This is a genomic window from Hydrocarboniphaga sp., assembly GCF_028291725.1.
Taxonomy (GTDB): domain Bacteria; phylum Pseudomonadota; class Gammaproteobacteria; order Nevskiales; family Nevskiaceae; genus Hydrocarboniphaga.
In genome coordinates this window covers 1-114,440 of record NZ_JAQGNT010000010.1, presented here as the reverse complement: position 1 = coordinate 114,440, position 114,440 = coordinate 1, and the positions used below count along the sequence as shown (strand labels likewise).

At 64.7% G+C, this 114,440-nt stretch carries 99 protein-coding genes and 1 pseudogene (1 of these 100 running past the window's edge); 69 read left to right on the top strand and 31 right to left on the bottom strand.

The genetic code is table 11. The annotated features are described in order from the left end of the window. Window positions 1–100 carry the 5' end (the start) of a transglutaminase family protein gene (locus JWQ90_RS03395; protein WP_299689405.1) on the bottom strand. 764 nt of this gene lie to the left of the window's left edge, so the window shows 100 of its 864 coding nt (coding positions 1–100); the start codon lies at window positions 98–100; its stop codon lies off the left edge, out of view. A 253-nt stretch (window positions 101–353) separates the two neighbouring features. Next, window positions 354–1,337, bottom strand: a complete 984-nt coding sequence (locus JWQ90_RS03390) for an NmrA/HSCARG family protein (protein WP_299689402.1) — start codon at window positions 1,335–1,337, stop codon at window positions 354–356. A 108-nt stretch (window positions 1,338–1,445) separates the two neighbouring features. On the opposite strand from JWQ90_RS03390, the gene JWQ90_RS03385 reads away from it, so the two are divergent. Further along, a complete protein-coding gene (locus JWQ90_RS03385; RefSeq protein WP_299689399.1) occupies window positions 1,446–2,354 on the top strand; it encodes a LysR family transcriptional regulator in 909 nt (302 codons plus the stop codon). Between the two features lie 716 nt (window positions 2,355–3,070). On the opposite strand, the gene JWQ90_RS03380 is transcribed toward JWQ90_RS03385, so the two are convergent. Next, a complete protein-coding gene (locus tag JWQ90_RS03380) occupies window positions 3,071–3,787 on the bottom strand; it encodes an N-acyl homoserine lactonase family protein (RefSeq protein WP_299689396.1) in 717 nt (238 codons plus the stop codon). 11 nt (window positions 3,788–3,798) lie between these two features. Further along, window positions 3,799–4,089: a YciI family protein gene (locus JWQ90_RS03375; protein WP_299689393.1), complete on the bottom strand. Its 291-nt coding sequence runs from the start codon at window positions 4,087–4,089 to the stop codon at window positions 3,799–3,801. Window positions 4,090–4,203: 114 nt separating this feature from the next. On the opposite strand from JWQ90_RS03375, the gene JWQ90_RS03370 reads away from it, so the two are divergent. From JWQ90_RS03370 to JWQ90_RS03360, 3 genes are all read left to right on the top strand, one after another. Beyond that, window positions 4,204–5,070: a LysR family transcriptional regulator gene (locus JWQ90_RS03370; RefSeq protein ID WP_299689390.1), complete on the top strand. Its 867-nt coding sequence runs from the start codon at window positions 4,204–4,206 to the stop codon at window positions 5,068–5,070. Between the two features lie 349 nt (window positions 5,071–5,419). Beyond that, window positions 5,420–6,634 (top strand): argininosuccinate synthase, encoded by a 1,215-nt coding sequence (locus tag JWQ90_RS03365; protein WP_299689387.1) that lies wholly within the window; start codon window positions 5,420–5,422, stop codon window positions 6,632–6,634. A gap of 13 nt (window positions 6,635–6,647) precedes the next feature. Continuing rightward, entirely contained in the window at window positions 6,648–7,373 is a 726-nt protein-coding gene (locus JWQ90_RS03360; protein WP_299689384.1) for a site-2 protease family protein, read from the top strand. Between the two features lie 91 nt (window positions 7,374–7,464). Here JWQ90_RS03360 and JWQ90_RS03355 read toward each other — a convergent pair whose 3' ends face one another. The 4 genes from JWQ90_RS03355 to JWQ90_RS03340 form a co-directional block, all read right to left on the bottom strand. Then, window positions 7,465–11,736, bottom strand: a complete 4,272-nt coding sequence (locus tag JWQ90_RS03355) for an MBG domain-containing protein (RefSeq protein WP_299689382.1) — start codon at window positions 11,734–11,736, stop codon at window positions 7,465–7,467. Between the two features lie 213 nt (window positions 11,737–11,949). Continuing rightward, window positions 11,950–13,548, bottom strand: a complete 1,599-nt coding sequence (locus JWQ90_RS03350; protein WP_299689379.1) for a ShlB/FhaC/HecB family hemolysin secretion/activation protein — start codon at window positions 13,546–13,548, stop codon at window positions 11,950–11,952. Further along, complete coding sequence (locus JWQ90_RS03345) at window positions 13,545–15,641, bottom strand: CHAT domain-containing protein (protein WP_299689377.1); 2,097 nt, start codon at window positions 15,639–15,641, stop codon at window positions 13,545–13,547. Before JWQ90_RS03345 ends, JWQ90_RS03350 begins: the two co-directional genes overlap by 4 nt. A 904-nt stretch (window positions 15,642–16,545) precedes the next feature. Next, window positions 16,546–17,229, bottom strand: coding sequence for a response regulator transcription factor (locus tag JWQ90_RS03340; RefSeq protein WP_299689374.1), 684 nt, complete (start codon window positions 17,227–17,229; stop codon window positions 16,546–16,548). 159 nt (window positions 17,230–17,388) lie between these two features. On the opposite strand from JWQ90_RS03340, the gene JWQ90_RS03335 reads away from it, so the two are divergent. The 10 genes from JWQ90_RS03335 (at window position 17,389) to tssE (ending at window position 29,896) form a co-directional block, all read left to right on the top strand. Then, complete coding sequence (locus JWQ90_RS03335) at window positions 17,389–18,342, top strand: TraB/GumN family protein (protein WP_299689371.1); 954 nt, start codon at window positions 17,389–17,391, stop codon at window positions 18,340–18,342. Between the two features lie 199 nt (window positions 18,343–18,541). Beyond that, the gene (gene tssK / locus JWQ90_RS03330; RefSeq protein WP_299689368.1) at window positions 18,542–19,954 is read left to right on the top strand and encodes a type VI secretion system baseplate subunit TssK; all 1,413 of its coding nucleotides are present in this window, start codon (window positions 18,542–18,544) and stop codon (window positions 19,952–19,954) included. Between the two features lie 10 nt (window positions 19,955–19,964). Then, window positions 19,965–21,299, top strand: a complete 1,335-nt coding sequence (locus tag JWQ90_RS03325) for a DotU family type IV/VI secretion system protein (protein WP_299689365.1) — start codon at window positions 19,965–19,967, stop codon at window positions 21,297–21,299. Between the two features lie 78 nt (window positions 21,300–21,377). After that, a complete protein-coding gene (locus JWQ90_RS03320; RefSeq protein WP_299689363.1) occupies window positions 21,378–24,929 on the top strand; it encodes a type VI secretion system protein in 3,552 nt (1,183 codons plus the stop codon). Between the two features lie 13 nt (window positions 24,930–24,942). Next, window positions 24,943–26,010: a type VI secretion system protein TssA gene (gene tssA, locus JWQ90_RS03315; protein ID WP_299689360.1), complete on the top strand. Its 1,068-nt coding sequence runs from the start codon at window positions 24,943–24,945 to the stop codon at window positions 26,008–26,010. A 211-nt stretch (window positions 26,011–26,221) separates the two neighbouring features. Beyond that, window positions 26,222–26,734 (top strand): type VI secretion system contractile sheath small subunit, encoded by a 513-nt coding sequence (gene tssB, locus JWQ90_RS03310; RefSeq protein ID WP_299689357.1) that lies wholly within the window; start codon window positions 26,222–26,224, stop codon window positions 26,732–26,734. Window positions 26,735–26,800: 66 nt separating this feature from the next. After that, window positions 26,801–28,288, top strand: a complete 1,488-nt coding sequence (gene tssC, locus JWQ90_RS03305; RefSeq protein WP_299689354.1) for a type VI secretion system contractile sheath large subunit — start codon at window positions 26,801–26,803, stop codon at window positions 28,286–28,288. Window positions 28,289–28,360: 72 nt separating this feature from the next. Then, window positions 28,361–28,858 (top strand): type VI secretion system tube protein Hcp, encoded by a 498-nt coding sequence (locus tag JWQ90_RS03300; RefSeq protein ID WP_299689351.1) that lies wholly within the window; start codon window positions 28,361–28,363, stop codon window positions 28,856–28,858. Between the two features lie 28 nt (window positions 28,859–28,886). Beyond that, window positions 28,887–29,402, top strand: coding sequence for a papain-like cysteine protease family protein (locus JWQ90_RS03295; protein WP_299689348.1), 516 nt, complete (start codon window positions 28,887–28,889; stop codon window positions 29,400–29,402). A 59-nt stretch (window positions 29,403–29,461) separates the two neighbouring features. Continuing rightward, window positions 29,462–29,896, top strand: coding sequence for a type VI secretion system baseplate subunit TssE (gene tssE, locus JWQ90_RS03290; RefSeq protein ID WP_299689346.1), 435 nt, complete (start codon window positions 29,462–29,464; stop codon window positions 29,894–29,896). 98 nt (window positions 29,897–29,994) lie between these two features. On the opposite strand, the gene JWQ90_RS03285 is transcribed toward tssE, so the two are convergent. Continuing rightward, window positions 29,995–32,070, bottom strand: a complete 2,076-nt coding sequence (locus tag JWQ90_RS03285; RefSeq protein WP_299689343.1) for a hybrid sensor histidine kinase/response regulator — start codon at window positions 32,068–32,070, stop codon at window positions 29,995–29,997. A gap of 263 nt (window positions 32,071–32,333) precedes the next feature. Between JWQ90_RS03285 and JWQ90_RS03280 the strand changes: the two genes are divergently transcribed. Beyond that, window positions 32,334–32,924, top strand: coding sequence for a DUF6491 family protein (locus JWQ90_RS03280; RefSeq protein ID WP_299689340.1), 591 nt, complete (start codon window positions 32,334–32,336; stop codon window positions 32,922–32,924). A gap of 104 nt (window positions 32,925–33,028) precedes the next feature. On the opposite strand, the gene rlmKL is transcribed toward JWQ90_RS03280, so the two are convergent. After that, window positions 33,029–35,203, bottom strand: coding sequence for a bifunctional 23S rRNA (guanine(2069)-N(7))-methyltransferase RlmK/23S rRNA (guanine(2445)-N(2))-methyltransferase RlmL (gene rlmKL, locus JWQ90_RS03275; protein WP_299689338.1), 2,175 nt, complete (start codon window positions 35,201–35,203; stop codon window positions 33,029–33,031). A gap of 575 nt (window positions 35,204–35,778) precedes the next feature. On the opposite strand from rlmKL, the gene JWQ90_RS03270 reads away from it, so the two are divergent. After that, window positions 35,779–36,006, top strand: a complete 228-nt coding sequence (locus tag JWQ90_RS03270) for a hypothetical protein (protein WP_299689335.1) — start codon at window positions 35,779–35,781, stop codon at window positions 36,004–36,006. Between the two features lie 232 nt (window positions 36,007–36,238). After that, the gene (locus tag JWQ90_RS03265) at window positions 36,239–38,512 is read left to right on the top strand and encodes a M4 family metallopeptidase (protein WP_299689332.1); all 2,274 of its coding nucleotides are present in this window, start codon (window positions 36,239–36,241) and stop codon (window positions 38,510–38,512) included. A gap of 201 nt (window positions 38,513–38,713) precedes the next feature. Here the strand turns inward: JWQ90_RS03265 and JWQ90_RS03260 are convergent, their stop codons facing one another. Together JWQ90_RS03260 and JWQ90_RS03255 are read right to left on the bottom strand one after the other, a co-directional pair. Continuing rightward, window positions 38,714–39,091, bottom strand: coding sequence for a type II toxin-antitoxin system VapC family toxin (locus JWQ90_RS03260; protein ID WP_299689329.1), 378 nt, complete (start codon window positions 39,089–39,091; stop codon window positions 38,714–38,716). Continuing rightward, the gene (locus tag JWQ90_RS03255; RefSeq protein ID WP_366919422.1) at window positions 39,088–39,294 is read right to left on the bottom strand and encodes an AbrB/MazE/SpoVT family DNA-binding domain-containing protein; all 207 of its coding nucleotides are present in this window, start codon (window positions 39,292–39,294) and stop codon (window positions 39,088–39,090) included. Before JWQ90_RS03255 ends, JWQ90_RS03260 begins: the two co-directional genes overlap by 4 nt. Window positions 39,295–39,590: 296 nt before the next feature. On the opposite strand from JWQ90_RS03255, the gene JWQ90_RS03250 reads away from it, so the two are divergent. The 4 genes from JWQ90_RS03250 (at window position 39,591) to JWQ90_RS03235 (ending at window position 40,958) form a co-directional block, all read left to right on the top strand. Next, on the top strand, window positions 39,591–39,899 hold the full coding sequence (locus tag JWQ90_RS03250; RefSeq protein ID WP_299689323.1) for a type II toxin-antitoxin system HigB family toxin: 309 nt from the start codon (window positions 39,591–39,593) through the stop codon (window positions 39,897–39,899). Next, window positions 39,889–40,248, top strand: a complete 360-nt coding sequence (locus JWQ90_RS03245) for a transcriptional regulator (protein ID WP_299689320.1) — start codon at window positions 39,889–39,891, stop codon at window positions 40,246–40,248. The genes JWQ90_RS03250 and JWQ90_RS03245 overlap by 11 nt, the downstream gene beginning before the upstream one ends. 219 nt (window positions 40,249–40,467) lie before the next feature. Continuing rightward, window positions 40,468–40,671 (top strand): hypothetical protein, encoded by a 204-nt coding sequence (locus JWQ90_RS03240; RefSeq protein WP_299689318.1) that lies wholly within the window; start codon window positions 40,468–40,470, stop codon window positions 40,669–40,671. Continuing rightward, on the top strand, window positions 40,668–40,958 hold the full coding sequence (locus JWQ90_RS03235; RefSeq protein WP_299689315.1) for a type II toxin-antitoxin system RelE/ParE family toxin: 291 nt from the start codon (window positions 40,668–40,670) through the stop codon (window positions 40,956–40,958). The genes JWQ90_RS03240 and JWQ90_RS03235 overlap by 4 nt, the downstream gene beginning before the upstream one ends. Before the next feature lie 198 nt (window positions 40,959–41,156). Here JWQ90_RS03235 and JWQ90_RS03230 read toward each other — a convergent pair whose 3' ends face one another. After that, window positions 41,157–42,005 (bottom strand): hypothetical protein, encoded by an 849-nt coding sequence (locus JWQ90_RS03230; RefSeq protein ID WP_299689312.1) that lies wholly within the window; start codon window positions 42,003–42,005, stop codon window positions 41,157–41,159. A gap of 125 nt (window positions 42,006–42,130) precedes the next feature. After that, window positions 42,131–44,314 carry a Calx-beta domain-containing protein gene (locus JWQ90_RS03225; protein ID WP_299689309.1) on the bottom strand — a complete coding sequence of 728 codons (2,184 nt, stop codon included), beginning with the start codon at window positions 44,312–44,314 and terminating at the stop codon, window positions 42,131–42,133. Between JWQ90_RS03225 and JWQ90_RS03220 the strand changes: the two genes are divergently transcribed. The 6 genes from JWQ90_RS03220 to secF all read left to right on the top strand — a co-directional run bounded on the left by JWQ90_RS03220 (window position 44,274) and on the right by secF (window position 50,417). After that, window positions 44,274–45,020 (top strand): hypothetical protein, encoded by a 747-nt coding sequence (locus JWQ90_RS03220; RefSeq protein WP_299689306.1) that lies wholly within the window; start codon window positions 44,274–44,276, stop codon window positions 45,018–45,020. The genes JWQ90_RS03225 and JWQ90_RS03220 overlap by 41 nt on opposite strands. After that, window positions 44,933–46,441 carry a tetratricopeptide repeat protein gene (locus JWQ90_RS03215; RefSeq protein ID WP_299689303.1) on the top strand — a complete coding sequence of 503 codons (1,509 nt, stop codon included), beginning with the start codon at window positions 44,933–44,935 and terminating at the stop codon, window positions 46,439–46,441. Before JWQ90_RS03220 ends, JWQ90_RS03215 begins: the two co-directional genes overlap by 88 nt. Before the next feature lie 93 nt (window positions 46,442–46,534). Next, a complete protein-coding gene (locus JWQ90_RS03210) occupies window positions 46,535–46,780 on the top strand; it encodes a hypothetical protein (RefSeq protein ID WP_299689300.1) in 246 nt (81 codons plus the stop codon). A gap of 425 nt (window positions 46,781–47,205) precedes the next feature. Then, window positions 47,206–47,538, top strand: coding sequence for a preprotein translocase subunit YajC (gene yajC / locus JWQ90_RS03205; protein WP_299689297.1), 333 nt, complete (start codon window positions 47,206–47,208; stop codon window positions 47,536–47,538). A gap of 69 nt (window positions 47,539–47,607) precedes the next feature. After that, window positions 47,608–49,470 (top strand): protein translocase subunit SecD, encoded by a 1,863-nt coding sequence (gene secD / locus JWQ90_RS03200; protein WP_299689294.1) that lies wholly within the window; start codon window positions 47,608–47,610, stop codon window positions 49,468–49,470. Window positions 49,471–49,490: 20 nt separating this feature from the next. After that, on the top strand, window positions 49,491–50,417 hold the full coding sequence (gene secF / locus JWQ90_RS03195) for a protein translocase subunit SecF (RefSeq protein WP_299689291.1): 927 nt from the start codon (window positions 49,491–49,493) through the stop codon (window positions 50,415–50,417). Between the two features lie 149 nt (window positions 50,418–50,566). Here secF and JWQ90_RS03190 read toward each other — a convergent pair whose 3' ends face one another. After that, window positions 50,567–52,288, bottom strand: a complete 1,722-nt coding sequence (locus JWQ90_RS03190) for a potassium/proton antiporter (protein ID WP_299689288.1) — start codon at window positions 52,286–52,288, stop codon at window positions 50,567–50,569. Between the two features lie 185 nt (window positions 52,289–52,473). Beyond that, window positions 52,474–53,277: an inositol monophosphatase family protein gene (locus JWQ90_RS03185; protein ID WP_299689285.1), complete on the bottom strand. Its 804-nt coding sequence runs from the start codon at window positions 53,275–53,277 to the stop codon at window positions 52,474–52,476. A 44-nt stretch (window positions 53,278–53,321) separates the two neighbouring features. On the opposite strand from JWQ90_RS03185, the gene JWQ90_RS03180 reads away from it, so the two are divergent. From JWQ90_RS03180 to JWQ90_RS03155, 6 genes are all read left to right on the top strand, one after another. After that, window positions 53,322–54,122, top strand: a complete 801-nt coding sequence (locus JWQ90_RS03180) for an RNA methyltransferase (protein WP_299689282.1) — start codon at window positions 53,322–53,324, stop codon at window positions 54,120–54,122. 42 nt (window positions 54,123–54,164) lie between these two features. Next, entirely contained in the window at window positions 54,165–54,962 is a 798-nt protein-coding gene (cysE, locus tag JWQ90_RS03175; RefSeq protein WP_299689279.1) for a serine O-acetyltransferase, read from the top strand. Between the two features lie 142 nt (window positions 54,963–55,104). Next, on the top strand, window positions 55,105–56,238 hold the full coding sequence (locus tag JWQ90_RS03170) for a cysteine desulfurase family protein (protein WP_366919421.1): 1,134 nt from the start codon (window positions 55,105–55,107) through the stop codon (window positions 56,236–56,238). Between the two features lie 34 nt (window positions 56,239–56,272). Then, a complete protein-coding gene (locus JWQ90_RS03165) occupies window positions 56,273–57,463 on the top strand; it encodes an aminotransferase class V-fold PLP-dependent enzyme (RefSeq protein WP_299689273.1) in 1,191 nt (396 codons plus the stop codon). Between the two features lie 4 nt (window positions 57,464–57,467). Next, window positions 57,468–57,875, top strand: coding sequence for an iron-sulfur cluster assembly scaffold protein (locus JWQ90_RS03160; protein WP_299689270.1), 408 nt, complete (start codon window positions 57,468–57,470; stop codon window positions 57,873–57,875). A gap of 13 nt (window positions 57,876–57,888) precedes the next feature. Then, window positions 57,889–58,224 (top strand): iron-sulfur cluster assembly accessory protein, encoded by a 336-nt coding sequence (locus JWQ90_RS03155; protein ID WP_299689267.1) that lies wholly within the window; start codon window positions 57,889–57,891, stop codon window positions 58,222–58,224. Between the two features lie 95 nt (window positions 58,225–58,319). Here the strand turns inward: JWQ90_RS03155 and JWQ90_RS03150 are convergent, their stop codons facing one another. Then, on the bottom strand, window positions 58,320–59,069 hold the full coding sequence (locus tag JWQ90_RS03150; RefSeq protein WP_299689264.1) for an SDR family oxidoreductase: 750 nt from the start codon (window positions 59,067–59,069) through the stop codon (window positions 58,320–58,322). A 306-nt stretch (window positions 59,070–59,375) separates the two neighbouring features. Between JWQ90_RS03150 and JWQ90_RS03145 the strand changes: the two genes are divergently transcribed. From JWQ90_RS03145 to JWQ90_RS03135, 3 genes are read left to right on the top strand one after another with little or no spacing between them, the layout of a single operon-like run. Then, on the top strand, window positions 59,376–60,170 hold the full coding sequence (locus JWQ90_RS03145) for a thymidylate synthase (RefSeq protein ID WP_299689261.1): 795 nt from the start codon (window positions 59,376–59,378) through the stop codon (window positions 60,168–60,170). 2 nt (window positions 60,171–60,172) lie between these two features. After that, window positions 60,173–60,676, top strand: a complete 504-nt coding sequence (locus JWQ90_RS03140; RefSeq protein WP_299689258.1) for a dihydrofolate reductase — start codon at window positions 60,173–60,175, stop codon at window positions 60,674–60,676. Window positions 60,677–60,691: 15 nt separating this feature from the next. After that, the gene (locus tag JWQ90_RS03135; RefSeq protein WP_299689255.1) at window positions 60,692–60,958 is read left to right on the top strand and encodes an acyl-CoA-binding protein; all 267 of its coding nucleotides are present in this window, start codon (window positions 60,692–60,694) and stop codon (window positions 60,956–60,958) included. Window positions 60,959–61,048: 90 nt separating this feature from the next. Here JWQ90_RS03135 and JWQ90_RS03130 read toward each other — a convergent pair whose 3' ends face one another. Next, on the bottom strand, window positions 61,049–61,816 hold the full coding sequence (locus JWQ90_RS03130) for an ATP-binding protein (RefSeq protein WP_299689252.1): 768 nt from the start codon (window positions 61,814–61,816) through the stop codon (window positions 61,049–61,051). An 89-nt stretch (window positions 61,817–61,905) separates the two neighbouring features. On the opposite strand from JWQ90_RS03130, the gene JWQ90_RS03125 reads away from it, so the two are divergent. The 3 genes from JWQ90_RS03125 to JWQ90_RS03115 all read left to right on the top strand — a co-directional run bounded on the left by JWQ90_RS03125 (window position 61,906) and on the right by JWQ90_RS03115 (window position 65,025). After that, complete coding sequence (locus JWQ90_RS03125; RefSeq protein ID WP_299689249.1) at window positions 61,906–62,328, top strand: hypothetical protein; 423 nt, start codon at window positions 61,906–61,908, stop codon at window positions 62,326–62,328. Between the two features lie 326 nt (window positions 62,329–62,654). Then, the gene (locus JWQ90_RS03120) at window positions 62,655–63,032 is read left to right on the top strand and encodes a hypothetical protein (protein WP_299689246.1); all 378 of its coding nucleotides are present in this window, start codon (window positions 62,655–62,657) and stop codon (window positions 63,030–63,032) included. A 112-nt stretch (window positions 63,033–63,144) separates the two neighbouring features. Next, a complete protein-coding gene (locus JWQ90_RS03115; RefSeq protein ID WP_299689243.1) occupies window positions 63,145–65,025 on the top strand; it encodes an ATP-dependent DNA helicase RecQ in 1,881 nt (626 codons plus the stop codon). Window positions 65,026–65,114: 89 nt separating this feature from the next. Here the strand turns inward: JWQ90_RS03115 and JWQ90_RS03110 are convergent, their stop codons facing one another. Together JWQ90_RS03110 and JWQ90_RS03105 are read right to left on the bottom strand one after the other, a co-directional pair. Continuing rightward, the gene (locus JWQ90_RS03110) at window positions 65,115–66,383 is read right to left on the bottom strand and encodes a sulfotransferase (RefSeq protein ID WP_299689240.1); all 1,269 of its coding nucleotides are present in this window, start codon (window positions 66,381–66,383) and stop codon (window positions 65,115–65,117) included. 103 nt (window positions 66,384–66,486) lie between these two features. Next, window positions 66,487–66,984, bottom strand: a complete 498-nt coding sequence (locus tag JWQ90_RS03105; RefSeq protein WP_299689237.1) for a hypothetical protein — start codon at window positions 66,982–66,984, stop codon at window positions 66,487–66,489. A gap of 138 nt (window positions 66,985–67,122) precedes the next feature. Between JWQ90_RS03105 and JWQ90_RS03100 the strand changes: the two genes are divergently transcribed. Continuing rightward, entirely contained in the window at window positions 67,123–68,448 is a 1,326-nt protein-coding gene (locus JWQ90_RS03100; protein WP_299689234.1) for a hypothetical protein, read from the top strand. A gap of 78 nt (window positions 68,449–68,526) precedes the next feature. Here JWQ90_RS03100 and ettA read toward each other — a convergent pair whose 3' ends face one another. From ettA to JWQ90_RS03080, 4 genes are all read right to left on the bottom strand, one after another. After that, a complete protein-coding gene (gene ettA, locus JWQ90_RS03095) occupies window positions 68,527–70,191 on the bottom strand; it encodes an energy-dependent translational throttle protein EttA (protein WP_299689231.1) in 1,665 nt (554 codons plus the stop codon). Between the two features lie 92 nt (window positions 70,192–70,283). Continuing rightward, window positions 70,284–71,054, bottom strand: coding sequence for a glycosyltransferase family 25 protein (locus JWQ90_RS03090; protein ID WP_299689228.1), 771 nt, complete (start codon window positions 71,052–71,054; stop codon window positions 70,284–70,286). A 45-nt stretch (window positions 71,055–71,099) separates the two neighbouring features. Further along, window positions 71,100–72,881, bottom strand: coding sequence for an ABC transporter ATP-binding protein (locus JWQ90_RS03085; protein ID WP_299689225.1), 1,782 nt, complete (start codon window positions 72,879–72,881; stop codon window positions 71,100–71,102). Window positions 72,882–72,897: 16 nt separating this feature from the next. After that, window positions 72,898–74,049, bottom strand: a complete 1,152-nt coding sequence (locus JWQ90_RS03080) for a hypothetical protein (RefSeq protein ID WP_299689223.1) — start codon at window positions 74,047–74,049, stop codon at window positions 72,898–72,900. An 87-nt stretch (window positions 74,050–74,136) separates the two neighbouring features. On the opposite strand from JWQ90_RS03080, the gene JWQ90_RS03075 reads away from it, so the two are divergent. Next, window positions 74,137–74,997 (top strand): glycosyl transferase, encoded by an 861-nt coding sequence (locus JWQ90_RS03075; RefSeq protein WP_299689221.1) that lies wholly within the window; start codon window positions 74,137–74,139, stop codon window positions 74,995–74,997. A 7-nt stretch (window positions 74,998–75,004) separates the two neighbouring features. Then, on the top strand, window positions 75,005–76,051 hold the full coding sequence (locus tag JWQ90_RS03070) for an ELM1/GtrOC1 family putative glycosyltransferase (RefSeq protein WP_299689219.1): 1,047 nt from the start codon (window positions 75,005–75,007) through the stop codon (window positions 76,049–76,051). Between the two features lie 71 nt (window positions 76,052–76,122). Here JWQ90_RS03070 and JWQ90_RS03065 read toward each other — a convergent pair whose 3' ends face one another. Further along, window positions 76,123–77,202, bottom strand: a complete 1,080-nt coding sequence (locus JWQ90_RS03065) for a glycosyltransferase (RefSeq protein WP_299689217.1) — start codon at window positions 77,200–77,202, stop codon at window positions 76,123–76,125. Between the two features lie 91 nt (window positions 77,203–77,293). Here JWQ90_RS03065 and JWQ90_RS03060 point away from each other — a divergent pair, with 91 nt between their 5' ends. The 5 genes from JWQ90_RS03060 (at window position 77,294) to JWQ90_RS03040 (ending at window position 82,634) form a co-directional block, all read left to right on the top strand. After that, window positions 77,294–78,136, top strand: a complete 843-nt coding sequence (locus tag JWQ90_RS03060) for a hypothetical protein (RefSeq protein ID WP_299689214.1) — start codon at window positions 77,294–77,296, stop codon at window positions 78,134–78,136. 138 nt (window positions 78,137–78,274) lie between these two features. Continuing rightward, window positions 78,275–80,008, top strand: a complete 1,734-nt coding sequence (locus tag JWQ90_RS03055) for a fatty acyl-AMP ligase (protein WP_299689211.1) — start codon at window positions 78,275–78,277, stop codon at window positions 80,006–80,008. Next, complete coding sequence (locus tag JWQ90_RS03050; protein WP_299689208.1) at window positions 79,992–80,957, top strand: NAD(P)-dependent oxidoreductase; 966 nt, start codon at window positions 79,992–79,994, stop codon at window positions 80,955–80,957. The genes JWQ90_RS03055 and JWQ90_RS03050 overlap by 17 nt, the downstream gene beginning before the upstream one ends. Before the next feature lie 193 nt (window positions 80,958–81,150). Continuing rightward, window positions 81,151–81,408, top strand: a complete 258-nt coding sequence (locus JWQ90_RS03045) for an acyl carrier protein (RefSeq protein ID WP_299689205.1) — start codon at window positions 81,151–81,153, stop codon at window positions 81,406–81,408. Next, window positions 81,405–82,634 carry a pyridoxal phosphate-dependent aminotransferase family protein gene (locus tag JWQ90_RS03040; RefSeq protein ID WP_299689202.1) on the top strand — a complete coding sequence of 410 codons (1,230 nt, stop codon included), beginning with the start codon at window positions 81,405–81,407 and terminating at the stop codon, window positions 82,632–82,634. The genes JWQ90_RS03045 and JWQ90_RS03040 overlap by 4 nt, the downstream gene beginning before the upstream one ends. A gap of 94 nt (window positions 82,635–82,728) precedes the next feature. Here the strand turns inward: JWQ90_RS03040 and JWQ90_RS03035 are convergent, their stop codons facing one another. From JWQ90_RS03035 to JWQ90_RS03025, 3 genes are all read right to left on the bottom strand, one after another. Further along, the gene (locus JWQ90_RS03035; RefSeq protein WP_299689199.1) at window positions 82,729–83,673 is read right to left on the bottom strand and encodes a hypothetical protein; all 945 of its coding nucleotides are present in this window, start codon (window positions 83,671–83,673) and stop codon (window positions 82,729–82,731) included. After that, complete coding sequence (locus JWQ90_RS03030) at window positions 83,670–84,584, bottom strand: diacylglycerol kinase family protein (protein WP_299689196.1); 915 nt, start codon at window positions 84,582–84,584, stop codon at window positions 83,670–83,672. The genes JWQ90_RS03035 and JWQ90_RS03030 overlap by 4 nt, the downstream gene beginning before the upstream one ends. A gap of 107 nt (window positions 84,585–84,691) precedes the next feature. Further along, window positions 84,692–85,885, bottom strand: coding sequence for a CDP-alcohol phosphatidyltransferase family protein (locus JWQ90_RS03025; protein WP_299689194.1), 1,194 nt, complete (start codon window positions 85,883–85,885; stop codon window positions 84,692–84,694). A gap of 35 nt (window positions 85,886–85,920) precedes the next feature. On the opposite strand from JWQ90_RS03025, the gene JWQ90_RS03020 reads away from it, so the two are divergent. Genes JWQ90_RS03020 through JWQ90_RS02995 form a run of 6 tightly spaced genes read left to right on the top strand, consistent with a single transcriptional unit; the run spans window position 85,921 to window position 91,586 of the window. Continuing rightward, window positions 85,921–86,832: a metallophosphoesterase gene (locus JWQ90_RS03020; RefSeq protein WP_299689191.1), complete on the top strand. Its 912-nt coding sequence runs from the start codon at window positions 85,921–85,923 to the stop codon at window positions 86,830–86,832. Window positions 86,833–86,851: 19 nt separating this feature from the next. After that, the gene (locus tag JWQ90_RS03015) at window positions 86,852–87,322 is read left to right on the top strand and encodes an HIT family protein (protein ID WP_299689188.1); all 471 of its coding nucleotides are present in this window, start codon (window positions 86,852–86,854) and stop codon (window positions 87,320–87,322) included. A gap of 26 nt (window positions 87,323–87,348) precedes the next feature. Continuing rightward, the gene (locus JWQ90_RS03010) at window positions 87,349–88,563 is read left to right on the top strand and encodes an LptF/LptG family permease (protein WP_299689185.1); all 1,215 of its coding nucleotides are present in this window, start codon (window positions 87,349–87,351) and stop codon (window positions 88,561–88,563) included. Next, on the top strand, window positions 88,560–89,645 hold the full coding sequence (locus tag JWQ90_RS03005) for an LptF/LptG family permease (RefSeq protein WP_299689182.1): 1,086 nt from the start codon (window positions 88,560–88,562) through the stop codon (window positions 89,643–89,645). Before JWQ90_RS03010 ends, JWQ90_RS03005 begins: the two co-directional genes overlap by 4 nt. 25 nt (window positions 89,646–89,670) lie before the next feature. After that, on the top strand, window positions 89,671–90,813 hold the full coding sequence (locus tag JWQ90_RS03000; RefSeq protein ID WP_299689179.1) for a dATP pyrophosphohydrolase: 1,143 nt from the start codon (window positions 89,671–89,673) through the stop codon (window positions 90,811–90,813). Beyond that, entirely contained in the window at window positions 90,810–91,586 is a 777-nt protein-coding gene (locus JWQ90_RS02995; protein ID WP_299689176.1) for a nucleotidyltransferase family protein, read from the top strand. Before JWQ90_RS03000 ends, JWQ90_RS02995 begins: the two co-directional genes overlap by 4 nt. Window positions 91,587–91,608: 22 nt before the next feature. Here the strand turns inward: JWQ90_RS02995 and JWQ90_RS02990 are convergent, their stop codons facing one another. Then, entirely contained in the window at window positions 91,609–92,256 is a 648-nt protein-coding gene (locus tag JWQ90_RS02990; protein ID WP_299689173.1) for a sterol desaturase family protein, read from the bottom strand. Window positions 92,257–92,289: 33 nt separating this feature from the next. Then, the gene (locus JWQ90_RS02985; protein WP_299689170.1) at window positions 92,290–93,063 is read right to left on the bottom strand and encodes a phosphocholine cytidylyltransferase family protein; all 774 of its coding nucleotides are present in this window, start codon (window positions 93,061–93,063) and stop codon (window positions 92,290–92,292) included. On the opposite strand from JWQ90_RS02985, the gene JWQ90_RS02980 reads away from it, so the two are divergent. The 5 genes from JWQ90_RS02980 (at window position 93,054) to JWQ90_RS02960 (ending at window position 98,876) form a co-directional block, all read left to right on the top strand. Further along, a complete protein-coding gene (locus JWQ90_RS02980) occupies window positions 93,054–93,689 on the top strand; it encodes a hypothetical protein (protein ID WP_299689168.1) in 636 nt (211 codons plus the stop codon). The genes JWQ90_RS02985 and JWQ90_RS02980 overlap by 10 nt on opposite strands. Before the next feature lie 52 nt (window positions 93,690–93,741). Further along, on the top strand, window positions 93,742–94,992 hold the full coding sequence (locus JWQ90_RS02975; RefSeq protein WP_299689165.1) for a threonine ammonia-lyase: 1,251 nt from the start codon (window positions 93,742–93,744) through the stop codon (window positions 94,990–94,992). 97 nt (window positions 94,993–95,089) lie between these two features. Next, complete coding sequence (locus JWQ90_RS02970; protein ID WP_299689162.1) at window positions 95,090–95,443, top strand: zinc ribbon domain-containing protein; 354 nt, start codon at window positions 95,090–95,092, stop codon at window positions 95,441–95,443. A 165-nt stretch (window positions 95,444–95,608) separates the two neighbouring features. Beyond that, window positions 95,609–97,399, top strand: a complete 1,791-nt coding sequence (aspS, locus tag JWQ90_RS02965; protein WP_299689159.1) for an aspartate--tRNA ligase — start codon at window positions 95,609–95,611, stop codon at window positions 97,397–97,399. 46 nt (window positions 97,400–97,445) lie between these two features. After that, window positions 97,446–98,876, top strand: a complete 1,431-nt coding sequence (locus JWQ90_RS02960) for a hypothetical protein (RefSeq protein WP_299689156.1) — start codon at window positions 97,446–97,448, stop codon at window positions 98,874–98,876. A gap of 24 nt (window positions 98,877–98,900) precedes the next feature. Here the strand turns inward: JWQ90_RS02960 and xseA are convergent, their stop codons facing one another. Then, window positions 98,901–100,226, bottom strand: coding sequence for an exodeoxyribonuclease VII large subunit (gene xseA / locus JWQ90_RS02955; protein ID WP_299689153.1), 1,326 nt, complete (start codon window positions 100,224–100,226; stop codon window positions 98,901–98,903). Window positions 100,227–100,301: 75 nt separating this feature from the next. On the opposite strand from xseA, the gene guaB reads away from it, so the two are divergent. From guaB to JWQ90_RS02900, 11 genes and pseudogenes are all read left to right on the top strand, one after another. Continuing rightward, window positions 100,302–101,792 carry an IMP dehydrogenase gene (guaB, locus tag JWQ90_RS02950; protein ID WP_299689150.1) on the top strand — a complete coding sequence of 497 codons (1,491 nt, stop codon included), beginning with the start codon at window positions 100,302–100,304 and terminating at the stop codon, window positions 101,790–101,792. Between the two features lie 10 nt (window positions 101,793–101,802). Then, a complete protein-coding gene (guaA, locus tag JWQ90_RS02945) occupies window positions 101,803–103,404 on the top strand; it encodes a glutamine-hydrolyzing GMP synthase (protein WP_299689147.1) in 1,602 nt (533 codons plus the stop codon). Between the two features lie 553 nt (window positions 103,405–103,957). Next, window positions 103,958–104,716 (top strand): type IV toxin-antitoxin system AbiEi family antitoxin domain-containing protein, encoded by a 759-nt coding sequence (locus JWQ90_RS02940; protein WP_299689144.1) that lies wholly within the window; start codon window positions 103,958–103,960, stop codon window positions 104,714–104,716. After that, the gene (locus JWQ90_RS02935) at window positions 104,709–105,641 is read left to right on the top strand and encodes a nucleotidyl transferase AbiEii/AbiGii toxin family protein (RefSeq protein ID WP_299689141.1); all 933 of its coding nucleotides are present in this window, start codon (window positions 104,709–104,711) and stop codon (window positions 105,639–105,641) included. The genes JWQ90_RS02940 and JWQ90_RS02935 overlap by 8 nt, the downstream gene beginning before the upstream one ends. Before the next feature lie 56 nt (window positions 105,642–105,697). Continuing rightward, a complete protein-coding gene (locus JWQ90_RS02930) occupies window positions 105,698–106,291 on the top strand; it encodes an NADAR family protein (RefSeq protein WP_299689138.1) in 594 nt (197 codons plus the stop codon). A 14-nt stretch (window positions 106,292–106,305) separates the two neighbouring features. Beyond that, window positions 106,306–108,264, top strand: coding sequence for an HAD family hydrolase (locus JWQ90_RS02925; RefSeq protein WP_299689135.1), 1,959 nt, complete (start codon window positions 106,306–106,308; stop codon window positions 108,262–108,264). Continuing rightward, window positions 108,261–109,481: a hypothetical protein gene (locus tag JWQ90_RS02920; RefSeq protein ID WP_299689132.1), complete on the top strand. Its 1,221-nt coding sequence runs from the start codon at window positions 108,261–108,263 to the stop codon at window positions 109,479–109,481. The genes JWQ90_RS02925 and JWQ90_RS02920 overlap by 4 nt, the downstream gene beginning before the upstream one ends. Continuing rightward, the gene (locus JWQ90_RS02915) at window positions 109,481–111,400 is read left to right on the top strand and encodes a hypothetical protein (protein WP_299689129.1); all 1,920 of its coding nucleotides are present in this window, start codon (window positions 109,481–109,483) and stop codon (window positions 111,398–111,400) included. The genes JWQ90_RS02920 and JWQ90_RS02915 overlap by 1 nt, the downstream gene beginning before the upstream one ends. Then, window positions 111,397–112,656: a hypothetical protein gene (locus tag JWQ90_RS02910; RefSeq protein ID WP_299689126.1), complete on the top strand. Its 1,260-nt coding sequence runs from the start codon at window positions 111,397–111,399 to the stop codon at window positions 112,654–112,656. The genes JWQ90_RS02915 and JWQ90_RS02910 overlap by 4 nt, the downstream gene beginning before the upstream one ends. A gap of 613 nt (window positions 112,657–113,269) precedes the next feature. Continuing rightward, the gene (locus tag JWQ90_RS02905) at window positions 113,270–113,737 is read left to right on the top strand and encodes a helix-turn-helix domain-containing protein (protein ID WP_299689124.1); all 468 of its coding nucleotides are present in this window, start codon (window positions 113,270–113,272) and stop codon (window positions 113,735–113,737) included. After that, a pseudogene (locus JWQ90_RS02900) lies at window positions 113,734–114,309 on the top strand (PIN domain-containing protein). The gene JWQ90_RS02905 and the pseudogene JWQ90_RS02900 overlap by 4 nt, the downstream one beginning before the upstream one ends. Window positions 114,310–114,440 lie beyond the last annotated feature (131 nt).

Here is a 114,440-nt window from a genome sequence, read left to right as displayed (position 1 = left end):
GTTCGCCGCTGTCGCGCGGTGTGACGATGAGCCGGTGCGGTTGCAGCATGATCGCCCGCGAGTACTGGTAGCGCGTGCAATGCTTGATGGTCAGTTGCATGAAACGCTTGCGCCTTTAAGTTCAGGGGCTCGGGGAAAGCCCTTGCTGTCTTCAATTACTGCGAAATATACCGTCTCCTCATCAACGGCACGGCCTGGCCCTTGATGGCAGCAAAACGCGCGAGCCTTGGCGGGATTGAAATGCGCCGTCGGCAGCTTGGTGCCAGACGCTGACGTTCGCCTGTGGCCGCTCTAAGGTAGGCGTTCAAGTCACAAGACGAGGTCGCCGGTGATTGCGCCACGTCGAACTCCGACTACGCGCTCGCGGGCGGAGCGCCAAAGCTCATCAGCTCGCCTTGCCACTCGCTTCGGCGAAGAAACTGCTCCCAGGTCAAAGAGTCGGGGTCGATTTTTCGGCTCCATCCGACATCGCGTTCGGGCGCGTAGTACCCATATTCGACCGCGTACTCCACCATGCCCAACATTTCGCGCACAAGACATTCACTAGCTCCGAATGCCGGGAAGTGTTGCAGCAGTTCCTTGCGCGTGTAGGCCGATGCGTAATGCGCATTCTTCCCCGACACGCGAACGAATGTGTCTACCATCTGGCGAGCTGTCAGGATCTCGCCGATCACGGGCAGAGTCTCGCCAGCGTATTTCTCCGGATAGTCGAACACTTCGAGCACCGCCGGGCCAGTCGCGGTGAGCGGGTCCACGAATGGCATGGGGGTGTCCGGTGGCAGGTAGATGGCAAAGCTCAGGCTGCCGTCGGCGCCACGCTGGGGTACGTAATACTCCAGGAAGTTGCTGTAGAAGAACGCCAAGTAGATGAACGAGCTGCGCAGCGGCAGTGTGCGGATGTGCTCTTCTACCAGCGCCTTCTCGGTGAAGTGCGGGGCCCATTTGGCACCGCCAGTGCGCGCGTCGACGTTCTCCAGACCGCTCCACACGACGTGCTGCACTCCTGCGGCGCGCGCGGCATCGGCCAACTCGCGACCCAGCGCTAGCTCCGGCTGGCCAGGCGGTGGCACCGGTGTGGTTGGCGGAGTCATCAGAAAGGCGCCATGTGAGCCGCGCATTGCGGCGATAAGTTCAGTCTGGTGGCCCAGTTCCAGCGGCGCTACGACGATCTCGGCGCCGCTGTCAGCCAAGCGACGCATCGGCGCGCTGTCCGCACGGCGGGTCAGCGCACGCACCCGGTAGCGCCCGCTTGCCAGCAAGGCGTTGGCCACGCTGCGGCCCTGTTTGCTGGACGCGCCGGACACGGTGATCAAGGGCTTTTGTGATGAGTTGGGCATGCTATTTCTCCGGATATGCATAGCGAATGAGTGAATGAATGAGTGCCTAGCTTTGGCCGGCGGCAGTCATATGTGAAATTACCAATTCGCTGGTCTACCATCCATGCTATGGATACCAAACGAATCGACCTCAATCTGCTTGTCACACTGGAAGCTTTGTTGGTGGAGCAGAACGTGACCAAGGCAGCAAACCGCCTGCACCTCAGCCAGCCGGCGGTAAGCGCGCAACTGAGCCGCCTGCGCGACGTGTTCGACGACTCGCTGCTGATTCCCGCGCAGCGGGGCATGACGCCCACCGCCAAGGCGCTGGAACTTCTAGAGCCGCTACGCCATGCTCTCGACCAAGTGCGCGCCGCAGTAGTCCAGCACAGCAACTTCGACCCCGAACGGGCGCATCTGACGGTAGCCATCGCCTGCACCGACTACCTTCAAGCCGCGCTTGTACAGCCGCTGGTGTTGAGCCTGCGCAGGCAGGCGCCCGGCGTGCGTGTGGCGCTGCGCACCCTGGACATACCGCACTTAGAAATGCAGATGGCGCGCGGCGAGGTGGACTTGGCGCTTATGACGCCGAGCGCTGCGGCGCCGAGTCTGCGCACGCGTCATCTGTTCGACGAGCGCTATGTGCTGATCGGCCGGCAAGGTCATCCCAAGCTTCGCAGAAACATAACCGTAGAGCAGTTCGCGCGGCTGGAGCACGTCATCGTGTCACTGCGCGGCGGCGAATTCAGCACGCCAGTGGACGACGCGCTAGCGGTGCTGGGCTACAAACGCAATGTGGTGCTATCGGCCTCGTCGTTTCTGCTCCTGTTGGAGATGGTGACGCACTCGGATTTCGTGGCGCTGGTACCGCAGCGGCTGGTGCGCGATCGCAGCAGTCAGTTGAAGATCGTTGAATGCCCGTTTCCGGTGGAAGGATTTGAGGTGAGCATTGTGTGGCACGAACGAAACCACGGCCACAACGGCCAGCGCTGGATTCGCGAGGCGCTGGTGACGCTTGTCGCCGGTACGAAGTCGTGACTCCAACCTCCAAGCATGGGGCAAGGAGAACTTCATCGAAAGAGCTCCGCGTCGCCGTTCGACGTGCAGTTCGCCATCGCCTTGCGCAGTCGTAGCGTCGACGGCTACTGGAATGAGCTGTGGCTTACCAGGGTTACGGGCAACGCACCTTCACGCGCGAGCCTGCGCCAGGAGTGCGCGATATTGGCGTTGATACCATGGGCCATCGCAACCTTGGTCACCGACGCGCCTGGCAGGTCGCAGGCGGCCATTACGAGTGTGGTTCCGACGCGTCCGCGTTTTGCGCGTAATCATCGTGTCCATGATCCAGTGCCGGACGCATACCGAAATCTCGCCTAGGGATGCGTCCTTTGGACGACCGCTTTGATGCGGGAGAACTTAAGCCCCAACTGCCCGCAACGGGCTGATACCGGCCCCTTGCCGGAGCAAATCCAGCTGGCCACCTGGGCCTCCGAAAATGTTGGTCCGTCTTCGGTGAGCACGCCGTTCAATCCGGCGTAAGCGGCAAGCCTCCAGTTTCAAAGAGCATGGCCCCGCCGGTATACGAAACGCCGAAATGAGCATTCCGTCACCGTAACCCCAAACCCCCTTCGCCAACATCGAAACGCGCGGTTAACCCTTGTGCAAGGACGCCCCGCTTTCCTCTACCGCTAATCGAAGGAGTTTCGGATGCCGTCACAACAGAACCTGATTCAACTGAATATGCAGCCGGCCGACTATGCCGCGGTGGGCACCAGTTCCAGACGCCGGTTTTCGGCGGACAGGTAAAGGTCGCCCAGCAGCAGCACCGGGCCCGACCGCGCCAGCTTCACGAGCAGCGCCTGACTGCCGGGCGTGTGCCCGGGCGCCCTGAGAATCCGCACGGTGCCGTCGCCGAATACGTCGAGGTCGCCGTCGATCATTCGGGTTTTCGCCGTCCTGTAACCCGAGAATAGTTGCGGTGTCATGCTCACGTGTGCGGGCTCGGCTTCGGCCCAGGCCAATTCGTTGCGGTTCAATATCCAGGTCGAGGCCGTGAACAGGTTGGCGTTGCCCATATGGTCGAAATGCAGGTGCGAGAAACTCAGGTAGTCGACCTGTGCGGGCCGCAGCCCCAGCTGCGCCAGTTGCCCAGCCAGCGGTGGTCCGGGGCTCATGCGAACGCCGAGTTTGTCGAGTTCCGCCGCGCTAGCCGGCGTCTGCGACGGAAGGCCCGCGTCCCACAGTAGCCAGCCCTTGGGATGACGGATCAGGAAACAAGGATCGGCGAGAGACACCGCTTTGCCCTCGTATTCGCCGGTATCGGACAAGGGCGCGCCGTTGTCGAAATCGGCATGCCCGCAGTCCAGGGTGTAGAGCCTATCGCCATCGGCCGCGTACGCCCTCGACGTCGCCAAAGAGGCCGCGGCCCAGAACAGCATCACCTGCCATCGCCCCGATTTGGTCATTGCCATGGTCCGAGACATCATGCGGACTTCAGTGATTCCAACGACGGCTGCGCCAGCTTGCACTCGAAGTCGATCACCTGATATTCGGCGACGTCGGCCTGCACGTACGAATCCTCCGCAAGCAGTTGCATGAGCCGATCCTTGGCGATGCTGCTTACGGCGATCAGGCCGCCCAGCCCGCTCTTCTTGGGCCCGGCATAAAGAAAGATTCCCGCATCCAGATAGCGCCTGACCCATTCGCCATGCGCTTTCACATGCGGCTCGACTTGGTTCGGAGCCTGGGTGTAGCTGACATTGAGTAGAAACATGGTTTTTCTCCTTGGTGCTCTCGCGGATTCGCGACTCGCTGTACTTTGAGCGCGTAATACCAGCGGATAAACCGCGGTAAAGTTGCTGCACTGCCAACCTGGAGTTTCGAATCTATGGACCGGCTTACCAGCATGTCGGTATTCGTGCGCGTGGTGGAAAGCGGCAGTCTGGCCGCCGCGGCGGCAGAATTCCGCATCTCCGCGACCATGGCCGGCAAGCATCTGCAGAGTCTGGAAAAGCGCATCGGCGCACGCTTGCTTCATCGCACTACGCGTCGGCAGCGCCTCACCGAAGTTGGCGCGATCTACTTCGAACGCTGCAAGCAACTCCTCGCGGAAATCGAGGCCGCGGAGGACTCGGCAGGTGCCATGCGCGCGGCGCCGCGCGGCGTGCTGCGCGTCACCGCGCCCGTGGCGTTCGGCACGCATCGGCTGGCGCCGGCTCTCGGTGAATTTCTGAGGTTGTATCCGGAAGTCAAGGTCGAACTCCTGGTCAGCGACCGCCTCGTCGATCTGGTCGACGAAGGTTTCGACGTGGCGATCCGCATCGGCAATTTGCCCGACTCCGGGTTTGTCGCGCGGCCACTGGCGCCGTACTGTGTGGTTGTCTGCGCGGCACCGGCGTACCTTGCGGAGCGCGGTGCGCCACGGCAGCCGCAGGACCTGGAACGGCACGACTGCATCGGCTTTTCGCATGCGTCGCTGCGCTGGCGCTTCGGCGACCACACCGTGCAGGCCGGCAGCCGCCTACAGATCAATAACGCCGAGGCGCTGCGCCAGGCCGCAATTTCTGGCTGCGGCATTGTGCAAATGTGGACAGCGCTGGTGGAGGACGATCTGCGCTCAGGCCGCCTCGTGGGTGTGCTGCATGAGTACGAACGGCCGCCACGCGCGATGCATCTGGTGTACCTGCACGATCGGCAACCGGCGGCGAAACTACAGCGATTCGTGGAGTTCGTACTGGCGCGTTTCGAACGCTGAACGAACTGCAGGCCCGGCGCAGGTGCCACTGCGCAGCTTTATGGCACCGCTGCGCAGCGACTTGGTGCCAGTGCGCAGCTTCGATGGCGGCGGCGCGCGGGTGCCCGCCGTTTTGTACTTGAGCAATCCCCGCGAGCCCTGATTAGGGGATTCGGGGTCTCACGTCCGGTTTTCACCGAGAGCGGCGATTCGACAGCAGGACGGGCTGTGGCCGCGAGGCCGGAGTCGTCGGGCCGCCTCAACAATACCGGCATTGTGTCCGCCCGCTCCGGACTGGAGGCATTCCCTGTTGGCCCGGCAGGGCGGGATATAATTCGTGCCCCTTCGTCTGTGCCAAGCCCCGGTTGCCATGAGTAAACCCCGCAAAGTCGCGCTCGCCTATTCCGGCGGGCTGGATACCTCCGTCATCCTGAAGTGGCTGCAGGACACCTATGGCTGCGAAGTCGTGACCTTCACCGCCGACATCGGCCAGGGCGAAGAACTCGACCATGTGCGCCCGAAGGCGGAAGCGCTCGGCGTCAAGGAAATCTTCATCGACGATCTGCGCGAGGAGTTCGTCCGCGATTTCGTGTTCCCGATGTTCCGCGCCAACGCGATCTACGAGGGCGAGTACTTGCTCGGTACCTCGATCGCGCGGCCGCTGATCGCCAAGCGCCTGGTCGAGATCGCGCGCCAGACCGGCTGCGACACCATCAGCCACGGTGCCACCGGCAAGGGCAACGACCAGGTGCGCTTCGAACTCGGCGCCTATGCGCTGTGGCCCGACGTGAACGTGATCGCGCCCTGGCGCGAGTGGGATCTGAACTCGCGCGAGAAGCTGCTCAGCTATGCCGCCGAGCACAACATCCCGATCACCAAAAAGAAGGACGGCGGCTCGCCGTACTCGATGGATGCCAACGCGCTGCATATTTCGTATGAGGGCGGCGGCCTGGAAGATCCGTGGTGGACGCCGGACGACAGCATCTGGCGCTGGACGCAGAACCCGGAAGACGCGCCGAACGAGGCCGAGATCATCACGCTGGAGTTCGACAAGGGCGACGCGGTTGCGGTCAACGGCGTGCGTCTGTCGCCGTTCGAGGTACTGGCCAAGCTCAACGAACTCGGCGGCAAGCACGGCATCGGCCGGCTCGATCTGGTCGAGAACCGCTACGTCGGCATCAAGAGCCGCGGCTGTTATGAGACTCCCGGTGGCGCGATTCTGCTTAAAGGCCATCGCGCGATCGAGTCGCTGTGCCTGGACCGCGAACAGGCGCATCTGAAAGACGAGATGATGCCGCGCTACGCCAAGCTGATCTACAACGGCTACTGGTTCAGCCCCGAGCGCCGCATGCTGCAGGCGCTGATCGACGACACCCAGCTGCGCGTCAACGGCGAGGTCAAGCTCAAGCTGTACAAGGGCGCGGTCTACAACGCCGGCCGCCGCTCGAAGGACACGCTGTTCGACGCGACGCTGTCGACTTTCGAGGACGACCGCGGCGCCTACAACCAGAAGGACGCGGAAGGCTTCATCCGCCTCAACGGCCTGCGCCTGCGCACCAACGCCAAGCGCGACCTGCGCAAGTAGATCGCGTACGCCGATGAAAGACGCCGTAACCCGAACGCTGCTGTTGCTGGTAGCGGGTCTGAAGTTCAGCAAGATCGGGCTGACAGCCGGCACGATGCTGTTGTCGATGGCGGTCTATGCCTGGATCTGGGGCTGGCCTTACGCGGTGGGTTTCGTGCTGCTGATCCTGGTGCACGAGATGGGGCATTTCGTCGCCGCGCGGCAGCGCGGGCTCAATGTCGGCGCGCCGACTTTCATTCCCTTCGTCGGCGCCTGGATCCAGCTCAAGGATATGCCGCACGATGCCGAAACCGACGCCTACATCGGCATTGCCGGGCCGGTCGCCGGCACGCTGGCGGCTTTCGCCTGTTTCGAGGCGGGCCGCTACTACGACAGCAATCTGCTGATCGCGCTGGCCTACGCCGGCTACATGATCAACCTGTTCAACCTGCTGCCGCTCGGGCCGCTGGATGGCGGCCGCGTGACGGCCGTGGTGTCGCCGAAGATCTGGCTGGTCGGCGCGCCGCTGCTGGTCGGTCTGTTCATCTGGCATCCGAGCCCGATGTTTCTGCTGGTGGCGCTGATCGCCTGGCCGAGCTTCTGGAAAGCGCTGCGTGGTGGCGCGACCGACACGGTGTATTACGACGTGCCACTGAAGACCCGCGTGAATTACGGGCTGGCGTATCTGGGGCTGGTCGGCTATCTGGGTGCGATGACTTATTCGCTGCACGAACAGCTGGAAAGTCTGCGCGCGGGTTGAGGGATTCGCGGACAAGGTCCGCTGCTACAGCAGGCGCAACGAACGCGGCGCAATATTCTTGTAGGAGCGGTCCTTGACCGCGATTGAGGCCTCAGAATCCCGCCGAGCAGCTGTTCTTCTTCTGCGTGTCGACGCAGGACGTCAGGTTGGGCTTGCTGCGCAGCAGCGACCAGTCGTGTGCCAGCGGATCGCTGCCGCCGCCGACCGCGCCCGGATCGCTGAGCGAGGTCGCGCAGATCGCCGCCATCGGGCCGAAGTTGTTGCCGTAGACATCGGTCTCCGGCAGCGTGATCACTTCGGCCACTGCAGGCAGCGCGATCACCGGCACCACCGACAGGCTCGCCGCATTGCCCGGTGCCTGCGCCAGCACGTAGTTTTGCGCGCTCAGTCCCGAGCCGGTGATCGCGTAGCTGCCGATCGGCGAACTCGCGTCGGCGTTGGTCGCGAACACCGCGCTGCCGTCCGTGGCGCTCGCCAGCGTGTCGCCGTTGCGCAGGCCGGTCACGCTGCCGCTGAGTTCCGGATTCGGCGAGCCGAGCCCGCGCGTCGCCGGGTCGGCGACATACAGCAGCGTCGCGCGCGTGATCTGGAAGGCGCTTGCATTGCCGGCGGATTGCACGAAACGGTAGTTGCCGGCGTTGAGGCCGCTGCCGGTGATCGCGTAGTCGCCGACGTTCGAGCCGATGTTCGCCGGGGTGGTGAAGCCCAAGGTGCCGCTGGTCGCGCTGGCGATGGTGTCGTTGTTGCGGAAGCCCGTGACGGTGCCGGTCAAGGCAGGATTGTCCAGCCCGTATTCGCGGCTGATGCCGTTGGCGACGTAGCTCAGCGTCGCCTGGATGATCTGCAAGGCGCCGGCATTGCCCGCTGCCTGCACGAAGCGGTAGTTGCCGGCGCTAAGGCCGCTGCCGTTGATTGCATAGCTGCCGACGTTGGAGCCGATGGTCGCGGCGGTGGTGAAGGCCAGCGTACCGGTGGTCGCGCTGCCGAGGGTGTCGCCATTGCGGAAGCCGGTGACGCTGCCGCCAAGCGCCGGGTTGGCCAGGCCATACTCGCGGCTGATGCCGTTGGCGACGTAGCTCAGCGTCGCCTGGATGATCTGCAGCGCGGTCGCGTTGCCGGCGGCCTGCGCGAACCTGTAGTTGCCGGCACTGAGCCCGCTGCCGTTGATCGCATAGTTGCCGACGTTGGATCCCGTTGTCGCCGGCGACGTGAAGGCCAGTGTGCCGGTAGTGGCGCTGGCGATGGTGTCGCCATTGCGGAAGCCGGTGACGGTGCCGCCGAACAGCGGATTGGCCAGCCCGTATTCGCGCGAGGACGTGCTGGCGACATAGCTCAGCAGCGCCGGCGTGATCGCCAGTACGCCCGGAGCGATGTTCAGCGCATAGCCCTGCAGCGAGGTGAAGCCGCCGAGGATTGCGTAGTTGCCAACATTGCTGCCGGTGGTCGCCGCGGTTGTCGGGCCGCCGGACAGCGCGGTCGCCTGGGTGTCGCCGTTGACCAGGCCGGTGAGCGCGAACAGCAGCGCCGGATTGGCGAGCCCGTATTCGCGGATCGCGTCGGCGATGTCGATGTTCAGGGTCGGCTGGTACGTATAGACATAGGTCACACCGCTGGCCGGCAGACCGGCGGTGCAGCTGCCGCCGAAACTGCAGTTGTACCGATTGCCGCCGGCCAGGCCGCCGCGATTCTCGCCGCTGAAGTTCGGCGCGTAGATGTGCGCCGCGCCGCTGGCGGTGACCGGTGCGCTGCCGGCGTTGTCGAATACACCGGCGGTCACCAGATCGACATTCGCACCGCTGATGGCGGCGTTCAGGATCAGGTCGCCGGCCAGCGTCTGCACCAGCACGTCGCCGCCTGCGGCGATCCCGGTCGCGCTCAGCGCAGTCGGCGCATTGGTGCCGCTGGCGTAGCCGTTCGCATTGACGGTGCCGACACCGATCGCATTCGCGTTGACGTAGCTGAAGTCGCCGGCGGCCGAGCCGGCGAGAGTGTTGGTGCTGACGGCGTTGGCCGTACTGTCCAGGATCACTGAGCCCGCCGAGGACTGCGCCAGCAAGGATCTTGCGGTGATGCCACCGCCGTTCTGCCGGATGTCGCCGGCGCTGGACAGCGCCAGAACCTTGGTGCCGACATCGACCGACTGGTTCAGCGTGATGCCGCCGCTGCTGTTCTGCAGCGTCAGGTTGCGAGCTAGTGTGATCGCGGACTGCACCTGGATGTTGCCGGAATGCGTATCCGAGCCGACGACGAGGTTGGGTGCATCGAGCGTGTCGAGCAGCGCATCGCCAACCACGAAGCCGCTGCTGCCGCTGCCAAGGATGATGTTGCTGGCGCTGCTGTCGAAGCGCGTGCCGTCGGCCGCCAGCCCGCCTGGCCGCAGATCGATCGTCGATGCGGCCGTGACCGCCGCGTTGAAGCCCACCGTGACCGGCGCGCCGCCGGCGACGGCGGTTTCCGCGCGCAATGCGACCGAGCCGGCGGCACTGTTGACGCTGGCGGCGCTGTCGACCGCGATGCCCGGGCCTGCGCCGGTCGCGGTGCCGGTCAGCAGCACGCCGCTGCCACCATCGATGCGGGTTTCAAAACCGGTGTTCTGCAGCAGCTGCACGCCGGCGGTTTCGCCGCGGCCGGCGACGTCGACGCTGCCGCTGAGGCTGCTCACGATGCTGTCGAGCACGGTGACGCCGTTGTCGCCGTCTCGGCCGATGCCGGTGATGGTGATGTCGCCGCTGCCGCTGCTGATCAGGCTGCCTGCATTGCCCGCGGCGATGACCACGCCGGGCGCGGCATACGGGCTGGCCACCGCGCTGGTGCGGCCGTCGATCAGAATCGCGCCGCTGCTGGTCAACACCTGGCTGTTGCCGATGCGCACGCCGGCGTCGGCGCCGGTACCGCTCAGCGCGACGCTGCCGCTGGCATTGGCGGCGTTCTGCGCGATGCGCGTGTCGATGATGGTGTCGGTGATGTCGAGCGCGGCGGTGTTGCTGTTGACGCTGGTCAGGCTGACATCGCCGCCATTGGTCTGGATGCTGGCCTCGTTGATGACCACCGAGGACTGTGCGTTGACGTTGAGATCGAGCGCGCCGGCCGTGCTGTTCACCGACCAGGGCACCGCCGCACCGGTGGGATCGACGCCGCCGAAGAACGCGCGCGCGGCCTCGAATGTCAGGCTGGCGCGCTCATCGCCCAGACTGCGGACCAGCGCGACGTCGTCGCCGATGTTGATCTGGCCGGCGGTGCTGGCGATGCGCGTGTTCTGCGCGCCGTCAAGCGCGCTGTTGACGGCCGCTACGCTGATGTAGGAATCCTCGGGCGCGTCGGGAGCGTAGGCGACGACGACACTGGCCTCGCTGGCGATATCGACCGTGCCGCTGGCGGCACCGCCGCTGCCGCTGGCGTTCAGCGTCGCCGTGTCCTGGATCGAAACCCGCTGGCCGTCGATGGCGATGCTGCCGCCGGCCGCGGTCGCCGCGATCGACGACGCGTCCAGCGCACCCGACACATCGACTGCGCCCTCGTCGCCACCGCTGAGAATGATCTGGCCGCCGCGGCTCTGCAGCGAACGCGCGCGGATGGTGCCGCTCTGGTTCACGACCAGGTCAGAGGCGTCGAGCCGCGAGGCGCCGCGCATCACCACGCGGCCGCCGTCGGCCTGCAGCGTCCCGGCATTGGCGACGCCCGCTGGCTGGAAAGCCGGTGTGCCGCTGACGGTCAGCTGGGTCAGGCCGTCGCCCTGGAAATCCAGCGTCACGCTCGGCCCGTTGCCGATCGCGATGCTGCCGCCGTCCGCGGTGATGATGCCGCTCGCGGTATTGGCCGCGTTGCCGAGCAGCGCGACGGTGCCGCCGTTGGCCGCGGTGATCGTGCCGCTGCTGGTGACTGCGGCATTGACGTCGACCGCGCCGCTGAAAACGAACTGGCCGCTGGCGACGCCGGCGTTGAAATCGGCGTCGCTGATTCCCAGGGTCGACGCCACCAGGCCGCCGACATTGACCTGTGAGCCGCTGGCGAAAACCACGCCGGAGGGATTCACCAGGAACACGCGTCCGTTCGCCGACAGGTTGCCGGCGATGTTCGAGGCCTGGCCGCCGGTGACGCGGTTCAGCGCCACCGCTGTGGTATTGGGCTGCACGAACTGCACGCTGTCGCCGGCGCCGATCGAGAAGCCGGTCCAGTTGATGATTGCGCTCTGCGTGCTCTGGTTGACCGTCATCGCGGTGGTGGCCGCATTCTGGCTGATGGTCGCGCCGCCGCTGGCGACGACACCGCCGGTCGGCAGCGTTCCGGCCTGCAGGCCGGGCGAGGCGAGCATCGCGACTGCAGTCGCGATCGCAGTGCGGCGCGGATGGAAGAGCGGGTTCATGAGTTAGCCTCGATGCGAAAATGGGAGCGGAACCGGTTCATGGAGAGCCCCGTGTTCCGTGCGGACCTGCCGACGGACCATGAACCCGGTGTAGGGCGGGTCGTGACCCGCCGTCGTCGAGCCCGAGCAAAAGCGGCGGGTCACGACCCGCCCTACGGTCTGCGCTAGGTTCATGGGAAGGAAAACAACGGGCGTGCTTTCATCGCGCGCGCCTCAAAAATTTTTCTGCAGCTGCCACAGCCAGCGCGGCTCATGCGAGCTGCCCTCGCTGAGCGGCTCGCCGACACCGCGCCAGGCGACCGACGTGGTGACGAAGAAATTGCCGATCCGCGCCCAGGTGATGCCGATGCCGGGACCGCTGATCGTGCGCGCGTCGTCGTCGTCGGTGGCGACGCGGTTGACGACGCTGCCGTGGCCGTAGTCGTAGTACGGGAACAAGGTGACTTCGCTGCTCAGCGCGATGCGCCATTCAACATTGACGATCACGCCGTTGTCGGCGAGCAGCTCGCTGTTGGCGTAGGCGCGCACGGTGCCGGCGCCGCCGATGTTGAGCTGCTCGGAAGCATCCAGATTCTTCTCGGCGGCCTGGCCGGCCACCGCGACGAACAGGTTATTGCGCGGGAACAGGTACTGCAGCCGGCTCAGCTGGAAGCTGACCTTGAAGAAATGCCCCTGGGTGTCGCGGCCGAACACGCTCTGGTCGAGATTGCGCGACAGCGCATCGTCGATCGTCAGGTGGCCAAACGTCGCGCCCATCGAGTGATTGCTGTAGCCGCCGCCCATCCAGGTGTCGCGGCTCTCGTAGCTGGTGGTCGCCGACACGCTGGCGACATGCTTCTTGCTCTCCAGGTCGACTGCGTCGAGCTTGTCGTCCAGCGACTTGTATTCGGCGTTGAGCCTCAGAAAAGCGTTCTCGTTGCGCGAGCGCACCATCGGGTAGTTGGCGAACAGGTTGGCGACTTCCGCGGTGCCCTTGGCGTCCAGCGCCGAGTACTGGCCGCCGAGATCGTATTGCACATGCGCGGCGCCGACGCCGGCGCGCCAGCCGTCGCTGCCGACCGGTGCCTCGTAGGACAGCCGGCCAAACGCCAGCGAGGCATCGTCCGACAGCAGCAGGCGCGCATCGAGGTTGTCGCCGATGCCGGCCGGGCTCAGCCAGCGCGCGGTCAGGCCGGCGCGCTCGCGGCCGGTGCTCTCGGTGCCGTCGTTGTCGGCGTCGACCGCCAGCTGCCAGCGCTTTTTGGCGCTGATCTCGACGCGCAGATCGGTGGTGCCGACGGCGGTGCCTTCTTCCAGGCTCGAACTCGCCTTGACGCCGGGCAGGTCGGACAACAGCAGCATCACGCGCTCGTAGCTTGTGTTGTTGAAAGCCGTGCCCTGATTCAGCGGCTCGAGAATCGCGCGCACCCGCGCCTCGCTGATCGGCGCGTCTTCGCTGACATGCACGATCATGCGGCCGAGCCGGCCTTCGCTGACGTCGATTTCGACGACGCCGCTGCTGACGTCCTGCACCGGCAGCGTCGCCCGCGCCAGGAAGAACGAGCGCTTGCGGTAGTAGCGGGTGACGCGCTCAGCGAGTTCCTGCAGCTGCTCGTAGGTGAGCGTCTTGCCGAACTGCTCGTGCACCAGCCAGCGCAGCGCGCGAGTATCGACCGCGGTGACACCGACGAAGCGCACATCGCGCAGCGTGACGCTGACCGGCGCAGTGGCGGCCTCGGCTAGCGCGGCGTCCTGTGCCTGCGCAGCGGGCGCGAGCGTCGCCAGAGCGCCGATCCCGGCCGCGAAGAGAACCAGAGTACGCGAGACCTTCATTGCTTCACCGTCAGGCGCCAGTTGCCGATCAGGTTGAACGGGGCCCAGAAGAACGGATGGGCCATCTTGGGATTGCGCAGCACCGCCAGTTGCGCGTCCTGCATCGCGCTCTGCAGATCCGCGCCGCCGGCGAGATCGCGGTACAGCGTGGTCATCAGCAGTTCGGCGGCGTCGTCGGACACCGGCCACAGCGAGGCGATCAGGCTGGAGCTGCCGGCCGACAGAAAGCTGCGCGTAAAGCCCAGGGTTTCGTCGCCGCTGGCGATCTTGCCCAGGCCCGATTCGCAGGCCGACAGCGTCACCACGTCGACGCCCTCGAGTTTCATCGCCAGCACTTCGTGCGCTTCGAGAAAGCTCTGCTTGCCGTTCTCGTTGGCCAGCAGAATGCGCGAATACAGCGGGTCGACGAAATCGGCCATCGCGTGCGCGGCGACGTGGACGATGCCGGCGCCGGCGCTGGCCTCACGGAAATGCGCCTTGGTTGCGTCGGCGCGCAAATACACGCTCTTGTCGTCGAAGTAGCCCGACACCGCTTTGACTTCGCCCTCCGAGCCGGGCAGGTCGTACTTGGCTTCGATCAGCGGATTGCCGAACGCGACCAGCTTGTGCCGGGCATGCACCGGCCGCTGCGCGAGCTGCGTCGCGATCGTGCTCGAGGGCGCGATCGAGATGCGGTGATCCTCAATGAGATAATGATCGTTCAGCCGCAGCGCCTGGAACGGCAGGTAGTGCAGCGGGCCGTGCGGCACGATGATCAGCCGCGTGCCGGCTTCGAGCTGCAGCGGTTTCAGCAGCAGCACGCCGATCTGCTCGGCGCCGGATACCGCCGAGCGCTTGCCGCCGATGATCGAATTGCGAAACGCCTCGACCACCGCGATCAGATCGCTGCGCGGCAGCGGCAGGCGCACTGCGCGGATCTCGTTCGGCGCGATGATCCAGGCGATCAGCTCGTCGCGCAGCGCATGGAACTCCAGCACGCGCTCGTCGGGCCGCAACGCCGCCTGCAGGGTCTTGCTGTCGATGGTCGCGGCCGCATCCACCGGCCCGCGGCCGCGCACCGCGTCGAGCAATGCACGCGAGCGGCTGCGTTCGCTGAGATCGAAGGCGCGGCGCGCATCGCCCATGTCGATGTACAGCTCGATCGCGTTCTCGAACATGCCCTGCACGTCGGAGAACAGGCCCATCTTGATTTCTTCGCTGCGGAACTCGGCGCGCACCTGGTCGGCGTCGTCGGTGGCCGCGTCCCAGGCGCGTGCGGCGCGGGTCTTGTCGCCCTGTGCGAGCCGGTTGCGGGCGATGCCGTCCTGCGCCCATAGCCGCAGATAAGCGGGATCACCGCCATCGCGGGTCGCGGCCAGGGTTTCGTAGAGCGCGATCGCTTCTTCGGGTTTTTTCTCGGCGGTCAGCAGCCGCGCGCTGGTGCGCAGCAACTGGTTGCGCAGCGTCGGGTCCTGCTGCGTCGGCACTTCCGCAAACACGCTGCGTGCGCGGGCCAGATCACCGGAATCCACCAGCGTGTTCGCAAGCGAAGTCTTGACCAGCGGGCGGAAGCGATCCGAGCTGGCCTTGTCGGCGGCCTCGTAGCTGGCGACGGCCTTGGCGTAGTCGCCGCGGCGCGAATAGACGTCGCCGAGAATCTTGTGCGCCGGGCCGAACACCACCGGCGGATCCTTGGGCTTGTGCTTCAGCGCTTCAGTGGCGAAACGCTCGGCCTGGTCGAGATTGCCGCTGTAGCTGTAGGCGATCGCCAGATCGCGATTGGCCAGTGCCTGCAGGTCGTCATTGCCGGTCGCGAGCGCAACATGCAGCGCTTTGCTGGCCGCGCGCACGCTGAGCCGGAACTCGCCGCGCTCGGACAGGGCGACGGACTGTCCGCAGTAGGCATAGCCGTCCTGCTTGACGGCTTCCGCGTCGTAGAGCAGCGCGCCTTCGGCGGCAATGCCCTGCAGGCTGTCGGCATCGGCCTGGCGATCAAGCGCGGCAGTGACCGAGCTGGTGTCGTTGGCGGCCTGCGCGGTGCCCGCGCAGAGCAGCAGGCCGGCGATCCATGCGGGCAGACGCGTGCGGCGACGGTGGAGCGGTGTGGAGGTCATGGCGGCTTCGTGCGGACGCCGCGCGGATGCAGGCGGCTGATCGGATGAAGCTTAGGCACGCGATGAGCGCGCGCCCATTTGCCATAACGCTTAGGCCGTTGGAGATAACGAGGTGGGGCTTGTTTATGGCTGCTCGCTCTGGAGCGATAGTCACTGTGTGGTTTTGGCCTGCCCGGCCGGGGGTAACTTTTCTTTGCTCGTGCAAAGAAAAGTTACCAAAAGAAAGCGGCGGCCGCGACACGGTGTTTGCGCAGCAAGGGGTGCGGGAGTGGCCGCCGTTTGGCGCCCCCCGCACCCGCTGCAAACAACGCAGACACCGTGGGGGCGCCAAACCCTGGAAAGTCGCCGGCTTACGCCGGTGCCCGATTGTGGGGACGTGCTCGGGGTCGAGCGAATTCGACATCCTGTCTCATTTCGCTCTCAAGCGGCCATCCATGGCCGCTTGCCCCCTGCGCGCGCCCCCACAATCGGCGACTTTCAAGGGAACCCGGCAAATCAAAATCAAAGGCCGATTCTCAAACTGTAGGAGCGGGTCGTACCCGCGACTGTTCCGGAGGGGTTCCACTCGCGGGTACGACCCGCTCCTACAGGGGCGGATACTTCGCTTTGCCGGGTTCCCTTGAGAGTCGCCGTGTAAAAAGTCGCGCGCAGCGGGTCGTTTGGCCATGGATGGCCAAACGAGGACGAAATGAGGCATGGATGCCGAATTCGTCCGACCCCGAGCACGTCTTTTTACACGGGGACCGGCGTCAGCCGGCGACTCTCCAGGGTGTGCTTTCTTTTGCTTACTTTTCTTTGCACAAGCAAAGAAAAGTAAGGCCCGCCGGCGAGGCTGCAAGCTTCCAGCGACTATCGACGCCGAGCGAGCAGCCGAAACACGGAGCAGCCCCAACAAGGCGCAAAACTACAACCCCTCCAACCTCCGCGACGCCACCACCGCCTCCGTCCGATTCCTCACATTCAGCGCGCGATAAATCGCCGCCAGATGAATCTTCACCGTGCCCTCGCTGATGCCCAGATCGCGCGCGATCAGCTTGTTCGGCTTGCCCTGCGACAGCAGCCGCAGCACATCCACCTGGCGTTCGGTCAGGATGCGGCGCAATGCGTCGATGTTCTCCGGCGTGGCCACCGGCGTCGCCGCACCGTTGCTGGAATAATTGCTGGAGTAGGGGATCGACGAGCCGCTGATCTGGTTCAGCATCATCGGCGGAATGTAGATGCCGCCGGCCAGCACCAGGCGCACCGCCGACAGCATCACCTCCGGCGAATAGGCCTTGGGAATGAAGCCGAGCACGCCCAGATCCAGCAGCCGGCGCATCAGCTCCGCATCCTCGTTGCCGGACAGCACCACGATCGGCAGGCTCGGGTGTTCGCTGCGTGCCTGCTCGATGTGGCTGAAGCCGTTCGCGCCGGGGATCGACAGATCGAGCAGCGCCAGATCGAAGCTCGCATCCTCGCGCGCCAGCACTTCGGCGAGCTCCTGCGCGGTCATCGCGGTGGTGAACCTCACCGCGTCCGCCAACTCGGCCATCTTGAGCTTGACGCCTTCGATGACCAGGCGGTGGTCGTCTGCGATCAGTACGTGCACGAGAACGATCCCTGCATGGTTTTAAGAGTCCGCGGACCTTAGCCGCTAGGCCGGTCTAGATCAATTAAGCCGTATGGCCAGCCCGAGGTCATAGACCCGATGAGCTATGGTCCGCGGGCATGCTGTTGCGGAAGATGGCGCCGGTTCAAGACCGCGACCATGCCGAAAAAATACTGCCCGCTGCTGATGCTGTACGCCGCCGCGATGACCGCCTGCAATCCGGTTGCCGCGAGCGTGGACGATGACAGCATCGCGCCGGCCTGGCGCAGCTGGCATGGCGTGCTGTTCCGGCTGACGCCGCCGCTTGTAGCAGCGCAGCTTGACGCACCTGCGCCGGCCAGCAGCTTCGTGTTCGCCAGCATTCACTACGGCTCGCTCGACGAGCTGGCGCTCGATGCCGACGCGCTGCGCGATGTGATCGTGAGTACGCAGACGCTGGTCGACGAGGCCGATGCTTCGGCAAGCTTCGACGCGGAGACCGATCGGCATCGCTTCCTGGCACCGCCGGATTCGCTGCCGAAGTTGATCGGCGCCAAGGCTTTCGACAATCTGCTGCCGCTGATGCCGGACGTGCCGGCCGAGCGCCTGCAGAAGCTCAAGCCCTGGGTGGTGCTGTCGGTGCTGGAGTCGCGCGGCGAGATTGCCTCGCCGGCCAACCGAGACAAGCAGCTCGACGGGAGAATATCGCGCTGGGCGGACGAGGCCGGCCTGCGCCGCGTGCACCTGGAAACGCTGAACGAGCAGATGGCCGCGCTCGACTGCGTGCCGGCGCGCGAACAGGCGCAGGTGCTGGCGCGCCGCATCGAGGCGCCCTGGGTGCTGAAAGAACAATCGCTGCGCGTGCTCGGCTATTACCGCAGCCGGGATCTGCCGGCCTGGTTGGACGAGATCGATGCGATGACCGGCCTCGACGCCGCCGCAAAGGCAATCGAGACGCGCGCGAAGGACTGCCTGCTGGCCGAGCGCAACCGCCGCTGGATCGGCCGGCTCGATGCGCTGTTGCGTTCGGGCAGCTGTTTCGTCGCGGTCGGCGCGATGCACCTGACCGGCGAATCCGGCCTGCTCGCCGAACTGGTGCAGCGCGGCTACCAGCTCAGCGTGGAGCCGATCTAGTGAAAAAAACAAAACCGATCGCTCTCCGATCGTCCCGAGTAGTCCCGCGTTGCGGGACGTATCGAGGGAGGGACACATCGTGCTCAGGTCTCTCGATACGCCGCTCCCCTCGATACGCGCCTGCGGCGCTACTCGGGGCGAACGGGCCGGCTACTCGGGAGGAACGGGGTTTCGCAGAGAATTCGATGAAGGACAGACGATGAGCGACGCGATCCATCAGGTTTTCTGGGGCCAGGGCGCATTCCTGACGCCGCAGCATCTGCAGCGCCAGGACGCGCATCACGTCGATCGCGGCCAGCGCCTGCAGCGCCTGACGCATCCTTATCCCTGGGGTTTCGAGACGCTGACTTTCCGCGACGACGCCTTGTCCAGCGGCGTCTTCGATCTGTCGCGCTTCGTGCTGTGGACGCGCAGCGGGCTGCGCATCGAGGGCGGCTCCTCGGCCAACGGCAATGCCCGCGTCGGCGAACGCAATCTGTCGGCGATCACCGCGACCAGCGGCACGCCGATCGCGATCTATCTGGTGCTGTCGCAGGACGCCGCTGTCGCCGGCCTGCGCCGCGGCGACGCCGCGCGCCTGCCGACGCGCCACTACCTGGAGACAGTCTCGGTTGCCGACCCCTACGATCCGCAATCGCCGGCTGTCGATGTCGATCTGCTGCGCTACCAGCTGTCGCTGGTGACTTCGCTCGACGAGAACGTGCAGGCGGTGCTGCAGGGCAACGAGGCCTACAAGCTCGCCGAACTGCTGTCGAACGGGCCGGGCCGCTACAAGCTGTCGATCGACTACGTGCCGCCGAGCGTGACGATGGCGGCTTCCGCCAACCTGTCGCGCTGGGCGCACAGCTTCCGCGATCTGCTGGTCTCCAAGGGCCAGGATTTCTCGACGATCAAGCGCCAGCGCGGCATCCGCGCGGCCTCGACCAGCGCCCAGGAAGTGATGCGCGTGGTGATGATGCAGACCTTCGGCCGCTACATTCCGGCGCTGCAGGAAGCGGTGCGGCTGCAGCAGCTGTCGCCGTACTCGCTGTACGCGCGGCTGCGCGAACTGGTCGCGGAATTCTCGGTGTTCTCCGAGGAGATCTCGTATTTCGGCGGTCTGCTGGACAAGCCCGAGACCGAGTTGCCTGCCTACGATCACGATGATCTGCGCGGCTGCTTCCAGGTCGCGTTCGCACGCGCCGAGCAGTTGATCAAGGCGCTGACGGTGGGCGCCGAAGTCGGCATCACGCTCGCCTACGATGGCCGCCACTACAAAGCGGAGATTCCGCCGAAGCTGTTCGAGAACGACAAGACGCGGTTCTATCTGGCGATCGAGTCCGAGACCAAGGGCATGGATCTGTCGCAGCGGCTGTCGCGCACCGGCAAGATCTGCACGATCGAGGAAATGCCGCGGCTGCTGCAGGCCGCGCTGTTCGGCCTGAAGATCGATCTGCTGCCGGTGCCGCCGGAAGAGCTGCCGCAGAAGACGCCGAATACGACGTACTTTCTGGTCGATACCACGCATGCGTTCTGGACCATGATCAAGCAGCGCCGCAACATCGCAGTGGCCTGCGATCTGCCGTCCGAGAGCACCGTGATCAAGCTGTATCCGGTCGGCGCGGAAGAGTAGGGGGCGACCTGTGGCCACCCGACTCTTCGACTGCTTTGCGCCGGCATTCTCGCTCGGCCTCGAGCTGGACGCGCTGATCGCCGCCGGCAAGCCGCCGTCCTCGATCACCGATGTCTACGCCAGGCTGCGCGCGGCGATCGATCGCGCCAAGGCTGCAGCGCTCGCGTCCGGCCGCCGCGCCGAGCAGACCGACGCGGCGGTGTTCGCGGTCGTTGCCTGGCTGGACGAGATCATCGCGCGCAACCCGGCGTACTGGGGCTCGGGCACGCCGCTGCAGGTGACGCTGTTCAACACCAACAACGCCGGCAACGAATTCTTCAATCAGCTCGGCGCGCTGAAAGCCAGCGACGACGAGGTGCGCGAGGTCTATTACCACGCGCTGCTGTGCGGTTTCGTCGGCCAGTACTATTTCGAAACCGGCGACAACGGCGAACTCGGCAAGATCAAGGAAATCCATGCGCGCCAGCTACCGGTGGCGCCGGCGCCGACGCACACGCTGCGCGAAGAACGCATTACGCCGCAGCCTTATCTGAGCCGCGATCCTTCAGGGCACCGCTATCCGCGGCAGTGGGACCAGCTGCTGCTGAAAGGCGGCATCGCGCTGGCGCTGCTGATTCCGCTGCTGTACCTGGTCTATGTGCTGCTGGCACAGCCGCAGGACAGCGGGCCGACGCTGGCGCAGCAGATCGATCAGCGTCTGCAGGGCTACATCTGCTCGGACCTGAGTGCGACGGTTACGGACGATGGTGCGACCCAGGTGCGCGGCTTCGTCTCCAAGCCCGAGGAAATCGAGCAGGTCAAGACCGACATCAGCGCGATTCGCGGCGTGAAGACGCCGAGCTTCGACATCGCGGTACGGATCTGGCCGCACTGCGAAGTGGTGCAGATATTGAAGCCGTTCCGCGAACGCAATCAGGAACGCCGCCAGGGCCTGGAGGTGATGCCGACCACCGGCCACTCGGATCGCTTCATCGAGGACGAGCGCGTCAAGGTGCAGTTGCGCCAGGCGAGCTACGACGGCTATCTGTACGTCGACTACTACACCGTCGACGGCAGCGTGCTGCACCTGTACCCGAACAAGCGCGAGCCCGACAGCGGCCGCGTGATCGTCGGCGGCGAGCAGTTCGTCGTCGGCGAGAAGGCGCCATGGTTGATCGGCCCGCCGTTCGGGCAGGAGCTGATCACGGTGATCGCCTCACCGGTGCCGCTGTATGCCAGCGAGCGGCCGGAAATCGAGCAGGCCTCGGTGTATGTGCCGCGGCTGCGCGAGCTGCTCGACGCCAACCCGGGTGCCGATCGTCTGGCGGCGAACTTTTTGTTCATGCAGACGGAGCCGAAGAAATGAGGGAGCTATCGGTGCTGCGCCGTTCTCCCTCCCCCGCACGCGGGGGAGGGAGACAAGCAAGCTCCCGAGCGATCCCGCATGAATCTCTACGACCGCTGGGCCAATCTCTTCGTCCGCATTCCGGGCCTGGCCAAACTCTGGCCGCGGCGTATTGCTGCGTTCTTCATCGGCCTGCTGCTGATCGCGCTGCTCGTGTGGCTGCTGACCACGGTGCTGCCGCTGCTGCCGGCGCGCTTCTGGCAGCTGCTCGGCATCTGCCTGGTCGCGCTCGGCGTGATCTGGTGGTTCACGCTCGGCGCCAAGCGCTACTCGCTGGCCGGGCGCAGCAAGAAGCGCATCGGCGATCTCGGGCCGGGCAATCCCGAGGACGAGCGCGAACCGCTGGAACGGATGGCGCAGGCACTCAACGAGGCGCGCAATACGATCCTGCGTTCGCCGCAGATCGATCGCGGCAAGGACCCGATCTATCGCGTGCCCTGGCTGATGTTCGTCGGCGACGGCGTGGCCGATGCCGGCGGCTTGCTGCAGGCCGCGAACGCGGTGTCGCCGTTCCCGCCGCCGACGCAACCGGCCCACGATCCCAAGCAGGTCTGGCGCTGGTGGTTCTTCAAATCGCTGATCGCGATCGAGATGAATCCGCGCGTGGTCTGCGACGCGGCGGCGCGGCTCGATCGCGGGCTCTGGTACCAGGCGTTGATGCAGCTCGCGTCACGCCGCGAACGTCTGCCGCTGAACGGCATCGTGCTGTGCATCAGCGCGAAAACCCTGCTGTCGGGTGTCGAAGAAACAAAAGTCGTCGGCCTGCGCTTGCGCCGCCTGGTCGACGAGGCGATGGAGCATCTGCAGGCGAACATGCCGGTGTATTGCGTGGTCACCGGGCTGGAAAAGCTGCAGGGCTACGCGGCATTCCGCGCCGCGCTGCCAAAAGAGGCTTTCGACCAGGCGCTCGGCCATCGCCTGCCGGAGAGCGATGTCATCAGCGCCGCGACCAGCGCGCACACCGAAGATATCCTGCAGCCTATCTTCGAGCGCCTGCACGCGCTGCGGCTGTCGGCGATGCGCGCTCAGGCCACGCCGGAGACGCGGCGCGACGTGTTCGAGTTCGTCGAGAGCCTGCGCCGCATGCAGTACGGCCTGGGCAGCCTGATCAAGCTGTTGCTCGAGGACAACCCGTTCCAGCGCACGCCGCGCTGGCGCGGGCTGTACTTTACGGGTGCCGGCAGCGCTGCCGAGGCGGGCGGTGCGTTTGTCGCGGATCTGTTCACGCGCTTCCTGCCCAGCGATCAGTCGCTGGCGGTACCCAGCCTGCGCGGCAACAGTGCGCGCATGTCGGTGGCCGCGCTGGGCGTGGTCGCGATGCTCGGCCTGTCGGCGTCGATCGCGCTCGGCTTCTCGGCGGCGCATCGCGACGACGCCCGCCTGCAGCTGCAGCTGCGCGCGGCCTGCAGCGATCTGCAGGGCGAGGCGCGGGCCGGGCGGATCAAGGCGCTGGCGAGTTGCGGGCGCAGCATCCAGCAGCTGCAGGTGGCCGCCGATGGCGCGCTGCTGGGCTTCGGCATCCGCCGTTCCGACAGCGATCTCGCGGCGCTGAAGCAGGCCGTCGTCGACGGCTTTTCGAACCAGGTGCTGGCGCCCTACGACCAGGCACTGGAAGCCGATCTGGCGCAGGGCCGCGTCGGCTTCGAGCATGTGCTCGCGGTGTCGCAGCGGCTGCGCATGTTGAGCGACTGCCGCCGTCGCACCGACGAATGCCTGCAGCGCGAGCTGCCGCACAATGTCGCCTTCGATCCGGCCTCGCGGCTGTTCGCGCCGTTTGCATCCAGCGACGACAACGTGCGCGCGGATCGCGAAGATTCGATCGCACTGCTATCGACTTATCTCGGCTACCTGCGCTGGCAGAAACGCGAGGTGCTCAACGCCGAGGACAAGCGCCTGAAGGCGCTGCTGGCGCGGATCATGACCGCCTACACGCCGCGTCCCGACGACGTCGAGCGCTGGGCTGCGGCGCGCAGCGATGGCCTGCGGCTGACCCAGTTCTGGCTGCCCGACGATCGCGTCGTCGGGGTCGATGCGGCCGCGCTGCCGTCGGTCTCCGGCGCCTACACGCTCGACACCTGGGAAGGCGTGCTGCGGCCGATGATCAAGACCGTCGCCGCGGCGCTGCCGGAAAAAAAAACTGCGCTTGACGACCTGCGCCGCAGCTACTTCGCCGCGTATTTCCGCGCCTGGGCGGTGTTCCAGTCGCGCTTCGGCGATGGCTTGAAATTGTGGCAGGGCCAGTACGACGCGCTCGCCGCGCGCGCGGCGACGCACCAGAACCCGTACCTGTTTTTTTTTGTCAGCGCGCAGCGGAATCTGTTCGGGCTGCCGCTGGATCTGCCTTTGAGGCTGCGCTGGTCGGTCGCCTGGGCGCAGGTCAAGACCCATTGGCTGGGCGCGTTTAAGCCGCTGTGGCATTTCGTCGACGACGCGGTGCGCAATGGCGGCCCGGCGGCGATCGATCCGCCGGCCTGGCTGCTGGCGATGAAAGATACCGAGGTGCGCGCGCTGCAGCCGCAGGCGCCGACACTGGCGCACGGCTATCTGCGCCTGCAGTCCGATGGCGGCGGCCAGGACGTCTACCAGATCGCGGCCGAAATCTATAAGTCCCAGGGCGCGAGCACGCAGCCGCCGGCGGCCGAGTACACGACACTGCTGCGGGCTGTCGACAAACCCGACGAGCGCTATTCACAGGGTTTTCGCGCCGAGGATCTGTCGGCCTGGGCGATCGTGCAGGGCCCGCCGCGCCTGCTGCTGTTTCTGACGGTGTACCGCGCTGGCCAGTTCGTGCAGGCCCAATGGCAGCAGAGCGTGGTGGCGCCGCTGAAAGGCGCCGCGCCGCAGGATCTCGCCGGCCTGCTCTACGGCGAGCACGGCAAGCTCGGCGCTTTCGTCAACGACTGGCTGAAACCCTTCGTCAGCGAGCGCGACAACACCGCGGTCAAAGTCGCCGGTGTCGGCATGCCGCTGTCGCCGGGCTTCGCCGCGCTGCTGTCGCAGCAGCGCAGCAGCCTGTCCGGGCCTGGTGGCGGCAAGGCTTTTGCGGCCGGCTCGTTCCAGTTCACCGACGCGAGCCGCTTCGGCGCATACAGCGAAGGCGCGCTCGGCACCACGCTGGAAGTCGAGTGCCAGGACCGCACGTTCAGCGCCAGCACCCACTCCGAGTCGCTGGCGGAGGCGCGCGTCGCGGTGATGTGGTCGCCGGATACCTGCCTGGAGACGCGGCTGCGCATCGCGCTGCCGGACCCCGCGACCGTGGAAACCGACCTGGCCACGCACTTCGATTCGCTCGCGGCGCCGCCGCCGGCACCGTCGGCCAACGCGCCGGCGAAGCTGATCAAGGTCTACAGCGGCGCCGAGGGCCTGCTCGCGCTGATGGCGGATTTCGCAGAAGGACAGAAGCGTTTCAAGTTCAGCGAATTCCAGACCGCGTACACGCCAGCGCAATGGAACGAACTGCAGCCGCGTCTGCGCGCACTCGGCACATCGGAGGTGCAGGTGTACCTCGAGGTGCATCCCTCGGACGACATGAACCGGTATCTGGCTTCACGCAGCGCACCGACCGGTCTGCCGGCCAGCATTCTCAACTAGCAAAGGAAACACCATGGCCATCGACATCAGCGAACTGCTGGAACCGATCAGCGGCGGCGATCCCTGCGGCGAGGACGTCAGCTTTGCCGACGTGCTCGACCAGATGCGCGAAGCGCGCCGCGCCGACGATCCTGGCCTGCCGCAGGGCGACTGGCAGACCACGCCGAAAGTTGCCGACTGGCGGCTGGTGCTGCAACTCGGCGAGAAAGTGCTGAGCACGCAGAGCAAGGATCTGCAGGCCGCGGTCTGGGTCGGCGAGGCCGCAATCGGGCGTGACGGCTTTGGTGGTGCGGCGGATGCGTTCGCATTGCTGTCGGGCCTGGTCGAGAAATTCTGGGACGGCCTGTATCCGCGGCTGGAAGGCGACGACGCTGAAGAGCGCGCATCGAAGCTCGCCTGGTTCAACACCTATGCCGGCCGCGCGCTGCGCAGCGCGCCGCTGACCGATACCAAGCCGGCGATGACGCTGAACCTGTGGGCGACTTCGCGCGAGGTCGACAACCTGGCGCGGCAGAACGCCGAGGCGCATCGCGCCGCGCTGGACGAAGGCAAGCCCGGCGGCGATGTCTTCGACAAGGCCCTGGTCGACAGCCCGGCGGAATTGATCCGCGATCTGCTGGCAAAGATCGAAGCCGGGCAGGCGGCGTTCGCGCAGATGAAGACGCGGGTCGATGCGAAGTTCGGCCGCACGTCGCCGAGTTTGGCTGACATCGAGGACGCGCTGAAGCGCGCGCTGCAGATCGTGACCAAGGCGGCGAAAGCCAAGGGCCTGGTTTCCGACGCTGCGGCTGAAGAACCGAGCGATAGCGACGCTGCGAGCACATCGACTGCTGCGCCGTCAGCGGGCGGCGGCTTCAGCCTGCAGTTCGGTGCCAGCGCTTCGGGTCGCCAGACGGCCTTGAAAGCGCTGAGCGAAATCGCGGCGTTCTTCCGCAAGACCGAGCCGCACAGCCCGGTGTCGTTCCTGGTCGAGCGCGCGGTGGCCTGGGCCGACACGCCGCTGGACCAATGGCTGGCGCAGGTGGTGTCCGACGACGGCGTGCTGTCGCGAATCCGCGACCGCACCGGCATCGCAACGTAAAAACGTAGGTTGGGGTGAGCGCAGCGAACCCCAACATCGTCGCGGACCCCATGTTGGGGTTCGCTGCGCTCACCCCAACCTACGCCAGCTACGCGCCATCCGCGCCGCTAACGCGAACGGCCTATATCCAACTCTGGCCGTCCGGCTGATTTTTACGGCAGCTCTTGCTGCCTAGACTTTTCCCATTCCGCAACGCTTAAGGAGCAAGCTCATGGCCAAAGAAAGCACCCAGCACAAACTCGATCGTGTCCGCGCACCGCGCGTGCAGCTGACCTACGACGTCGAAGTCGGCGATGCGATCGAGAAGAAGGAGCTGCCTTTCGTTGCCGGCGTGCTCGGCGATTTCACCGGCAATCCGATCGATCCGCCGGCAAAGCTGAAGGATCGCAAGTTCGTCAACATCGACAAGGACAACTTCAACGATGTGATGAAGGGCATGAAGCCGCGGCTGCAGATGCAGGTCAACAACACGCTGCAGAACGACGGCAGCAAGATCGCGGTCGAGCTGAAATTCAAGCACATGGACGACTTCACTCCCGAAGCGGTCGTTGAGCAGGTGGAGCCGCTGCGTAAGCTGATGGAGGCGCGCCAGAAGCTCGCCGACCTGCGCAACAAGGCCGCCGGCAACAACAAGTTCGAGGATCTGCTGAACGAGGTTCTGCAGAGCACCGACAAGCTCGCTCAGCTGTCGCGCGAAGTCGGCAGCAACAAGACGCCGCAGTAAGTAAGTCTTGCCCTCGTTGCCTCGCACCCATTCTCGTAACGCCAGAACGCACACCAGGAGAGACTCATGTCGGATACGCAGTCACAGGCCGGCGCCGCAGCCGCTGCCACCGAGGCCGAGCCGGGCAGTCTGCTCGACGAGATTCTCGGCCAGAGCCGCATCGCCAAGTCCGATAGTGAAAAGGCGCGAGCCAAGGATCTGATCGCCGAGCTGGTCAACCAGGTCACCGACGGCACCGTGACCTTGGCCAAGGACGCGATCGCGACCTTGGACGCGCGCATCGCCGAACTCGATCGGCTGCTGTCGGATCAGGTGTCGGCGATCCTGCACGATGCCTCGTTCCAGCAGCTGGAAGGCTCCTGGCGCGGCTTGAAATATCTGGTCGACAGTTCCGAGACCAGCACGACCTTGAAGATCAAGGTCTACAACTGCACCAAGAAGGAACTGATCCGCGACTTCAAGAGCGCGTCTGATTTCGACCAGTCGGCGCTGTTCAAGAAGATCTACGAGGAAGAGTACGGCACCTTCGGCGGCGCGCCGTTCGCGACGATGATCGGCGACTTCGAGTTCGGCCGTCATCCGGAAGATCTGTACCTGGTCGAGGAAATCTCGCACGTAGCCGCAGCCGCGCATGCGCCGTTCCTGTCCGCGGCTTCACCGGAGCTGATGGGCTTCGATTCCTTCACCGATCTGTCCGGCCCGCGCGACCTGGCCAAGATTTTCGACACGGTGGAATACGCCAAGTGGAAGTCGTTCCGCGCATCGGAAGATTCGCGCTACGTCGGCCTGGCGCTGCCGCATGTGCTCGGCCGCCTGCCTTACGGCCCGGATACCGCGCCGGTGGAAGCCTTCAACTTCCGAGAGGACGTGTCCGGCAAGGAACACGACAAGTATCTGTGGATGAACGCGGCCTACACGCTGGCGGCGCGCGTCACCGACGCTTTCGCCAAGTTCGGCTGGTGCGCGGCGATCCGCGGCGTCGAAGGCGGCGGTCTGGTCGAAGGCCTGCCGACGCATACCTTTGCCACTGACGACGGTGAAGTCGCGCTGAAATGCCCGACCGAACTGGCGATCACCGACCGCCGCGAGAAGGAGCTGGCGGATCTGGGCTTCATCCCGCTGGTGCACTGCAAGGGCACCGATTACGCCGCGTTCTTCTCGACGCAGTCGGCGCAGAAGGCCAAGGAGTACAACACCGACGCCGCCAACGCCAATGCGCGCCTGTCTTCGCAGCTGCAGTACATCTTCTCGGTGTCGCGCATCGCGCATTACCTGAAATCGATGATGCGCGACAAGGTCGGCAGCTTCGCTTCCAAGAGCAGCGTCGAGAACTTTTTGAACAACTGGATCGCCCAGTACGTGCTGCTCGACGACAACGCCTCGCAGGAGCGCAAGGCGCAGTTCCCGCTGCGCGAGGCGCGCATTGAGGTTGCCGAGATCCCCGGCAAGCCGGGCTCCTACAAGTCGGTTGCGTTTTTGCGGCCGCATTACCAGCTCGACGAACTCAGCGTGTCGCTGCGCCTGGTGGCGGAGCTGCCGAAGTCGGCGCGCTGATAGCGGTTTTCTGAAAGCACTTCCAGAACTGAAACACGTAGTCAACCAACACAACGACACAGGAGTTGAACCATGTCATTCGACGCATTCATCCAGCTCGACGGTATCAAGGGCGAGAGCACTGACGACAAGCACAAGGACTGGATCGAGATCCTGAGCTTCGGCTTCGGCGCGCAGCAGCCGCAGTCCAGCACGGCATCTTCTGCCGGCAATCTGGGCTCGGCCCGAGTCAACATCCAGAACTTCTCATTCATGCACCATCTCGATATCTCCAGCCCCAAGCTGTTCGAGTACTGCTGCACGGGGCAGACCGTCAAGACCGCGGTGATCACCTTGAATCGGGCCGGTGGCGACAAGGCCAAGTACATGGAATACAAGCTCACCGACGTGATCATCACCAACGTCGGCAAAGGCGGCGACAGCAGCAGCGAGGCGCACGACGTTCCGCTCGAATCGGTGTCGCTGGCTTTCGGCAAGGTGGAGCTGACCTATACCAAGATCGGCATCGACGGAAAGGCTGCCGGCAATGCGTCCGCCGGATGGGATCTGAAAGCCAACAAGAAGGTTTGACGAGCCATTCGACACGGAGACATGGCCCATGCAAATTTACTACGACGTTCCATTGGTGGCCCAATCATCGGCTCTATCGGCCAACCCGATCTGCTGGGTTGCGTCGATGGCGATGGTCGAATCCTTTTTGACCGGCTCATCGGTGGGTATCGGCAAGTACACCGGCGGCTTCGATCCCTCCAATTCGAGCATCGCCAATCCGGTGCCCGGCGCTGTGCAGGGGCCGATGCAGGCTTACAGCTTCTATCCGGTGGACAGCGATCAACCGGTGACGCTAGGCAACATCCTCACCCTGCTCGATCAATATGGTCCGCTGATCTATTTCCACACCGTCACCAACGGACTGCCCTGGACGAATTCGCCAGGCACGTCCGGCGGGCACGCGGTGGTGATCGAAGGCGCCGACGACAGCATCGGCGGGGGCTGTATCTGGGTGAACAATCCCTGGGGCAGCAAGGACATCTCCATCACGGCTTCCGCGCTGCTGCCTGCCGCGGCCACTCCCGGCTCGTGCAGGACATCCTTCAGTTATGGCTGGTTCTGATGGATGGTTCTGAATGGGGCGGTCGGCGGGATACAGGCCCGGGATACACGCGATAGAACATGTTCAGTCTGATTGACCGTCTGGCAGGGGGTGACGCCGAGTTGCGGCGCAATCCCTCGGTGCATGAGTTCCGCGATTCGGTGTCGCGCGATCTCGAGGCGCTGCTCAACACCCGCTCCGAGGGATCGAGAATGATCCCGGAAAGCTTCCCGGAATGCCGAAAATCCTCGCTGACTTTCGGCATTCCGGATTTCTCTTCGTATAGCCTGCTGAGCCCCAGCGACCGTGACCGCATCCGCCGCTCGATCGAGCAGACGGTTGCGCTGCACGAGGGCCGTTTGACGCGCGTGCGCGTGTCGCTCGACCCGCCGCAGCCCAACGACAAGGCGCTGCGCTTCAAGGTCGAAGCGCTGCTGAATCTGGGGCCGGATCGCGAGAAAGTGCAGTTCGACGCGACCTTGCAGCTGACCACGCAGGCGTATCAGGTCAAGTAAGCCCGCGTACCGGCGATATCGGCGTAGGTCGGCAATCCTTTGCCGACGTGAGGCCTTGTTTGCGCATCGAGCGTACACGTCGGCAAGGGATTGCCGACCTACGGGTTGGCGTGCTGAAGCATCGTCGCGGCGATCGCTTTCTTCAGCGCCGCCGGTGCGACCGGCTTGCACAGCAGCGGCAGTTTCAGCTGCGCGGCTTCCTTGGCCCGGATCGGGCAGGTTTCTCCGGTGATCAGCAGCGCGGCCGGCTCACGGCCGATGGAGTTGGCGCGAATCGCGTGGATCGCATCGATGCCGTTCTGGTTCTTGCGCAGGCGCAGATCGGATATCACCAGGTCCGGCACGAAGCCGCTGTCGGCGATGCGCCGCTGCGCATCTTCCAGCGATTCGGCGACGAGCGTGTCGCAGCCCCAGCTTTGCAGCAGCGCCTGAGTGCCTTCGAGTATCGTGGTTTCGTCGTCGATCACCAGCACGCGCAGTCCGTGAATCTCGCCGGGGAGCGTCAGGCTGCGTGATGCCGCGCGGCCGATGTCGGCGCGCGGCAATAGCAGATTGAATGCGGTGCCCGAACCTGGGATCGAGCGGAAATCCAGCGGCGCCTTCATCAGACTGCATAGTCGTTTGACCGTCGCCAGGCCGAGGCCGAGGCCACGGTCGCCGCTGCAGTCGGCAAAGCGCACGAACTCGTCGAAGATCTGCATCTGATGCTCAGTAGCGATGCCGACGCCGGTGTCCCAGACGTCGATGCGCACCTGCTGGCCGCGCAGGCGTGCGCCCAGCAGCACGCCGCCGCTGGGCGTGTAGCGGATCGCGTTGCAGACCAGGTTGTTCAGCACGCGCGCGAGCATGCCGCGGTCGGCGCGTATCCACAGCGGCGTCTGGCGCACGATCAGCCGCAGGCCGCGCTCCTCGGCAAGCGAGCGGAAGTTCTGGCTGACTTCGACGAACAGCGCGTCCAGCGCAAAGCAGGTCTCGACCGGGCGCTCGGCGCCGGCGTCGAGGCGCGACACGTCGAGCAGGCCGGTGAACAGGCGGTCCAGCGACTCGACGCATTCCTGGACGTGGCCGATGCGTTGCAGGCGCGCGGCATCGTGTTCGCCTTCGCGCAGGTTCGCCGTAAACAGGTTCAGCGCATGCAGCGGCTGCCGCAGATCGTGGCTGGCAGCCGCCAGGAAACGGGTCTTGGCGACGTTGGCGGCTTCCAGTTCGGCATTCTTGCGCGCCAGCAGCGTGGTCGCGCGGCGGATCTGCTGGTCGAGCTGGCCGAGGCCGCCGCGCAGCGTGAGCGCGGTGGCATTGAGGCCGCGCTGCAGCCGGCCGAGCTCTCCCTCCTCGGTGACGGCGATGTCGACGTCGAGCTGGCCCTCGCTGAGCCGCTGCATGGCGCTGGCGAGCACCCGCACCGGCGCACTGCGCCGCCGCGCCAGCCAGGCGCCGGCCAGCAGCGACAGGCCGACCAGCAGACCGGTGACGGCCGCCAGCATCAGCGGCATGCGTCGCGCCTGCGCGGTCTCGGCCGGCAAGGCCATGTCGACCTGCACGTTGCCGATCGCGCGCTTCGGCTGGCGCTCGTCGAAGATCGGCTTGTCGACACCGACGCGATGCGCCTCGTCGATCGGCTGGCCATGCCGTATCAGCTGCCCGTCCTCGGCTGCGATGCGGCCATCGGCCTGGGTCACGCGCAGTTGCACCGATTCCGGCTCGCGATTCAGCGAGCGGATGATCTTGGCGACCGCGGCAAGGTCGTGCCCGGCCAGCGACTCGGCCACCAGCGGTGCCGCCTGCGCGGCCAGCAGACGGGCCTTTTGCGAGGTTTCGCCGATCGGATCGGCTGCGTGCAGGCTGATCCACAGGCTCAGCGCGGCCGCAGCGAGCAGCGCGGGCACCGGCGCCAGCAGCACTTCACGCGGCAGCGAGAGCGGGTGTAGCCGCAGCCGAGATTGCGCGGTGCGCTCGGGCTTGCCTGCAGAGCCGCGCGCGCGCGGCGGCAGATACTGCGAAGCCGTCGAGGCTTGCGGACTCCAGGTGTTGCGGACCGGTTTGCCGCCGGCGGTGATGCCAGGGCCCGGTTGTAGCGTGGCCGTCCGGCTATACGATCCAGTGATCGATCCAGTGATCGACGTGCTGTTCGCTCGGCGTGTCGTAGACCACGACTGCTGTGTGCTGGTTTTCATCCATGTTCCCCGCTTCATCCCTGATGCCGTCCGGCGTCGTAGTGCCGGCCGATCGACGATCGGCTCGCACCCCAGCCACGACGTCTCCGCTTCTCACCCGCTGCCTGCCTGGCTGCTTATGGTCAAGAACGAGATTGCGATCCGGAACCGGACATCGGGCGCCCTGATCGCTTGCGGAATCGTCCGTAGTGCTGTGGAGGACGTGAACCGGGGAGAAAGGGGCTCACGCAACAGGGAGTCTTTTGTGAGCCGGCTCACACTGGATGACGGTAATCCTGCGTGCGCGCCGGCGTGCCGCCGAACCGGACATTGGCTGGCCTTCGGGAGAAAAACAGCTCATGCGATACAAAATCGGGCAGCATCGGGAACTTGTGCCGTTGCCGACTGCCAACCGGCCAGAGCGGCGCCGCCGCCTGTTCCGGAGTCCTGCGATGAAGACCAGAAAGCTGTGGGCCGCCGCTGCCGTGCTGTCGGCGATGACGGGAGCTGCGATTGCCGCGCAGATGCCGCCCGCCGACAAGGCGGCGCTGGACGCCAGGCTCCTCGAGCGGGGCTACCAGCGCGGCACGGCGGTGGACTCGATACCCGACTACCGGATCGATGGCTGGAATTCGGTCGACCGGCGGCATCTGATCCTGAGCGCCGGCGCGTCGCGGTATTACCTGCTGTCGTTGATGACCGACTGCTGGGATTTATCCACTGCCGAGGACATCGGCTTCACGACGACGGTCAGCCGGCTCACCCGTCACGATTCCGTGAAGCTGAAAGCGCCCGGCGGCGCGCCGCCGCCCACCACCTGCCCGATCGAGTCGATCGAACAGCTGAACAAGGTTCCGAAGAAGAAGCCGGCGTAGGGCGGGTCGCGACCCGCCGTTTGAAAGCGGCGGGTCACGACAAGCGGCGGGTCAAGACCCGCCCTACGAGGAAACTTGACTCATCTGCATCTAGTTTCGCCGCCCTAGCTCCGCTCGATGCTCCAGCTGCGGTGCGAGGGCGGCGGGCGCTTGAAGTCCTCGTCCAGGGTCTGCGCGGTGATTTCGTTGACCTTGAACTCGGTGCTCAAGGCTTCGTCCAGCTTGAAGCGGCGGCGGTTGGTCGAGAAGTACAGCTTGCCGGCCGGCGCCAGCAGCGCGACCGCGTTGCGGATCATGCCGGCGTGATCGGCCTGGGTGTCGAGCACGCCTTCCATGCTCTTGGAGTTCGAGAACGTCGGCGGATCGCAGAAGATCAGGTCGTAGCGCGGCGCGCGCGGATCACCTGCTTGTTCAGCGAGCCAGGCCATCGCATCTGCGCGGATCAGCTGGTGGGTGTTCCAGGGGCCGCGCGTGTCGAAGCCGTTGAGCAGCAGATTGCGGTCGGCCCAGTCCAGGTAGGTTTTCGACAGATCGACCGAAGTCGTATGCGAGGCGCCGCCCTTGGCCGCGTGCACGGTGGCGCTGCCGGTGTAGCAGAACAGGTTGAGGAAACGCTTGTCTTCGCATTCTTTCTGAATCCGCAGCCGCATCGGCCGATGGTCGAGAAATAGACCGGTATCGAGATAGTCCTCGAAGTTCACCCACAGCTTGCAGCCGTGCTCGACCACGCTCATGAACTCGCGGCTCTCGTCCTGCTTCTGATACTGCGCGCTGCCTTTCTGACTCTTGCGCAGCTTGTAATGGATGCGCGAGGCCGGCACCGCAAGGATCGCCTGCAGCTGTGCCAGCGCCTCGCGCAGACGGCGCTCGGCCTTGATCGGGTCGATCGTGTCGGGCGCCGCGTATTCCTGCACGTGCACGTGCAGATCGGGCGTCCCATTTCCAACTTCATAGAGATCGATCGCCAGCGCGTAGTCGGGCAGGTCGGCGTCGTAGACGCGGTAGTTGTGGATGCCGCCGCGCTTGGCCCACTTGCCCAGGTGCTTGAGGCTCTTGCGCAGGCGGTTCGCGAAATCTTCGCCGCCGGTGATCGTCGGCGGCTGGGCGTCCATGCCGGTTGGCACGACGCGCGTGGCCATCTCGAACTGCAGCAGCTTGCACTCGATCGCGCCGTTGAACAGCGTGTGCATCTGCGAGGCACGCAGGCCCAGGCGCGGGCTCAGGTCGGGGCGGCTGGTGAACACGGTCGCGCGCCAGCCGGCGAAATAATGCTTCAGCGTCGCGCCGAACAGCGAATACAGCTTGATGATTTCACTCTCGCTGCCCAGGCGTTCGCCATACGGCGGGTTGGTCGCGACCAGGCCGGTGGCGGCGATCGGCCGCGCTTCCAGTGCGTCGCGCTGCTCGAAGCGGATCGGGCCGAGCAGACCGGCGCGATCGGCGTTCAGATGCGCCGAACGCAGCGCGTTGTCGTCGATGTCGCTGCCGACGATCGCCGGCAGCCGGGCCAGGCCGGCGGACTTGCGGCCCGAGGCCTCGGCGCGGATCGTCTGCCACAGCGCCGCGTCATGGCCGCTCCAGGCCTCGAAGCCGTATTTCGCGCGCTTCAGGCCCGGCGCGATGTCGGCCGCGATCATCGCGCCCTCGATCAGCAAGGTGCCGGAGCCGCACATCGGGTCGAGCAGTGCGCCGCCGGCCGCGGCAATCTCGGCCCAGCCCGAGCGGATCAGGATCGCGGCCGCCAGGTTCTCTTTCAGCGGCGCCTCGCCACCGGCGACGCGGTAGCCGCGCTTGTGCAGGCTCTCGCCGGACAGGTCCAGGCTCAAGGTCGCCTGGGAGCGCTCCAGATGCACGTGAATGCGGATGTCGGGCGCGTCGGTATCCACGTTCGGGCGCTCGCCATGGCGTTCGCGGAAACGGTCGGCGATCGCGTCCTTGACCTTCAGGCCGGCGTAATGGGTGTGGGTGACGGCTGGTGAATGGCCGGCGACCTCGATCGCGAAGGTGCGCTCCAACGCGAACAGACCGGGCCAGTCGATCGCCTTGGCGCCCTCATACAAAGCGTCGGAATCGGCAAGCGGAAAGCTGTTCAGCGGCATCAGGATGCGATTGGCCAGCCGCGACCACAGGCAGGCGCGATAGGCCGCGTTCAGATCGCCGCTGAAGGCGATGCCGCCCTTGCGCTCGCGGCAGTCGCTGGCGCCCAGCGCGGTGAGTTCGGTGGCGAGCAGCGGCTCGACGCCACGCGGGCAGGTGGCAAACAGGGGAAGAAGACTCATGCGGCCCATGATCGCATGCCGCTACGCTGGGGCTCCATCGGCTGGCGTTTCTTGCCGGCGCCGCTACGGCCGATTCCGAAATGGACGCCCCTGCAATCCGGATCAGACGCTTCCTGATTCCGGATCGGACGCAAAGGACTCCAACCCTCTGGCCGCGCGGCAAGGTCGACGCTGCCGTGATGGATCGGGTACGCCGACACTTGGCGCTCACTATGGGTCTGGCCATCGGCGCGTCGAGCTGAGGCGATAGCCGATTGCGCCCAAGGCAGTGTGGCGACGATGCACATGCCCCACGGCTTGCCTCATTCCTAGGGGTAATGCCTCAGTGATAGACAATTATCTCATTGTTTAACAACGGATAAACTAATTAGACTATGACTCATGCAAGGCCTTGATCAGCACATACTGAACTACTTCGCCAGAAGCCCGAACAAGGGCGCTGGCGATATCCCGCCCCGGGACGGGCGGAAGATTCCGCGTCAGACCCTGATGCTTATCCGGCCAGCGCCGACGTCTACAGGACCAGCGCCGGAACCAGCGCCGGATACAGGCCGAAATCGCCCGAGCAGATGGCGGTGGAAATCCGCTACCAGGGCTTCGTGCGCGAGCGGCTGAAAGACATCATCCTCGGCCACGCAGATCGGAATGCGTCCTTGCCGGACTCCATCCCCATCGATGACCGAACGGTGGTTGCGGACATGATCCATCTGCAAATGGAAACCTTGCATCCCGGCCGGGCGGCGCCGCTAGGGCTCAACTCCGCCGCCATAGAAGCTCATTTTCAGCGTGCTGCCGCAGGCTGACTCCATGCGGTGGCAAGAGCAGCCTCGCACTTGGCGTTTCCGCGTTTGGGATGATCTCAGCAACAAGCACTGCATTGATCGCGGCTCGTCTGCTGAAGCGGATAGCCCGCCGACACATCCCTGCTGTGCGCCGGTTCACAGTTCCTCCCCCGATTCATGAGCGCCTTCGACGCCGTTTCGCGTCTTTAGCAGGGTAGTCCGTGCTCGCGGACATCTGCCTGAGGTATTGCTCGTGAAACAATTGATCGCAAAGTTCGTGCATTGCACGCTGGCCGCCGGCGTGGCGGCAATGACCATGGCCGGACCCGCATCCGCTGCGCGTCCGCCGGCATCGGGGCCTTCGGCGGAGGCCGGCTTCGCCGCATCGGCGGCCTTGCAAAAAGAGGTTCCGGCGGACGTCGTGCGCGCCCTTGCCGCTCTGCCCGGGGCCGAGATCGTGCAGACCGGACGTGACGGTCTTCCGGTATTCGTGCGCGGTGATCTTGGCCGCGTTTCCGGCCTTTTGGCCGAGCGCGTTCCGCGCTCGGAGATGGGCCCGGCGCTCGCCGCGTTCCGCCTGAAGACGGCCGACTTGCGGCTGCGCAAGTCCAACACCGACGATGCAGGCAACCAGCATCTGCGTTACGACCAGAGCTTCAACGGCCTGGCCGTTGTCGGCGGCGAACTTGTCGTCCACGTCGACCGCAAGGGCAGCATCTACGCGCTCAATGGCACTGCCAGGGGCGGGCTGTCGAGCAGCCTCGGCTCGAGGGACATCGGCGAGAGCGCCGCTCTGGCGGTGGTCGACGCCGATCCGCGCTACCTGGGCATGCAGGCCGCGCCCAGCCGTCTGGTTTATTTCATCTCGCCGGAAGCGGAGGCGTTCAAGGCCTACGAGATCATCGTCAGCGGCGAGCGCGGAACTGACCCGGTGCGTGACAAGGTTTACGTGGACGCCGACACCGGCAGGATCGTCGGCGTGCATCCGCAGATCTTTTTCGCCGAGAGCCGCAAGGCCTACAGCGCGAACAACGTCACCACGCTCCCCGGCACGCTGAAGCGCTCCGAAGGCCAGGCGGCAACCAGCGACGTAGACGTCAACGATGCCTACGACTACACCGGTGATACCTACGAAGCCTACCAGGCGTTCTGGAGCCGCGATTCCTACAACAACGCCGGCGCGACGCTGATCAGCAGCGTCCACTACAGCAGCAACTACTGCAACGCGTTCTGGAACTCCACGCAGATGGTCTACGGAGATGGCAATGCCAGCCAGGGCTGCTATCCGCTGGACCGCGCCGTCGACGTCACTGCGCATGAGCTCACGCATGGCGTCACCGAGAACGAATCGGCGCTGGTCTACAGTGGCGAGTCCGGCGGCCTGAACGAAGCGATTTCCGACATCTTCGGCGCGTTCACCGAGGCCTGGGTCGACGGCGGCAAGACCGGCACGCTCGCAGTGTCAGCCGAGACCTGGGAGGTGGGCGAAGACGTGCTGCCGCCGGCGCTGCGCTACATGAACGATCCGGCTGCGGACGGCGTGTCCAAGGACTACTGGACCAGCAGCGTCGGCAATGTCGACGTGCATTACAGCTCCGGCATCGCCAACCTCGCGTTCTACCTGCTGTCGCAGGGCGGCACGCATCCGCGGGGTAAGTCGAGCGTCCAGGTAACCGGCGTCGGCATGGAAAAAGCGATCCGCATCTTCTACCAGGCACAGATCAATAACCTGACTTCGAACTCCAACTTCCTGGGTGCGGCCAATGCCACCGTGCAGGCAGCGCAGGATCTCGGCTATTCGCTCGCGGACCAGACCTCGGTGGCCAATGCCTGGCAGGCGGTCGGCGTTGCGGTCGCGACCCCCGGCAGCGGCGGTGGCGGTGGCGGCACTGGGGACGTGGTGCTGAGCAACGGCGTGCCCGTCACCGGACTCAGCGATGTCATCGGCGGCCAGAAGTATTTCAGCCTCGTGGTTCCGGCTGGCCAGTCCTCGTTGACGATCAAGATCGCCGGCGGTACCGGCGATGCCGACCTGTATACCAACCTCGGTTCGCAGCCGACGCTGAGCAGCTATAACTGCCGGCCGTATGTGACCGGCAATACCGAGACCTGCACCTTCACCTCGCCGGCCGCGGGTACCTACTACGTGATGGTCCGCGCCTATACGGCTTACAGCGGCGTGACGCTCACCGGCACTTCTACCGGCCCCGCCACCGACGGCGTGACGGTGCTGGTGAACGGCGTCGCGGTAACGGCGTCGGGAGCCTCGGGCAGCGCCCAGTACTGGAAGATCCAGACACCGGCCGGCAAGAAGCTGACGATCGCGACCAGCGGCGGCACCGGTGACGCCGACCTGTACACCCGTTTCGGCTCCAAGCCGACGAGCAGCACCTACGATTGCCGGCCGTATACCAGCGGCAATGCGGAAACCTGCACGGTGGCGTCCACGCAGGCGGGGTACTACTACGTCATGCTGCGCGGATATGCCGCGTATTCGGGCGTGAGCCTGAAGGGCTCTTATCCATAGTTGTGGGCAGCGGGCGACTCGGAGTGAGTCGCCCGCTGTTCATCACGATGACGATCCGCCTCGAAGACGAAACCAGGGACCGGCTCGACAAGCTTGCCGAAGCCATGCAAGCGTGTTGCCGCGAGGCAACTTGATGCGGAGGTGCAAGAGCGACTCCGCGCTTATCAACACCCCATGCGGCTCGACGCCGAGTGTCTCCGCTCACGCTTTCTTGGCGAAGTACTGCACACCGGCCAGGCCATCAAAGTCGGCGTCCTGCGTCCACACGATGGCGTTGTGGCTTCGCGCGGTCGCGTAAACGATGCTGTCCGCCAGCGGCAGCTTGTGGCGCAGACCAAGAGCGGCCGCATTCAAGGACAGCGCGGCGTCGAGGTCCACCACCTCTGATTGCTGCATCACCGCTACGCACTGCAGTGCCGCGCTCTCGTCGCGCTGCTGCACGACACGCTTGAACACTTCCAGCAGCGTGATCGAGGGCACCAGCAGTGCCGCGGGTTTCTCGATGACGGCCGCAAAGTGCTTGGCGTTCGGCGCGTCGGCGAAATATTCCAGCCAGGCGGACGAGTCCACCACATTCATATGCGATCGCTATCTCGCGCAACGTCGGTGCTGATGCCGCGCAGCGAACCGCGCAGCGTCTTGGCTGGCCGAACTGGAATGAACTCCACGCGATCCTGGTAATGCACCACCTGCATCTTCACGCCCGGCTTTAGTCCCAAGGCCTGCCGCACGGCCAGCGGAATCACGACCTGGAACTTGGGAGAAATGGTCACGGCGTCCATGGCAGGCAGCATCAGGTGATCGATAAAAGAATCGTAATACGATCCGCGGAACGATGTCCAACCTGCAGGCAGACTCGATGCAGCTTCATCGCATCCAGGGGCCGCATTGGATTCGATCTGCGCCCTGGAAACCTCGGTGCGTTGACCTTGATCGAAGCGTATGAGGTGAAGAGTTTCTTCGACGGCGTCGCGGTGCGGCTCCTTTAATTGGCTGAGTCGGCATCGGTAACGGCGCTGGTTGATCGATCGGGCCTCAAGCGGCTACAATTCTCCCAAATTGGGAGGCAATTCGTTTCGTGCGAGTCATCGCGAAAAGCACGCTGAAGAGATTTCGGGAACGCCCCACCTATCGCGATGCGCGCGGACCACTCGAAAGTTGGCATGAGGAGGCCATCAAGGCTATCTGGGCGTCACCCCAGGCCGTCAAGGATCAGTACGCCAACGCGAGCATCTGCGGCCGTAACCGCGTAGTTTTCAACATCGGCGGCAACAAGTACCGTCTGGTTGTAGAAATGCAATATCAAGCCGGTATTGCCTGGGTGAAGTTCATCGGGACTCATGCGCAGTACGACAAGATCAACGTGGAGACCGTCAATGACTATTAAGCCCATCCGCACCGACACAGACCTGCGTACGGCTTTTCGCCGTCTTGAAGGTATCTATCAAGCCGCTGAAGGTACTCGCCAAGCCGACGATAGGGACGTGCTGGTGACCTTGATCGAAGCGTATGAGAACAAGCACTACGCCATCGATCCACCAGACCCGATTGACGCCATCAAATTCAGGATGGAGCAACAGGGGCTCACCCCGCGCGACCTGGAGCCTTACATCGGCCCCAGCGGCAGAGTCTCTGAAGTGCTCAACCGCAAGCGTCCCCTGAGCCTGCGGATGATCAAGCAGCTCCATGACGGCTTGCGCATCCCTTATGAAAGTCTGCTGGCGGGCGCAGCGTGATGCTGCCTCGGACATTGGCCGGTCCATCCGATGAGGCCGCGAAAAGGAAAAGCGAACGTAGCCCGCCTTATTTCCCGGCTAAAAGTGCTGAATGTAGCTGACACGTCTTCCCCCGTTCCGGCAGCTCTCATTGACGGCGGGGACATTTTGCCGCGCGGGATCGGCGCTTTCCGGGCCGTGAGCGGCTAAACTGAAAGCCGCTTTTGGAGGAACCCCGACATGACCAACACTGCATCAACGCTCAAGCAGGAAGCCCACGCACTGATCGACCAGCTACCCGACAATGCGAGTTGGGAAGACGTGATCGAGAAGGCGCGCTTCCGCAAGGCGGTAGAGGAGGGCATCGCCGAAGCCGATCGGGGCGACTTTGCTTCGGACGAGGAAGTTCGCGCCGCCTTTGCCCAGTGGGGCGTCAAGGCTTGAGGCTCAAATGGACCCGCCGGGCACTCCGGGATTTCCAAGAAGCGCAGCACTACATCGCTCAAGACAACGTCCCCATCGCCCAGACGGTGCCCCAGCGCATCAGTGACGCGGCTCAGACGCTCACAGAGAATCCACAGATGGGCCGTCCCGGCGAAGCCCCCGGAACGCGCGAATGGGTGGTTACCAGCACTCCTTACCTGATCGTGTATCGAATCAAGGGACAGGTTCTCGAAATTCTGCGCGTCTGGCATGGGCGACAAGACTGGAAAAACCAGCCGACGAACTAAGTGCCTCGCTTCCCAAGTACGATCACGAATCCGCGGCGGATTTCCGCGCCTGGCGGCGTTGCGTCTCCTCGCCATAGCGGGGCTATGCCTCGTCGTCGCGCCTTGCCAGTCGCAAAACTCCGCGGGCGCCTTCGTGACCATACTTGGCAACCGAGGCACTAAGCGCTTCGTGCTCTCGTTGGATTGCCGGTCTCGAAGTCAAGGCGATGCGATAACCGCTGTTGCCAGTGTCTTGCCGTCCACTGGGTTCAGGTAACCATATTTCCAGTGGTCATCGCTTTGGTAGGCGAGCCTGATCTCGTCATTGCCATCGCTGTTGAGAAAGTCGCCGACCAGCGAGAACTCGGGATAGAGCCAAAAACCGTCGGCGTCGGTTCCGGGGTATGTCTTGTTCCAGATCCTGCTGCTGTCGGTCAGTGAGTAGGCGGTGATCACGAAGCCGGACGCATCGACGTCGCCGTGCCCACTGATCTTGTAGGACACATCTGCCATGGTGCCGGCGACGAGAACCTGAGTGCCGCCTGCTTTTGCGATGCCCATCCCGAATCCCCAATTGGGGAATTCATCGCAGAGCACGTTTTCCGCTTCGAAGGTCTGAGCCGGGGCGCAAGCGCCGTAGTTTGAGACGGTCGCCGGCACGCCGCGCGGCATGTCGGGGTTGGTGTGGGCGGAGATGCTGCCGTATGACGTGGCCGAAGTACCTCCGCACTGGAACTGAGAGAGCCGGAAATCCGGCACTTTGCCGGTCGTCGCCTTGAGGTTGGCGGGGCTCAGCACTGTGCTTGTTCCGTCGGCGGAAAACAGTTTGAATTTCAGTGTCGTGCTCACCTTGAAATAACCGTTGGCATCCGTGGATGAAGCCGAGCAGGCGAGCGAAATGGCCAGCGTTTCGATGCCCGGACGGCTGGTATCGACATCGACGGCCCATTGTCCTTTTGCATCGCCGGGGAAGCCGGTGAACAGCTGGAAGCTTTCAACCGGCGGAACGGCGGAGGTGGTCGTGCAGACGGCCAGCGTGGCGACGAAAGTCAGATAGCGGATGCGCATGGTGAACTCCGGGAGGTAGAGCAGTCTGCGAAGGAAGGGATGGCTGGGTTGAGACAAGCGGAACTGCGTGAACCTGCGGCCCCTGGAACCGAGGCTGCCGTGTCTGTTGTCATTGCTATCGGTATTCATGGTCCGGCGTAGCGCTGGGCGCAGATTCCCTGTCCGGAATCGCCCTGTTCACTGGACACCCAGGTCACCACGAAATGGCCTGCCGAATCGCCGGCTACGGCCGGAGCATATTGGCCACCCGACGTGTAGGTATTGACGCGAAACTCGCTACCCGAAGGGCTGCCGTCAGCGGTGTAGCGCTGGGCGTAGATTCCCCAGCCGGAATTATCCTGGCCGTTGGACATCCAGGCGACCACGAAATGGCCTGCCGAGTCGCTGGCTACGGCCGGAGCATATTGGTCACCCGACGTGTAGGTACTGACGCGGAACTCGCTGCCCTGCGGGCTGCCGTCGGCGGCGTAGCGCTGAGCGTAGATTCCCCATCCGGAACCATCCTCATCCTGGTCATAGGACGTCCAGGTGACCACTAAATGGCCTGCAGCGTCGCCGGCTATGGCGGGGGAGGAGTATTGGTCAATCGACGTGAAGGGCTTGCCGCGGAATTCGCTGACGCGGAATTCGCTGCCCTGCGGGCTGCCGTCAGCGTCGTAGCGCTGGGCGTAGATTCCCCAACCGGAACTGTCCTGGCCTTTGGACATCCAGGTCACCACGAAATTGCCTGCCGAGTCGCTGGCTACGGCAGAGGCTTCTGTGACCGACATGTAGGTATTGACAAGAAAAGCACTACCCAACGGAGTTCCGGGTGCCTGCGCGGTCGTCACGTCGAATAACGCGGACGAAGTGCCAACGACGAGCGTGGCCGTCACCTTGGTGTTGTAGCTCGCCGAAGACGTGGTCTGCAGCTTCACGGTGTCACCGTTCTTTACGGTGCCGGCAACGCTGGTGTAAGCCGCTCCGTTGAGACTGTATTGCCCGGAAGAAACAGAAATCGCCGTCCCGGCATAGCCGGGCTCGAGTCCGCCGATGGTGACGGTGTTCGAGGTATAGACCGTGCTGGGAGTCGCACCGGTCACCGGCGCAAAGCTGAAAGCATCCGGCGTGGTATCGGCAGCCCGCGTGGTGATAGCGAAAGTACCGCTGGCCGTACCGATCTTGAGCTTGGCCGTCACTTTGGTGCTGTAACTGGCCGATGACGTGGCCTGCACCGTCACCGTGTCGCCGTTTTTTACGGTGCCGGCGGCGTTGGTATAAGCGGCGCCATTCAGACTGTATTTTCCGCCGGAAATCGAAAGCTTGGTTGCGGTGTAGCCCGGCGACAGTCCGCCGACGGTGATGCTGTTGGAGGTATAAACCGTGCTCGGAGTGGCACCGGTCACCGCCGCGAAGCTGTAGGCATTCGGGGTGGTGTCGGCGGCTGACGTGGTAACGGCAAAGGTTCCGCTGGCCGTGCCGATTTTGAGCTTGGCTGTGATCTTGGTGTCGTAGCTCGCTGAAGACGTGCCCTGCACCCTCACCGCGTCACCGTTTTTCACCGTGCCAGCTGCGGCAGTGAAGGCTGCGCCATTCAAGCTGTACATGCCGCCTGAAACCGACATCGCCGTGCCGGTATAGCCGGACTCAAGACCACTGACGGAGATGCTGTTGGAGGTATAGACCGTGCTCGGCGCGGCGCCGGTCACTGCTGTGAAGCTGAAGGTATCCGGCGTAGTGTCGGCAGTTCGCGTGGTGACAGCGAATGTTCCGGTGGCGGTGCCGATCGTGAGCTTGGCCTTGACTGTAGTTTCATAGCTAGCCGAAGACGTGGTCTGCACGGTCACCGTGTCACCGTTCTTTACGGTGCCAGCGGCACCGATATAGGCCGCGCCATTCAAGCTATACGTGCCGCTTGAAACCGATATGGCGGTGTCGTTGTAGCCGGACTCAAGGCCGCTGACGATGATGGCGTTGGAAGCGTAGACCGTACTCGGAGCGGCGTTGGTCACCGCTGTGAAGCTGAAGGCGTTAGGCGTTGTGTCGGCGGGATCGTCGTCGCTGATATTGACCTGCGCACTGGTATAGCTCCCGCCATCCGATCCGTTGATATTGCTCAGATCAACGCGGAAGCTTTCAGTGCTTTCGTAAACCGTGTCCTGAAGGATCGGGACATTGAAGGTCTTGGTGCCGTTCTCGCCCGATGCCCATGTCAGGCCACCCGAGGTACTGGTGTAATCCGATCCGGCGATGGCAGTACCGTTATTCGTCGTGTACTGCGCCGAAGCGGTGCAGGCGGTCGCCCCGCTGCGCTTCACTTTTACCGCCACGCTGGTCGATGACTCGGTTGCCGAATACGTTGCGGCGGAGAAGCTGATCTTGCCGGAAGTGCATGGCGTCGGCTACCGGCTTGATGCCCTCGTTGAAAGCCGGCGGGTTTCAACGGGGCCAGCGGTGGCGGCGGCTACCACACTTCTGATCGGCGACGGTGTTCCCGGCCGTGGCTTCTGGCGTTTGAAGCAGGTACTGGCCGAAACCAGCGAAGTCTGGTTCGCCCGCCACGACAAGACCGGCGAACTGCGGGTATTCAAGTTCGCGATGGACGACGCGGCACTGGAGGCGCTGCGGCGCGAGGTCACGATCAACCGGCTGCTGCGGGAAACCTATCCGGGCCGGCCGGAGTTCGTGTTCATTGCTGACTGGAACTTCGAGGCCAAGCCGGCCTATCTGGAGATGCCGCATATCGCGGGCGGCAATCTGGCGGTCTGGTTGGAGGCGCAAGGCGGCGCGCGGAGCGTCGCGCTCGCGGACCGGCTGGAACTGCTGGTCCAGGCAGCGGACGCGCTCCGGTGCATCGTCTGGGCAGCGCCGCCGAATTGGCGAATCGGCTGCGTACCCTGCCGGAGCGCCGCGAACAGCGGCGGGCCGAGCGCGACACGGCGGCGCGTTTGGCGGCGGCGGAGGCCGCGCTGGAGCGCAGCCGGCTGCGGCGGCACTGGGCCTACGGTATTGCCGCGTCGCTCGGGCTTGGATTGATCGTCAGCCTGCTGCTGTTCTGGGAGGCAACGCAGCAGCGGCGCGCGGCGCAGCGCGCGCTGGCGATGTCCGAGGCCGTGGTCGAATTTCTGGATCGCGATCTGCTCAGAGCCGCCGATCCGCTGGAAGCCGGCGGCAATCGCAATGTCACCGTGGCCAACGTGCTCGACAAGGCCAGCAGAAGCCTGAGGGCGCGGTTCGCGGATCAACCCGAGGTTTCGCAGCGGCTGGCTTACACCATCGCCCGCGCCTACCAGAGCCTGGGCCTGGGTGAGCAGGGCCGGCAGCTGTTGCTCGCTGAACTCGAAGCGCACAAGGCGGCCGACTCGCCCCAGCTTCGGCGGCTGCGCTTTCTGCTCGCCGATATCGATACCGAGTACGACCGTTACGCGGAGTCCGCGTCCTTGCTCGACGGGCTTCTGGCCGACCTGCGCGCCAGCCACGAGGAGCAAGGCAGTCTCGCCTTCGACGTGCGCTTGAGCCGCGCCTGGCTGGATTTTGAACTCGGCTACTACGAGCAGTCGCGGGTCGGCTTCATGGCGATTCTCGAAGACCTCGCGCGCTGGCGCCCCGACGACCGCGAAACCCGCATGACCGCGCAGTGGTGGATGGTCGATCCGCTGAGGGAACTGGGCCGTTTGGAAGAAGCCGATGCCCGTCTTGGCGAGGTTCTGGCCGACTACGTCGGCATCTATGACGCGAACAACGCCCGCTATCTATGGGCGCGGACCAGCCTGGGCAACCTGCGGATTTCGCAGCGCCGCTTCGAGGAGGCGGAGGCGGTGCTCCTGGACGTGGAACAGCGCATCCGCTCGTCCTTGGGAGACAGCCACAACATCGGGCTGTTTGCGACTTACTTTCGCGGTGTTCTGCGCCTGCGCCAGGGGCGCGTGGCCGAGGCGCTGCCTTTCCTGGAAGAGAGCTATCGCCTGCGCAAGCAGTATCAGGGTGAGGGCTCCCACTCGACCTGGCTGGCAGCGAACCGCCTTGCGCAGGCGCTGAGCAAGCTGGGGCAGGTCGAGCGCGTCGGCCATGTGCTGGACCCGGCCTATGAGTCCGCGGTGCGCAATGTCGGGCTGGATCACCCTTATTCGATACGGCTGGCATCCACGCGGGTGCAGCATCTGCTGTTGCGCGGGCAGGTGGATACTGCGTCTGAACAGTTAGCCCTCGCGCTCGAACATGTCGATGCGCGCCTGCCGGCACTGCACGTCACTCGCGCCGAGTTGCTGTACCGGCAGGCGCAGATTCGGCTCAGCCGTGGCGATATCGTCGGAGCCAGGGAAAAATGGCTGGCCTCTGCCGCAATGCTCCGCGAGCTTGGAGAGGTGCCCGCTGCCGAAATGGCCGAGCGTCTGGCGGCAGAGGCTGCGAATCCCGCGAAAGACTGGTTGCAAAAGTCGACACTGCTGCCGGTGTAGTTTCGTGTTGCGCAGTGCGATATCTGAGCTGTCCCCCGCGATAGCAGCGTTGGAGGTTAGAATTCAGCGCAGACCCAGCGGAGCGCCGCATCCATGCAGATCACATTGACACTGTCTGACGCCGAGGCGCGTGCCTTGCGCTCTGCCACTGGCCAGCCCACAACCGAAAAGGCCGCCGCTGTGGCGATCCACCGCGCGCTCGCAAGCGAAGATGTGGAGCCACGCCATGCCACCGCAAGGGAACTGCGCCGGCCTGATCGGGCCATGCGGGGGGACAAGGAGTTTCCGACGGCCGACCAAGCCATCGCCTACTTGCGAGCGAGATTCAAGCAGGCGTGAAGCAGGCGCTATTCCGCCGCCGGTTCCTGCATGATCTGGACGGCATTCTGCAGACATTCGGCGCTGTTCTCAAAGCGCAGGAAGCGCCGGGAAAGCAGTCATGAATAGATCCAGCCCTGCTATTGGGAAGCAGCGGTGTAGGCTGGGTTGCAGCGGAGCGGAAACCCGGCTTTAGACTCGTCCGGTGTAGTCACGGCTGGGTTTCCGCTCCGCTGCAACCCAGCCTACGAGTGGGCCTCACCGCCCCTTCGAGGCTTGCACCCGCCTGCCGCGGCCCCATAGAGCAGGTTAGGGGAGGGTGGCGGGGAATTGGACCGCGGCTCCCCGGACGGCTTCCGCCATACCGTCCGCCGGGAGGAGTGGCATAATCCGCCGCTCGTTTTTGGCCCCCTTTCGGCCATCCATCCTTGGATCATCTTCCCCTCATGCTCGATTTCTTCTTTAGCCCTGCCTACGCGCAGGCAGCCGCCCCGTCCCAGCCCAATGCGCTGATCCAGTTCGCCCCGCTCGTCGTGCTGTTCGTGCTGTTCTACTTCCTGCTGATCCGTCCGCAGATGAAGCGCAGCAAGGAGACCCGGCAGATGATCGACAAGATTGCCAAGGGCGACGAGCTGGTGCTCGCCGGCGGTCTCGCCGGCAAGGTGGTCAACATCGGCGAATCCTTCCTGACCGTCGAAGTCGCCGAGGGCGTCAACGTCAAGGTGCAGAAGTCCGCCGTCGGCAGCGTGCTGCCCAAGGGCACTCTCAAAACCCTTTAGTAGGTTCGCAGCACCACGCCGGCGCGGCCTGTGCAGCCCGCGCCGGCGCTCGGCTATCCGGAGTAGCGCATGCGTCCTTACGCAACGTGGAAATACATCGCCCTGCTGGTCATCACGGTTTTCAGCACGCTGTACGCGCTGCCGAACATCTTTGGCCAGAGCCCGTCCGTGCAGATCTCGCAGGAGTCCGGCGACGCGGTTCCCGCCGCAGTCGGTACGCGCATCGCCGAGGCGCTGAAGCAGGCTCAGCTCACCGCCGTGTCGAGCAGGGCCGAGGGTGCCAACTGGACGGTGCGCTTCGACAACGGCGACATCCAGCTGCACGCCAGCGACGAGATCAAGAAGGCGCTCGGCAACGACTACGTGGTCGCGCTGAGCGCGGCCTCGAACACGCCGGCCTGGCTGGCCGCGATCGGCGCCAAGCCGATGGCGCTGGGCCTGGATCTGCGCGGCGGCGTGCACTTTTTGCTGGAAGTCGACGTCGATACGGTACGCAAGAAAGCCATCGAGAATTACGTCACCGAGTTGCCGGCAACGCTGCGCAAGGAAGATATCCGCTACACCGGCCGCCGCCAGAATGGCGACGCGGTGGCGCTGGATTTTGCTGATCAGGCCAAATTGGACGCTGCGAAAAAGTACATCGCCAGCAATTACCGCGAACTGGCGCTGTCGTCGCCGGTCGGCCAGCCGCTGACGCTGGAGGCGCGCATCACCGATGCCGAGGCCAAGCGCATCCAGGATTTTGCGGTTCAGCAGAACCTGATCACCTTGCGCAATCGCGTCAATCAACTTGGTGTTGCTGAACCGATCGTGCAGAAGCAGGGTGCCAATCGCATCCTGGTGCAGCTGCCGGGCGTGCAGGACCCGACGCGCGTCAAGGAGCTTCTGGGCGCGACCGCGACGCTGGAATATCGCGCGGTTGTTGAAGACGGCGATGCCGCCGGCGCGGCCGCCACCGGCATCATTCCGCCCGGCACCGAGCTGTTTTATCACCGCGACGGCCATCGTCCGTATCTGCTGAAGAAAGAGATCATCGCCAGCGGCGCGCAGCTGGTGAATGCGCAGCCCGGCATCGATTCGCAGAGCGGCACGCCCGAGGTCAGCGTGACGCTGGACGGGCAGGGCGCCAAGCGCATGTTCGATTTCACATCGAAGAACGTCGGCAAGCCGATGGCGGTGCTGTTCCGCGAACGCCAGGTCGTCACCACCTACAACGCCAAGGGCGAGCCGATGCGCGAGCATCGCGACGTCGACCAGATCATCTCGGTCGCCAGCATCCGTGGTGTGTTCGGCAAGAACTTCCAGACCACCGGGCTCGGCAGCAAGGAATCGCAGGATCTGGCGCTGCAGCTCAAGGCCGGCGCGCTGGCCGCGCCGGTCGACATCGTCGAAGAACGCACCGTCGGCCCCAGCCTCGGTGCCGACAACATCCGCCAGGGCTTCCAGGCCGCGGCGCTGGGCCTGAGTCTGGTCGCGGTGTTCATGATCGTCTACTACCGCGTGTTCGGCATGTTCGCGATCGTCGCGCTGGCCTTGAACCTGCTGCTGCTGGTCACCGGCATGTCGCTGCTGCAGTTCACGCTGTCGATGCCCGGCATCGCCGGCCTGGTGCTGACGATGGGCATCGCGGTCGATGCCAACGTGCTGATCTACGAGCGCATCCGTGAAGAACTGCGCGGCGGCATGAGCCCGGCGAAGGCGATCGAGGCCGGTTACGAGCGCGCCTTCCTGACCATCGCCGACGCCAACGTGACCACGCTGATCGCCGCGATCGTGCTGATCGCGGTCGGCGCCGGCCCGGTGCGCGGCTTCGCGATCGTGCTGGCAATCGGCATCGTCGCCTCGCAGTTCACCGCGATCGTCGGTTCACGCGCTCTGGCGCATCTGGTGTTCGGACGCAAAGCCCGAATGACCGACCTGCCGATCTGGTAGTGAGCTAAGGGAGAACCACTATGAAATTTTTCGACCACGTCCCCAAGATCGACTTCATGGCCCAGCGCAAGACGGGCCTGTGGGTGTCATCCGCGCTGACCATCGCGGTGCTGCTGCTGCTCGCTTTCCGCGGCCTCAACTTCGGCATCGATTTCACCGGCGGCGTGCTGGTGGAGGTGACCTACCCGCAGACCGTGCAGCTCGACGAGGTGCGCGAGCACCTCAAGGCCGCCGGCTACGACCGCGAGACCGTGCAGTATTTCGGCACCAGCCAGGACGTGCTGATCCGCCTGCCGCCGTCGAAGGACAGCACCGCCCAGGTCAGCACCAAGATCCTGGAAGCGCTGAATGCCTCGCAGGAGAACATCCAGCTGCGCAAGATCGACTTCGTCGGCGCGCAGGTTGGCGACGAGCTGACCGAGAAAGGCGCGATGGCGCTGATCTTCGCGTTCATCGGCATCGCGCTGTACATCATGTTCCGCTTCGAGTGGAAGTTCTCGGTCGGCGCGGTTGCCGCGCTGGTGCATGACGCGCTGATGACCCTGGGCTTCCTGTCGATCGGCTGGGTCGAGTTCGATCTGACGACGCTGGCGGCGATCCTGGCGCTGATTGGTTACTCGAACAACGAGACGGTGGTGATCTACGACCGGGTTCGTGAGAACCTGCTGGCGCAGCGCCGCGCGAATATTTTCGAGGTCGTCAATCTGTCGATCAACCAGACGCTGCTGCGCTCGGTCATTACCCATTTGACGACGCTGCTGGTGCTGAGCGCGCTGTTTTTTATGGGCGGCAAGAGCGTGCATAGCTTTGCTATCGCCTTGATGGTCGGTGTGGTGGTTGCGACGTATTCGTCGATTTATATCTCGACGGGCCTGGCGATTCTGCTGGGCATTTCGCGCGAGGATTTGCTGCCGCCGAAGGATGAGGCAATCGACGAGTTGCCATAGCGGGTCAGGGAGCCCGGCAATTCAAAAGCCTGTAGGAGCGGGTCGTACCCGCGACTGGAACCCCACCGGCACAGTCGCGGGTATGACCCGCTCCTACAGGGGCGGTTACTTCGCTTTGCCGGAGAGGCGGCAAAATCGTAAAAGGCCAATCAGTGCGGCAACCGCAAGCCGATCTCGGTGATCTTCTCGCCATTCATCTTCTTCACCACCAACTCCATCTCGCCGAGCCGCAACCGGTCACCGACGACCGGCTTCGGAATCACACTCTTGAAGAACTCGGCCACATTCCGAGTCTTCGCCGACTCCGGCAGATCCAGCCCATAGGCATCCGCCAGCGCCATCGCCGGCGCGCGCAGATCGATCTGGAATTCGCCGAAGAACCGCGCCTCCGCCGCCTCACGTTTGGGCGCGACGCCATCGGCGCGGAAGGTCTCGTCGAGCTTTGGCAGCTCGTCCTGCGACGCCAGCAGCGCAATGTAGTCGCCGGCGCGCAAGGTGCCCCATTCGCGATAGCTGATGACCTTGCCGCGCCGCGAAATACAGACGATGCGCGAGGTGTCCTCGACCGGCAGGTTCTTCGATTTGAGGCCGATCAGCGGGCTGTTTTCGCCGATCAGATAGCTGACGATCTCGTAGCCGCGGGTGCCGGGCAGATCGAAGTCGCTGCGATGCACCAGCGCGGTGGTCGCCGGCATCTGCAGGCCCAGCAGCCTGGCCATCGGGCCGACGCTCCAGCCCTGCACGACCAGCGACACCAGCACGATGAAGAACGCGACGTTGAACAGCAGTGCGGCGTTGTCGATGCCGGCCAGGTAGGGGAAGGTGGCCAGCACGATTGGTACCGAGCCGCGCAGGCCGACCCAGGCGATATAGGTCTGCTCGCGCAGCGGAAAGCGGAACGGGCTCAGCGCCAGCGCCACCGCCAGCGGGCGCGCGACCAGGATCAGCACCAGGCTGATCAGCAGCGCCGGGATCGCGACCGGCAGCAGCTTGCTCGGCGTCACCAGCAGGCCGAGGATCACGAACATGCCGATCTGCGAGGCCCAGGCGACGCCGTCGTGAAAGCGGCGGATGCCACCGAAAGCGCGCACTTTGCGATTGCCGAGTACCACGCCGGCCAGATACGCGGCGAGAAAGCCGCTGCCGTGCAGGCTTGAGGTGACGCCGAAAATGAACAGGCCGCTGAACAGGGCCATCAGCGGATACAGCGAATCGGACAGGTTCAGCCGGTTCAGCGCCCATGCCAGCGCGCGGCCGCCGTAGACGCCGATCAGCACGCCCAGGCCCATCTGCTGGACCAGGAAGATCAGCGCCTCGTACCAGTGGTAGGCCTGCGGTGCCTGCAGGTACTGCAGCAGGCCCAGGGTCAGGAACACCGCCATCGGATCGTTGGTGCCGGATTCGATTTCCAGCGCCGAGGTGATGCGTTCGTTCAGGTGCACCGCATTGCTGTGCAGCAGCGAGAACACCGCGGCGGCGTCGGTGGAGCCGACGATCGCGCCGATCAGCATGCCCTCGATCAGCGGCAGGTGCAGGACCCAGGCGGCGAACGTGCCGACCACGCCGGTGGTGACGAGAACCCCGACCGAGGCCAGCGACACCGCGGGCCGCAGGCCGACGCGGAACGTGGCCATGCGCGTGCGCATGCCGCCGTCGAACAGCACCACGGCCAGCGCGGTGGTGCCGGCGAGGTTGGCCAGGCCGTAGTCGTGGAACTGGATGCCGCCGGGGCCGTCTTCGCCGGCCAGCATGCCGACGATCAGGAACACCAGCAGCAGCGGCACACCGAGGCGCGGTGACAGGACCGACGCGAGAATGCTGACGATGAAAAGCAGGCCGCCGACGAGGATCAGATGATTCGCGATTTCCATGTCGGCGGACGCAGCGCTGTCAGTTCAAAGGGTACTGGTTGCTCTAAGCTTCTATGCAGCTATCGTTCCGCAGCGTGTAGGTTGGGGGTAGGTTGGGGTGAGCGCAGCGAACCCCAACGATCACCGCCGCAATGTTGGGGTTCGCTGCGCTCACCCCAACCTACCCGGCTGCAGACCGGTTCGCGTTACGAGGCCTGGGCGGCGTCGAAGGCAGGACGTACCGACTTCAGCAGGTCGGCGAACTGGCCATGCAGCTTGGGCGTGGCCACCAGCACGTTGCCGCTGTTGAGCGGGTCGCCTTCGCCATACAGCTCGCTGACGATGCCGCCCGCTTCCTGCACCAGCACCAGGCCGGCGGCCATGTCCCAGGGTTTCAGGCCCATTTCCCAGTACGCGTCGAGCCGGCCGGCCGCGACATAGGCCCGGTCCAGCGACGCCGCGCCGGCGCGGCGGATGCCGGCGGTGTTCTCGGCCACCGCCTGCAGCGTGGGCAGGTAGGCCGGCAGCTTGTCGGGCTTGATCGGCACGCCGGTGCCGACCAGGCTCTGGTCGATGTCACGGCAGTTGCTGACGCGGATGCGGCGATTGTTGAGCGTCGCGCCGGCACCACGGCTGGCCACGTACAGGTCCTGCGTGCACGGCGCGTAGATCACGCCATGCGTCAGCACGCCCTTGATCTGGATGCCGATCGACACCGCGAAATGCGGCAGCCGGTGCAGGAAGTTGGTGGTGCCGTCGAGCGGGTCGATGATCCAGACCACTTCATTCTCGCCAATCTTGCCGCCCTCTTCACCCAGGATGGCATGCATTGGATAGGCTTTATGCACCAGCTTGATGATCTCGGCTTCCGCGCCGCGGTCGACATTGGTGACGAAATCGTTGCGGCCTTTGTGCTCGATCTGCAGCGTGTCGGCACGCTCGAGATTGCGCATGATGAAGTTTCCGGCGCTGCGGGCCGCGGAAACGGCGATGTTTACCAGTGGATGCACTGATCTGGCCAGGGGTAGCGGGGACGGGCATTAGAATACCAAACATGTCCGCCCCTCCCTTGGAAAACATCGTCATCGTGCTGGTCGGTACCCAGCATCCCGGCAACATCGGCTCGGCCGCGCGCGCCATGCTGGTCATGGGTTTGACGCATCTGCGGCTGGTGAGGCCGCATCATTTCCCCGACGAGCAGGCCGACGCGATGGCCAGCGGCGCGGTGTCGATTCTGCGCACGGCCAAGGTCTACGACAGCCTCGAGGCGGCGGTCGAGGACTGCGCCTGGGTGGTCGGCACTTCGGCGCGTCCGCGGTATCTGGGCGACGAGCCGATGTTGCCCGACGCCGCCGCGCCGGCGCTGCTGCAGGCCGCGGCGGCCGGCACCGTCGCGCTGGTGTTCGGTTGCGAGCGCACCGGCCTGACCAACGAGCAGCTGGATCGCTGTCACCGGCTGACGATGGTGCCGGCCAATCCGGAATATTCCTCACTCAACCTGGCCGCTGCCGTGCAGATTTACGGTTGGGAGCTGCGCAAGGCGGCGATCGCGCCGCGGCCGGTGGCGGCGAAGGCCGACCAGGAGTTCATGAAAGGCCGCTTCCGCGCGCCGACCATGGAGCACATGGAGCAGTTCTTCGAGCACCTGGAGCGGGTGCTGCTCGGTACCGGCTTTATCGACCCGAGCAACCCGCGCCTGGTGACGCGGCGGCTGCGCACGCTGTTCAACCGCGCGCGGCCGGATCTGAACGAACTCAATATCCTGCGCGGGATTCTGACGTCGGTGGAGAAACCCAAGCGGCGCACCCGGCGCGGACGCGGGCCCGACCGGACGCCTCCAAAAGCCGAAGAGTAGGTTGGGGTGAGTGGCTTAATGCGGGTTTACAATGGCGGTCTTATGTTGACCCGTATCCGCGAAGACATCCGCAGCGTTTTCGAACGCGATCCCGCCGCCCGTTCGGTCTGGGAAGTGCTGACCTGCTATCCGGGTCTGCAGGCGGTCTGGGGACATCGTGTTTCGCATTTCTTCTGGGCTCATGGCTGGTACTGGCTGGGGCGGTTCAACTCGCACCTGGCGCGCTGGCTGACCGGGATCGAGATCCATCCCGGCGCCAGGCTCGGCCGGCGCCTGTTCATCGATCACGGCATGGGCGTGGTGATCGGCGAAACCGCGGAGATCGGCGACGACTGCACGCTGTACCAGGGCGTTACCCTCGGCGGCGTGAGCCTGAACGAAGGCAAGCGTCACCCGACGCTCGGCAACAACGTCGTCGTCGGCTCGGGTGCCAAAGTGCTGGGCAGTTTCAAAGTCGGCGACGGCGCGCGCATCGGCTCCAATGCGGTGGTCGTGCGTGAAGTGCCGGCGGGTGCCACAGCGATCGGCATCCCGGCGCGCATCATTCAGGAACAGGTTCGGGAGCCGCCGCCGTTGTCGCCGAGCGCCCAGAACATCGCCAGCAAGCTCGGTTTCGACGCCTACGGCATCACCCGCGACATGCCCGACCCGGTCGCCAACGCCATCAGCGCGATGCTCGACCATATCCAGCAGCTCGACGAGCGCTTGCTGGAGGTCTGCCGGTTTCTGCACCAGGTGGATTCGCGGATGCCGGAGCTGCAGATGGCCAAACTCGAGCTGCCGGATTTCTGTGCCGAAGGCACGGTGATGCCGGAACCGAAGAAGGCCGACGCAGCGTGATATGCACGCTCTGCCTCGTAGGTCGGCAATCCCTTGCCGACGTGTGCGCCCAATGCGTAGTCACTGCCTCACGTCGGCAAGGGATTGCCGACCTACGAAATGCGCGCCCAATGCGAATCGACCGGCGTTGGGCCTGCCACTGATGCCGATCTACCTCGACAACAACGCCAGCACGCATCTCGATCCGCGCGTGCTCGAGGCGATGCTGCCTTACCTGTCCGGGCCGGCCGCGAACGCGTCGAGCCTGCATCGCTACGGCCGGCTCGCGCGCGACGCGGTCGAAGCGGCGCGCGCGCAGATCGCGCAGCTGGTCGGCGCCCAGCCGGGTGAAGTGATCTGGACCTCCGGCGGTACCGAGTCCAACAATCTCGCGATCAAGGGCGTCGCCGGCAATCTCGCGCCCGCACGGCTGTTGTACGGCGCAAGCGAACATCCGGCGGTGATGGAGGCGGCGGAATCGCTGGTGTCGCGCGGCTGGACCGTGCAGGCGATCGCGGTCGACAAGCTCGGCCATGTCGTCGAATCCGCGCTGCAGGCACAGCTCGCGCGCGGCAAGCTCAAGCTGGTTTCGCTGATGCGCGCCAACAACGAAACCGGCGTGATCCAGGACGTCGCGCGCTTTGCGCCGGCGATTCATGCGGCCGGCGCCTGGCTGCATGTCGACGCGGTGCAGGCCGCCGGCAAATTGCCGGTCGATATGGCCGAACTCGGCGCCGATCTGATGAGCCTGTCTAGCCACAAGATTTACGGGCCGAAAGGCATCGGCGCCCTGCTCGTGCGCGCCGATGTCGAACTGCGGCCGCTGCTGCATGGCGGCGCGCAGGAGCGCGGCCTGCGCGGCGGTACCGAGAACGTCGCCGCGATCGCCGGCTTTGGCCGCGCGGCCGAACTGGTGATGCAGGAGCTCGAGCAGCGCAGCGCGCATCTGCTGCCGCTGCGCGAGCGCCTGGAAGCCGGCCTGAGCTCGATTCCCGGCCTGCTGATTTTCGGCGCTGGTGCCGAGCGTCTGCCGAACACCTGTCAGTTCGCGCTGGCCGGCTATGACGGCGAAGCGCTGCTGATGCAGCTGGATCGTCGCGGCATCGCGGTATCGTCGGGCTCGGCCTGCGCCTCCGGCTCCGGCGAGCCCAGCCATGTGCTGATCGCGATGGGCTATGACGCGGTCACCGCCAAGGGTGCGATTCGCGTCAGCCTGGGCAAGGACAATACGGCCGACGATGTCGATCGCCTGCTCGCAGTGCTGGCCGAGATCGCGCGCACGCTGATTGCCGCTTGATGGCCTGCGGCCCGGATGATGCTGACTGGAATCAATGAATAAGCTTTCGAACACACCCGTCTACCACACGCCGATCTATCTCGATTACGCGGCGACCACGCCGCTGGACCCGCGCGTGCTCGAGGCGATGCTGCCACTGCTGATCGAAGATGGCCTGCATGCCAATCCGGCGTCCAGTCACGGGCCCGGTTTCCGCGCGCGCGCGGCGGTGGAAAAAGCGCGGGCGCAGGTCGCCGCGCTGATCCGCGCCGAGCCCACCGAAATCATCTGGACCTCGGGCGCGACCGAGTCCAACAATCTCGCGATCAAGGGCGCGCTGGAGTTTCGCGGCGCGGTGCAGGCGCATGTGATCACCTCGCGCATCGAGCACAAATGCGTGCTCGATACCTGCCGCTATCTGGAAACGCGCGGCGTGCGCGTCACCTACCTCAAGCCCGGCGCCCAGGGCCTGGTCGCGCCCGAGCAGGTGATGGAGGCGCTGACGCCGGATACCGCGCTGGTCTCGCTGATGTGGGTCAACAACGAGATCGGCACGGTTCACGAGATCGAGCGCCTGGCGCCGCTGCTGCGCGAGCGCGGCGTGCTGCTGCATGTCGATGCGGCCCAGGCAGCCGGCCGGGTCAACATCGATCTGTCGCAGGTGCCGGTCGATCTGCTGAGCCTGTCCGCGCACAAGGCCTATGGGCCCAAAGGCATCGGCGCGCTGTTCGTGCGGCGCCGTCCGCGTGCGCGGCTGGCGCCGCAGATGCACGGCGGCGGCCACGAGCAGGGCATGCGCTCGGGCACGCTGGCGCCGCACCAGATCGTCGGCATGGGCGCGGCTTTCGAGATCCTGGCGCGTGAAGGCCCGACTGAGGCCGTTCGCCTGAGTGCCCTGCGCGAGCGCCTGTGGAGCCGGCTGCAAAGCCTGCCGAACCTGCATCGCAATGGCGACCCGGATCACGCCGCGCCGCATGTGCTGAACGTCAGTTTTGAAGGCGTCGAGGGCGAGTCCCTGCGGGCCAGCCTGCCGGATCTGGCGGTGTCCAGCGGGTCGGCCTGTTCCTCGGCGACCCAGGAGCCCTCGTACGTGCTGCGCGCGCTGGGCCGCGACGACGAACTGGCCAATGCCTCGCTGCGATTCTCGGTCGGCCGCCGCAGTACCGAGGTCGAGATCGACACCGCCGCCGAGCGCGTCTGCAGGCAGGTCGCGCGTCTGCGCGAAATTTCGGCACTCTGGGACTAAAGGCATGGACATGCAGAGCACCAGCAGCAACGACGCCAATGCCTACGGCTACCCGCCACGCATCTGGCAGCTGTTTCAGCAGGCGCCGCGCGCCGGCCGCTTCGAGCCGGGCACGCCGGGCGTGGTCGCCGGCAAGGCCGGCACGCCGGCCGCGCGCTCGGTGCTGAGCCTGGAAATGCGCTTCGAACAGGGCCGCGTGATCGATGCGCGCTTCCGCGCCTATGGTTGCCCGAGCAGCATCGCGGTCGGCGCCTGGATCGCACAGTGGAGCCAGGGCCGCGAGCCGGCCGAACTGGCCGCGCTGAGCGCCGCGCACCTGCGCGCCGAGCTTGAAATACCCGAAGACCGGGCCCATTGTGCCCTGATGGGCGAAGACGCTTTGCGCGATCTGCTGGCCAACATCAAGACATGATCCGAGAAACGAAATGAGTATCCAGCTGACCGAATCCGCCGCCCGCCGCATCGACAGCCAGCTGTCCCGCCGCGGCAAGGGACTGGGCCTGCGCGTCGGCGTCAAGAAGTCCGGCTGTTCCGGCTATGCCTACACGATGGACTATGCCGACGACGTCGCCACTGACGACCAGGTGTTCGAAGCGCATGGCGCAAAGCTCGTCATCAAGACCGACCATTTGCCGATGCTCGAAGGCCTGACGCTGGATTGGCAGAAACAGGGCCTGAACGAGTCCTTCAAGTTCATCAACCCGAACGTGACCGGCGAATGCGGCTGCGGCGAGAGCTTCTCGGTCAGCCGCGAGGTCTAGGCCGCGTAGAGCCGGTCGAAATGCCGGCGGGTCACGACCCGCCCTACGAGGGACGCGCACGTAGGGCGGGTCGCGACCCGCCGGTTTCGCAACCCTCAGACGCTGCCGCAGCCGCCGTCGATCGCCATCATGTGGCCGTTCATGTAGGACGCTGCGTCCGAGCATAGCCAGACCGCGGCGGCGGCGACTTCGTCGGCCGTGCCGGCGCGCTTCGCCGGTACCTTGGCCAGCATGGTTTCGACCACGTCGGCCGGCCGGCACAGTACTTTCAAGCCCAGGCCGGCGGTGATGATGCCCGGGCAGATCGCATTGATACGCATGCCCTGGCAGGCGTAGGTGACCGCCGCATGCTTGGTCAGGCCGATGACGCCATGCTTGCTCGCGGTGTAGGCCGCGGTCGGGCCGCCATGCAGGCCCCACAGCGAGGAGTTGTTGACGATCGCGCCACCGCCACGCTTGAGCATCATTCGCAGCTCGTGCTTCATGCAGTAGTACGTGCCGGTCAGATTGATCAGCAGGCAGTCGTGCCAGATATCGTCGTCGGCCTCGAGTAGCGGCACACCGCCGCCGCCGCGGCCGGCATTGTTGAACGCGGCGTCCAGGTAGCCGTAGTCGGTCTCGATCCTCTCGAACAGGCTTTTGACGCCCTCGGGATCGGCGATGTTGGCCTCGTACACATCGGCCCTGCCGCCGTCGCGGCGGATCGCCTCGACGGTATCGGCGGCCGCCGCTTCGCGAACGTCGCTGACCGCGACCCGATAGCCCGCCGCTGCAAACATTCCTGCTGTAACTCGACCGATGTCGCCCCCGCCACCGGTAACCAGAACCGTTTTCTGTTCTGCCATGAGACTCCCCGATTCCTAGTTTTTACTTTTCTTTACCATCCCCTGGCGCAAGTATGCGGTGATCGGGCCTGGCTGGACTAGGTCAAAGCTGGTAGGAAATCCAGCTGATGTTGCTGTATGGGAATCGCCTTGTGACTGGGGCCGCAGCTGTCAGTCCGGCAATTCGGGCTTGTCGCCGGAGTAGCGGCGGGCGCTGCATCCGCGGACGGCGCCGATCTTCGCGCTCTGGTGTACGTACAGCTTGAACGCACGGCGCGGTCGGCGGGTTTGAATGCCGGCCCCCGAGGTCTGGGATAACATGGCGCGATGCGCCAATACCTCCATCTGATGCAGCACGTGCTCGATAAGGGCGCCTCCAAATCCGACCGTACCGGCACCGGCACGCTGTCGGTTTTCGGCCATCAGATGCGCTTTGATCTGGCCGCGGGCTTCCCGGTTCTGAGCACCAAGAAACTGCATCTGCGCTCGATCATCATCGAGTTGCTGTGGTTCCTGCGCGGCGAGACCAATGTCGCCTGGCTGCGCGAAAATCAGGTGTCGATCTGGGACGAGTGGGCGGACGAGACCGGCGAGCTCGGCCCGGTCTACGGCAAGCAGTGGCGCAGCTGGCCGACTGCCGACGGCCGCCATATCGACCAGATCCAGCTGCTGCTGGACCAGATCCGCGGCAACCCGGATTCGCGGCGCCTGATCGTCAGTGCCTGGAACGTCGGCGAACTTGACCAGATGGCGCTGATGCCCTGCCACGCGCTGTTCCAGTTCTATGTCGCCGACGGCAAGCTGTCGTGCCAGCTGTACCAGCGCAGCGCGGATATCTTCCTGGGCGTGCCGTTCAATATCGCCAGCTATGCGCTGCTGACGCTGATGATCGCGCAGGTCTGCGGCCTTGCGCCCGGCGAGTTCGTGTGGACTGGCGGCGACTGTCATCTGTACAGCAACCATCTCGAGCAGGCGCGGCTGCAGCTTTCGCGCGACCTGAAGCCCTTGCCGACGATGACCTTGAATCCGGAAGTGACCGACTTGTTCTCGTTCCGCTTCGAGGATTTCGTGCTCAGCGGCTACGAGCCGCATCCGCACATCAAGGCGCCGGTCGCGGTCTAGCCATGATCCACCTGTCGCTGGTGGTCGCGGCGTCCGAGAACGGCGTGATCGGCCGTGAAGGCGGCCTGCCGTGGAAATTGCCGGCGGATTTGCAGCACTTCAAGCGGCTGACCCTCGGCAAGACGATCCTGATGGGCCGCAAGACCTGGCAGTCGCTGGGCCGGCCGCTGCCGCAGCGCGACAACTGGGTGATCAGCCGCGATCCGCTATTGGATGTGCCGGGCGCCCGGGTATTCCAGAGCCTGGATCATGCCTGCACCGCGGCCGAGCGCGAAAAAATAGCGGAACTGATGGTGATCGGCGGTGCTCAGATTTACGCGCAGGCGCTGCCGCTCGCGGATACGCTGTATCTGACCCGGGTGCACGCGCAAATCGACGGCGATACCCGCTTTCCCGATTACGATGCCGGCCAGTTCATCCAGACCCAGCGCGAGGATCACGCCGCCGACGAGCGCCATCTACACGCTTACAGCTTCATCACGCTGCGGCGACAGAATTCCCACTAGAAGAGGAGCCACACGATGTCCGACCTCAAGACGCAGTTCGAGCAGGCGCAGAAAGACGTCCGCAAGCTGACCAAGAAGCCGAGCAACGACGATCTGCTCGCGCTGTACTCGCTGTTCAAGCAGGGCAGCGACGGTGACGTCAAAGGTTCGCGTCCGGGCATGCTCAACGTCGTCGACCGCGCCAAGTTCGACGCCTGGGCCAAGCTCAAGGGCACCAAGGCCGAGGCCGCGCAGAAGCAGTACATCGCCAAGGTGCAGGAGTTGGTGAAGAAGCTCGGCTGATCCTAGCGCGCAGATTGTAGGTTGGGGTGAGCGCAGCGAACCCCAACATTCGTCCGAACTGGTGTTGGGGTTCGCTGCGCTCACCCCAACCTACTGCTTCGCCAGCCCCAGCCGCCCAGCCCAATCACGCGCGAACTGCTTGGCGACCCGGCCCGAGCGCGACGCGCGCATCAGCGCCCAGCGCAGCGCGGCTTTCTCGCCTTCGGTGTCGAGCCCGGTGATGCCGAACTGCGAAAGATGTTCGCGCACCACATCCAGGTACTGGGCCTGGTTGAACGGCGGGAAAGACAGCCACAGGCCGAAGCGCTCCGACAGTGAAATCTTTTCTTCGGTGCTTTCGCCCGGATGCAGTTCTTCGCCTTCCCAGCGATATTCCTCGTTCTCGCGAGTGAACTCCGGCATCAGGTGGCGGCGGTTGGATGTTGCATAGATCAGCACGTTCTCCGGCGCCTCCTCGATGTCGCCGTCGAGCGCGGTCTTCAGCGCCGCCAGCGAGCGATCGTTGGCCGCGACCGAGAAATCGTCGACGTACAAAATGAAGCGCTCGGGGCGTTTGCGCAGCGGCGCGACGATGTCCGGCATCTCCACCAGATCATGCGGCGGCACTTCCACCAGGCGCAGGCCGCGCGTCGCGAACTCGGTCAGCAGCGCCTTGACCACCGAGGATTTGCCGGTGCCGCGCGACCCGGTCAGCAGCACGTGGTTCGCCGGCAGGCCGTTGACGAACTGCAGCGTGTTGCGAACCAACAGATCCTTCTGGCGGTCGATACCCAGCAGGCCGCTCAGCTGCAGGGTCTGCGGATACGAGATCGGCTGTAGCGCGCGGGCGCGCCAGCGGTAGGCGAGGGCGTCGGTCATGGCCGGCATCTTAGCGCCAGCCGGCCTTCACGGCGGCGCCGGCCGCGAGTCACAGCCAGCGCTTAACAATGTCAACCTGGGAATTACTCATGAGCTTTCGATCCTGCCTTGCGATGTCCCTGCTGAGTCTGTCCTTTGCCGTTGCTGCATTGCCGGCCCAGGCGCAGGACCAGAAGGCAGCACCCACGCCCGAACAGATCCAGACCCGCTGTGCGGCCCATCCCGATCGCTGTGATGCGATCAAGGCCAAGGCCGCGACCGCCAAGAGCAAGTGCGCGGCGGACGCCGACTGCTCCGCCAAGGCCTCGGTGGCCAAGACCAAGGCGCATGGGTTGAACAACAAATGCGCCGCCGACCCGAGCGCCTGCGAGCAGGCGAAGGCGCAGGCCAAACAGCAGAAGCAGGCGGTCAAGGCCGAGTGCGCGTCCGACCCGTCGACCTGCGAGCAGAAGAAGGCCGAGATGAAGGCCAAGCTCAAGGCAGCGCGCGCGGAACAGAAAGCTCCGGGCTAACGGCGCTAGCAGCCTGTCGGGCTTGGCAAGATCTACTGCGGCTTCGGCCCGCTGCGCCCAAACTGCGGGCGCCCTCGTCAAATATGACTCGATATTTTCCTCGGTCGCCCGCAGCTTGGACACAGCAGGCCCTTACCCTCGCTACGATCTCCCAAGCCCGACAGGCTACTAGTACCGTTGACGAAATCGTAATGTCTTCGGGTGCAAAATTGGCTTGAGCGCGGGCTCGCCGCTTGTCGGCAGTCGGGCAGGCCCGGAGCTCTCGGATCTATCGTGGGTCGACCTCACCTGGGGAGTCTTTCATGCGTATCGAATCGCGTTTTGCAATGCCGCTGCTGCTGCTGCTGTCGTTTGCTGTGTGTGGTACCTCGCAGGCGCAGGACGCGCCGCCGACCGCCGACGATGTCGCGGCCCAGTGCGCGGCTCATCCGGCGCGCTGCAGCGCGATAAAGGCGAGGGCCGAGACGGCGAAGGCCAAATGCGCGGCCGACACGAACTGTGCGCAGAAGGCGGCGGCGGCCAAGACCAAGGTCGAAGCGGCGAAAGAGCAGTGCGCTGCCAATCCCGAGGCGTGCGAGCAGAAGAAGGCGGAAATGAAATCGGACGCCGAGGCTGCCAAGGCCAAGTGCGCGGCAGACCCGGCGACCTGCAAGAGCGACATGGCGGCGAAGTTCAAAGCCCGCAAGGCCGCCAGCGGCCAATGAGCCAATAAGCCAATAAGTAAGTGATTGAGCGGCGCCGATCCGGCGCCGCTTCCGCGGATGGTTTTTGAAGTAGGTCATGCCAGCTGCGTGCTACTGGCCGTATCCTGTGCGCATGCTTTCCTCCGATCTCGATGCGGCGCTGACGCGCCTCGGCTACGCTTCCTTTCGTCCCGGCCAGCGTGAGGCCATCGACACGCTGCTCGACACCGGCCGCGCGCTGCTGGTGGCGCCCACCGGCGGCGGCAAGAGCCTGTGCTATCAGCTGCCGGCACTGCTGCTGCCGGGCACCACGCTGGTGATTTCGCCGCTGATCGCGCTGATGCAGGATCAGGTCGGCGCGCTGCAGGCGCGCGGCGTGCCGGCGACCTTCTTCGCCTCCACGCTCGGCGCCGCCGAGGCGCGCGAGCGGCTCGACGCGCTCGACCGCGGCGAATACAAGCTGATCTACATCGCACCCGAGCGCCTGACGCTGCCGGGTTTCCGCGAGCGTCTGCGCCGGCTCGGCTGCCCGCTGGTGGCGGTCGACGAGGCGCATTGCATCAGCGAATGGGGGCATGACTTCCGGCCCGAGTACGGCCAGCTCGGCGAACTGCTGCGCGAGATGCAGCCGCCGCGAATCCTGGCCTGTACCGCCACCGCGACGCCGATCGTCCGCGACGAAATCCTGGTGCGGCTGGGCCTGCCGGCGGATACCGCGCAGCTGGTTCGCGGATTCGCCCGGCCTAACCTGGCGCTGCGCGCGGCCGAGATCGGCGGCGGCCGTGAACGCGCGGCGCGGGTCGATGCGGTGCTGGCGGAGACGCTATTCGCGCCCGGCGGCGGCCGCGGCGCGGCGATCGTCTACACGCCGACGCGGCGGCTCGCCGAAGAGGAGGGCGCGCGGCTGGCCGCGGCCGGCTGGAAGGCGACGGTCTATCACGCCGGCCTGTCACCCGATACGCGCTCGACTGCCCAGGCCGCGTTCACGCGTGGCGACGCCGAGATCGTCTGCGCGACCAATGCCTTCGGTATGGGTATCGATCGTGGCGACGTGCGCTGCGTGGTGCACCTGGGGCCGCCGGGGTCCATCGAGGCGTATTACCAGGAGGTCGGCCGCGCCGGCCGCGACGGCACCGACGCGGTCGGCCTGATGTGCTGGCAGCAATCCGATCTGCCGATGCGCCGGCGGCTGCTGGAGTCGCCGTCCTCGTTCGATGGCACGCCCGACCCCGACGTGGTCGAGCACAAGTGGAATCTTTTTCTCGAGCTGATCCGCTGGGCCGACGGCGCCGCCTGCCGTCACGACGCGATCCTGCGCTACTTCGGCGACGAGGCCGAAACCCTGCACGGCTGCGGCCGCTGCGACGTCTGCCAGGCGCTGGGCAACGTCGACGACGTGTCGAGCGAGGAAGCCTCGCTGCTGGCGCGCAAGCTGCTGTCCGGCGTCGCGCGTGTGCAGAACCGTTATGGATTGAAGCAGGCGGTGCGCCTGCTGCGCGGCGAAGCCGAAGACCGGCTCGAGCGCGATGGCCTGACCCGGGTCGCGACTTTCGGCTTGCTGCGCGATCGCAGCGAGGCCTGGATTCAGCGCGCGCTGTCGCGTTGCGTGACCGCCGGCTGGGTCGGCTTCACCGGCGATCTGCATCCGGTCGTGCGGCTCACCGACGACGGGGTCGCGGTGATGCGCGGCCAGCGCGTCGCGCGCTGGTTGCCGCCCGGCGACGCGGCACAGCCGGCGTCGAAAACCCGTGGCGCAAAACCTGCCCGCATCGCACCCGACGAGCAGCCGCTGGATTCGATCGAGCAGCTGCTGTTCGAGTCGCTGCGCGAAGTGCGGCTCGAGCTGGCCAAGTCCGAAGGCGTGCCGGCCTACGTGATCGCGCACGATCGCACGCTGCGCGAACTCGCGCGCATGCATCCGCGTGACCGCGACGAGCTGCGCGCGGTACCCGGTTTCGGTGAGCGCAAACTGGAGCGCTATGCGGATGCGTTTCTGAAAGTGCTGGGGCGATAAGCCTTCATCGCGGTCAAGGACCGCTCCTACAGGCTTTTTGCGCAAGCTCGATTCGCAACTGTAGGAGCGGTCCTTGACCGCGATTCCCCCTACAAATACGCAGCAAACCTTTCACGGTAGCTCGCAAAACGCGTGTTGACCTGATCCGCAGTCAAGCCGTAATCCTCGAGCCGGTACTGGTGCTTGCCGTGCTTGTGCTGGGGATTGCCGGCCAGCCAGCGGCGCATCGCGGCCTCGGCTTCCGGCGTGAACGTCTCGCCGCGCGCCGCATAGATATCGCGTACCGCGACGAAGGGATCGCTGATCATCTGCTTGTAGGCGACATCGACGAAGCGCGGCTCGGCACCGGCTGCGCGCAATGTGCTCGCGTCGTCGCAGCCCTGGGCCCAGCGCTCCACCCAGTCACTGCCCAACAGGCGCGGGTCGGCGTAGTCGCTGAGCAGGGTCTGCACCACGCTGAACAGGCTGCAGACCGAGGGCATCACGCTGACCGGATCGCGATGTGTCTGCACCAGGGTCGCGTCCGGAAAAACGTCCAGCAGCGCCTTGATGCCGAACAGGTGCACCGGGCACTTCAGCACCCAGTGATCGCGCGGCCGGCGCCAGCCCAGCAACTGCAACTGCCGCTTGAAATATCGGTAAGAGCCGCGCTGATCCTGCTGCCCGAACCAGCTGCGATAGCCGGACAGATCGTTCATCAGCTCGTAGGCGTTGCTGATCAAGGTGGTCATCAGCAGGCCGACGCATTCCTCGGGCTCGTCGACCACCAGCTCGTGCGCGGTGACGAAGTCCGGCGCGCCCCAGTTCATCATCTTGATGCGGAACGCGGCGCGCGCGATGCGCGGATCGGTGGCGATGCTCGCATCGTCCGGGGGCGGTGACGGGAAGATCATCTCCCAGGTCGCCAGCGAGCGCACCGCGGGATCGCGCGCCAGCAGTCTTTGCAGCAGGGTCGAGCCGGTGCGCGGCAGGCCGACGATGAACACCGGCCGGTGGATTTCGACGTCCAGTATTTCCGGATGCTGAGTGAAATCGCGCTGCATGCGCAGCCGGTTCTCGAGCAGCCGCTTCAGGTAATTGCGCACGACGATGCGTCCGCCGAGATTCAGGCGCGCATCGTTTTCGAACGAGTGGCACAGCACCTCCAGCGGCTCGCGCAGCGGCTCGTCGCCCCAGTCGGACAGGCCGGTGGATGCCTGCGCGCGCCGTATCAGGTCGTCGGTATCCAGGCGCACCCAGGCCGCGCCGTCGCGGCCCCAGGCGCGGCCCGCAGCGTTCAGCCCCTTCAGCAGGACGGGCGCGTGCGGTGCCCGGTATATCGAATTTTGTGCAGCGCGCTGCGTCGGTCCCTGTGTCATCGCCCCTTCCTTCATGTTGCCGTTCTGTTGCCAGTTTCGAGCAGCAATTCGAAAGCCAGCTGCCGATCTAGACAAGCGCCGGTTCGCCGGTCCGCGTGGACCCTCAGGGCGGCAGCGACACGCCTTTGTCGCGCGCGACCGCCGCAATGCCGCTCTCGAGCATGTCGTACTGCGTATCGGTGATGGCCTGCAGCTTGTCGTAGGCGTTGAGCGTGTCCTGCGCATAGCTACAGGCGCCGGTCGGATTGGCCGCCTTGATGCCGGGCGCGGTGCTGCGACCGATCTGCACTGAAAACAGCGGCTCTTTCTTGCTCTGTTCGAGCTTGCTGTAAGCCGCGGTCGCACGCGCCTTGCCGAAATAGGCCTTGCGGTCTGTCTCGGTCCAGACGCCGGCGCTGATCAGCGCCTTGGCTTCGGCGTCGATTTTGTAGAGGCGATCGGCGGTGTGTTTGTTCAAGGCGGCCTGCTTGGCGGCATCGTCGGCTTCGAAGGTCGAGTTCAGCGCCTGCGCTTGGGCGAGGTCGCGGCAATCGCTGGCATTGGCGGCCGGGCAGGCGAGGCAGACGAGGCTGGCCCAGATCAGGCCGGTGCGAAAGCTCATTGGATCTCCTTGTGGTGGCGGGTGGTCGGTGCAGGAAACGCGCCAGTGAGCATCGTAATACCTGCCCGGCTGTGCTGCGTTCCGTCAGCGTTCATCAGTATCGAAGCATTGTCCGGGCGAGTAACGGAGATTCACCGCATGGACGCGCCAAACTACCGCCGTAAGCTGCTGCTGGTTGCGCTGTACCTGATCTCGGGCCTGTGTTCGATCATGTTCAGCGCCACCGCCAGCGCTTTTGCATCCGACGTCTGCTTCTCCAGCGACAACGCCTATTTCAACTGTATCCCGCTGCCCGCGGACTGTCCGCCGGGCGACGATTCCAGCGACTGCATCGCGGAGTTTTCCGCCTCCGCTACTGATGCCGCGTTGAACACCGCCAGCGTCGGCGGGCAACGCAGTGTGCTGCACATGGATTACAGTTTTTATCTCGCGCAGTACCTTGGGTTCTCGGGGAGTCAGGCCTACACGATCGCCGCCTACAGCGAGGCGATGGATGTCGACCAGTACATTCCGCGCGGCAAGAATGGCGCCCTGATCGTCGATCCCGCGACTTGTGTGACCACGCCGGATGCGAGCGGCTGCGACAAGATCACCCGGTCGATCGACGGCCTGAATCGCAGCAATATCGAAACCGGCGGCGTGTTCTTCCATTTCGATTCGCCCTACAGCGGCAAGGTCAACGAGCCGGTCGCCAGTGTCGATGGTCTCGATCCCGACAGCACCGACAGCACTCCCGAACTGCTGCTGGCCCATGTGAAGCACTGGGCCGATCCGATCTACGGCAGCGATCTGCTGTGCACGCACGGCATCACCTCGCGCAGTACCGCCGGCGACTATGCTACCGGCAGCACCTGCTACCAGCCCGCCGGCGGCAAGCTGATCAAGGGCAAGATGGCGGTGGTCGAAACCACCGAGCAGGAGACCGCACCGTTCACGTTCACGGTGCCGACCGGCGAGCAGACCATCAGCACGCCGACCGACGGCAGCGCGACGATCAGTAGCTCGAGCTTCGACAGCTACGTCGGCGACAAGGCGCGCTATGCACGGATCGGCATCTACCTGCACGCCTACCAGGACCGGATCTCGCATCACCGTTGCCTGGATCAGTCGGCGCTGAGCGGTCCGCTATCGAACACGGTCGCGTTCAAGGCGCTGCTGAACGACGACGCCTGCGTGCAGGGTGAGCACATCATCCGCCACGGCTGGGAAGTCGGCGTCCCGCAGACCGAGCTGCAGCCAGCCGACCAGACCATGGCGGCTGCGGTCAGCGGCTCGTACGATGAATTGCTGACCATCGCCAAGGACATGGGCATCGCGCTGTCGCGTGCCAGTGATTCATCGAACCGGCAGAAATTCATCGACGACTTCACCGCCGCATTGCAGACGCCCGCCGCGAAGGATCGGGTCAAGGCGCTGGCGTCGCTGGGCAGCAGCTATGGGTTGAAGCCGATGCCAGGGTTCTGACATTCGTAGGGCGGGTCGAGACCCGCCGCCTTTCTTGGCAGGTGACGAAAAACGGCGGGTCTCGACCCGCCCTACACGTCAGCCCAGCTTCTTGTGCCGCGACCGCCGGTTGATGCCCGGCTCCGCACCCGTGCGGCGGCGGAAGTCATCTTCGTATTCCTTGTAGTTGCCTTCAAGGAAGGTGATTTCGCCGCTGTCTTCAAACGCCAGGATGTGCGTGGAGACGCGATCCAGAAACCAGCGATCATGCGAGATCACCAGCGCGCAGCCGCTGAAATCCAGCAGCGCTTCTTCCAGCGCGCGCAGAGTTTCGACGTCGAGATCGTTGGTCGGCTCGTCCAGCAGCAACACGTTGCCGCCGGACAGCAGCAGTTTCGCCAGATGCAGGCGGTTGCGTTCGCCGCCGGACAGGTCCTTGACGCGCTTGCCCTGGCTGTCGCCCTTGAAGTTGAAGCGGCCGATGTAGGCGCGCGCCGGCATTTCGAAATTGCCGGCGCGGATGATGTCGTTGCCGCCGGAGATTTCCTGGAACACGGTCTTGTCGCCGTCGAGCGCGTCGCGGCTCTGGTCGACGTAGGCGAGCTTTACGGTTTCGCCGATGCGGATGCTGCCGGCATCCGGCTGCTCCTGCCCGAGCAGCATGCGGAACAGCGTGGTCTTGCCGCGGCCGTTGGCGCCGACGATGCCGACGATCGCGCCCTTGGGCACGGTGAAGTTCAGGCCCGAATACAGCAGGCGGTCGCCGTACTTCTTGGCGACGTCCTTGACCTCGATCACGGTGTCGCCCAGACGCGGGCCGGGCGGGATGTACAGCTCCTTGGTTTCGGCGCGCTTCTGGAATTCCTGGCTGGCCATTTCCTCGTAGGCTTTCAAACGCGCCTTGGATTTGGACTGGCGGCCCTTGGGGTTCTTGCGAACCCATTCCAGCTCTTCCTTCATCGCGCGCGAATGCGCGTCCTCGCTCTTCTGCTCGTTTGACAGGCGCTTTTCCTTACCCTCCAGCCAGGTCGAGTAATTGCCCTGCCAGGGGATGCCGTGGCCGCGATCGAGTTCCAGAATCCAGCCGGCGACGTTGTCGAGGAAGTAGCGGTCATGGGTGACCGCGATGATGGTGCCGGGGAAGTCCTTCAGGAACTTCTCCAGCCAGGCCACCGACTCGGCGTCGAGATGGTTGGTCGGCTCGTCCAGCAGAATCATGTCGGGCTTGCTCAGCAGCAGGCGGCACAGCGCGACACGGCGGCGCTCGCCGCCCGAGAGCTTGGTGACGTCGGCGTCCCAGGCCGGCAGGTTCAGCGCTTCGCCGGCCTTGTCCAGCACCACGTCGAGGTTGTTGCCGTCGTTGGCCGCCAGGATGTTCTCCAGCTCCTGCTGCTTGGCGGCGAGCTTGTCGAAGTCGGCGTTCTCTTCCGCATAGGCCGCATAGACCGCTTCGAGTTCGGCCTGTGCGCCAGTGATGTGCGACATCGCCTCCATCACGTTCTCGCGCACGTTCTTGGCCGGGTCCAGCTGCGGCTCCTGCGGCAGATAGCCGACCTTGAGGCCCGGCATCGGCCTGGCCTCGCCGTGATAATCCTTGTCGACGCCGGCCATGATCTTCAGCAGCGTGGATTTACCCGCGCCGTTGTAGCCGAGCACGCCGATCTTGGCGCCGGGGAAGAAGGACAGCGAGATGTCGCGAAGAATTTCCTTCTTCGGCGGGACGGTCTTGCCGACCCGGTTCATCGTGTAGACGTATTGGCTCATGTTCTCGAAGCGGGGGATTGATGCGAAATATTTCCGGTGCGGCAGGCGCCGGACCGTGCGGGCCGTGATTATCGGTTACAGCGCTCCCGGTGTCATGGAATCGCGGCCCGGGCCGCCAGTGCACGGCCATACGGCGTCGCGCCGCGGCCGCTCAACCTGAGCCGCATCAGCCGCTGCAGCCTCAGCGCCTGCGCGTTGCGCCGGATCCGCTCGATCCAGCGCTGCAGCCGATTCCCGCGCGCGGAACGCCGGGCTCGCAGGCCCAGCGCGGCGATATCGCTGTGGTTCGAGTTGCGCGGGCTTGCCAGCGGCGGCGCCGCGAGCAGCACGTCCAGGCCGTTATGCCAGGCCTGATCGAGAACGCGGTCGACCGGCTGCCGCGGTTCGGCGAAGTCGCGCAACAGCCGGCGGGCACCTTGCTGCGAAACCAGATAGGCATGCATGCCGCTGGCATTGCGGCTTGGCGCCAGCAGATCGATACCGGGTGCGATCTCGGCGATTTTGAAGCCGCAAGGCCGCATCAGGCTGCCGAGGCGGATGACGTCGACGCCCAGCGGCATTTGCGCGATCGCCTCGCAAGCCTGGGCGAGACGCCGATCGATCAGCACATCGTCCTCGAGCACCAGCGCAAAAGCGAGTTGCCGGTCAATGACTTGCGCCCAGATCCGCGTGTGGCTGAGATAGCAGGCGATTTCGCCGCGCGAAGGCTGGCCGGCGTCGCGATACGCCGCCAATTCAAGCGTGTTTCCGTCGACCGCGGCGACGAACTCGGCCCGCAGTCCGGCCGCGGCCAACTGTGCGTCGATAGCGGCGCGGCGATCGGCTCGGCGCAGCAGATTGATAACGAAGATCGAGACAGGCATTGCCGGCCGATTGTTTGCCAGACGGCATTAACGCCCCGTTACTTCCTAATGATTCGTAGCGATATCGATCAGAGGAGCCGAGGTACTGCCGGATTCCAGGCGCAGCACGCGGCTGGCGAGCTTGAGCCAGGCCGGATGATGGGTTACCGACAATACCGTCATGCCGCGATCGCGCACCAGGCGCGCGACGTTGTCGATGATCAGGGTCTCGGTTTCCGGATCGAGTGCGCTGGTGGCTTCGTCGAGTATCAGCAGGCGCGGCTCGTGCACCAGCGCACGTGCCAGCGCGATGCGCTGGCGCTGGCCGCCGGACAACGCCGAGCCGCGTTCGCCGGCGATGGTCGCGGTGCCCTGCGGCAGGCTGCGCACGAAGTCCAGCGCGCCGGCCGCCTGCAGCGCGCGTTCGACATCCTCGTCGGAAAAGCGCGGTTCGCCCAGCGTGATGTTGGCCGCGATCGAGTCGTGGAACAGGATCAGCTCCTGTGGCACGTAGCCGATCAGCGAGCGCCATTGCATCAGGTCGAGATCGGCCATCGGCACGCCGTCGATCCAGACCTCGCCTTTCTGCGGCCGATGGAAGCCGAGCAGCAGGTCGACCAGCGTAGTCTTGCCGGCGCCGGAAGGGCCGGTCAGCGCGATCAGCTCGCCGGCGCCGATCTGCAGGTCGAGATTGCGCAGCGTCGCACGCTCGTCGTAGCCGAAGCTGACGTTGCGGAACTCGATGCCGCGCTCCAGCGTCGGGGTGCCGCCGCCGTAGGTTTCCTCGCGCGCTGCGGTGGATTCGTTGACCGCCTCGCGCACCGATTTCAGCGCGTGCTGGTTGGCGTAGAAATTCTGCAGCTCCTGCTGCGCCTTGCCCGTGACCAGCACGGTTTTCGCCAGCAGCAGGCTCATCACGATGACTTCGCCGATCGGCAGTTCGAGCACCCGCAGCGCGACGAAAATGCCGAGCGACAGGCAGATCGCCAGGATCGGTTCCTGCAGCGCCTTGTTGACGTTCTTCGAGAACACCTGGCGCCGCGAGGCTTTGCGCACCTGCTTGAGGTCACGATCGAACAGCAGCGCGAAACGCGCCTGCCGCGACATCGCCTTCATCGGCTTGATGCCGATCAGCACGTCGGTCAGCCGGCCGAGGATCGAGCGCAGCAGCTTCTGCTGCAGCTTGGCGCTGCGCTTGGCCGCGAGCAGAAAGCGGTTCAGCGAGCCGAGCATGATGCCGCTGACCAGCAGCGTGAACAGCGCCAGCCGCCAAGACACCAGCGCCGCGATGCTCAGATACACCACCGCCTGCACCAGCTGCGACAGCATCTGCATCGCCGCGTTGTAGGCGTCGCCGGCGGCATTCGCCTCGGCGCCGAGCGCATTGGAAAAGCGCCCGACCGGCTGGCGCACGTAGTAGCTCCAGCGCGCGCGCAGCAGCGCCTCGACCAGGCCGATGCGCAGCTTGGCCGCGACGTCGGCGACCGCGCCGCCGATCTGGCGCAGCGCGACGATCATCAGTGCGCCCTTGGTCAGCACACCGCCGACGACGATGCACAGCAGCAGCGCCGGGTTGGTCGGGACGTGCAGGGTCTGCAGCAGATCGAGAATCGCGCGGCTCATCGGGCTGGTCTTGCCGGTGCCGTCGCCGAGCACCGAGATCAGCGGCAGCAGGGTCGCGATGCCGAAGCCGTCGGCGAGGCTGGCGAAGACCACGCACAGCGCGACCGCGAAGTTGCGCCTGGGGGAGATCAGGCCGGAGAAACGCCAGAACAGCGGCACCCGCAAACCGCTGCTGCGCAGCGGCGTGACGGTAGGGGTCGGCGGTGGAGTCGGTGTCGGGTTCATCGTGACGGCGCGAATCCTAACTGTTTCCGCCGCCGTTTCGCCCGGGCTTGGCGGCCCCGGCCAGGAAACCGACGATCGCGTCGGCTCCGCGCGGCGCCGACGGGCCGGGTTCGAGCTCGAAGGTTTCGTCGACGTAAAGTCGTTGCGCGGCCGCGTGATCGCTGTGATGGGCTATGGCCCGGTCGAGTTCGTGCTCGATCCCGGCGACACTCGTCAGTACCGGGCCCAGCGCCCAGAACCGGTAGTTCGGGTCGTCGCGCCAGGCGGTGGCATGCGCGTCCAGGAACAAGCAGGGCCTCGGCCGCGACAGGAACTCGGCAAGCTGGCTGCTGACGTCGCCCAGGTACAGGTCGGCGGCCCGGGTATAGCTCATGTCGATGCTGCGTTCGCTGCCGAGATCGATGCGCATATGCGGCAGTGCCTGGTAGGGCTCGAAAGCCAGGTAGTCGGCGGCGGTCGGCGGGTCGAACAGGCGCACGTGGGGTGCGAACACCAGGTTGTAGCGGCCACCGGCGGCGAAGGCGTCGAGCACCGCGCGGCCGAACCGTGGCCAGGACGACAGGCCAGGGCGGAAGTGCGGGTTGTACAGCACCGTGGGCCGGGTATTGTCGAACAGCGCCTCGCCGGCGGCACTTTGTGCCCAATCGAACTTGGCGTAGACGCCGCTGACATAGTGGCCCGGCCGGATCAGGCCACCAGCCAGCAGGCGCTGCTCGACTTTGCGCCCGGCCATCAGCACGAAGTCGAAGTCGCGCACGTCGTCGGCGAAGCCGATCTCGCGATCTCCCGCACCGTGTCGGGTCCAGATCAGCCTGGCTTTGACGCCGATGCGGCGCAGGAACAGCGAGGTGCGTTCCGGCGTCACTACCGCATCGAAGCCGGCGAAATAGCCGCGATTGCGCAGCAGCGTGTATTGCTTGAAATGCGATTTTCCGAGTCCGGCGGCCAGCCTCAGAGCGTCGCCGGGGCCCAGCGGCAACAGGTCGAATGCGATCCGCGCCGCGGGCGCATTGCGCACGACCAGGCGCCGCGCGAAGTCCAGCAGCGCCGGGCTGGCCGCGCTGACGTGGACCTCGACCCGCGGATGGCGCGCGGCAATCGCGGCTGCGATCGGCAGCGAGTGCAGTAGCTGATGGGCTTGGGCCAGATAGGGGAAAACGACTCTCATGCGATCGACGATGGCCTGGGCGTATGCTTTGCAGCCTGAACCTTCCCCACAGGCGCGGGGGAGGGAACTTCCAATATTGCCCGAAGCATGAATCCCGATATTGTCCGTGTTTTTGTCGGCTGCGATCCGAACGACTGCGATCTCGAGCAGATGATGGTGCTCGAGCACACGATGCGAAAGCATGCCTCGCTGCCGGTCGAGATTCACTGGATGCGGCTGTCGCGCAATCCGCAAAGTTTCTGGTACTCGGACCCGCGGCAGCAGGCATCCGGCTGGCGCACCGAGCGCTGGGCGACGCCGTTCTCCGGTTTCCGCTGGGCGGTGCCGGCGCATTGCGGCTATCAGGGCCGCGCGATCTACATGGATACCGACATGATCGTGATGTCCGACATCGCCGAGCTGTGGCGTACGCCGCTGGCGGCGCCGGCGGTGTTTGCCGCGCGTCGCGAAACAGGCTTCCAGCGCTTTTGCGTGATGCTGTGGGACTGCGCCGCCGCCCGCAGCGTGCTGCCCGGTATGGACGAGCTGCGCAGCCAGCCGGACGCGCATTCGCGCCTGACCCGGCACTTCGCCGCGCATCCCGGGCAGGTGCAGGCGATGGACCCGGCTTTCAACAACATCGACGGCGATGGCCAGCCGGTCGAGCGCATCAAGATCCTGCATTACTCCGACATGGGCACGCAGTTCTCGCATCGTTACTCGCTGCCGCGGCTCGAGGCCGAAGGCGGCAGGCACTGGTTCGACGGCAAGCTGCTGGCGCATCCGCGCGGCGACCTGGCCGAGCGCTTCGAGCATGAATACCAGGACGCGCTGGCATCCGGCCGCCGCCTCGATCAGTACCGCAATCCCGAACCTTACGGCGTGCTGGTGAAGAAGTCCGAGCGGCACTATTCCGGCAATCCGGTGACGCGCGGCCTGCGCGGCTGGTTCGGGCTCAGGCCGCATTGACGCGGCGGTGACCGCGCCCCGCATCTGGCTGCTGGCCGGCCCGCGTCCCGGCGAACTGGCGCAGCAGCGGCGGCTCGCGCAGGCGCTGGGCGAAGCCTGGGAGGAGAAGCCGGTATTCGAGCCCGGATCGGCGGCGCGGCCCTCGTTCGGCTGGCGGCCGCAAGCCGCCCCATCCTGCGGGCTGAGCGCGCCCTGGCCGGAGCTGGTGATTTCGTTCGGCAAGACCTTGCAGGCGGCGCTGTGGATCAAGCACGCCAGCGGCGGCCGCGTACGCATCGTCCATCTGGGCCGGCCGCGCGGCATCGCCCCTGGGCAGCTGGATCTGATCGTGCCGATGCCGCAGGACGCAGTGCCCGATGCGCCCAACGTGTTGCGCCTGCACCTGCCCTTGAACCTGCCGCCGCGGCTGGCTGATGAGGTGCTGACGGCCGCGCGGCAGCGCCTGGAAAAGCTGCCGCGGCCGTGGACGGCGCTGATCGTCGGCGGCGTGACGCGTCACTACCACTTGGACACGGCGGCGCTGGTCGCGCTGGTGAACGAGCTGGAGCCGCGGTTGACGAAGACCGGCGGCAGTCTGCTGGTCAGCACCAGCCCGCGTACGCCGGCCGGCTGGATCGCGCCGCTGCGTGCAGCCCTGATCTCGTCGTCGGCGCTCTACGAACTCAGTGAGTACGGCGCCGCAGCGGACCGTAATGCGTACCCGGAATATCTGGCGCTGGCCGATGAATTCGTGCTGACCGGCGACACCGCCTCGATGATCGCCGACTGCTGGCGCAGCGGCCGTCCGGTGAGCGTGCTGCCGCTGCGGCCATCGCTGCGTCTGCGCCTGCGGCGGCTGGTGCGCGGCTTGTTGCCGGCGTCCCTGGTGGTGGCGCTGGTGCGCAGGGGCGCGTGGGCGTCGGCCGTCGATCTGGATCGCTGGATCGATACGCTGGCGCAGCAGGGCATCGTCGGGATTTTCGGCGAGTCGGTGCCGCGCGTGAGTTGGAGCGCGCAGGCCGACGACGATCTGCAGCGCGTCGTCTCCAGGGTCCAAGCGCTGCTCCCGCCGTAGGTCGGCAATCCCTTGCCGACGTGCATCCCCGATGCGCAATCACCGCCTCACGTCGGCAAAGGATTGCCGACCTACGCGCGCTCCGCGGCTCGCAGAATCTCTGCACACATCGCGCGAAACCGCTCGCGGCTGTAACGCTCCAGCACACTGTCGCGGGCTGCCGCACCCATCCTTGCTGCGAGTGCCGGATCGGCCGCCAGTTTCAGCAGCGCCCGGGCCAGCGCATCGACATCGTCGACCGGCACCTGCCAGCCATTGACCCCATCGATGACGCTGTGCGCCATCTGCCCAACCGGCGTCGCGATCACCGGTAGTCCAGCTTGCAGCGCCTCATGGGCGGCCAGGCAAAGCCCTTCGTTGCGCGAGGGCTGGACGTAGCCGTGCAGGCCGGCCAGGAATTGCTGGGGCCGTTCGACGTAGCCGTCGAAATGCAGGTTGCCGAGACCCAGCTCAGCGCTCAGCGCCTGCAGCCGCGGCAGCTCGTCGCCGCTGCCGGCGATGATGATCTGCATGCGCCCGGCCAGCTGGGGATCGATCTGCGCCATCCGCGCGGCCGCCCGTACCAGCACCTCGTAGCGCTTGTTCGGATGCAGCCGGCCGAGGCTGCCGAGACGGAAGATCTGACCGGGCTGCCAGGCGGCCGCCACGGGCGCGGACGGATCGGCGACGAACAGCGGCCAGACCAGGAAGCGCTCGGCCGGCAGGCCGAGTTCGCGGATCGCCCAGCCGCGCACCGCGTCGGAATCGGCAACCCAAAGCCGGGTCAGCCGCCGCGTGCGGCGCATCAGCACGACATTGATCGGCTTGAGCCAGGCATTGTGCTGCCAGCTGACCACCGGGATTTTCAGCAAGGCTCCGGCCAGCTGGCCCAGCAAAGTCGCGCGCGCCAGCGAAGTCCAGAGCAAGTCCGGCCGCTCGCGGCGCAGATAGCCGATCAGCCGCGTGAACGAGGTCGGGCCGAGACGCTCCGGGCCGAGAATCCGGTAGCGCACGCCCGCCTCGCGCAGCCGCTGCTCGGCGCGGCCGTCCTGGCGCATCAGCGCGACCACTTCGACCTGATGGCCGAGATCAGACATCGTCATGACCACGTCGGCGACCGGCAGCGCGGCGCCGCCGCCGTTGAAGCCGTTGATCAGGTAGACGATGCGCAATCGAACACGCCGGTGGACCGCGGAAGGCGCGCATTATCAGGGAATTGGCCTGCATAGTTCAGCGGTGGCCGCGGCGCGATAAGCTAGCCGGATGCGCCGATTCGCCGTTGTCACCACCTGCCACGCCGCGGGCTACCAAAGTTATGGTCGCCTGATGGTCGAAACCTTTGCCGAATTCTGGCCGCGGGAGGTGCCCCTGCTGCTCTACCACGAGGGCTTCGAGCCGGCGCCGATCCCGGGCCGGCTGGTCGCGCGCGATCTGCTGGCCTCGTCCCCGGAACTGGTGGCGTTCAAAAAGCGCCACGCGGACAACCCGCGCGCTCACGGACACATCAAGCCCTGGCGACGGCTCAAGCTGGGGCGGCTATCGATCCCGGTGCCGCTGCGGGTCAAAAAAGCGCGCTATCGCTGGGACGCGGTGCGCTTCTCGCACAAAACCTTCGCGATCTTTCACGCCGCGCGTCATACCGACGCCGATGTGCTGATCTGGATCGATGCCGACACCCGCTTCTTCGCGCCGCTGGACCCCGCCGAGCTGGACACGCTGGCGCCGGCGGACTGTGGCCTGGCCTGCCTGCGACGGCCGAAATTCACCGAGTGCGGTTTCGTCGTCTACAACCTGCGCGACCCGGCGATGCAGGATTTCCTGGCCGATTTCGAGCGTCTGTATACCGACGATGGTTTCTGGGCCGAGCGCGAATACCACGACTCCTGGCTGTTCGACGTTGCCCGCGTCCGCGCCCAGAAGAACGCCGGCATGCGCGTGCGTGACCTCGGCGAAGGGCTGGGCTGGTACGCTTCGCATGTGCTGATCAACTCGCGGCTCGGCCGTTTCATGGATCACATGAAGGGCGACCGCAAGGACGCCGGCTGTAGCCGGGCGGACGATTTGCTGGTGGCGCGGTCTGAGGAATACTGGACGCATCCGCGATGAGCCCGCGATGAGCCGGTACAGGCAATCCGGGACATCCAGGCGCTCAGGACTGGCCGGGCCTGGACAGGCCCGGCGTAAAATAGAGCATCGACTGCCGGCCCTTCTCCGGCCGGTTTCCGTACGCGGCACATTCTGAACATGACTGACAGCACGCCGGCCCCGGGCGGTCCGGCCCCTTTTGCCGTTCGCGATTTCGCCAGCCTGGCGGCGGCGCTGGAGCATGCCGCCCAGGGTTCGGCCGGCATGAATTTCTACAGCGGCCGCGGCCAGTTGACCGAAGGTCTGCCGTATTCGCGCTTGCGCGGGCAGGCCGAGGCGCTGGCGCTCCGGCTGCTGGCCAAGGGCCTGGTCCGCGGTGATCGCGTCGCGCTGCTAGCCGAGACCGATGGCGATTTTGCGCGAGCCTTCTTCGCCTGCCAGATCGCGGGGCTGGTGCCGGCGCCGCTGCCATTACCGGCTGCGCTCGGCGGCCGCGAAACCTATCTCGAGCACGTTCGCAGGATGACCGAGAGCATCGGCGCCGCTGCGGTGCTGGCACCGGCGGCATTCGAGAGCTGGATCGTGGAGGCCTGCGCCGATCTGCCTTTGCGTTTCGTCGGCACGATCGCCGGTCTGGCCGCGGTCGAGCCGGCCGTCGGTGACCTGGCCGCGCCGGCGCCGGACGATCTGGCCTACCTGCAGTTCTCGTCCGGCAGCACACGCTTCCCGCATGCGATCGCGGTGACGCACCGCGCGGTGGTTGCCAACATCGACGCGATCGTCCGTTTTGGATTGAAAATCGGCCCCGGGGATCGCTGCGCCTCGTGGCTGCCGTTCTATCACGACATGGGCCTGGTGGGCTTTCTGCTGACGCCGGTGTGCTGCGCGATCTCGGTCGACTACCTGGCGACGCGCGAGTTCGCGCGCCGGCCGCTGACCTGGCTGCAGCTGATCAGCAATTACGGCGGCACTCTGAGCTTTTCGCCCAGCTTCGGCTTCGAGCTGTGCGCACGGCGTGTCGAGAACGGCGGCGTGCCGGAAGGCCTGGATCTGTCGCGCTGGCGCGCGGCCGGCATCGGCGGCGACATGGTGCGCCCGGGGCCGCTGCAGAAATTCGTCGAGGCCTTCGCCGCGTCCGGCTTCAAGGCCGGCGCACTGACGCCGAGCTATGGCATGGCCGAGGCGGCGCTCGCGCTGTCGTTCTCGCCGCTAGGCCGCGGCCTGCGCATGGACACGCTCGATACCGATAGGCTGGAGCGCGAGCACCTGGCGGTGGCGCCGACCATCGATACGCAGCGCAGCCGCGATTTCGTCCGTTGCGGCGCCATCCTGCCGGGCCACGAGGTCGAAGTGCGCGACGACAACGGCGACCCGATGCCGGAGCTCGGCGTCGGTCTGCTGCATGTGCGCGGTCCCAGCCTGTTCAAGGAATACTTCGCGCAGCCCGAGGAAACCGCGCGCGCGATCGGCACCGACGGCTGGCTCAATACCGGCGACATCGGTTACCTGGTTGACGGTGAGATCGTCATCACCGGCCGTGCCAAGGACCTGATCATCGTCAACGGCCGTAACATCCGGCCGCAGGATCTGGAATGGACCGCCGAAGGCGAGGTCAGCAGCCTGCGCAGCGGCGATGTCGCGGCATTCGCAGTCGACGACGGGGCCGGCGAATCGGTCGTGGTGCTGATCGAATCGCGCCTGACCGAGACCGCGGCTCGCGCCGCGCTGTGCGAAGAGGTTTCCGGTGTGCTGCGCGCGCGCCATGGCATCGAGGTGCGCGTGGTGCCGGTGCCGCCGCGATCCCTGCCGCAGACCTCGTCCGGCAAGCTCAGCCGCGCCAAGGCGCGGGCGCTGTACCTGTCGGGCAGTTTCGAGCTTGCCGTTGCGGGCTGAGGCGCGGCGGCGGGTCGCGGTTACCGGCGCCACCGGTTTCATCGGCCGCCGGCTGCTGCCGCAACTCGCCGCGGCCGGCTGGGATATCCGCATCCTGGTGCGGCGCGACCCGGCCGACGTCTTCTGGGCCAATCTCGACATCGAGGTGGTGCAGGGCGACCTGGTCGACGCCGCGGCATCCAGGCGTCTGGTCGAAGGCGCCGATGCGGTGGTCCACCTGGCGGGGCTGATCAAGGCGCCGCGCCGTGCAGACTTCATGCGCGCCAATCGCGACGGCACTCGCCATTTGGCCGAGGCAGTTGCGGCTGCTGAGCGCGCGCATCTGCTGCTGGTATCGAGTCTGGCGGCGCGCGAGCCCGGCTTGTCGGACTACGCGGCCAGCAAGCGCGCCGCTGAGCAGGCCGCGTTCGAGGTACTCGGCGCGCGCCTCAGCGTGCTGCGTCCGCCGGCGGTCTATGGCCCGGGTGACCGCGAAACCCTGGCCTTTTTCGAGCTCGCGAGGCTGCCCTGGGTGCCGCTGCTCGGCGCCCCGGAAGCACGTAGCGCGGTCATCCATGTCGACGATCTTTGCTCTGCCCTGGTCGGCATGCTAGCCCGGCTGCCGACCGGCCGGGTCGAAACCGCCAGCGACGCCCACCCTGCCGGCTATCGCTGGCGCGAGATCATGGAGGCCGCCGCAGGTGCTCTCGGCGCCAAGCCGCGCGGCTATTTTCAGCTTCCTCGACCGTTGCTGAGGTCGCTTGCCGCCGTTGGCGACATCGGCCGGATCATCGGCCGCGGGAACATGCTCAACTCGGACAAGTTGGGTGAACTCAGGCACTTGGACTGGACTGTTGGCGACGGCGAGCTCTTGAATCTGCCGGGATGGGCTCCAGGTTTCGATCTGAAAACGGGCTTTGCCGATGCGGTGAGCTCGTACCGCGCGGCGGGCTGGCTGCCCGCGGCCTGATACCCGGCCTGATACCCGGCCGGCCGGAGCACGGTTACCTGTGCGCACGCTGGTGTTACAGGGCGATGAAACTAGTTTGCTAAGCTATGGCGGACTATTGGCACACTTTGAGCGTTGCCGCTCACGCAGCTGCTCAGACAACGAGTCGTGCTCGGGCCTCCGTAAGGAAGCAGGGGCAGACCATTGAGAACGAATGACTTCTTCAACCAATGATATCCGCGTGCATGTTACCGGCGCGCTTCAGGCAGCCGTTCTACGGCCTGCCGAAATCGAAGGCCGCACGCGCATCGTCCAGGACCTGGGCCTGGATTCGCTTGCGGTGATGAACTTGATGATGGCTTTAGAAGACCATTACGACGTGTCCATTCCGCTCGATCGCGTGGCAGAAATTGTCACGGTGGACGATCTGGTGCGGGCCGTTACCCAACTCACGCAGAACGAGCGGGCATGAGCATCCTTTCCAAGTTCGAGCATCTGGCCCAGACCTACGACCGCCTCGGTCCCGTCGATTCCAATCCGCTGAAGGTCACCTTCGACCGCATTCTGTCGTCGACCGAAGGCCTGGTGAACGGACGGCAGACGATCCTGTTCGGCACCAACAATTATCTGGGCCTGACGTTCGACGAGGGCTGCATCGAGCAATCGGTAAAAGCGGTGCGCAGCTTCGGCACCGGCACCACCGGCTCGCGCGTCGCCAACGGCAGCTATTCCGGGCATCGCGACCTGGAGTTGTCGCTGGCCGATTTCTACGGCCGCCGTCACGGCATGGTGTTCAGCACCGGCTACCAGGCCAATCTGAGCATGCTGTCGACGCTCGCCGGCCACGGCGATCACCTGATTCTCGACTCCGACAGCCACGCCAGCATCTACGACGGCGCCCGCCTCGGCCATGCCGAAGTGATCCGCTTCCGTCACAACGACGCCGACGATCTGCACAAGCGTCTGCGCCGGCTGAAGGATCATCCGGGAAGCAAGCTGATCGTCGTCGAAGGCATCTACTCGATGCTCGGCGACTCCGCGCCGCTGGTGGAAATCGCGCAGGTCAAGCGCGAAATGGATGCTTATCTGCTGGTCGATGAAGCGCATTCGATGGGCGTGCTCGGCAAGACCGGCCGCGGCCTCAGCGAGTCTGCCGGTGTCGAAGCCGACGTTGATTTCATCGTCGGCACGTTCTCCAAGAGCCTTGGCAGTGTCGGCGGCTTTTGTGTGTCGGACATCGAAGGTTTCGAAGTGCTGCGTGTCGCCTGCCGGCCGTACATGTTCACCGCATCGCTGCCGCCAGGCGTTATCGCGTCGACGCAGGAAGCGCTGCGCCGCCTGATCCAGGACGGCGGTCTGCGCGTGCGCCTGCGCGACAATGCCGAGCGTCTGTACCACGGGCTGAGCCGGCTCGGCTTCCACGTCGGTCCGCAGGCGAGCCCGATCGTGTCGGTCACGGTCGACGACAACGAAACCGCGGTGCGTTTCTGGAATCTGCTGCTGCAGGGTGGTCTCTACGTCAACCTGGCGCTGCCGCCGGCGACGCCGACCAACAAGCCGCTGCTGCGCGCGAGCATCAGCGCCGCGCACACGCCGCGCCAGATCGACACCGCGCTGGCACTGTTCGCCGACATCGGCCAGCGCCTTGGCGTGTTGCCGGTACCAGCCGAAAAGTCACCGGTCGCGATGGTCGCCTGAGCTTTCGGGCGTCGAGGGTGGGGGTTCGCTTGGCTCCCCCCACCCTCCCGCGACCGGTAGGTGGGGGGGAGCAAAGCGAACCCCAACATCGGCGCTAGCGCAGGACTTTATTCCGCATCAGCTTCCACAGTATCGCCGGTGCCGCCAGCAGCGGATGCCGGCGCTGGAAGTCGCTCAGTTCCAGCTTCAAACCCGAATGCCGCTCGACTTTCCACGCGACATAGTCGGCGCCGTTGTCGAAAGTGAAAGTCGCTTTGCCCAGGCGCGCCAGATTCAGCGGCTTGCCCATCGCGTGACGCAGCCGCCAGGCGCGTGCTCCCGAGCGGCGCTGCACGTCGTTCAACCGCGGTTCCAGCAGATTGAGATTGCGCACGCGGAATTCGACGCCGGTCGCGCGCCAGGCTAGCGGCAGCAGCTTCGTATAGCGCTCGCGCTCATGTTCGACCAGGCTGCGCGCGCGTCCGCCAGCGCGTTCGACGCGCAGTTCTGCCGCGTAGGTTCTCTGAAACAGGGCCTGCCAGAATTCCGCTGCGGTTGCGCTGGCCGGCCCGAGCAGCGCCGCCCAGCGCGCAGCCGTGGCCAGCGCGGTCGAAACCGCCTCGACGGTTTGGGCGCGCGCCGCATCGTCGCGCACCCAGGCCAGGCCCAGCGGTTGCGCGAAGCGTGCCCACAGGCTGGTGTCGATCGCGCCTGCGCGCATGCCGTGCTGGAACTGCTGCAGACTCAGCACCGCGACTTTCGCGCGCAGCTCGTGTCCGGCGATGCGCGCAGTCTCGTAGCAAACATTCGGCGGCAGCGCGCGGTTCGCCAGCGCCGCGAGGCGGTGCCGATGCCAGCTGCCGAGACGGTCAACAAGCACATAGAAATCGAGCACGCCGTCGAGATCGCCGGTGCGCAGGTTGGATCCGTAGAACAGCACCGCGGCGACGGTTTCGCCGCGCTGCGCCAGCTGCGCCGCGAACGCGGCCACGGCCGCGGGCACGTCGCGACGCAGCTCCTGGTCGACCGCGCGGCGCAGCGGATCGCGCGCTGCGCTCATGGCGATACGAAGCGCAGCGCGGGGCCGGGGCTGAGCAGGAACTCGCCGTCGGCAGCGGCGAAAGGCTCGCCGTCGATGATCATCGGGCCCTGTGTTTTCAACAGGATCCGGCTGGCACCGCTGCTGTGATAACTGCTCTCGAGCATCGCGGGGGTCGGCCGGCCGCGGACCAGCGGCAGCAGCGAACGGCCGAGTTTTTCAGGATAGGCATCGATGTCGAGATAACGCATCGGTCCGCCGCTGCCCCAGAACGGCCACAGGCCGAGCATCAGGCTTTGCAGGCTGCTGGCGAGAAACAGAAAACGCTTGCCCTCACGCGCGACGGCGCCGTCGGCGCTGATGCTCATCCAGTCGCCCGCGGCCCAGTCGCCGACGCCGCGCACCGCGCGCCACATCGAGACGGCGATGGTGATCGCGACCGACAGGCCGCCATCGGAGCGGACGTGATCGTGGTTGTATCGCGTCGCGCGATTCAGGGCGCCGGCACCCATGAAAAAGCCGAGCACCGGCTGCTCGCCGCGGCGCTGCACCGCGATCGGATGGCGCAGCTCGTCGCGCCGCCAGCGTCCTTGCGCGGCCGCGTCGCTCAGCCGCGACAGTGCGTCGCGCTGCGAACGGCAGGCGCCGACGTCGGATGCGACCAGGTTCGCGTTGCCGGCCGCGAGCAGCGCGATGGCCGGCAAGGGCACGTCGCCGTAGGCGCGCGGCAGCAAGGTGACGACGTCACGCAGGGTGCCGTCGCCGCCGCTGACCATCAGCAGATCGACTTCGCGATGCGCGTACTCGGCCAGCGACGCGAACAACTCGCCCTCAGTCGTCGGCGAGGCCGACAGCAGCCCCGAAGGCAGATGCACCGCAAGCCGGCGATTGAGCCGGCTGCGCGGGTTGTGAATCAGCGCTACCTGATGCATTCAGCCGCCCCTCGTAGGTCGGCAATCGTTTGCCGACGTGAGGCGGTGATTGCGCATCGGGGAGAACATGTCGGCAAGGGATTGCCGACCTACGCCGTGGAGTGCCACTAGTGGCTCAGCCAGGACGTGATCGCACCCTGCCGCCGCGCCGCAAACGCCTGCACGATCTGCAGCGCATGCACGAAGAAGCACAGCACGGTCCAGGCCGCGACCGCGAGCATGCCGAGATCGGGCCGGCCGAACATCAGCGCCAGCGTCAGCAGCAACAGATTCGGGTTGCGTCGCGCGGTGATCAGGCGGAACCAGCTGTCGAACCGCCGCCAGATGTGCATCTCGATGCCGAAGGCCTTCATGAACAGGGCCTCCTCAAGACGCTGCGCGACATAACCGACGACGACGATCGCGAGCACCGCCGCGCTCGCCGGCAAAGGCAGGCCGACCGCGCCCAGGCCGACGATCCAGGCCCACCACCAGAACGGTGGATGGATCAGGTCGATGCCGTGATCGAACACGTCGCCGAATTTGGACGAGTTCAAGGTGACCCGCGCCAGCTTGCCGTCCACGGTGTCGAGGAAGGTCATGATCCAGGCCGCGACCAGGCCGAAACCGAAATGCCCGGTCCAGAAGCACTGGAACGCGGCGATCACCATCAGCAGGCTGACGAAAGTGACCTGGTTGGGTGTGATCCCGACGTTCGCGCACCACTTAGTGACGTGCCGTGCCGGTAGCGGCCACAGGTACTTGGTGATCGCGTCGGTGACGCCCTTGTAGGAGCCCGCGAACATGCGCTTTTCGATCGCCGCCAGCGTCCCGGCGCTCAGCGGCAACAGGTACGGTGTCTCGCGCTTGCGCAGCTTGTTGTTGTAGTGGCTGGCCAGTGTAGCCGGCGTGCGGCTCTGCAGGCCGGTCGGCGGTTCGCTGCCGGTCTCCAGCGCCCGCGCCAGGCTCGCGGCCTGAGCGGCACTGACTTTGGCGGCGACCGCTTTGCCGCTGATCTCGTCGAGCAACAGCGTGCCGACCGCAGCCTGCGTCAACGCGGCCAGCAGAGGTTCGTCGTAGACCCAGCCCGCATGGACCACGACCACGGACCCGACCATGGCTCCGGGCCCGGCCGTCGCGCCGATCGGTGCCTGCGCGATCTGCAGCCGCTGCAGCTGCTTGCCGATGCGCTGACGCGAACTCAGGCCCCACAGCCGCACCGGCGCGTCGCCGACGATCAGGGCCGTCGGCGACGAGTCGACAAGGGCCGTCCGCGGCAAGTCCGGGTGCAGACCGCGGGAAGACGGGGGCAGCTGTGTCATGATCCAAATCGATGCCGTAAAGCCGAACATTATCCGTGACCGCGACCACGCTTGCGCATTTTTCCGACCCGCACCTTGCCTACGAGCCCCGGCTGAGCCTGGCCCAGCGCTTTTCCAAGCGCCAGCTCAGCGCGCTCAGCTGGGCCCGCGGGCGCAGCAAGTCGCAGCAGCATGATCTGCTGGAGCGCCTCGTCGCCGACGTGCGCGCCGCCGCGCCGGATCACTGGGCGATCACCGGCGACATCGCCAATTTCTCGCTGCCGGGCGAGTTCCCGGCGGCCGCCGCCTGGCTGAGCGCGCTGGCGCCGGCCGGGCAGGTCAGCGTCGTACCCGGCAACCACGACGCGCTGGTCGCGCTCGAGCACCGCCAGGGCTGGGGTCTGTGGCAGCCGTGGATGAGCAACGACGACGGCAGCGAAAGCTGGCCTTATGTCCGCGAGCGCGGCGATATCGCGCTGATCGGCGTCAGCTCGGCGCTGCCGACGCCGCCGCTGCTGGCCAGCGGCCGGGTCGGCGCCGCCCAGCTGCAGCGTCTCGAACAGCGGCTGGGCGAGCTTGGCCGGCGCGGACTGTGCCGGGTGCTGATGATTCACCACCCGGTGGCGTCCGGCGCGATCTCCGCGCGCAAGGCGCTGCGCGACGCCGCCGAGCTGCGCGCCGTGATCAAACGCGCCGGTGTCGAACTGGTATTGCATGGCCACGCGCGCGATGCGCGGCTCGATGCGCTGGCCGGCCCGGCCGGCGTCGTGCCCTGCCTGGGCCTGCCGTCGGCGTCCGCTGCGCCCGGCGCGCGCGACGCGGGCGCACGCTGGCAGCTGCTGCGCATCCAGCGCCGCGGCGAGCACTGGCAGCTGGAGCAGCGCGTGCGCCTATGGGACGCTACGGCGCAGGCCTTCGTCTGCGCCGGTCGCTATCGTTTTGATTTGCCGAGGCAGCACGCGCGGTAAACCACGCGCGATAAACTGCGTGGCCGCGCACCGCGGTCTGCGGTTGTCCAATGCCATGCCCAACGCCACGGCCCTCAAGTTTGGTTATCCCGAGACGCTCATCGCAGAGCACGGCTCCTGGCTGGTGCTGCTGCGGCCCCGACAGCCGACGCTGGGGGCGCTGACCATCGTCAATCGCGGGCCGGAGCGGGCGTTCGGCGAACTCGGCGCCAGCGCGTTTGCCGAGCTGCAGCCGGTGGTCGCCGCCGCCGAGCGCATGCTGAAAAGCTTCACGAGCTATCAGCGCATCAACCACCTGATGCTGATGATGGTCGACCCGGACGTGCACTTCCACGTGCTGCCGCGCTATGAGGAGCCGCGCGACTGCGAGGGTCACGTGTTCGCCGACGCCGGCTGGCCCGGGCCGCCAGTGCTCGATTCCTTCGTCGTGCTCGGCGCCGCCGAGCGCGACACGATGGTCGCGCGCCTGCGCGAGCTGTGGCGGATTTAGGTGTTGGCTGAGCCCACGATCCGGTGATGGCGGCCTCCATGGGACGCATCGAACGCTATCTGCTGCGGCTGCTGTGGCCGCCGTTGACGCTGTCGCTGGGCGTGGTGCTGCTGGCCCTGGTGCTGGAGCGGCTGCTGCGCCTGTTCGACCTGGTGGCGGCGGGCGGATCGGCGCTCGGATACGTGCTGCTGATGGTGCTGAACCTGGTCCCTTACTACCTCGGCTTGGCGCTGCCGGCCGCATTCTTCGCCAGTATTTTCATGGTGGTCGCGCGCCTGGGCGAGGACAACGAGCTCGACGCGATGCTCGCCGCCGGCCGCTCGATCGCCGAGCTGACCCGGCCGTTCCTGCTGCTGGCGGTGATACTGAGCGTGTTCGCGCTGTACCTGTTCGGCTACCTGCAACCGGGCAGCCGCTACCGCTACCGCGAAGTGATGTACGAGGCGCTGCATTCGGGCTGGAACGCGCGCGTGCAGGAAAACGTGTTCGCCGACGCCGGCCGCGGCTTCGTGCTGACCTCGGACAAGGTCGACGGCACCGGCCGCATCCTCACCAATGTCTTCATCCGCCGCAAAGTCGACGATATCGACGAGGTCACGACCTCGGACACCGGCCACCTGGTCCCGACCGCCGACGGCACGCGGCTGCTGCTGCGCCTGGGTGCGGGACGCATCGTCCGGGAATCCGACGATGGCCAGATCGAGGACATCCATTTCGCCAGCGGCTACGCCAATGACGATTTCTCCACCGTGACGCCGCCGTTCCGCGCCCGCGGCGACAGCGAGCGCGAGCTGACTTTCGCCGAGCTGTGGCAGGCGATGCATGCGGTGGCGCCGCCGCAGCCGTACTCCGAACTCGCCGGAGAATTCCATGGCCGGCTGGTGCGCAGCCTGAGCCTGCCCTTGCTGCCGCTGCTGGCGTTCCCGCTGGGCATGGCGGCCAAGCGCGGCCGGCGCGCTCCCGGCGTGGTCATCGCCTGCCTGATGCTGCTGTTCCTGCATCACGGCGTGCAGCTTGGCGAGAGCCTGGCCGAAACCGGCCGCTTTCCGGTGATCCCGGCGGTGTGGTCGCCGTTCGTGTTGTTCGGCGCGCTCAGCCTCTGGCTGTTCCGCGGCAGCCTCAACAGCCCCGGCGAGAACCCGGTGACGCGCGCGGTGGCGGCGGTCGAGAACCTGATCGGTGGCATCCATCTGCGCCGCAAGAGCAAGCCCGACACGGCCAGCCCCGGAGCCGGGTCTTGATCGTCGGGCCGCTCGCGAGCTATCTGCGCAAGCTGCTGCTGATCCAGACGCTGGGCGTGCTGATTGCGCTGACCGCCTTGCTCCAGCTGCTGGAGATGCTCGACGTGACGACCGACATCCTCAAGCGCCATCTCGGCCTTGCCGGCGTGCTGCATTACGTCGGCCTGCGAACCGCGTCCGAACTGGTGCTGGCGCTGCCGCTGGCGATGCTGATCGGCAGCCTGTTCACGTTCTACACGCTGGCGCGCAATCACGAGCTGATCGCGATCCGCGCGGCCGGTATCCGCCTGCGTTCGATGCTGGGGGCGATGGTGCCCGTGGCCTTGCTGTTCGCGGCCGTCCAGTTCGTCGTCGCCGACCGCATCGTGCCGGTGGCCGAGGCCAGGCTCGCGGACTGGTGGCAGGCGACGCAGCCGCCGGATCAGAGCAACAGCGACGACGACAAGGAGCTGTCCTGGTTCCGCACCGACGACGGCCTGGTATCGGTCGAGCAGGCGAGCAGGGACGGCCAGCATCTGCAAGGCGTAACGATCTACCGGCGCGATGCCGGCGGCGGTTTCATCGGCCGCATCCGCGGCACCAAGCTCGACTGGGCCGACGGCCACTGGACCTTGACGCAGATGACGTCGATGAGCTTGCTCGACGGCGGCGTGCAGCGGCAGCAGGAGCCGACCGCGCTGTGGCGATCCAACCTGCGCCCCGAGGATCTGAAGCGCCTGGACACGCCGAGTCTGCCGATGTCGAGCGCAACCCTGGGCGAAGTGCTCACCGGCGCCCGCGTCGGCGACCGGCCCTTGAGTTATTACCGCACCGCGCTGTATCACAGCTACGCCGCGCCGTTCCTGCTGATGCTGATGCTGTTGCTGGCACTGCCGTCCACGCAGGCGGTACAGCGCGGCGGCGAAGGCGGCGGCTCCCTGCTGATCGCGCTGGCGGCGGGTCTGGGCCTGGTATTGAGTGCCGGACTGATGGCCTCGCTGGGGCAGGGCGGCCGCGTGCCACCGCTGGCGGCGGTCGGCTTGCCGCTGGTGGTATTCGCTGTTTTGGGCCTGCTGTGGTTGCGTCATTACGACCGCAGTTGAGATCTTGTTTTTCTCGAGGAATGCGATGAGCCACAGCAGCGACATGGTCCAAATCGAAGCCGTACAGGACAAGGCGCAGATGACGCGTTTCATCCGCGTGCCGGCGCGCTTGCAGGCGAGCGATCCGCTGTTCGTTCCTCAGCTGGAACTCGAGCGCGCCGAGGCCTTCTCCCCCAAGCACAACCCCTACTTCGCGCACGCGAAAGTGCAGTTCTGGATCGCGACGCGCGGCGGCCGCGATGTCGGCCGCATCAGCGCGCAGATCGACGAACTCGCGCCTTCGTACCGGGACGACGGTGCCGGGCACTTCGGCCTGATCGCCGGCGAGGACGACGCGGTGGTTTTTGCCTCGCTGTTCGCCACCGCCGAGGCCTGGCTGCGCGAGCGCGGCTGCCGCAAGATCATCGGTCCGTTCAACCTGTCGATCAACGAGGAAACCGGCTTGCTGGTCGACGGCTTCGACACGCCGCCGATGATCTTGATGGGCCACGACGCGCGCCATATCGGCGGGCGTGTCGAGGCCCTGGGTTACCGCAAGGTGCGTGATCTGTACGCGTATATCTACGACATCACGCAGCCGCCGCCGCCGCTGCTGGCGCGCATGATCAACCGGCATCAGGGGCGCTTCACGGTGCGGCCGATGGACATGAGCCGCTATCGCGAGGACATCCAGACCATCACCGAGATTTTCAACGATGCCTGGTCGGGCAACTGGGGCTTCGTGCCGTATACGCCGGCCGAAGTCGACCATCTGGCCAAAGCGCTGAAGCCGCTGCTGGACCCCAGGCTGGTGCCGATCGCCGAATGGGACGGCAAGCCGGTGGGTTTCGGCGTGACGCTGCCGGATCTCAACGAGGCGATACGCGATCTGAACGGCAAGCTGCTGCCGCTGGGCTGGGCGAAGCTGCTATGGCGCCTGAAGGTGTCGGGCGTGCATGGCGGCCGCGTGCCGCTGATGGGCGTGCGCCGCAGCGTCGCCAAGTCGCTCGGCGCCAGCGTGATCCCGTTCCTGATCATCGAGGCGATGCGCAAGCGCGCGCTCGAGCGCGGCTTCAGGCAGATCGAGCTGTCGTGGATACTGGAGGACAACAAGCCGATGCGCAGCATGATCGAAACCGTCGGCGGCAAGCGCTACAAGACCTATCGCGTCTACGAGAAGAGCCTTTGAGCCTGACCGCCCTGGTGCTGGCCGGCTCGCGCGGGCCGGGCGATCCGCTGGCGGTGTATGCCGGCGTCAGCCACAAGGCGCTGATCGAGGTCGGCGGACGGCCGATGCTGGAGCGCGTGGTCGCCGCGCTGTCCGCGGTGGCCGGGATTTCGCGCATTGTCGTCGCCATCGAGATACCCGAACAGCTGCGGGAATCGGCATCGCTGCGCGCAGCGGCCGGTAATTGCGAACTGCAGGTCATCGACGCGGCCGACAGCCCGAGCGCCAGCGTCGCCGCCGGTCTGCGAAGATTCGGTACGCCGCTGCTGGTGACCACCGCCGATCACGCGCTGCTGCGACCCGAGTGGCTGCGCTATTTCATTGATCATCTGCCGCGCGATGTCGACGCCTGTGCCGCGCTCGCACGCAGCGAAGCCGTGCTGCAGGCGTTGCCGCAGACGCAACGTACCTGGCTGCGCTTTCGCGATGCGCGCTATTCCGGCTGCAATCTCTTCTACTTCGCGACGCCGGCTGCGATCGGCATTGCGCACACCTGGCGTGCGTTCGAGGCCGAGCGCAAGCAGCCGCTGAAAATGGTCGCTCGCCTGGGCTGGGGCGTTGCACTGCGCTATGTGTTCGGCCGGCTGACGCTGGACGCGGCGCTGGCGCGTCTCGGCCAACTCGCTGACGCGCGACTGGCGATCGTCGAGCTGCCTTTCGGACTCGCCGCCGTCGACGTCGACAAGCCCTCCGACCTGGACCTGGTGCGGGGAATTAGTGCCTCGGATTCGTGACCGTACTGGGGAACCGAGGCACTTAGCGGCCGCGGCTGAGCCGGCGCTCAGTGCTACCGAAAACCTGATCCCACAGCGGCGAGCTGACGCCGAAGCTGCGGCTGGGATCGGCGTAGTGATGGCGCATGTGATAGCGCTTGAGCCGGTAGAGCCAGCCGCTGCGGAACTGCGCGTGGTGCAGCGCGTAGTGCGTCAGGTCGTAGACCAGATAGCCGAGCGTGAACCCGACCATCAGCGCCTCGGTCTGCAGCGGCGGCAGTATCCAGGCGAACAGGCCATAGAACAGCAGCGCCAGCGGCATGCTGATCGCGGGCGGCATCACCAGGCGCTTGGCGTCGCTGGGGTAATCATGATGCACGCCGTGCATCAGAAAATGCAGGCGCTTGCCCCAGTCGCTGCTCGGGTGATAGTGGAATACGAAGCGATGCAGCAGGTACTCGGTCAGGCTCCAGACGACGATGCCGGCGAACATCCAGATCGTCAGCGGCAGCGCGCCGATGCCGCCGCCGCTTGCGTGGACCGTCAGCGCGACGATCAGCGGCAGATAGACCAACAGCGGGACCCACCAGTAGACCCTCGACAGGGCCTCCATCCACGGACGCTCGAACATCCGGATCGATTCCGGCGAATTCGAGACGTAGTTTTTAGGTGGTGCCTGATCGCTGCTCATCGACAATCCCTTATCGTGCCCTTACCGTGCTTCTCAGCCCCCGGCGGCCGGCCTGACCGGCGCCTGCGGCAGCCAGCGCGCCGACCAGGACGCGGTCATTGCGCGGGCCCTGGCGACGTCGGGATGAAAATCGACTTCGCCCCATTGCAGACCTTCGATCGACGCGACCTCGATTGCGCAGCCGGCTTGGGCCAGGCCGTTGATCGCCGACAGATACCAGAGCTTGACGCCCTCGGGCGTATGCATCACGCGATCGATCTGCTCGACGAAGCGCGCCGCACCTTCGCGCGAGAAGCGCAGAAAGCCGATCGACTCGCCGTCGATGTCCTCGCTCAGCGTCTTGCCGATCGCGGTCAGCTGCGTGCCCGCCGTGCGCACTTTCATGTCGTCGGCGTCGTATTGCGGCTTGCGGTCGATGCTGACGGTGATCGGCGCCGGCGGTGCCTTCAGCAGGCGGCGAACGATCGCCGGCTCGATCAGCGTGTCGCCGTTCAGGATCAGGAAGGCGCCCTGCATTTCGTCGCGCACCAGCCAGCAGGTGGCCAGGTTGTCGGCCAGCTTGTAGAACGGGTTGTAGATCGTGCGCACCTTGAGGCCAAGAGGCGCGCGCTCGGCAAGCACCGCCTCCACCTGATCGGCACCGAAGCCGGTGACGACCACGGCCTCGGTCACGCCGGCGCAATGCAGCGCCTCCAGCTGCCACTCCAGCAGGCTGCGGCCGGAGAATTCCACCAGGCATTTGGGCTTGCTGATGGTCAGCGGCAGCAGCCGGCTGCCCTGGCCGGCACTGAGTACGATTGCCTTCATATACGGATTACGAAACCTCGGTGGTATTGCGCATTGTATTACGGTTGCGTGAAACCCTTCTCAGCATAATCGGAGCATCGGTATTTGCCTGCGGGGCGCAGATGAACGACACGGTGCAGCGGTGCAGGGGTGGGATTTTGTTCCTGGGTCTGATTCTGCTGGGCGGATCGGGCCCCGCGGGTGCCGGTGTGTTCCGCTGCGAACAGCCGGGCGGGCCGATTTTTACCGACATACCTTGCAACGCCGAGGCCCAGCCGATCGAGGTCGGCAAGCCCCAGCCGATCCAGGCCGTCGGCGGCAGCGATCTTGCAAAGCGCTACGATGAGCGACGCGCCCGCGAGCAGGGCGAGCGTGCAAAGGCCGACAGCCAGTGGGTGCAGCAACACGACGCCGCCAGGGCCGACGAGGAGAGGTTGCGCCGTGCGCTGGTGGAAGGGCGCGTCGTTGCCGGCATGACCGCGCAGCAGGTGCGCCAGGTCTGGGGCGAACCCAGCGATGTGCAGACGCAGATCGATCAGAATGCGTCGCGCGAGCGCTGGGTCTATCGTCGTACACGCGATGGCTCCCATGGAGTGCGCACGGTGAACTTTAAAGATGGTCGCGTCGCCGGCGCCGGCGGCAAATAACCCGCAGGCATGCGGATGACGGGAAGAATCAGGCTCGATGAAAACGGGATCGATGAGCGACAGTCCAAAAAGCAGCGTGGTGAGCTATGCCGACGTGGTGCGGGCGGCGGAAGTATTGAGCGGACAGGTGATCAACACGCCGTGCCGGCACTCCCGGGTGCTGTCGCGGATTACCGGCGCGGATGTCTGGCTCAAGTTCGAGAACTTCCAGTTCACCGCCTCGTTCAAGGAGCGCGGTGCGCTGAACAAGCTCGCCGGCCTGACCGAGGCCGAGCGCGCGGCCGGCGTGGCGGCGATGTCGGCTGGCAATCACGCCCAGGGCGTGGCTTATCACGCCACCCGGCTCGGCATCAAAAGCGTGATCGTGATGCCGGTGAACACGCCGTTCACCAAGGTCAAGAACACCCGCGAACTCGGCGGCGAAGTGATCCTGCATGGCGAGAACCTGGCCGAATCGCAGGCGTTTCTGGAGGCCGAGCTGATCCGCGGCCGCGGCATGACCCTGGTGCACCCCTACGACGACGCCAAGGTGATCGCCGGCCAGGGCACGATCGCGCTGGAGATGCTGGCCGCGGTGCCGGAGCTGGATACGCTGGTGATCCCGATCGGCGGCGGCGGCCTGATTTCGGGCATGGCGATCGCCGCTCACGGCATCAAGCCGGATCTGCGCGTGGTCGGCGTCGAATCTGCCGGCTACCCTTCCGCCTACGCGGCGCTGCAGGGCGACCCAAACCTGGTCAAGGGCGGCCAGACCATTGCCGAGGGCATCGCGGTCCGCAATATCGGCAAGCTGACCATCGCGATCATCCGCGAGCACGTCGCCGAGCTGATGCGCGTGGACGAGGCCTCGATAGAGCGCGCGGTCGGCCTGCTGGCGACGATCGAGAAAGTCATCGCCGAAGGCGCGGGCGCCACCGGCCTGGCGGCGCTGCTGAGCGATCCGGCGCGCTTTGCCGGCCGCAAGGTCGGCCTGGTGATCTGCGGCGGCAACATCGATTCGCGGCTGCTGGCCTCGGTGCTGCTGCGCCAGCTGGTGCACGAATCGCGGCTGGTCAGCCTGACCATCGACATCGAGGACCGTCCGGGCTTCCTGGCGCGCGTTGCCGGCCGCGTCGGCGACAGCGGCGGCAATATCATCCAGGTTCACCATGAGCGCCTGCATGCCAGCACCCACGCCAAGAACGCCAGCCTGGAGCTGCTGATCGAGGCCCAGGACGAGCTGCACGCCGACCAGATCATCGCCGACCTGCAGGGCGCGGGCTTTGTGGTGCGGCGCGGGGTCGGCGGGATGGAGTTCGACTGAAAGCGGGCCATCGCACTGGACCTGTGCACCCCCAGCCTTGAAAATACCCGCCTAGCCCCGACTGCTGCGCAGTTGCGGACGCCAACGAGATTCAGCAATGCCGATTTACGAGTATTTTTGCAGCGCCTGTCAGACCCAGTCCGAGATCAGCCACCGCATGTCCGATCCGTCGGCGACGATCTGCCCGGTCTGCGGCAAGCCGGCGCTGACCAAGCAGATGTCGGCGGCCGCGTTCCGGCTCAAGGGCGCGGGCTGGTACGAGACCGACTTCAAGTCCGAGGGCAAGAAGAATCTGGCGGGTGAGGCCGGCGCGGTCGCGCCGCCGGCCGCCGTTGCGGCGGCAGACAGCAAACCGGCAGCCGAGGCCAAGCCGGCCGTCAAGACCGAGGCGGCTGCTCCTAAGGCGGAGTCCAAGCCGGCTCCGGCGGCCCCCAGCACGCCCTCGACGTAGGTCGGCAATCCCTTGCCGACGTGAGGCCTGCGTTGCGCATCGACGGTACACGTCGGCAAGGGATTGCCGACCTACGCCGGCGCCGGCCGCGTTTTCGACCGCGGGCGGGCAGGTGCGTACAATGCCCGCCTCGCGGCGCCCCCGTCTGAAACAAACAATCAAAAAATGATGCGTTCCCATTACTGCGGTCAGGTCACCGAAGCCCTGACCGGCGAAAACGTCACCGTCTGCGGCTGGGTTCATCGCCGCCGCGACCATGGCGGCGTGATTTTCATCGACCTGCGCGACCGCGAAGGCATCCTGCAGTGCGTGTTCGACCCGGACGCGGCCGAAGCCTTCGCCAGCGCCGACCGCCTGCGCTCCGAGTACGTGGTGAAGATCAGCGGCCGCGTGCGGCCGCGCCCCACCGGCACCGAGAACGCGAATCTGAGCACCGGCAGGATCGAAGTGCTGGGCAAGGAAGTCGAGCTGCTGAACCGCTCGGAGACGCCGCCGTTCCAGATCGACGACGACAGCGTCGGCGAAGACACGCGCCTGACTTATCGCTACATCGACCTGCGCCGTCCGGCGATGCAGAAGAACCTGCGCCTGCGTCACGAGGTGATCCGCCGCATCCGCCACTACATGGACGAGAGCGGCTTCATCGACGTCGAGACGCCGATCCTGACCCGCGCCACACCGGAAGGCGCGCGCGACTACCTGGTGCCGTCGCGCACCCATCCGGGCAGCTTCTTCGCGCTGCCGCAGTCGCCGCAGCTGTTCAAGCAGCTGCTGATGGTCTCGGGCCTGGACCGCTACTACCAGATCGCGCGCTGCTTCCGCGACGAGGATCTGCGCGCCGACCGCCAGCCGGAATTCACCCAGCTCGACGTCGAAACCAGCTTCATGGGCATGTTCGAGATCATGGCCATCATCGAGAAGATGGTGAAGATGATTTTCAGCGAAGTCATGAACGTCGACCTCGGCACGCTGCCGCACATGAGCTACGCAGAGGCCATGAACCGCTACGGTTCGGACAAGCCCGACCTGCGCAACCCGCTGGAGCTGGTCGAGATCAAGGATCTGGTCGCGGATTCCGACTTCAAGGTCTTCGCCACGCCCGCGAAAGATCCGGCCTGCCGCGTCGCGGTGCTGCGCGTGCCGGCCGGCGGCGAGAAGCTCAGCCGCGGCCAGATCGACGGCTATACGCAGTTCGTCACGCAATACGGCGCGCGCGGCCTGGCCTGGATCAAGGTCAACGACGCGGCACGCGGCCGCGACGGCCTGCAGTCGCCGATCGTCAAGAATCTCTCGGACGCGGCGCTGGCCGGCATTCTCGAGCGTACCGGCGCGGTCGACGGCGACATCCTGTTCTTCGGTGCCGACAAGTTCAAAGTGGTCTGCGACGCGCTCGGCGCCCTGCGCCTGAAGGTGGGTAACGATCTCGGCATCACCGCAAGCGGCTGGGCAGCGCTGTGGGTGGTCGACTGGCCGATGTTCGAGGCCGACGGCGAGCGCTGGGTGTCGCTGCACCATCCCTTCACCGCGCCCAAGCAGTTCGACGCGCAGCTGATCCGCGCCAACCCGGGCACGATCCTGAGCCAGGGCTACGACATCGTGCTCAACGGCATCGAGATCGGCGGCGGCAGCGTGCGTATCCATCGCGCCGAGATCCAGCAGGCGGTGTTTGGTTTGCTGGGCATCAGCGAAGAGGAGCAGCAGGAGAAGTTCGGCTTCCTGTTAGAGGCGCTGTCGTTCGGTGCGCCGCCGCATGGCGGTATCGCGCTGGGCCTGGACCGGCTGATCATGCTGATGTCCGGTAGCGCCTCGATCCGCGAAGTGATCGCTTTCCCGAAGACCCAGACCGCTCACGATCCGATGACCAGGGCGCCGGGCGGCGTCGATGCTCGTCAGTTGCGTGAACTGTCGATCCGTTCCACGGTCCAGCCCAAGAGCGCCACGCCCGGCGCCGCTTAAGCAACGCCCCACGGAAGCCCCGCGGGTGCCAACAGGAATTAGCAGAATGTCGATGACGAACCGCCGCGCGCTGACTTTTGCCGCCGGCCTGGGTAGCTTGTTGCTGAGTGCGTGTTCCGGTGTGGGCGACGGTAATTCGCTGCAGTCGCTGGTTGTGGTGCCGGCCGCAGAGACGACGCTGACCTTCGACGATCTGAAGGCCGGCAACATTCCCGATGCGACGGCCTACCAGTGCATGACCAGCGGTCTGACGCTTTATGGACTATTCACCAAGGACAACAGCTTCGGTAATTTCACCGACCGTGCGACCTGGTCGTCCGCCAACCCGGACATTGTCAAGGTCAGCAATGCCGATATCGCGGTCCCCGGCCAGGACGACTTGTTCTATATCCGCGGCACGCTGGTTCCGACCGGAACCGGCAGCACGGTGGTCACCGCCGAGTACCTGGATCGGACTGCCAGCATCACGGTCAATGTCGCGGCGCCGACCGAGATCACGCTGGATACGGTCGATCCGCGCATCGCGGTCAATTCGCAGGTGGCGATCCCGGTCAGTGCCAAACTCGACGGCATCAGACGTCCCCTGATCAATCCCAGCACCCCGCCGGTGGTCGCGTTCGATCCGGTAAACGACGCGCTGGCCACCGTCGCGGCCTCCACGGTAACCGGTTTCCCGGTTGTCACCGGGCTGGCCGAGGGCGGACCCCTGACTCTGAACGTGACCCTGCCGATCTGCGGACAGGTTCTCAGCACGACGGTGCAGGTCGCGAAGATCACGACGCTCCATTTGCAGCACGAGGCCGGCTTCACCGGGGATCTGGTCGTCGGAACCAACGAGGCCTTGAAGACCATGGCCGATTTCGGCGCCGGCCCGGAGCAGGATGTGACCTCGCAGTCCAGCTACGCGGTCGATGTCACCGACTCGACGGCGACTACACGCATAGCCAGCAGCCTGAACTTCGTGTCGGCGCTGGCGGCGGGCGACTTGGCCAACGTTGTTGCCAAATGCTGTACCCATGATCGCAACGCCGACGGTGATGTGCTGGATGACGACGAAACCGCCGCGGCGACCAGCGATCCGCTCCCGATCACGCCGGTCACCGGTACGCTGACCGCGTTCGGCATCACGCCGGCGGACGGCAGCGTCGAGCAGTACACCAATCAGCAGTTCACGGTGGCCGGTACCTTCGATGGTGACCGCAGCCAGCCGATCACGCGCTTCGTCACTTGGGCGGTCACCGACCCCTCGACGGCCACCGCCACGACGGCGGCGACCACTTCTCCGCTGTTCTCGATCGGCAGCGGAACGCTTTCGGTCAACGCTGGCCTCAGTCTGGTTCAGTTCCCGCCGGTCGGCGCCAAGATCACCGCGCCGACGCCGCTGACGGTCACCGCGACGCTGCTCTCCAGCGTGCAGCCGGACACCGATCTGCCCGCGCAATCGACGACGTTCACGCTGACACCGCTGGCTCCCTGATTCCCGCCGGAGCGCAGCGCCGGTTCAGGCGCTGCGCTTGAGCCTGACCAGGCCGCGGGCAAGTTGCAGATCCACGGCTTCGCCCACGGGCACCTGATCGGCATCGAGCAGGATCTGCCCCTTGGCATTGCGTGCGATCGCATAGCCGCGCGCGAGCACGGCCTGGGGATTGAAGCTGCCCAGCAGCGCCTCGATCTGGTCCAGCCGGTCGGCGTGATTGCGCAGGCGAAACTGCACAGCCTGCATCAGCCGCGTCCGCAGCCGCGAGCGATCCAGTTCGAGAGCGCCGATGCGCGTCAGCGGCCGCTGCGCGAGCAGCCGGCCACGAGCAGCGGCGAGTTGCTCGCGCAGCTGGCGCAGCCGCTGCTGGTGCGCGCGTGACAGCCGCAGTTCGAGTTCGTCCAGCCTTTGGGCGCGATCCTGCAGGCGACGGCCCGGGTGCAGCGCGAGCAGGCGTTGCGCCGCACGCGCCAAGCGCTCCGTACGCTGCGTCTGCGCCTGCTGCTGCAGGCGGATCAGGGCCTGCGCCAGCTGCGCGTTGCGGTGCGCCCAGTCGGCGACGTCCGGGCTGCTCAGCTCTGCCGCCGCGGTCGGTGTCGGTGCGCGCAGGTCGGCGGCGAAATCGGCGATCGTGAAATCGACCTCGTGGCCGACGCCGCTGACCACCGGCACCGCGCAGGCGCGGACCGCGCGCGCGACGCTCTCCTCGTTGAATGCCCACAGATCTTCCAGCGAGCCGCCGCCGCGCACCAGCAGGATCACGTCGACGGCCGGCGCGAGTTCCGGCAGCCGGCGCAGCGCCTTGACGATCGCCGGCGCGGCCTCCGTGCCCTGCACGGGTACCGGATACAGATACACCGTGGCCAGCGGAAAGCGGCGGGCGAGGGCGCTGAGTACGTCCTGCACCGCGGCGCCGGTGGCCGAGGTGATCAGGCCGATGCCGCGCGGGATTTTCGGGATGGCGCGCTTGCTGGCCGCCTCGAACAGGCCCTCGGCCTGCAGCCGCGCCTTGAGCTTCTCGTACGCCAGCAGCAGCGCACCCTGGCCGGCCGGCTCCATCGCCTCGCAGATCAGCTGCAGGTCGCCGCGCGCGACGTAGACGCTGGGCTGCGCACGCACGCGCACCTGATCGCCGTCCTTGGGTATCGGCCGCACCAGGTAACTCGATTTGCGGAACATCACGCAGCGCAGCTGGGCGCCGCTGTCCTTCAAGGTGAAGTACCAGTGGCCCGAGGCCGGGCGCGCCAGGTTGCTGATCTCGCCTTCGACCCACAGCGAAGGCAGTGAATCTTCGACGAGACCGCGCAGCATCTCGCTCAGTTCGGATACCGCGTAGACCGTCTGCGTCATTTTCTTATCGGTGGGCGTCGGGAGCCCCGGGGCTGAATCGTGTTTCTGTATAATATCGCTTTGCCGGAGCCGTTCATGTCTCGTCTTTCCCAAGACTCCCGCATCGATCTCGAAGCCCTCACTTTCGACGACGTGCTGCTCCAGCCCGCGTACTCGGAAGTGCTGCCGCGCCAGGTAGATCTGCGTACCCCCTTGACCTCGCGCATCATGCTCAACATTCCGCTGATGTCGTCGGCGATGGATACGGTCACGGAAGCCAAGCTCGCGATCGCGCTCGCCCAGGAAGGCGGCATCGGCATCATCCACAAGAACATGACGCCGGCCCGCCAGGCCGCCGAAGTGCTGGCGGTGAAGAAGTTCGAGGCCGGCGTGATCGTCGATCCCGTCACCGTGCGGCCGTCGATGACCATCGGTGAAGTGCTCGCGCTGACGCGTGCGCATCGCTTCAGCGGTGTGCCGGTGGTCGAGGGCAATCGCCTGGTCGGCATCGTCACCAGCCGCGACCTGCGCTTCGAGACGCGCTTCGATCAGCCGGTGTCCAGCATCATGACGCCGCAGGAGCGCCTGGTGACGGTGAAGGAGGGCGCGAGCAAGGAAGAAGTGATCGGCAAGCTGCATCAGCACCGCATCGAGAAAGTGCTGGTCATCAACGACCTGTTCCAGCTGCGCGGCATGATCACGGTCAAGGACATCCAGAAGTCCAGCGACTTCCCGAGTGCGTCCAAGGACGAGCGCGGTCGCCTGCGCGTCGGCGCCGCAGTCGGCACCGGCAGCGACACCGACGAGCGCATTGCCGCGCTGGTCGAGGCCGGCGTCGACGTCGTCGTCGTCGATACCGCGCACGGGCATTCCAAGGGCGTGCTCGACCGCGTCAGGGCGATCAAAAAGCTCTATCCGGATCTGCAGGTCATCGGCGGCAATATCGCCACCGGCGACGCCGCGCTGGCGCTGGTCGAAGCCGGCGCCGATGCGGTCAAGGTCGGTATCGGCCCCGGCTCGATCTGCACCACGCGTGTCGTCGCCGGTGTCGGCGTGCCGCAGATCACCGCGGTGATGGCGGTCGCCGACGCGCTACGCGGCAAAGGCATCCCGCTGATTTCCGACGGTGGTGTCCGCTATTCCGGTGACTTCGCAAAAGCGCTCGCAGCGGGTGGGTATGCGGTGATGGTCGGCTCGATGCTGGCCGGTACCGAAGAAGCGCCGGGCGAAGTCGAGCTGTTCCAGGGCCGCTCGTACAAGGCCTATCGCGGCATGGGTTCGATGGGCGCGATGAGCCAGGCCCAGGGCTCCAAGGACCGTTACTTTCAGGACACCACGTCCGAGGTCGAGAAGCTGGTGCCGGAAGGCGTCGAGGGCCGCGTGCCGTACAAGGGCCCGATGTCGGCGATCGTGCACCAGATGATTGGCGGCCTGCGCGCCAGCATGGGCTACACCGGCTGCGCGAGCATCGAGGAAATGCGCACCAAGACTCGCTTCGTCAAGATCACCTCGGCCGGTATCCGCGAGAGCCACGTCCACGACGTGACGATCACCAAGGAAGCTCCGAACTATCGCGCACAGAATTGAGATCGTCGACGTGACTGAAGCAGCCACCGTCAACACTCACGCCGACATTCACGCTGAGCGCATCCTGATTCTCGATTTCGGTTCGCAGTTTACGCAGCTGATCGCACGCCGCGTGCGCGAGCTCGGCGTCTACTGCGAGCTGCATCCCTGGGACATGTCGGACGCCGCGATCAAGGCTTTCGCGCCCAGGGGCGTGATCCTGTCGGGCAGCCCGGAATCGGTTGCCGCCGAAGGCTCGCCGCGCGCTCCCGGCGCCGTGTGGAATCTTGGCGTGCCGGTGCTCGGCATCTGCTATGGCATGCAGGCGATGGCACAGCGCTTCGGCGGTACCGTCGAACCGCACGATCAGAAAGAGTTCGGTTACGCGGAGGTGCGCGCGCGCGGCCATTCCGCCCTGCTACGCGACATCGAAGACCGCATCAACGCCGATGGCCACGGCCTGCTCGACGTCTGGATGTCGCACGGTGATCGCGTGGTCAAGCTGCCGGAGGGTTTCAAAACCATCGCGGCTACGCCGGATCTGCCGCTGGCCGGCATGGCCGACGAGGAGCGCAAGTATTACGGCCTGCAGTTCCACCCCGAAGTCACGCACACCAAGCAGGGCGCGCGCATCTATTCGCGTTTCGTGCACGAAATCTGCGGCTGCGGCGACGCCTGGAGACCGGGCAGCATCATCGACGACTCGATTGCGCGCGTGCGCGAACAGGTCGGTAGCGGTCACGTGTTGCTGGGTTTGTCAGGCGGAGTGGATTCGTCGGTGGTTGCCGCGCTGCTGCACAAGGCGATCGGCGCGCAGCTGACCTGCGTGTTTGTCGATCACGGCCTGCTGCGGCATCACGAAGGCGACCAGGTGATGCAGATCTTCGCCCGGAATCTCGGCGTCAAGGTCATCCGCGTTAATGCCGAAGAACGCTTCATGAAAGCGCTCGCGGGTGTCAGTGATCCCGAGGCCAAGCGCAAGATCATCGGCGGCCTGTTCATCGACGTGTTCGACGAAGAGTCCGCGAAAATCGACAACGTGCAGTTTCTCGCACAGGGCACGATTTATCCGGACGTGATCGAGTCGGCTGGATCGAAGACCGGCAAGGCTCATGTAATCAAGAGCCATCACAACGTCGGCGGTCTGCCGGAGCGCATGAAGCTCAAGCTCGTCGAGCCGCTGCGCGAGCTGTTCAAGGACGAGGTGCGCAAGATCGGCGTCGAACTCGGCCTGCCGGCCGAGATGGTCTATCGCCATCCGTTCCCCGGCCCGGGCCTGGGCGTGCGCATCCTCGGCGAAGTCACCAAGCCCGCCGCGGACACACTGCGCCTGGCCGATCACATCTTCATCGAGGAGCTGCGCCGCAGCGGCTGGTACGACAAGACCAGCCAGGCTTTCGCGGTGTTCCTGCCGGTGAAATCGGTCGGCGTGACCGGCGACGGCCGCCGCTATGAGCCGGTGATTGCACTGCGTGCGGTCGAGACCATCGACTTCATGACCGCGCACTGGGCGCATCTGCCATACGAGCTGCTCGACATCGTGTCGCGCCGTATCGTCAATGAAATATCCGGCGTATCGCGCGTGGTCTACGACGTCTCGGGCAAGCCGCCAGCGACGATCGAGTGGGAGTGAAGGGATTCCGGGCGCGAAGTACTTTTTTATTCGCTACCAAAGACTTGCTGAATCTCCGTGACGATCTTCGATACATCGTCAACGGTCCGCATTTCTGAGGCATGCGATTGATGCCGAAAGACTTCGCGGATTTTCGCTCATACGTCACAGACCGGCCAACGGCCACTCGGCGAGTAGAGGAGCGCAGCGAGCAACGCAGCGTCGTGACGGCGAGAACGGCGTGATACGGTGAAACAGACAGGCAAAGCCGCCCAACCCTGCCACCCACCGCAAGCGGAGCGCGCAGGCAGCCAGGCTGCCGAAGATGTCAGGGATCGAAGCCGGATGGCCGCGACTCGGTGAGGCGCGGGGTGTACCGAGAGCCCGGTGGCGGAACGACAGACGTAACAATTGGTCGCAATGCCATTCGGGATAGGCCGGACAAAACTCAGGTGCGCGATCCGCACGTCAACAGATTAGATTACGTATTAAAAATATAATATAGGTATATTTTATGCGTTGATATTAAATCAAGTGAGCAAGCCCGGATTAGAAGCTGTGGTATGTTTAATCTATGGAGCGAACCCCAAGACATTCTCTAATCAAGCGTCTCCAGACCGGATCACTGCGAGGAATGCCGTTCGATTTGCCGACCCTCCGCGGCTTGGGCATCTCTCCACAACTAGCAGCGAAGTACGTTGAAAGCGGCTGGCTTATCCGACTCGCGCAGGGCGTATACGCCTTTCCAGGCGATGATCTCGATGCTCATAGCGCGATCAAATTCTTGCAAACACGCGTGCCCGGTCTGCATGTCGCCGGTAAGAGTGCACTGGCCCTGCAAGGTGTACGACACAACCTTGCCACCCGCGACACGACAGTGCTGTGGGGAGATGCGCGCTTCACCTTGCCAAGCTGGTTCACATCTCGATACCCAGCGCGATACGCCTCAGCGCAACTCTTCGATTGGTCTGGCGATCTGCAAGCGGACAAGACAATCACCACCCCGCCAGGCGTGGCCGATGGACTACGTGTTGCCGTGCCAGAACGTGCAGTTTTGGAACTGCTCTATGAAGTCGGGATACATCAGAGCCTCGAAGAAGCGCACGACATCTTTAGTGGTCTACGGAATCTTCGAAAGGATTTGTTAGGCCGATTGTTGACGAGTTGTACGAGCGTTAAAACCGTCCGGCTTTTTTTGGCCTGGTCACGAGAAACCAAAATCATCGATGTCGCCTTGCTGCAGAAGCAGTATCAGCTCCCCGTCGGCAGTGACAAACGGTGGATGACGCGACTGAAGGACGGCACCTTATTGAGCTTGAAGCCCCATGGATAGGAGCTACGCCCAAGCTGTACGGCTGCTCCTGGTGGTCGCCCCTGATGTCTTCGCGAACGACATCTTTGCGATCAAAGGCGGGACTGCGATTAATTTGTTCGTGCGCGACATGCCCCGGCTTTCGGTCGATATTGATGTCGTCTATCGATCATGGAAAACCCCCCGCGAACAAGCACTGCGCGAGATCGCCGAAGAACTTGAAAGAGTTGCGACACGCCTGGCCTCGCTGGGGCTGCGCAGCCGCAGAATTGCTGGCAAGGATTCTGGAGACACCAAGCTTCTGATCGAGAACGATGAAAGCCTGGTCAAGGTCGAAGTCAATGGAGTGTTCCGAGGCACGGTTTTGCCAATCGACAATCAATCTCTATGTTCGCGAACGGCGGAGATGTTCAGTGCAGAACTTGAATTGCCTCTTCTCGCCTCTGCAGAGCTATACGGTAGCAAGCTGGTGGCAGCGATGGATCGTCAGCATCCCCGTGACCTCTTCGACGTATGGCAACTGCTTGAGCATGACGGAATCTCAGACGCCATGATCGAGTGCTTCGTGACCTACCTGTCGGGTCACAATCGCCCCATTCACGAAGTGCTATTCAGCAATGACAAAAACATTGCGGAGGAGTACCGCAATAACTTTGTTGGTATGACCACGGTGCCTGTAGCGCTGGACGTGCTCTTGGATGCAAGAGCGCAACTCAGGTCGGAATTGACTCGGAGACTAACCCTTGCGCAGCGACAATTTTTAATGGGCCTGGCGAAGGCACAGCCGGATTGGACGCTGCTGCAGTGTCCACATGCATCGGAACTCCCCGCGTTGCGGTGGAAGCTCGCCAATTTGCTGACCTTTAAACAGAGGCGCCCGGCAGATTTCGAGCAGCAGGCGATCGAGCTTGAGAATCGCTTCAGTCGAGCCGGAGGCAATCAGTGAGTTGCTGACATGGGGCAGTACGTAATGAACCTTAGAACATAAGATTGAGAGTTGGAATGAAGAAAACTATAAGTAAGAAAGCTCAACAAAAAAAACAGCCTGAAAAGGTCGAAGCTGTTATTGCAGAGGAAATTAAATTCTACCGTGCAAATGAAAAACCTTACGGTGCACTAAGCAACTTGTATCGAAGAGGAGTCACGTTTGAGAACGAAGTCTTCGCCACATCGGAGCATGCATATCAAGCAGGAAAAGCCAGAAAAAAGGCGGTGCGTGATTGGATACTGAGCGCACCCACGCCCGGGCTGGTCGCGATGGCGGCCCACGGTCTTTATACCTGGGATATCAATTCCGACTGGTCAAAGGTGAAGTTCGATCGAATGCGCCAAGTTCTGCGAGCAAAGTTCTCACAGCATGAGGATCTTCGTGAACTGCTTTTGTCCACCGGCCAGGCACGCCTCGTGGAGGCGGGGACAGTCGATAGCCCCGTGAATCGCGTATGGGGCGAAGTCAACGGCAAGGGCCAGAACATGCTGGGTGTCATTCTCATGGAAGTTCGAGAGGAGTTGCGCAAGCCTGTGCGATCCAAAAAATCTCGTAGCGGAAAAGGTCCTAAGAGCGTTCCGGCTCGTCGCCGTGTCAAAACTGCTTAATGCGAGTCCAAGACATGTCAGCGACGCATTACGACATCGAGTTGGGGAAGCTGTCGGCAACCTACGCTGCAGCTTTGGAAGCCGATGTCTCAAGAATAAAAGCCTTCATTGCAGGGGCAAGCGAATCTAGCGTCATCGGTGTGGGATCGGGCGGGTCGTACACGGTGGCGTCGCTGCTTTGCAACCTGCATGAGTCCTATACGGGTCGGGTATCCCGACCATCAACGCCGCTGGAGTTGATCTGCAATCCCACGTTAGCGGCATCCAGTCCGGTATTTCTTATCTCGGCCGAGGGAAAGAACCCCGACATCATCGAAGCACTCAAGCGCGCCAGGGAGCATAGCTCGCGCAACGTGCATGTCTTGACGAACCGGGAAAAGAGTCCGCTCATCGACTGTGCGACACAGTTCACTGACATCGCCCCCCACATTTATCCGCTGGTAGAAAAAGACGGCTATCTGGCGACAAACAGTCTTTTGCTCGACGCAGTCTTGGTGGCTCGTGCCTACGGTGAACTGGATCAGGGGGGTAGCGATGTTCCGCTACAGATGCGGGCGCTACGTCTTGCGAGGGGATCAATTGGAGATTGGGTAAAGGAGTCGGCTGAGTTCACCCAAGAGGTGGTGAAGCGCGGCAATGTCATCGTGGTGTATTCACCGCTTCTACGGCCGATTGCTGCTGACCTAGAGTCCAAGCTATCAGAGGCCGCCCTGCTGCATTGCCAGCTCGCAGATCTCAGATCGTTCGCTCATGGGCGTCATCTTTGGCTCGCAGAACGCCCCGAAGACTGCGCCATTCTGGCGCTGACCGAACCAGGGCTAGAAGGTCTCTGGGACGGAATGCGTGCACTGTTGCCGACGCACGTCCCAACCCTGACCATGCCTTTGGGTGGGTCTAAGCCCAGCGATCTACTGGCCGGGCTGGTGGCACAAATGCACTTTGTAGCATCGGTTGCCCAAGGGCTCGGTAAGGACCCAGGTCATCCCGAGGTTCCACAGTTCGGCCGTGATTTGTACTACGTGGATCTTCCAGCCTTGATCCCCGGTCCCGAAGCGATAGGCAATGCCGCCGTGCGCTCAAAATATGAAGTGCTGGGCGCCCGCTGGCCCTCAATTGGGCGTGGTGGCTCAATGGCCCGCGCCTTGGATACGTTCCGGGAGGCGCTGGAAAGGCAGACTTTCCGAGCGGTGGTTTTCGATTATGACGGTACGTTATGTAGTTCGCAGAGCAAGGATAGTCCGCCCTCGGATGAGGTGGTCGCCCACCTTTTGAGGTTGATCAGCGCTGGCGTCCTGATAGGGGTAGCTTCGGGTCGGGGCGACTCGATCCAGCAAGATTTACGGAAGTCGATCCCGGAAGGGTCGTGGTCTCGCGTTCAGTTGGGGCTCTATAACGGCGGCTGGATCGGTGACTTGTCCACGCCGGTGCCCAAGGAGGCTGGCACCAGCGAGTTCTTAAGTCACGTCACACGAATCGTCGAACGTCTGAAAGCACTCGGCGTCCCGATCAAGAAAATCCGAGCGACGCATCCGCACCAAATCAGCGTGCGATTTTTCGATGGGGTGCAGGCAGAGGGAATGTGGTTCGTCGTGGCAGATGCCCTGCGGCAGGCTGGCCTCGATCTCTCCAGTGTTGTTCGCAGCAAACACTCCGTGGACATTCTTGGTCGCGGTGTCGATAAGTCTCATCTCATCGCGCACATGGTCCAGGAATTCAAGATCGACCCTTACGAGATTCTGACGATGGGAGACCAAGGGGCCTGGCCTGGCAACGATTCGTCGCTGCTTGATCACCGCTACTCGTTGAGTGTCGACGTTCCATCAAGACGGCTCGACCGGGCCTGGAAGATCGCGCCGTCATCCAAGCGCGATGTCGATGCGACGCTTTGGTACCTTGACCGCGCCGTCGCCTCACTCGGAAAGGGCAGCTTCCGACTGTTGCTGAGCGATGAATTGCCTGGGCAAGTACAATGAAGGATCAGAATGCGCAGTCCTTGCTGGCCCGAGTCATGGACTGGCAGGACGAAGATGTCGTCAGAAAATATGTGCCGATCCTTCAACTGCTGGCCGACTACAAATACGACCAGTACCAACGTTTCGGTCCCGGAAAGCGGTTCATTGAAAGCCTCGCGCTGTGGCTGCAGCAATTCGATGCTTCGGATCGCCCAGCTGCGTTTGATCTGGTGATGAGCAAGCTTGTGTACTTTTCGGACGCTGAACTCTCGCATCTAGTTCAGCACGCCTATCCGGACGTCATCGTCCAGGAGCGCATGCGCCTGGTGGCCGAGGAGAAGGATATCCCTCCCCATTGTGTCGGCGAGATTGCTCGGCATCCCCGATTCAAAGAACTCCGCTTGAAGTCCCTATATCTGGGACTAAGCGACGGCGCGAGGACCAACGAGCTAAGACGAGCTGGCCAAGGAGAAATTAGTAACGAGCAAATCTGGCAGGCCTACGAGCTCGGTGATTCGAAAGCTGAGGAAATGCTGGAGGAGTTGCAGAAGTCCCTGACTGAAGATGAGCACGAGAGGAAGCTTCCGACAGCGGAAGAATTCTGGCGGCTACATGACGGCGAAGGTCGGGTTGCAGCCGATAAAGCACTTGCGGGTATTATCGAATCCCTGCCCGGAGCGAAACCGACAGCACCGAAGCCGAAATTCAATCTTATTTGGCTACTTGATGATTTTTCCGGGAGCGGAAACACTTACATTCGCTTCGATGGGAAGTCAGGGCGGTACAAAGGCAAGATCAAGAAGATTTTTGAACGCCTGCATCAGGGCGATCTGATTGATCCATCGCATTACGAGGTCTACCTACTGTTGTATATCGCGACGCGGCAGGCAATCGATCACATCGAGTATTGGTCGGAACGGTTCACTTCGGAAAACGGCTACAAGCCGCTACAGATACGAGTTCTATGTCCGATAGAGCGCGAGGCAGCCCTCACCCACGACCTTAGTCCCAGCCTGAAGGCGATTCTCGAGAATCCGAAATATTACGATAAGCATGCCTCGGACAAGCACATCAAAGTTGGCGGCACCGATGACGCGAACTATGGGTTTGCCAACTGTGCTTTACCGGTAGTGCTCCCACACAACACGCCGAATAATTCCGTTTATGTGCTGTGGGGCCCCGAATCTTATGGCTTCTATGGACTCTTTCCGCGTGTCAGCCGGCACCGGGAGTTCTAATGGCATACCGCACCAATCCGTTTTTGGAAAGAATGTCGGAGCGCACTTCCGACCAGGAATTCGTACGGTTGTTCTCCCCCAAGATCATCGAACGACTACCAGAAGATGCATTTCAGGGGGCCGTACATATATTTAGGAGTCCTCCAGGGGGTGGTAAGACGACGCTTCTTCGCGCTTTCACGCCTACCGCGCTGAAAGCGTTCTGGAACACTCGGCGGGTCCAGGAGATGAACGAGTCGTATCAGAAACTTGTGTCTCGCCAAGTCATGCACGAGCAGGATGGGCCTCAGTTACTTGGCGTTTTCCTATCCTGCGCTTCGGGCTATGCTGACCTTCCACCTGGAGCGTCGATCAATCAGGAAGGATTGTTTCGAGCTCTTCTCGATTGCCGCATTGTTTTGCGATCGTTGCGGAATTTGGCCGCGCTAATGAGCTTCAGCACTCCGCAGCAACTCGATGAGGTTCGCCTAGAGTATGGCGAAGTAGGAAGCGACCTGAAAGCGATCCCGACCGAATTGTCGGCCGGCGAGTTGGTTCGTTGGGCAGAACAACGTGAGCGAAGTGTTTACGCCGCACTCGATTCTTTCGGTGGGTCTTCACGTGAAGGCATGCCATCGCATGTGCGATTCGAGGGTGTTCTTTGGTTGCAGACGGTTCGTTTCATTGTCGATAACAACGTCGTGGCCCCCAGGCGACTGTTGATGATCGATGATCTTCACAAGTTGCGACGCAAACAGCGCGCACTGCTTATTGAGGAACTAACTGAGCTACGACCTACAATTCCCGTTTGGTTGGCAGAACGTAGCATCGCGATGGGAGAAGAGCTGCTTTCGCAAGGCGCACGGGAAGGCCGCGATCTACGTGAATATCCGCTGGAGGAAATGTGGAGCAGTCAGCAACGAGGCCAGTTCTCGACATTTGCACAGAACATATTGCAGCGAAGACTGGACGTACAGAACCTGATTCCGTCGGGTGCCTTTTCTCAATATCTACGGGATCATTTCAAGTCTGATGAACTCCGGAAAGAGATCGAATTAGGGCAGCAAGGATTCAAGCAAAGTGTTGAACGCCAGCGCAATAGTCCGCGCTACAGCGAATGGCTGAGACAAGCCGGTGAATATCTGGAAACCTCGGATCTGGACTCTCTCCGCGAGTTGTATGTAATTCGGACATTGATCGCGCGCGATGAGTCTAAGCGACAGTTGACGCTAGAGTTGGCGCCGCTGGCGACAGAGGAACTTGAGGATCGTGATAGCTCGCAGGTTCAAGCGGCTGCCGAAGCATTCATGCACGAGGAACTGAAAATTCCGTATTACTTCGGCATCGACAAGCTCTGTACTCTGGCGACAAATAATATCGAAGAATTGTTGTCGCTGGCGGCGACGCTCTATGAAGGGTTGCAAGCCAAACAGATCATGCGTAAGCCGGAGCTGTTGCTCTCGCCGGCGGAGCAGGAAAAGCTAATCAAGGATGTGGCAAAGCGAAAGAGAGAGTTCATTCCAAAAAGCCACACAGAAGGTACACGCGCGCAGCGTTTGCTCGATGCCGTTGGAGCATATTGCCGAGACCGGACGTTTCTGCCGAATGCACCCTATGCCCCTGGGGTGACGGGCGTTCGTCTGTCGCAGGCTGAGCTGGCCAAGTTAAGGGCAAGTGCCAAACGCGCCGATGATCAAAAGGCGATTCTGTTGCGATTGCTGTCCGAATGTGTGGCGGAGAACCTCCTGATGGCGCGGGATAGCTCCGCCAGCACCTCTCGTGATGGTGGCACGGTGTTCTATCTGAATAGAACGCTCTGCGCTCACTTCGATCTGCCTCTTCAGACTGGCGGGTGGCAGGACGTGTCGGCAGACACAATGATCGAATGGATGGAATTGGGTCCTCAGCCGAATCGTCGGCGACGTCTGGAGATGAAATGAACGCGCTCTGGCAGCACTACGTTTTTCGTCGCGGTGCCGAAGTGCCCGATATGTGGGATCGCATGTATTCGGAGCGCCGTATCAACAATAGCCCCGTACGACTGTTATACATCGCAGGGCGTGGCTTCGATGTACGCGCACAGGCCGTGATGTCGAAGTTTGTGCATAGCCTGAGCGAGTCTGGCTGCCAAGTGTCCAAGGCGGAATTGTTGCTGGTTAATATAACTGGTTATCAGCTCAGCGAAGAGTTGAAACAACAGACTGAGCTGAATGCGGAAGCTCTTAGCAAAGCCTTCGCATCGATTGGAGCCACCAAGGTTCTCTCTCAACTAGTGGATGATAACGATGACGACATCAGTGCCACTACGGCACTACGACTGAGCACTGAACGAGTGTTGGCCGAGGTTACGGATCAGACCGATATAATTCTGGACGTCAGTTCTCTGCCTAGAATTGCATATTTGTCGCTCATGCTAGGCCTGCTGCATAGGTTGATTCCGGACAAGACGGTGGAAAATCCGCTACTAGCTGGTGGAGTGAATTTGCAAGTCGTAGTCGCTGAGGATGCCAAGCTGGACGGACAGATTCGCTCTGAAGATCCCAGCAACGATCTGGTACTCATTCCGGGATACGCAGGTGCGCTACGTATTGAGAGCGTCAAGCATTGGCCGTTGGTCTGGTTTCCGGTGCTGGGAGAGAATCGGATCGGTCAGTTGCAGAAAGTGATGGACTCCGACGTGATTCCCGCACTCGCGGAAATATGTCCAGCCTTGCCCCATCCATCTCGGAATCCGCGAAGAGGTGATCAACTCCTCATGGAGTACCGGACGCCGTTGTTTGATGCGCCTCTCACCCCGGTGACTAATATCCTTTATGCACACGAATCGCATCCGTTCGAAGCGTACCGCCAACTATTGGGCGCCATGAGGCGATACTTAAAGAGCATGCGCATCATGGGAGGGTGTCATCTGGTTGTGACGCCGCTTGCAAGTAAGCTGATAACGCTTGGTGCGGGGTTGGCGTGCTTCGAAATGAAGCCCGCGGCGGCGGCCGACGACTACGGTGTTGCTATTCCGTATGCCGAGCCGACTCGCTACGTCGCGGTGGCGCAGCAGCTTCTGGAATCGAAGCCTGAAGTTTCGGTGCTCATCCTGACCGGAGAGTCCTACGGTGTTGCTCGAAGTGGCCATGTCGAAGCTGGGTCTTCGCTTACCGAGCCTGGAAGCCTTGCAGTTGTCCAAGGCTCAGAAGATTGACGGTAAAACTGACGGTAAATAATAAGAGATATATATAAAACATGTCATATTTACAACATGTTAATTTATCAGGATACAATTGAGTGGGAGTGAAGGGATTCCGAGCGCGAAGGTTTTGTTCTTAGTTACCAAGGGGTTACTGATTCAGTGTCATTGCCGGCAATACATCGTCAACGGCACTCATTTCGGAGGCAAGCGATTGATGCCGAAAGGCTTCCGGGCCTTCGCTTCTGGCCGATGCGTTCACGTAGTGGGAAGATTTGACGGTAAAACTGACGGTAGATTCTTTCCGGAAATATCCGCAGAGACATTTACCGTCGTGCTCGCACAGCTTTGACGGTAAAGGTCTTCCAGAACGGTAATCCCGCCGGTGTCACGAACGAACAGAGCTGCGGACACATTGAGGAAGTCGTTCAATATGGCCGTATTCCGGCGGTCTCACGTGAATTGCCAAGGTCGGAACCCTCACGCAGCAGCTTGGCCGTCATAGATGGGCAGGCGCTGTTGGCTTGGTGCATAGGCTTGGCGGGGGATGTCGTTTCGTTTATTGCGACTTTCGTTTGTTTCGTTTAGGCTCTCTCTTATGAGTCATTCGAATTTCTCGGAGCCCGTCATGAGCAACACCTCCCTGGCCGTTATGAATCTCCCCGTTGCACGTGAGGTGCAGGCGGCGGTGGAGAGCCAGCGTGCCCTGGCCGCATATCTAACGACCCAATTTGAAACGCAGCGAATCCAGATTCTGGATGACAAGAACCAGGCTCATCAGGTCGAGTTACCGACTAGTGCGCTGCGTCTATTGGTGGACATCCTCGCTGAGCTGGCGGACGGTAATGCCGTTCAAGTCGTGCCGATCCATGCGGAACTGACCACCCAAGAAGCAGCTGACCTACTCAATGTTTCGCGGCCGCACTTGGTGAAGCTGTTAGAGGCCAACTCATTGCCGTTCCACAAGACGGGCAAGCACCGGCGCGTGCGCTTCGCTGATTTGATGAATTTCAAATCGGAGCGCGACCGTGCTAGTGAGCAGGCGATGGAGGGGCTGACCAAACAGGCTCAGGAGTTGGGCATGGGATACGAATGAGGCATTCGCCGTTCACGGCCGTTTATGACGCCTGCGTGTTGTATCCCGCGCCGCTTCGGGATTTCCTGATGTGGCTGGGGCTGACGGGCCGGTTCCGGGCGCGATGGAGCACGTAAATCCATGACGAATGGAAACGCAGCCTCCTCGCAAACCGGCCCGACCTGACGGCTGAGCAACTCGATCGCACATCATCGCTCATGGATCTGGCGATTCCAGACGCCCTCGTAACAGGCCATGAGCATTTGATCGCCGGACTGAACCTGCCGGACCCGGATGATCGTCACGTACTGGCGGCAGCGATCCGTTGCAACGCCAGCGTGATCGTGACGTTCAACGAGAAGGATTTCCCCGCTGACGTGCTCGCCGCTTTCGGCATCGACTGCCAGCACCCCGACGTTTTTACCGAGTATCTGTTCGATCTCGATCAAGCTGCGGTGGTCGCGGCTGCGCAACGACAGCGGCGGCAGCTCAAGAACCCGCCTATTGATGTGGACCGCTACCTCGACATCCTGCTGCGACAAGGTCTCGTACAGACCAGTAAATCGTTAGCCACGTATCGCCTGGTTCTTTGAGAAGGGTGTTACCGGCTGCGTAAATCCGCGTAAATCCGGCGGCAAGGCTTGCTCTGTGGCGGCGACGTGGTGGCCTGTGACTTGGAAGCAGTCGGCGGGGGACTACGGGATTTCGCGACGGCTGTTTCTCA

What these genes read in the sequence shown, in the direction of transcription:
- tssA (WP_299689360.1), top strand. Translation starts at nt 24,943, where the DNA reads ATGGCCATCGACATCAGCGAACTGCTGGAACCGATCAGCGGCGGCGAT.
- JWQ90_RS03335 (WP_299689371.1), top strand. Translation starts at nt 17,389, where the DNA reads ATGCCGAAAAAATACTGCCCGCTGCTGATGCTGTACGCCGCCGCGATG.
- tssE (WP_299689346.1), top strand. Translation starts at nt 29,462, where the DNA reads ATGTTCAGTCTGATTGACCGTCTGGCAGGGGGTGACGCCGAGTTGCGG.
- JWQ90_RS03375 (WP_299689393.1), bottom strand. Translation starts at nt 4,089, where the DNA reads ATGTTTCTACTCAATGTCAGCTACACCCAGGCTCCGAACCAAGTCGAG.
- JWQ90_RS03030 (WP_299689196.1), bottom strand. Translation starts at nt 84,584, where the DNA reads ATGCATCAGGTAGCGCTGATTCACAACCCGCGCAGCCGGCTCAATCGC.
- tssC (WP_299689354.1), top strand. Translation starts at nt 26,801, where the DNA reads ATGTCGGATACGCAGTCACAGGCCGGCGCCGCAGCCGCTGCCACCGAG.
- JWQ90_RS03300 (WP_299689351.1), top strand. Translation starts at nt 28,361, where the DNA reads ATGTCATTCGACGCATTCATCCAGCTCGACGGTATCAAGGGCGAGAGC.
- JWQ90_RS03350 (WP_299689379.1), bottom strand. Translation starts at nt 13,548, where the DNA reads ATGAAGGTCTCGCGTACTCTGGTTCTCTTCGCGGCCGGGATCGGCGCT.
- JWQ90_RS03230 (WP_299689312.1), bottom strand. Translation starts at nt 42,005, where the DNA reads ATGCGCATCCGCTATCTGACTTTCGTCGCCACGCTGGCCGTCTGCACG.
- JWQ90_RS03140 (WP_299689258.1), top strand. Translation starts at nt 60,173, where the DNA reads ATGATCCACCTGTCGCTGGTGGTCGCGGCGTCCGAGAACGGCGTGATC.
- JWQ90_RS02925 (WP_299689135.1), top strand. Translation starts at nt 106,306, where the DNA reads ATGTCAGCGACGCATTACGACATCGAGTTGGGGAAGCTGTCGGCAACC.
- JWQ90_RS02935 (WP_299689141.1), top strand. Translation starts at nt 104,709, where the DNA reads ATGGATAGGAGCTACGCCCAAGCTGTACGGCTGCTCCTGGTGGTCGCC.
- JWQ90_RS03115 (WP_299689243.1), top strand. Translation starts at nt 63,145, where the DNA reads ATGCTTTCCTCCGATCTCGATGCGGCGCTGACGCGCCTCGGCTACGCT.
- secD (WP_299689294.1), top strand. Translation starts at nt 47,608, where the DNA reads ATGCGTCCTTACGCAACGTGGAAATACATCGCCCTGCTGGTCATCACG.
- JWQ90_RS03010 (WP_299689185.1), top strand. Translation starts at nt 87,349, where the DNA reads ATGGCGGCCTCCATGGGACGCATCGAACGCTATCTGCTGCGGCTGCTG.
- JWQ90_RS03025 (WP_299689194.1), bottom strand. Translation starts at nt 85,885, where the DNA reads ATGACACAGCTGCCCCCGTCTTCCCGCGGTCTGCACCCGGACTTGCCG.
- JWQ90_RS03100 (WP_299689234.1), top strand. Translation starts at nt 67,123, where the DNA reads ATGGACGCGCCAAACTACCGCCGTAAGCTGCTGCTGGTTGCGCTGTAC.
- JWQ90_RS02910 (WP_299689126.1), top strand. Translation starts at nt 111,397, where the DNA reads ATGAACGCGCTCTGGCAGCACTACGTTTTTCGTCGCGGTGCCGAAGTG.
- tssK (WP_299689368.1), top strand. Translation starts at nt 18,542, where the DNA reads ATGAGCGACGCGATCCATCAGGTTTTCTGGGGCCAGGGCGCATTCCTG.
- JWQ90_RS03240 (WP_299689318.1), top strand. Translation starts at nt 40,468, where the DNA reads ATGACCAACACTGCATCAACGCTCAAGCAGGAAGCCCACGCACTGATC.
- secF (WP_299689291.1), top strand. Translation starts at nt 49,491, where the DNA reads ATGAAATTTTTCGACCACGTCCCCAAGATCGACTTCATGGCCCAGCGC.
- JWQ90_RS03130 (WP_299689252.1), bottom strand. Translation starts at nt 61,816, where the DNA reads ATGACCGACGCCCTCGCCTACCGCTGGCGCGCCCGCGCGCTACAGCCG.
- aspS (WP_299689159.1), top strand. Translation starts at nt 95,609, where the DNA reads ATGATGCGTTCCCATTACTGCGGTCAGGTCACCGAAGCCCTGACCGGC.
- JWQ90_RS03055 (WP_299689211.1), top strand. Translation starts at nt 78,275, where the DNA reads ATGACTGACAGCACGCCGGCCCCGGGCGGTCCGGCCCCTTTTGCCGTT.
- JWQ90_RS03180 (WP_299689282.1), top strand. Translation starts at nt 53,322, where the DNA reads ATGTCCGCCCCTCCCTTGGAAAACATCGTCATCGTGCTGGTCGGTACC.
- JWQ90_RS03060 (WP_299689214.1), top strand. Translation starts at nt 77,294, where the DNA reads ATGCGCCGATTCGCCGTTGTCACCACCTGCCACGCCGCGGGCTACCAA.
- JWQ90_RS03090 (WP_299689228.1), bottom strand. Translation starts at nt 71,054, where the DNA reads ATGCCTGTCTCGATCTTCGTTATCAATCTGCTGCGCCGAGCCGATCGC.
- rlmKL (WP_299689338.1), bottom strand. Translation starts at nt 35,203, where the DNA reads ATGAGTCTTCTTCCCCTGTTTGCCACCTGCCCGCGTGGCGTCGAGCCG.
- JWQ90_RS02960 (WP_299689156.1), top strand. Translation starts at nt 97,446, where the DNA reads ATGTCGATGACGAACCGCCGCGCGCTGACTTTTGCCGCCGGCCTGGGT.
- JWQ90_RS02990 (WP_299689173.1), bottom strand. Translation starts at nt 92,256, where the DNA reads ATGAGCAGCGATCAGGCACCACCTAAAAACTACGTCTCGAATTCGCCG.
- tssB (WP_299689357.1), top strand. Translation starts at nt 26,222, where the DNA reads ATGGCCAAAGAAAGCACCCAGCACAAACTCGATCGTGTCCGCGCACCG.
- JWQ90_RS03135 (WP_299689255.1), top strand. Translation starts at nt 60,692, where the DNA reads ATGTCCGACCTCAAGACGCAGTTCGAGCAGGCGCAGAAAGACGTCCGC.
- JWQ90_RS03210 (WP_299689300.1), top strand. Translation starts at nt 46,535, where the DNA reads ATGCAGATCACATTGACACTGTCTGACGCCGAGGCGCGTGCCTTGCGC.
- JWQ90_RS03365 (WP_299689387.1), top strand. Translation starts at nt 5,420, where the DNA reads ATGAGTAAACCCCGCAAAGTCGCGCTCGCCTATTCCGGCGGGCTGGAT.
- JWQ90_RS03085 (WP_299689225.1), bottom strand. Translation starts at nt 72,881, where the DNA reads ATGAACCCGACACCGACTCCACCGCCGACCCCTACCGTCACGCCGCTG.
- JWQ90_RS03285 (WP_299689343.1), bottom strand. Translation starts at nt 32,070, where the DNA reads ATGAAAACCAGCACACAGCAGTCGTGGTCTACGACACGCCGAGCGAAC.
- JWQ90_RS03190 (WP_299689288.1), bottom strand. Translation starts at nt 52,288, where the DNA reads ATGGAAATCGCGAATCATCTGATCCTCGTCGGCGGCCTGCTTTTCATC.
- JWQ90_RS02915 (WP_299689129.1), top strand. Translation starts at nt 109,481, where the DNA reads ATGGCATACCGCACCAATCCGTTTTTGGAAAGAATGTCGGAGCGCACT.
- JWQ90_RS03295 (WP_299689348.1), top strand. Translation starts at nt 28,887, where the DNA reads ATGCAAATTTACTACGACGTTCCATTGGTGGCCCAATCATCGGCTCTA.
- JWQ90_RS03035 (WP_299689199.1), bottom strand. Translation starts at nt 83,673, where the DNA reads ATGAGCGCAGCGCGCGATCCGCTGCGCCGCGCGGTCGACCAGGAGCTG.
- JWQ90_RS03320 (WP_299689363.1), top strand. Translation starts at nt 21,378, where the DNA reads ATGAATCTCTACGACCGCTGGGCCAATCTCTTCGTCCGCATTCCGGGC.
- JWQ90_RS03080 (WP_299689223.1), bottom strand. Translation starts at nt 74,049, where the DNA reads ATGAGAGTCGTTTTCCCCTATCTGGCCCAAGCCCATCAGCTACTGCAC.
- JWQ90_RS03260 (WP_299689329.1), bottom strand. Translation starts at nt 39,091, where the DNA reads ATGAATGTGGTGGACTCGTCCGCCTGGCTGGAATATTTCGCCGACGCG.
- ettA (WP_299689231.1), bottom strand. Translation starts at nt 70,191, where the DNA reads ATGAGCCAATACGTCTACACGATGAACCGGGTCGGCAAGACCGTCCCG.
- yajC (WP_299689297.1), top strand. Translation starts at nt 47,206, where the DNA reads ATGCTCGATTTCTTCTTTAGCCCTGCCTACGCGCAGGCAGCCGCCCCG.
- JWQ90_RS02975 (WP_299689165.1), top strand. Translation starts at nt 93,742, where the DNA reads ATGAGCGACAGTCCAAAAAGCAGCGTGGTGAGCTATGCCGACGTGGTG.
- JWQ90_RS03370 (WP_299689390.1), top strand. Translation starts at nt 4,204, where the DNA reads ATGGACCGGCTTACCAGCATGTCGGTATTCGTGCGCGTGGTGGAAAGC.
- JWQ90_RS03355 (WP_299689382.1), bottom strand. Translation starts at nt 11,736, where the DNA reads ATGAACCCGCTCTTCCATCCGCGCCGCACTGCGATCGCGACTGCAGTC.
- JWQ90_RS02985 (WP_299689170.1), bottom strand. Translation starts at nt 93,063, where the DNA reads ATGAAGGCAATCGTACTCAGTGCCGGCCAGGGCAGCCGGCTGCTGCCG.
- JWQ90_RS03245 (WP_299689320.1), top strand. Translation starts at nt 39,889, where the DNA reads ATGACTATTAAGCCCATCCGCACCGACACAGACCTGCGTACGGCTTTT.
- JWQ90_RS03045 (WP_299689205.1), top strand. Translation starts at nt 81,151, where the DNA reads ATGACTTCTTCAACCAATGATATCCGCGTGCATGTTACCGGCGCGCTT.
- JWQ90_RS03145 (WP_299689261.1), top strand. Translation starts at nt 59,376, where the DNA reads ATGCGCCAATACCTCCATCTGATGCAGCACGTGCTCGATAAGGGCGCC.
- JWQ90_RS03390 (WP_299689402.1), bottom strand. Translation starts at nt 1,337, where the DNA reads ATGCCCAACTCATCACAAAAGCCCTTGATCACCGTGTCCGGCGCGTCC.
- JWQ90_RS03110 (WP_299689240.1), bottom strand. Translation starts at nt 66,383, where the DNA reads ATGACACAGGGACCGACGCAGCGCGCTGCACAAAATTCGATATACCGG.
- JWQ90_RS03150 (WP_299689264.1), bottom strand. Translation starts at nt 59,069, where the DNA reads ATGGCAGAACAGAAAACGGTTCTGGTTACCGGTGGCGGGGGCGACATC.
- JWQ90_RS03255 (WP_366919422.1), bottom strand. Translation starts at nt 39,294, where the DNA reads ATGGACGCCGTGACCATTTCTCCCAAGTTCCAGGTCGTGATTCCGCTG.
- JWQ90_RS03380 (WP_299689396.1), bottom strand. Translation starts at nt 3,787, where the DNA reads ATGGCAATGACCAAATCGGGGCGATGGCAGGTGATGCTGTTCTGGGCC.
- JWQ90_RS02920 (WP_299689132.1), top strand. Translation starts at nt 108,261, where the DNA reads ATGAAGGATCAGAATGCGCAGTCCTTGCTGGCCCGAGTCATGGACTGG.
- JWQ90_RS03155 (WP_299689267.1), top strand. Translation starts at nt 57,889, where the DNA reads ATGAGTATCCAGCTGACCGAATCCGCCGCCCGCCGCATCGACAGCCAG.
- JWQ90_RS02970 (WP_299689162.1), top strand. Translation starts at nt 95,090, where the DNA reads ATGCCGATTTACGAGTATTTTTGCAGCGCCTGTCAGACCCAGTCCGAG.
- JWQ90_RS03000 (WP_299689179.1), top strand. Translation starts at nt 89,671, where the DNA reads ATGAGCCACAGCAGCGACATGGTCCAAATCGAAGCCGTACAGGACAAG.
- JWQ90_RS02940 (WP_299689144.1), top strand. Translation starts at nt 103,958, where the DNA reads ATGGAGCGAACCCCAAGACATTCTCTAATCAAGCGTCTCCAGACCGGA.
- xseA (WP_299689153.1), bottom strand. Translation starts at nt 100,226, where the DNA reads ATGACGCAGACGGTCTACGCGGTATCCGAACTGAGCGAGATGCTGCGC.
- JWQ90_RS02930 (WP_299689138.1), top strand. Translation starts at nt 105,698, where the DNA reads ATGAAGAAAACTATAAGTAAGAAAGCTCAACAAAAAAAACAGCCTGAA.
- JWQ90_RS03280 (WP_299689340.1), top strand. Translation starts at nt 32,334, where the DNA reads ATGACGGTAATCCTGCGTGCGCGCCGGCGTGCCGCCGAACCGGACATT.
- JWQ90_RS03170 (WP_366919421.1), top strand. Translation starts at nt 55,105, where the DNA reads ATGCCGATCTACCTCGACAACAACGCCAGCACGCATCTCGATCCGCGC.
- JWQ90_RS03360 (WP_299689384.1), top strand. Translation starts at nt 6,648, where the DNA reads ATGAAAGACGCCGTAACCCGAACGCTGCTGTTGCTGGTAGCGGGTCTG.
- JWQ90_RS03125 (WP_299689249.1), top strand. Translation starts at nt 61,906, where the DNA reads ATGAGCTTTCGATCCTGCCTTGCGATGTCCCTGCTGAGTCTGTCCTTT.
- guaB (WP_299689150.1), top strand. Translation starts at nt 100,302, where the DNA reads ATGTCTCGTCTTTCCCAAGACTCCCGCATCGATCTCGAAGCCCTCACT.
- JWQ90_RS03160 (WP_299689270.1), top strand. Translation starts at nt 57,468, where the DNA reads ATGGACATGCAGAGCACCAGCAGCAACGACGCCAATGCCTACGGCTAC.
- JWQ90_RS03105 (WP_299689237.1), bottom strand. Translation starts at nt 66,984, where the DNA reads ATGAGCTTTCGCACCGGCCTGATCTGGGCCAGCCTCGTCTGCCTCGCC.
- JWQ90_RS03345 (WP_299689377.1), bottom strand. Translation starts at nt 15,641, where the DNA reads ATGACCTCCACACCGCTCCACCGTCGCCGCACGCGTCTGCCCGCATGG.
- JWQ90_RS03040 (WP_299689202.1), top strand. Translation starts at nt 81,405, where the DNA reads ATGAGCATCCTTTCCAAGTTCGAGCATCTGGCCCAGACCTACGACCGC.
- JWQ90_RS02905 (WP_299689124.1), top strand. Translation starts at nt 113,270, where the DNA reads ATGAGCAACACCTCCCTGGCCGTTATGAATCTCCCCGTTGCACGTGAG.
- JWQ90_RS03165 (WP_299689273.1), top strand. Translation starts at nt 56,273, where the DNA reads ATGAATAAGCTTTCGAACACACCCGTCTACCACACGCCGATCTATCTC.
- JWQ90_RS03075 (WP_299689221.1), top strand. Translation starts at nt 74,137, where the DNA reads ATGAATCCCGATATTGTCCGTGTTTTTGTCGGCTGCGATCCGAACGAC.
- cysE (WP_299689279.1), top strand. Translation starts at nt 54,165, where the DNA reads ATGTTGACCCGTATCCGCGAAGACATCCGCAGCGTTTTCGAACGCGAT.
- JWQ90_RS03385 (WP_299689399.1), top strand. Translation starts at nt 1,446, where the DNA reads ATGGATACCAAACGAATCGACCTCAATCTGCTTGTCACACTGGAAGCT.
- JWQ90_RS03120 (WP_299689246.1), top strand. Translation starts at nt 62,655, where the DNA reads ATGCCGCTGCTGCTGCTGCTGTCGTTTGCTGTGTGTGGTACCTCGCAG.